At 57.5% G+C, this 106525-nt stretch carries 103 protein-coding genes, 1 tRNA gene, 6 pseudogenes and 1 riboswitch (1 of these 111 only partly in view); of the genes and pseudogenes, 36 read left to right on the top strand and 74 right to left on the bottom strand.

All coding sequences use genetic code 11. The features are described from left to right. Positions 1-71: 71 nt before the first annotated feature. The 10 genes and pseudogenes from ACEN2J_RS07050 to ACEN2J_RS07005 form a co-directional block, all read right to left on the bottom strand. Positions 72-314: a c-type cytochrome gene (locus ACEN2J_RS07050; protein WP_442104432.1), complete on the bottom strand. Its 243-nt coding sequence runs from the start codon at positions 312-314 to the stop codon at positions 72-74. An 87-nt stretch (positions 315-401) separates the two neighbouring features. Further along, on the bottom strand, positions 402-1616 hold the full coding sequence (gene nirJ / locus ACEN2J_RS07045; protein WP_442104430.1) for a heme d1 biosynthesis radical SAM protein NirJ: 1215 nt from the start codon (positions 1614-1616) through the stop codon (positions 402-404). 1 nt (position 1617) lies between these two features. Continuing rightward, the gene (gene ahbB, locus ACEN2J_RS07040) at positions 1618-2100 is read right to left on the bottom strand and encodes a siroheme decarboxylase subunit beta (protein ID WP_442104428.1); all 483 of its coding nucleotides are present in this window, start codon (positions 2098-2100) and stop codon (positions 1618-1620) included. Continuing rightward, a complete protein-coding gene (locus tag ACEN2J_RS07035; protein ID WP_442104426.1) occupies positions 2097-2570 on the bottom strand; it encodes an Lrp/AsnC family transcriptional regulator in 474 nt (157 codons plus the stop codon). Before ACEN2J_RS07035 ends, ahbB begins: the two co-directional genes overlap by 4 nt. Further along, positions 2570-2755: pseudogene (locus ACEN2J_RS07030) on the bottom strand (Lrp/AsnC family transcriptional regulator); the annotation flags it as partial. The pseudogene ACEN2J_RS07030 and the gene ACEN2J_RS07035, both read right to left, overlap by 1 nt. Positions 2756-2767: 12 nt before the next feature. After that, positions 2768-3556, bottom strand: coding sequence for an Lrp/AsnC family transcriptional regulator (locus ACEN2J_RS07025; protein ID WP_442104424.1), 789 nt, complete (start codon positions 3554-3556; stop codon positions 2768-2770). Next, positions 3556-4695: pseudogene (locus ACEN2J_RS07020) on the bottom strand (cytochrome D1 domain-containing protein). Before ACEN2J_RS07020 ends, ACEN2J_RS07025 begins: the two are co-directional and overlap by 1 nt. A 2-nt stretch (positions 4696-4697) precedes the next feature. Next, positions 4698-5003 carry a c-type cytochrome gene (locus ACEN2J_RS07015; RefSeq protein WP_442104422.1) on the bottom strand — a complete coding sequence of 102 codons (306 nt, stop codon included), beginning with the start codon at positions 5001-5003 and terminating at the stop codon, positions 4698-4700. Continuing rightward, positions 4996-5778: a uroporphyrinogen-III C-methyltransferase gene (gene cobA / locus ACEN2J_RS07010; RefSeq protein ID WP_442104420.1), complete on the bottom strand. Its 783-nt coding sequence runs from the start codon at positions 5776-5778 to the stop codon at positions 4996-4998. Before cobA ends, ACEN2J_RS07015 begins: the two co-directional genes overlap by 8 nt. A gap of 104 nt (positions 5779-5882) precedes the next feature. After that, positions 5883-6341 (bottom strand): annotated as a pseudogene (locus tag ACEN2J_RS07005) (cytochrome D1 domain-containing protein); the annotation flags it as partial. Positions 6342-6343: 2 nt separating this feature from the next. On the opposite strand from ACEN2J_RS07005, the gene ACEN2J_RS07000 reads away from it, so the two are divergent. The 9 genes and pseudogenes from ACEN2J_RS07000 (at position 6344) to ACEN2J_RS06960 (ending at position 13402) form a co-directional block, all read left to right on the top strand. After that, positions 6344-7042 (top strand): 4Fe-4S binding protein, encoded by a 699-nt coding sequence (locus tag ACEN2J_RS07000; protein WP_442104418.1) that lies wholly within the window; start codon positions 6344-6346, stop codon positions 7040-7042. Between the two features lie 42 nt (positions 7043-7084). Beyond that, the gene (locus tag ACEN2J_RS06995; protein ID WP_442104416.1) at positions 7085-7882 is read left to right on the top strand and encodes an FAD:protein FMN transferase; all 798 of its coding nucleotides are present in this window, start codon (positions 7085-7087) and stop codon (positions 7880-7882) included. 129 nt (positions 7883-8011) lie between these two features. Next, positions 8012-8464, top strand: a pseudogene (locus tag ACEN2J_RS06990) (c-type cytochrome). A gap of 11 nt (positions 8465-8475) precedes the next feature. Further along, on the top strand, positions 8476-9840 hold the full coding sequence (locus tag ACEN2J_RS06985; protein ID WP_442104414.1) for a cbb3-type cytochrome c oxidase subunit I: 1365 nt from the start codon (positions 8476-8478) through the stop codon (positions 9838-9840). Positions 9841-9845: 5 nt separating this feature from the next. Next, positions 9846-10652 carry a CbbQ/NirQ/NorQ/GpvN family protein gene (locus tag ACEN2J_RS06980; protein WP_442104412.1) on the top strand — a complete coding sequence of 269 codons (807 nt, stop codon included), beginning with the start codon at positions 9846-9848 and terminating at the stop codon, positions 10650-10652. Positions 10653-10659: 7 nt separating this feature from the next. After that, positions 10660-11298, top strand: coding sequence for a hypothetical protein (locus ACEN2J_RS06975; protein WP_442104410.1), 639 nt, complete (start codon positions 10660-10662; stop codon positions 11296-11298). Continuing rightward, on the top strand, positions 11219-12559 hold the full coding sequence (locus ACEN2J_RS06970; protein WP_442104408.1) for a nitric oxide reductase activation protein NorD: 1341 nt from the start codon (positions 11219-11221) through the stop codon (positions 12557-12559). Before ACEN2J_RS06975 ends, ACEN2J_RS06970 begins: the two co-directional genes overlap by 80 nt. A gap of 11 nt (positions 12560-12570) precedes the next feature. Beyond that, complete coding sequence (locus tag ACEN2J_RS06965) at positions 12571-13215, top strand: cytochrome c oxidase subunit 3 family protein (protein WP_442104406.1); 645 nt, start codon at positions 12571-12573, stop codon at positions 13213-13215. A gap of 22 nt (positions 13216-13237) precedes the next feature. Then, on the top strand, positions 13238-13402 hold the full coding sequence (locus tag ACEN2J_RS06960) for a hypothetical protein (RefSeq protein ID WP_442104404.1): 165 nt from the start codon (positions 13238-13240) through the stop codon (positions 13400-13402). Here ACEN2J_RS06960 and ACEN2J_RS06955 read toward each other — a convergent pair. Together ACEN2J_RS06955 and ACEN2J_RS06950 are read right to left on the bottom strand one after the other, a co-directional pair. Beyond that, complete coding sequence (locus ACEN2J_RS06955; RefSeq protein ID WP_442104402.1) at positions 13392-13952, bottom strand: DUF4202 domain-containing protein; 561 nt, start codon at positions 13950-13952, stop codon at positions 13392-13394. The two genes, ACEN2J_RS06960 and ACEN2J_RS06955, sit on opposite strands and share 11 nt — an antisense overlap. Then, positions 13952-14653 carry a Crp/Fnr family transcriptional regulator gene (locus ACEN2J_RS06950; RefSeq protein ID WP_442104400.1) on the bottom strand — a complete coding sequence of 234 codons (702 nt, stop codon included), beginning with the start codon at positions 14651-14653 and terminating at the stop codon, positions 13952-13954. The genes ACEN2J_RS06955 and ACEN2J_RS06950 overlap by 1 nt, the downstream gene beginning before the upstream one ends. A gap of 190 nt (positions 14654-14843) precedes the next feature. Here ACEN2J_RS06950 and ACEN2J_RS06945 point away from each other — a divergent pair, with 190 nt between their 5' ends. Genes ACEN2J_RS06945 through ACEN2J_RS06925 form a run of 5 tightly spaced genes read left to right on the top strand, consistent with a single transcriptional unit; the run spans position 14844 to position 19795 of the window. After that, positions 14844-15548 carry a transglycosylase SLT domain-containing protein gene (locus ACEN2J_RS06945; protein WP_442104398.1) on the top strand — a complete coding sequence of 235 codons (705 nt, stop codon included), beginning with the start codon at positions 14844-14846 and terminating at the stop codon, positions 15546-15548. Further along, positions 15545-17617, top strand: coding sequence for a flagellar biosynthesis protein FlhA (flhA, locus tag ACEN2J_RS06940; protein ID WP_442104396.1), 2073 nt, complete (start codon positions 15545-15547; stop codon positions 17615-17617). Before ACEN2J_RS06945 ends, flhA begins: the two co-directional genes overlap by 4 nt. Beyond that, positions 17614-18393, top strand: coding sequence for a flagellar biosynthetic protein FliR (locus tag ACEN2J_RS06935; RefSeq protein WP_442104394.1), 780 nt, complete (start codon positions 17614-17616; stop codon positions 18391-18393). Before flhA ends, ACEN2J_RS06935 begins: the two co-directional genes overlap by 4 nt. Continuing rightward, positions 18390-19484, top strand: coding sequence for an EscU/YscU/HrcU family type III secretion system export apparatus switch protein (locus ACEN2J_RS06930; RefSeq protein ID WP_442104392.1), 1095 nt, complete (start codon positions 18390-18392; stop codon positions 19482-19484). Before ACEN2J_RS06935 ends, ACEN2J_RS06930 begins: the two co-directional genes overlap by 4 nt. Further along, positions 19481-19795 carry a hypothetical protein gene (locus ACEN2J_RS06925; RefSeq protein ID WP_442104390.1) on the top strand — a complete coding sequence of 105 codons (315 nt, stop codon included), beginning with the start codon at positions 19481-19483 and terminating at the stop codon, positions 19793-19795. The genes ACEN2J_RS06930 and ACEN2J_RS06925 overlap by 4 nt, the downstream gene beginning before the upstream one ends. A gap of 45 nt (positions 19796-19840) precedes the next feature. On the opposite strand, the gene ACEN2J_RS06920 is transcribed toward ACEN2J_RS06925, so the two are convergent. From ACEN2J_RS06920 to ACEN2J_RS06880, 9 genes are all read right to left on the bottom strand, one after another. After that, on the bottom strand, positions 19841-22633 hold the full coding sequence (locus ACEN2J_RS06920; protein ID WP_442104388.1) for a DUF2339 domain-containing protein: 2793 nt from the start codon (positions 22631-22633) through the stop codon (positions 19841-19843). A 39-nt stretch (positions 22634-22672) separates the two neighbouring features. Then, positions 22673-23323 carry a DUF1523 family protein gene (locus ACEN2J_RS06915; protein WP_442104386.1) on the bottom strand — a complete coding sequence of 217 codons (651 nt, stop codon included), beginning with the start codon at positions 23321-23323 and terminating at the stop codon, positions 22673-22675. A gap of 10 nt (positions 23324-23333) precedes the next feature. Next, positions 23334-23600, bottom strand: a complete 267-nt coding sequence (locus tag ACEN2J_RS06910) for a hypothetical protein (RefSeq protein ID WP_442104384.1) — start codon at positions 23598-23600, stop codon at positions 23334-23336. Further along, positions 23597-24958, bottom strand: a complete 1362-nt coding sequence (locus ACEN2J_RS06905; RefSeq protein WP_442104382.1) for a DUF6638 family protein — start codon at positions 24956-24958, stop codon at positions 23597-23599. Before ACEN2J_RS06905 ends, ACEN2J_RS06910 begins: the two co-directional genes overlap by 4 nt. Further along, the gene (locus ACEN2J_RS06900; RefSeq protein WP_442104380.1) at positions 24955-25266 is read right to left on the bottom strand and encodes a hypothetical protein; all 312 of its coding nucleotides are present in this window, start codon (positions 25264-25266) and stop codon (positions 24955-24957) included. Before ACEN2J_RS06900 ends, ACEN2J_RS06905 begins: the two co-directional genes overlap by 4 nt. Positions 25267-25351: 85 nt before the next feature. Continuing rightward, positions 25352-27286, bottom strand: a complete 1935-nt coding sequence (locus ACEN2J_RS06895; protein WP_442104378.1) for an ATP-binding protein — start codon at positions 27284-27286, stop codon at positions 25352-25354. An 18-nt stretch (positions 27287-27304) separates the two neighbouring features. Continuing rightward, positions 27305-28429 carry a hypothetical protein gene (locus ACEN2J_RS06890; RefSeq protein ID WP_442104376.1) on the bottom strand — a complete coding sequence of 375 codons (1125 nt, stop codon included), beginning with the start codon at positions 28427-28429 and terminating at the stop codon, positions 27305-27307. After that, positions 28426-28695 carry a hypothetical protein gene (locus ACEN2J_RS06885; RefSeq protein WP_442104375.1) on the bottom strand — a complete coding sequence of 90 codons (270 nt, stop codon included), beginning with the start codon at positions 28693-28695 and terminating at the stop codon, positions 28426-28428. Before ACEN2J_RS06885 ends, ACEN2J_RS06890 begins: the two co-directional genes overlap by 4 nt. Then, positions 28670-29743, bottom strand: coding sequence for a hypothetical protein (locus ACEN2J_RS06880; protein WP_442104374.1), 1074 nt, complete (start codon positions 29741-29743; stop codon positions 28670-28672). Before ACEN2J_RS06880 ends, ACEN2J_RS06885 begins: the two co-directional genes overlap by 26 nt. 222 nt (positions 29744-29965) lie before the next feature. Here ACEN2J_RS06880 and ACEN2J_RS06875 point away from each other — a divergent pair, with 222 nt between their 5' ends. Next, a complete protein-coding gene (locus ACEN2J_RS06875) occupies positions 29966-30316 on the top strand; it encodes a cupin domain-containing protein (protein ID WP_442104372.1) in 351 nt (116 codons plus the stop codon). 63 nt (positions 30317-30379) lie between these two features. On the opposite strand, the gene ACEN2J_RS06870 is transcribed toward ACEN2J_RS06875, so the two are convergent. The 8 genes from ACEN2J_RS06870 to ACEN2J_RS06835 form a co-directional block, all read right to left on the bottom strand. Beyond that, positions 30380-31192, bottom strand: a complete 813-nt coding sequence (locus ACEN2J_RS06870; protein ID WP_442104370.1) for a L,D-transpeptidase — start codon at positions 31190-31192, stop codon at positions 30380-30382. 194 nt (positions 31193-31386) lie between these two features. Beyond that, positions 31387-32610 carry an aminopeptidase P family protein gene (locus ACEN2J_RS06865; RefSeq protein ID WP_442104368.1) on the bottom strand — a complete coding sequence of 408 codons (1224 nt, stop codon included), beginning with the start codon at positions 32608-32610 and terminating at the stop codon, positions 31387-31389. A gap of 197 nt (positions 32611-32807) precedes the next feature. Then, entirely contained in the window at positions 32808-33500 is a 693-nt protein-coding gene (locus ACEN2J_RS06860; protein WP_442104367.1) for an ATP-binding cassette domain-containing protein, read from the bottom strand. Then, positions 33500-34675 (bottom strand): FtsX-like permease family protein, encoded by a 1176-nt coding sequence (locus tag ACEN2J_RS06855; RefSeq protein WP_442104365.1) that lies wholly within the window; start codon positions 34673-34675, stop codon positions 33500-33502. The genes ACEN2J_RS06860 and ACEN2J_RS06855 overlap by 1 nt, the downstream gene beginning before the upstream one ends. After that, positions 34672-35883 carry an efflux RND transporter periplasmic adaptor subunit gene (locus ACEN2J_RS06850; RefSeq protein WP_442104363.1) on the bottom strand — a complete coding sequence of 404 codons (1212 nt, stop codon included), beginning with the start codon at positions 35881-35883 and terminating at the stop codon, positions 34672-34674. The genes ACEN2J_RS06855 and ACEN2J_RS06850 overlap by 4 nt, the downstream gene beginning before the upstream one ends. A gap of 115 nt (positions 35884-35998) precedes the next feature. Further along, positions 35999-36850 (bottom strand): C40 family peptidase, encoded by an 852-nt coding sequence (locus ACEN2J_RS06845; protein WP_442104361.1) that lies wholly within the window; start codon positions 36848-36850, stop codon positions 35999-36001. Continuing rightward, positions 36847-38238, bottom strand: a complete 1392-nt coding sequence (locus tag ACEN2J_RS06840) for a leucyl aminopeptidase family protein (protein WP_442104438.1) — start codon at positions 38236-38238, stop codon at positions 36847-36849. Before ACEN2J_RS06840 ends, ACEN2J_RS06845 begins: the two co-directional genes overlap by 4 nt. A 120-nt stretch (positions 38239-38358) precedes the next feature. After that, complete coding sequence (locus ACEN2J_RS06835) at positions 38359-38742, bottom strand: hypothetical protein (protein ID WP_442104360.1); 384 nt, start codon at positions 38740-38742, stop codon at positions 38359-38361. 138 nt (positions 38743-38880) lie between these two features. Between ACEN2J_RS06835 and ACEN2J_RS06830 the strand changes: the two genes are divergently transcribed. After that, positions 38881-39528, top strand: a complete 648-nt coding sequence (locus ACEN2J_RS06830) for a carbonic anhydrase (protein ID WP_442104359.1) — start codon at positions 38881-38883, stop codon at positions 39526-39528. Positions 39529-39589: 61 nt separating this feature from the next. On the opposite strand, the gene ACEN2J_RS06825 is transcribed toward ACEN2J_RS06830, so the two are convergent. The 15 genes from ACEN2J_RS06825 to ACEN2J_RS06755 form a co-directional block, all read right to left on the bottom strand. Then, positions 39590-41200, bottom strand: a complete 1611-nt coding sequence (locus ACEN2J_RS06825) for a DUF4139 domain-containing protein (RefSeq protein WP_442104357.1) — start codon at positions 41198-41200, stop codon at positions 39590-39592. Positions 41201-41314: 114 nt separating this feature from the next. Continuing rightward, on the bottom strand, positions 41315-42337 hold the full coding sequence (locus ACEN2J_RS06820; RefSeq protein ID WP_442104355.1) for an aspartate-semialdehyde dehydrogenase: 1023 nt from the start codon (positions 42335-42337) through the stop codon (positions 41315-41317). Positions 42338-42455: 118 nt separating this feature from the next. Then, on the bottom strand, positions 42456-43622 hold the full coding sequence (locus ACEN2J_RS06815; protein ID WP_442104353.1) for an MFS transporter: 1167 nt from the start codon (positions 43620-43622) through the stop codon (positions 42456-42458). A gap of 134 nt (positions 43623-43756) precedes the next feature. Further along, a complete protein-coding gene (locus ACEN2J_RS06810) occupies positions 43757-45001 on the bottom strand; it encodes an MFS transporter (protein ID WP_442104351.1) in 1245 nt (414 codons plus the stop codon). 106 nt (positions 45002-45107) lie between these two features. Further along, a complete protein-coding gene (locus ACEN2J_RS06805; RefSeq protein WP_442104349.1) occupies positions 45108-45800 on the bottom strand; it encodes a thiamine ABC transporter ATP-binding protein in 693 nt (230 codons plus the stop codon). Beyond that, entirely contained in the window at positions 45787-47325 is a 1539-nt protein-coding gene (locus ACEN2J_RS06800) for a thiamine/thiamine pyrophosphate ABC transporter permease ThiP (protein ID WP_442104347.1), read from the bottom strand. The genes ACEN2J_RS06805 and ACEN2J_RS06800 overlap by 14 nt, the downstream gene beginning before the upstream one ends. Continuing rightward, positions 47301-48290 (bottom strand): thiamine ABC transporter substrate binding subunit, encoded by a 990-nt coding sequence (thiB, locus tag ACEN2J_RS06795; protein ID WP_442104346.1) that lies wholly within the window; start codon positions 48288-48290, stop codon positions 47301-47303. The genes ACEN2J_RS06800 and thiB overlap by 25 nt, the downstream gene beginning before the upstream one ends. Before the next feature lie 19 nt (positions 48291-48309). Then, positions 48310-49287: a thiamine ABC transporter substrate-binding protein gene (locus tag ACEN2J_RS06790; protein WP_442104344.1), complete on the bottom strand. Its 978-nt coding sequence runs from the start codon at positions 49285-49287 to the stop codon at positions 48310-48312. Positions 49288-49323: 36 nt separating this feature from the next. Next, positions 49324-49431: riboswitch (TPP riboswitch) on the bottom strand. 33 nt (positions 49432-49464) lie between these two features. Beyond that, positions 49465-50007, bottom strand: a complete 543-nt coding sequence (locus ACEN2J_RS06785; RefSeq protein WP_442104342.1) for a dihydrofolate reductase family protein — start codon at positions 50005-50007, stop codon at positions 49465-49467. A 74-nt stretch (positions 50008-50081) separates the two neighbouring features. After that, positions 50082-50936, bottom strand: coding sequence for a cytochrome c1 (locus tag ACEN2J_RS06780; RefSeq protein ID WP_442104341.1), 855 nt, complete (start codon positions 50934-50936; stop codon positions 50082-50084). Between the two features lie 20 nt (positions 50937-50956). Next, the gene (gene petB / locus ACEN2J_RS06775; RefSeq protein WP_442104340.1) at positions 50957-52270 is read right to left on the bottom strand and encodes a cytochrome b; all 1314 of its coding nucleotides are present in this window, start codon (positions 52268-52270) and stop codon (positions 50957-50959) included. A 9-nt stretch (positions 52271-52279) separates the two neighbouring features. After that, entirely contained in the window at positions 52280-52840 is a 561-nt protein-coding gene (petA, locus tag ACEN2J_RS06770; protein ID WP_442104338.1) for a ubiquinol-cytochrome c reductase iron-sulfur subunit, read from the bottom strand. 201 nt (positions 52841-53041) lie between these two features. Continuing rightward, positions 53042-53683, bottom strand: coding sequence for a LysE family translocator (locus tag ACEN2J_RS06765; protein WP_442104336.1), 642 nt, complete (start codon positions 53681-53683; stop codon positions 53042-53044). Positions 53684-53686: 3 nt separating this feature from the next. Then, positions 53687-54295, bottom strand: a complete 609-nt coding sequence (locus ACEN2J_RS06760) for a glutathione S-transferase (RefSeq protein WP_442104335.1) — start codon at positions 54293-54295, stop codon at positions 53687-53689. Positions 54296-54379: 84 nt separating this feature from the next. After that, positions 54380-54997 (bottom strand): FMN-binding negative transcriptional regulator, encoded by a 618-nt coding sequence (locus ACEN2J_RS06755; protein WP_442104334.1) that lies wholly within the window; start codon positions 54995-54997, stop codon positions 54380-54382. 497 nt (positions 54998-55494) lie between these two features. Here ACEN2J_RS06755 and ACEN2J_RS06750 point away from each other — a divergent pair, with 497 nt between their 5' ends. The 3 genes from ACEN2J_RS06750 to ACEN2J_RS06740 are packed head-to-tail and all read left to right on the top strand — an operon-like array spanning position 55495 to position 57734. Continuing rightward, complete coding sequence (locus ACEN2J_RS06750) at positions 55495-56976, top strand: hypothetical protein (protein WP_442104333.1); 1482 nt, start codon at positions 55495-55497, stop codon at positions 56974-56976. Positions 56977-56988: 12 nt separating this feature from the next. After that, on the top strand, positions 56989-57462 hold the full coding sequence (locus ACEN2J_RS06745) for a putative toxin-antitoxin system toxin component, PIN family (RefSeq protein WP_442104332.1): 474 nt from the start codon (positions 56989-56991) through the stop codon (positions 57460-57462). After that, positions 57459-57734, top strand: a complete 276-nt coding sequence (locus ACEN2J_RS06740) for a hypothetical protein (protein ID WP_442104330.1) — start codon at positions 57459-57461, stop codon at positions 57732-57734. Before ACEN2J_RS06745 ends, ACEN2J_RS06740 begins: the two co-directional genes overlap by 4 nt. Before the next feature lie 113 nt (positions 57735-57847). Here ACEN2J_RS06740 and ACEN2J_RS06735 read toward each other — a convergent pair whose 3' ends face one another. The 3 genes from ACEN2J_RS06735 to ACEN2J_RS06725 all read right to left on the bottom strand — a co-directional run bounded on the left by ACEN2J_RS06735 (position 57848) and on the right by ACEN2J_RS06725 (position 59461). Next, complete coding sequence (locus tag ACEN2J_RS06735) at positions 57848-58903, bottom strand: fatty acid desaturase (RefSeq protein WP_442104329.1); 1056 nt, start codon at positions 58901-58903, stop codon at positions 57848-57850. A gap of 261 nt (positions 58904-59164) precedes the next feature. After that, complete coding sequence (ykgO, locus tag ACEN2J_RS06730; protein WP_050521456.1) at positions 59165-59290, bottom strand: type B 50S ribosomal protein L36; 126 nt, start codon at positions 59288-59290, stop codon at positions 59165-59167. A 96-nt stretch (positions 59291-59386) separates the two neighbouring features. Beyond that, positions 59387-59461, bottom strand: a tRNA-Val gene (locus ACEN2J_RS06725). Between the two features lie 236 nt (positions 59462-59697). Between ACEN2J_RS06725 and ACEN2J_RS06720 the strand changes: the two genes are divergently transcribed. Beyond that, positions 59698-60549: an N-formylglutamate amidohydrolase gene (locus tag ACEN2J_RS06720; RefSeq protein ID WP_442104327.1), complete on the top strand. Its 852-nt coding sequence runs from the start codon at positions 59698-59700 to the stop codon at positions 60547-60549. 1 nt (position 60550) lies between these two features. Here ACEN2J_RS06720 and ACEN2J_RS06715 read toward each other — a convergent pair whose 3' ends face one another. Both ACEN2J_RS06715 and clpB read right to left on the bottom strand, forming a co-directional pair. Beyond that, positions 60551-61078: a GNAT family N-acetyltransferase gene (locus ACEN2J_RS06715; protein WP_442104325.1), complete on the bottom strand. Its 528-nt coding sequence runs from the start codon at positions 61076-61078 to the stop codon at positions 60551-60553. 90 nt (positions 61079-61168) lie between these two features. Beyond that, positions 61169-63781, bottom strand: coding sequence for an ATP-dependent chaperone ClpB (clpB, locus tag ACEN2J_RS06710; protein WP_442104323.1), 2613 nt, complete (start codon positions 63779-63781; stop codon positions 61169-61171). Positions 63782-63994: 213 nt separating this feature from the next. On the opposite strand from clpB, the gene ACEN2J_RS06705 reads away from it, so the two are divergent. Further along, positions 63995-64195, top strand: coding sequence for a hypothetical protein (locus ACEN2J_RS06705; protein WP_442104321.1), 201 nt, complete (start codon positions 63995-63997; stop codon positions 64193-64195). On the opposite strand, the gene ACEN2J_RS06700 is transcribed toward ACEN2J_RS06705, so the two are convergent. Beyond that, positions 64196-64969, bottom strand: coding sequence for a hypothetical protein (locus tag ACEN2J_RS06700; RefSeq protein ID WP_442104320.1), 774 nt, complete (start codon positions 64967-64969; stop codon positions 64196-64198). A gap of 129 nt (positions 64970-65098) precedes the next feature. Between ACEN2J_RS06700 and pyrF the strand changes: the two genes are divergently transcribed. From pyrF to radC, 5 genes are all read left to right on the top strand, one after another. Next, positions 65099-65797, top strand: coding sequence for an orotidine-5'-phosphate decarboxylase (pyrF, locus tag ACEN2J_RS06695; RefSeq protein ID WP_442104318.1), 699 nt, complete (start codon positions 65099-65101; stop codon positions 65795-65797). 12 nt (positions 65798-65809) lie between these two features. Beyond that, positions 65810-66430 carry a TIGR02466 family protein gene (locus ACEN2J_RS06690; protein ID WP_442104316.1) on the top strand — a complete coding sequence of 207 codons (621 nt, stop codon included), beginning with the start codon at positions 65810-65812 and terminating at the stop codon, positions 66428-66430. Positions 66431-66660: 230 nt separating this feature from the next. Beyond that, positions 66661-68565, top strand: coding sequence for a molecular chaperone DnaK (dnaK, locus tag ACEN2J_RS06685; RefSeq protein ID WP_442104314.1), 1905 nt, complete (start codon positions 66661-66663; stop codon positions 68563-68565). 75 nt (positions 68566-68640) lie between these two features. Continuing rightward, positions 68641-69786 (top strand): molecular chaperone DnaJ, encoded by a 1146-nt coding sequence (gene dnaJ, locus ACEN2J_RS06680; protein ID WP_442104312.1) that lies wholly within the window; start codon positions 68641-68643, stop codon positions 69784-69786. A 169-nt stretch (positions 69787-69955) separates the two neighbouring features. Further along, the gene (gene radC, locus ACEN2J_RS06675; RefSeq protein ID WP_442104310.1) at positions 69956-70720 is read left to right on the top strand and encodes a RadC family protein; all 765 of its coding nucleotides are present in this window, start codon (positions 69956-69958) and stop codon (positions 70718-70720) included. A gap of 1 nt (position 70721) precedes the next feature. On the opposite strand, the gene ACEN2J_RS06670 is transcribed toward radC, so the two are convergent. The 3 genes from ACEN2J_RS06670 to secA form a co-directional block, all read right to left on the bottom strand. Next, positions 70722-72209, bottom strand: coding sequence for an OmpA family protein (locus tag ACEN2J_RS06670; protein WP_442104308.1), 1488 nt, complete (start codon positions 72207-72209; stop codon positions 70722-70724). 18 nt (positions 72210-72227) lie between these two features. After that, entirely contained in the window at positions 72228-73238 is a 1011-nt protein-coding gene (locus ACEN2J_RS06665; RefSeq protein WP_442104306.1) for a hypothetical protein, read from the bottom strand. A gap of 189 nt (positions 73239-73427) precedes the next feature. After that, the gene (gene secA / locus ACEN2J_RS06660) at positions 73428-76142 is read right to left on the bottom strand and encodes a preprotein translocase subunit SecA (protein WP_442104304.1); all 2715 of its coding nucleotides are present in this window, start codon (positions 76140-76142) and stop codon (positions 73428-73430) included. Between the two features lie 200 nt (positions 76143-76342). Here secA and ACEN2J_RS06655 point away from each other — a divergent pair, with 200 nt between their 5' ends. From ACEN2J_RS06655 to ACEN2J_RS06645, 3 genes are all read left to right on the top strand, one after another. Next, a complete protein-coding gene (locus tag ACEN2J_RS06655) occupies positions 76343-77230 on the top strand; it encodes a peptidylprolyl isomerase (RefSeq protein ID WP_442104302.1) in 888 nt (295 codons plus the stop codon). Between the two features lie 24 nt (positions 77231-77254). Next, positions 77255-78649, top strand: coding sequence for a bifunctional glutamate N-acetyltransferase/amino-acid acetyltransferase ArgJ (argJ, locus tag ACEN2J_RS06650; RefSeq protein ID WP_442104301.1), 1395 nt, complete (start codon positions 77255-77257; stop codon positions 78647-78649). A 156-nt stretch (positions 78650-78805) separates the two neighbouring features. After that, positions 78806-79204: a (deoxy)nucleoside triphosphate pyrophosphohydrolase gene (locus tag ACEN2J_RS06645; RefSeq protein WP_442104300.1), complete on the top strand. Its 399-nt coding sequence runs from the start codon at positions 78806-78808 to the stop codon at positions 79202-79204. 603 nt (positions 79205-79807) lie between these two features. Here ACEN2J_RS06645 and infB read toward each other — a convergent pair. The 7 genes and pseudogenes from infB to ACEN2J_RS06610 form a co-directional block, all read right to left on the bottom strand. Continuing rightward, positions 79808-82339, bottom strand: a complete 2532-nt coding sequence (gene infB, locus ACEN2J_RS06640) for a translation initiation factor IF-2 (RefSeq protein ID WP_442104298.1) — start codon at positions 82337-82339, stop codon at positions 79808-79810. Next, positions 82336-82971, bottom strand: coding sequence for an RNA-binding protein (locus ACEN2J_RS06635; RefSeq protein WP_442104297.1), 636 nt, complete (start codon positions 82969-82971; stop codon positions 82336-82338). Before ACEN2J_RS06635 ends, infB begins: the two co-directional genes overlap by 4 nt. Positions 82972-82985: 14 nt before the next feature. Beyond that, positions 82986-84599, bottom strand: coding sequence for a transcription termination factor NusA (nusA, locus tag ACEN2J_RS06630; RefSeq protein ID WP_442104295.1), 1614 nt, complete (start codon positions 84597-84599; stop codon positions 82986-82988). A 31-nt stretch (positions 84600-84630) separates the two neighbouring features. After that, positions 84631-85254 carry a ribosome maturation factor RimP gene (gene rimP, locus ACEN2J_RS06625; protein WP_442104294.1) on the bottom strand — a complete coding sequence of 208 codons (624 nt, stop codon included), beginning with the start codon at positions 85252-85254 and terminating at the stop codon, positions 84631-84633. A 264-nt stretch (positions 85255-85518) separates the two neighbouring features. After that, positions 85519-86103, bottom strand: a pseudogene (locus ACEN2J_RS06620) (ATP-binding cassette domain-containing protein); the annotation flags it as partial. A gap of 99 nt (positions 86104-86202) precedes the next feature. Then, positions 86203-86976, bottom strand: a pseudogene (locus ACEN2J_RS06615) (ABC transporter transmembrane domain-containing protein); the annotation flags it as partial. Between the two features lie 50 nt (positions 86977-87026). Beyond that, the gene (locus ACEN2J_RS06610) at positions 87027-88688 is read right to left on the bottom strand and encodes an ABC transporter ATP-binding protein/permease (protein WP_442104292.1); all 1662 of its coding nucleotides are present in this window, start codon (positions 88686-88688) and stop codon (positions 87027-87029) included. A 128-nt stretch (positions 88689-88816) separates the two neighbouring features. On the opposite strand from ACEN2J_RS06610, the gene ACEN2J_RS06605 reads away from it, so the two are divergent. Next, on the top strand, positions 88817-89290 hold the full coding sequence (locus ACEN2J_RS06605; protein WP_442104291.1) for an RrF2 family transcriptional regulator: 474 nt from the start codon (positions 88817-88819) through the stop codon (positions 89288-89290). A gap of 18 nt (positions 89291-89308) precedes the next feature. Here ACEN2J_RS06605 and pip read toward each other — a convergent pair whose 3' ends face one another. Further along, positions 89309-90280, bottom strand: a complete 972-nt coding sequence (gene pip, locus ACEN2J_RS06600; RefSeq protein ID WP_442104289.1) for a prolyl aminopeptidase — start codon at positions 90278-90280, stop codon at positions 89309-89311. A 61-nt stretch (positions 90281-90341) separates the two neighbouring features. On the opposite strand from pip, the gene ubiG reads away from it, so the two are divergent. Continuing rightward, positions 90342-91082, top strand: a complete 741-nt coding sequence (ubiG, locus tag ACEN2J_RS06595) for a bifunctional 2-polyprenyl-6-hydroxyphenol methylase/3-demethylubiquinol 3-O-methyltransferase UbiG (RefSeq protein WP_442104287.1) — start codon at positions 90342-90344, stop codon at positions 91080-91082. A 79-nt stretch (positions 91083-91161) separates the two neighbouring features. On the opposite strand, the gene ACEN2J_RS06590 is transcribed toward ubiG, so the two are convergent. The 7 genes from ACEN2J_RS06590 to ACEN2J_RS06560 all read right to left on the bottom strand — a co-directional run bounded on the left by ACEN2J_RS06590 (position 91162) and on the right by ACEN2J_RS06560 (position 96992). Next, the gene (locus tag ACEN2J_RS06590) at positions 91162-91407 is read right to left on the bottom strand and encodes a DUF2934 domain-containing protein (RefSeq protein WP_442104285.1); all 246 of its coding nucleotides are present in this window, start codon (positions 91405-91407) and stop codon (positions 91162-91164) included. Between the two features lie 177 nt (positions 91408-91584). Continuing rightward, positions 91585-92031 carry a DUF1178 family protein gene (locus tag ACEN2J_RS06585; RefSeq protein WP_442104283.1) on the bottom strand — a complete coding sequence of 149 codons (447 nt, stop codon included), beginning with the start codon at positions 92029-92031 and terminating at the stop codon, positions 91585-91587. Positions 92032-92118: 87 nt separating this feature from the next. Further along, entirely contained in the window at positions 92119-92649 is a 531-nt protein-coding gene (locus ACEN2J_RS06580) for an NUDIX hydrolase (protein WP_442104282.1), read from the bottom strand. Between the two features lie 146 nt (positions 92650-92795). Continuing rightward, positions 92796-94922 (bottom strand): molybdopterin-binding protein, encoded by a 2127-nt coding sequence (locus tag ACEN2J_RS06575; protein WP_442104280.1) that lies wholly within the window; start codon positions 94920-94922, stop codon positions 92796-92798. After that, positions 94919-95410, bottom strand: a complete 492-nt coding sequence (gene mobB, locus ACEN2J_RS06570; protein WP_442104279.1) for a molybdopterin-guanine dinucleotide biosynthesis protein B — start codon at positions 95408-95410, stop codon at positions 94919-94921. Before mobB ends, ACEN2J_RS06575 begins: the two co-directional genes overlap by 4 nt. Beyond that, the gene (mobA, locus tag ACEN2J_RS06565) at positions 95407-96033 is read right to left on the bottom strand and encodes a molybdenum cofactor guanylyltransferase MobA (RefSeq protein ID WP_442104277.1); all 627 of its coding nucleotides are present in this window, start codon (positions 96031-96033) and stop codon (positions 95407-95409) included. The genes mobB and mobA overlap by 4 nt, the downstream gene beginning before the upstream one ends. An 89-nt stretch (positions 96034-96122) precedes the next feature. Further along, positions 96123-96992 (bottom strand): formate dehydrogenase accessory sulfurtransferase FdhD, encoded by an 870-nt coding sequence (locus ACEN2J_RS06560; protein ID WP_442104275.1) that lies wholly within the window; start codon positions 96990-96992, stop codon positions 96123-96125. A 63-nt stretch (positions 96993-97055) separates the two neighbouring features. Here ACEN2J_RS06560 and ACEN2J_RS06555 point away from each other — a divergent pair, with 63 nt between their 5' ends. Then, positions 97056-97577, top strand: a complete 522-nt coding sequence (locus ACEN2J_RS06555; protein WP_442104274.1) for a DUF2478 domain-containing protein — start codon at positions 97056-97058, stop codon at positions 97575-97577. After that, positions 97574-98497, top strand: coding sequence for a sugar kinase (locus tag ACEN2J_RS06550; protein ID WP_442104272.1), 924 nt, complete (start codon positions 97574-97576; stop codon positions 98495-98497). The genes ACEN2J_RS06555 and ACEN2J_RS06550 overlap by 4 nt, the downstream gene beginning before the upstream one ends. A gap of 87 nt (positions 98498-98584) precedes the next feature. Here the strand turns inward: ACEN2J_RS06550 and ACEN2J_RS06545 are convergent, their stop codons facing one another. Next, the gene (locus ACEN2J_RS06545; protein ID WP_442104271.1) at positions 98585-99325 is read right to left on the bottom strand and encodes an SDR family oxidoreductase; all 741 of its coding nucleotides are present in this window, start codon (positions 99323-99325) and stop codon (positions 98585-98587) included. 120 nt (positions 99326-99445) lie between these two features. Between ACEN2J_RS06545 and ACEN2J_RS06540 the strand changes: the two genes are divergently transcribed. Further along, positions 99446-100186: an AzlC family ABC transporter permease gene (locus tag ACEN2J_RS06540; protein ID WP_442104269.1), complete on the top strand. Its 741-nt coding sequence runs from the start codon at positions 99446-99448 to the stop codon at positions 100184-100186. Next, positions 100183-100509 carry an AzlD domain-containing protein gene (locus ACEN2J_RS06535; protein WP_442104268.1) on the top strand — a complete coding sequence of 109 codons (327 nt, stop codon included), beginning with the start codon at positions 100183-100185 and terminating at the stop codon, positions 100507-100509. The genes ACEN2J_RS06540 and ACEN2J_RS06535 overlap by 4 nt, the downstream gene beginning before the upstream one ends. Before the next feature lie 119 nt (positions 100510-100628). Here ACEN2J_RS06535 and ACEN2J_RS06530 read toward each other — a convergent pair whose 3' ends face one another. From ACEN2J_RS06530 to ACEN2J_RS06510, 5 genes are all read right to left on the bottom strand, one after another. Beyond that, positions 100629-101384 (bottom strand): ABC transporter ATP-binding protein, encoded by a 756-nt coding sequence (locus ACEN2J_RS06530; protein WP_442104266.1) that lies wholly within the window; start codon positions 101382-101384, stop codon positions 100629-100631. A 32-nt stretch (positions 101385-101416) separates the two neighbouring features. After that, the gene (locus ACEN2J_RS06525; protein WP_442104264.1) at positions 101417-102172 is read right to left on the bottom strand and encodes an ABC transporter ATP-binding protein; all 756 of its coding nucleotides are present in this window, start codon (positions 102170-102172) and stop codon (positions 101417-101419) included. An 11-nt stretch (positions 102173-102183) separates the two neighbouring features. Next, the gene (locus tag ACEN2J_RS06520) at positions 102184-103368 is read right to left on the bottom strand and encodes a branched-chain amino acid ABC transporter permease (protein ID WP_442104262.1); all 1185 of its coding nucleotides are present in this window, start codon (positions 103366-103368) and stop codon (positions 102184-102186) included. Between the two features lie 3 nt (positions 103369-103371). Beyond that, positions 103372-104403 carry a branched-chain amino acid ABC transporter permease gene (locus ACEN2J_RS06515; protein ID WP_442104261.1) on the bottom strand — a complete coding sequence of 344 codons (1032 nt, stop codon included), beginning with the start codon at positions 104401-104403 and terminating at the stop codon, positions 103372-103374. 130 nt (positions 104404-104533) lie between these two features. Next, positions 104534-105895, bottom strand: a complete 1362-nt coding sequence (locus tag ACEN2J_RS06510) for a substrate-binding protein (protein WP_442104259.1) — start codon at positions 105893-105895, stop codon at positions 104534-104536. Between the two features lie 220 nt (positions 105896-106115). Here ACEN2J_RS06510 and ACEN2J_RS06505 point away from each other — a divergent pair, with 220 nt between their 5' ends. Continuing rightward, positions 106116-106525 carry the 5' end (the start) of a helix-turn-helix domain-containing protein gene (locus tag ACEN2J_RS06505; protein WP_442104257.1) on the top strand. Its footprint extends 904 nt past the window's final position, so 410 of the gene's 1314 nt are visible here — the first part of the coding sequence; its start codon is at positions 106116-106118; its stop codon lies off the right edge, out of view.

The raw sequence follows: 106525 nt of genomic DNA, 5'->3' as shown, positions 1-106525 counted from the left end.
ACAATAGGGTTTTCTGGAGCAAGACCAAATCTTGTGGGTGAATCAATTTGCCACACGACTTGTGGGTAACTTCAAGCGTCCAAGCTGCGAGTTGACTCAATATCGGCCACGGTCCAAGTGGGGGGCGTTTCCAGCAGAGTAGTGATAAAGCTTGCAACGGCGGCGATATCTTGGGCAATCAGCGTGTCTTTGAACGCAGGCATTTGCGTCGCAACGCGGCCGCCTGCGATGATCGCCTCAAGGCTTTCCCCCTTTAGGCGACCAAGGCTTTCAGGGATCAGCGCAGGGCCAGTGCCGCCCAGCCGCGACTCCATATGGCACAAGCGCATTGATCGGCATAGATCATCGCACCATCAGGGCTGGCAAAAATGGGGCTGGCAATCGCGGTGGTCGCAAGCAGACTAAAGAAAACGATGGGCCGGATCATGGCTTTTACCTCGGAAAGGGGTAACGGTTAGGCGGTCGGCATCGTCCACGCCAATCTCGGCGTTGGACAGATAGCAGGCGGGGTCTTCGGCCCACGGGTCGCCCGTGACTTGCAGCGCACGAATGCGGGTATTGCCGCCGCACACTTGTTTAAACGCGCAATCCCCACAGCGGCCCTTTAGCGGGCGGGGGCGTTGGCGCAGGTTGGCCAGCATGGCATCGGGGCCCGTCCAAAGCGATGGAAAACCATCTTTTTTCACCGATCCGATGGTGTAATCCGACCAATAGGTATCGGGGTGAACCTTGCCTTGCGGGTCAATATTCGCCACCCCAAGCCCCGACGAATTGCCGCCCCAAGCCTCCAGATGCGCGCGGACATGGGCGGTTTGCTCAGGGCTGAAATTGGCATCAACCCATTGCAGGAAATAGACGGCATCGGCGTCGTAGTTGCCGGTCACAACCTCAAGCTCTTTGCCATCTTGAATGGCAGCCCAAGCGCGGGTGATCAGCACATCCATGGCACGACGGGTATGGGAATGCTCGGTATCCTCGCCGCGATGTTTGTCGCCGCGCCCCGCATAGACCAGATGTGACAGGTAGAATTTATCGACGCCCTCGGCCTCACACAGATCTAGCATTTCGCCCAGATGGTGGCCGTTTTGTTCGGTGATGGTATAACGCAAACCCACCTTAACGCCGCGCGATTTACAGGCGCGCACACCAGCTATCGCCTGGTCAAACGCCCCATCGACACCGCGAAACCAATCGTTCGTGGCCCCGATACCGTCGATAGAAATGCCGACATAATCAAAGCCAAGCGCGTCAATTCGATCGATGTTTTCGGCAATACGCGTGCCATTGGTGGACAGCGACAAATGGCGGAAATTCAGCGCCTTGGCGCGCTCGGCCAGTGTGAAGAAATCAAACCGGCTTAGGGGTTCGCCGCCCGACAAAATCAGCGCAGGGATGCCAAATCCTTTCAGGTCATCCAGCACGCCCAACGCCTGCTCGGTCGTCAATTCCCCCGGAAACGGCGCATCGGCCGAGGTGGTATAGCAGTGGCGGCATTTCAGGTTGCAGGTCCGCGTCAGGTTCCAGATCACCACCGGCTTTACCCCGCCTGCGCTGGCCCGTTTGCGCACGGGCGTTGGCGTCACCAGCTCGCGCATATATTGGGTTAGTCGAAACATATCAGTTTCCTCCGCTGATCCGCATGCCGGTCTTTTTCAAAATGCGGGTGGAATAGAGAATGTCATTGGCGCGGGCTGCATCGCCCAAAATCGTCTCAATCACTTGGCGTTTTTCTTCGACCTCATCGCGCGTGCTGCCATGGATCATGGCAAACAGGCTATAAGGCCACCCCTCGGCACGCGGGCGCAAATAGCTGTGCGAGACAAAGGGCAAAGCACCGATTTTCTCACCCAAACTTTCGGCGTGGGCATCGTCGACGTCCCACACGCTCATGCCTTTGGCGACCATGCCAAGTGCGTAATGGTTGGGGCCAAGGGCGATGCGGCGGATGATGCCACGCGCCTGCATATCCGCCATGCGGGCAATCACCTCATCCTCGGTCAGCTTTAGCTGCACGGCAACAACGGCATAAGGTTGCGGCGTGAGGGGCAGCCCGCTTTGCGTGGCCGCGATAATGCGGCGATCAAGGGCATCCAGCGTCATGCCTGCACCCGAAAGCCGATAAAAAACTCTCGCAACTTGGGAAAGCGCAGCACGGTATGGCAGGTCTCAGACTCAATCTCTTGTGCCACGCGCTCAATTCCTTCTTCAGTTTCGCAGGCCAGCACGAACCACATGTTCAGCCGATGCGTCCGTTCACAATTATGCGCGACCTCGGCGTTCGCATTGACCAAAGTCACGGCCTCTTCAAATTCCTGCGCTGGCACCTCCATCGCGCAGAGACAAAACGAGCCCCCCATCGCGGCAGCATCATAAAACGGGCCAAATCGTGTGATTGCCCCGATTTTGCGCAGATTGGTGACGCGGCTGATTAGGTCATCCTCAGTAACCCCCAGCGCGGCACCGGCGATTGCAAAAGGGTGCTTGGCGATAGAAAAGCCATCTTGCAAAGCGTTCAAAATCGCGTGATCCGTCGCGTCAAGAGCATCTGGCGGAAGGCTGCTGCGGCGCATCAGGCTGCCCTTTCTTGGGTTAAAAGCGCGCCGGATTGTTTGAAACAGCGCGTTGAGAATAGAACTTGCGGCGAGGTTCCTGCCAATTCCGGCAGCATTTTGGCCTGCGCAAGCACGGCCAACGCCTCATCCCGACTGCGGGCATGGATCATGGAATAGAGCGCATAGGGCCAGACGTCTGGAAACGTAACCCGCTGTTAACACAAGATAATGCCGGATAACGCAGCCAGTGACAGGCATGCCGCCTCAATCTGCGGGGGTGGGACATCCCAAACCACCATCGCGTTTGACGTCCACCCTACCGCGCGGTGGCGTACGATCACGCCAACCCGCGTCAAAATCTCGGCCGCCCTAAGCGTGCGAATGCGGTGGATTATATCGGCCTCGGTCCGGCCTAACTTTTGCGCCAGTCGCAAATAGGGTTGCGGCACCAGTGGCAGGCCAGAGGAAAGCGCCTGCAAAATCGGCCGATCTTCGGGCCGCAGCGCCATCATATCGGGCGCGGGGCGTGGGGCCATTTGGGCGCGCGGCCCTTGCAAAGCAAAGCCCAGATCAATGTTGAACGCCCGCATCAACCGCAGGTCAAGGATATCCAAGCCCGTCACAGCCCGCAGCCGCGCCAATTGCGCCGCCAGCGCGTCAGCATCGGCGGCCGTTGCCACAAACCACAGGTTCCACGCGTTTTCGCGCAGGTAGGAATGGTTCACCCCCGCCTCGGCATTGACCAGTTCTGCGCCCTCTTCGATCCGGCCTTCTGGCACCGCCATCGCCGCCAATGTCGACGCGCCCGCCGTATTGGGCCGCACTGTGGCCCCCACGCGCGAGATTTGGCCACGTGCCTGCAAAGCGGTTAAACGGGCAATCACCTCGGCCTCAGTCAGCCCCAAATCTTGGCCAAGCTGCGCAAACGGGCGCGGCACCAATGGAAAATCGCGCTGGTAATTGTCCAGCAAATGGCCGTCGATCTGGTCTAGGCGACCTGTCATCACAACCCCGTCCGATGGGCGCGCGCGGTAAAGAAAATGCCCGATGGGCTTTGCGCCGGAATTTCACCGATTTTCGTGCGGGTGTGGGTGTCATAAATCACGATTTTGTCGTCATCCCGCGAGGAAATCCAAACCTCGGCCCCGCGCGGCGCAAATTCCATGTGCAACACCGCCTTGCCGGGGTTCAGGCTGGCCACAACCTTGTGATCACGGCTGTCCACCACTTGCACCGTGTCATTCAAAGGCGTCGCGAAATTGACCCAGACAAAGGGCGAGGCCGGCTGCGCGATGATGAAAACCAGCTGGCCGTGGGTTGGGGTGCGGTCCACCTCGGCAAGCGTTTCTCGGTTAACCCAATGCAATTCGTGCTGGCCCACGGCGGGCAAGACAAACTGGCCCTCGGTAAAGGCCCAGCCTTGCAGGTGGGGCATTTTATAGACGGGCAGGTCATCCTCGGTTTTGCCCTAATCTTTTAGAAACCGCACGGGTACGGGGGTTTCATCCCAAAAATCAATCGCCGTTACGCCTTTTTCACCAAACAAACCAATCAGATAGGTGTGGGCATCATCGGTTAGCACAGCGTCGAACGGGTTTTTGCCAACATTGCCCAGCTTGGTGACTTTCATCTCTGGCCCTGAGAAATCGGCCATAAACGCCTCGCCGCTATCCCATGTCGACCACGCAAAACGGCGGCCGGGCACATCGACCAGCTCGATGGTTTTGGAATTGCCTGGGATATCCCCGACCAAGGACAAGGTATCCGCGTCGAACACTTTTACCCCGCCGGGTTCATAGTTGGACACGGCAATCAGCTTGCTATCATCGGAAATCGCGCCGCCGATTGAATTGCCCGCCTGCATCACCCGCGCGGCGATGGTCCGCGTTAACATATCCACTTTGGTCAGCCCGCCATCGCGGCCAAAGACATAGGCGAAACGCTCATCCGGGCTGAAGGTAACCGAGGCGTGGGACAGATCACCCAGCCCTTCGAGCCCCCCGATGGCCGCATGTTCGGACCGGTCAACCACCAACAGCGACCCCGTAGCGCGTTCGACCACCACACCCAAATCACCGGTCGCACAGCACGGCGTTTGCGCAATGGCAGGCGCGGCCAGCAGGGCAAAGCATAAGGCAAACATTTTCATTTTCGGTCCTTCAATAGGTAATGGGCGATCCACTCGGCCTCTTCCTCGGTCAAAAGCGGGCGCCATGGGGGCATGGCAGTGCCGGGAACACCGTCAAGAATGATTAAGGCCAGCGCCTCGGGATCAGCGCCAGACAACGCCTCGGCGGTCAGAGGTTTGCCCAATCCGCCCTTCATCGTTAGCCCGTGGCACGAGCCGCAATCTTGGAGAACCATATGCTCAAGGGCCACGGCCCTAGGGGCGGTAACTCCGGCTGTAGCCGCCGTCGGCAGCAGCACACACAAGCCGATTATCCTAAGCATATGCATGCATCCCCGCGCCTTCGCAGGCAAGGGCGGCGTGCAGCAGGGCGGGCGCATAAAGCGACACGACATGCCCGATGATGAACAGCACAGGGAGACCATAGGGCAGAGTGGTCGCCTTGGCCGCAATGTCATCCAACTGCCCCGTCACGCGCAATTCGCGGGGTGTGGTGGCGCAAGCGATGGCCATAACCGGCAGGTCGCTTGGCATGCCGTGGTTGATAAGCTGCAAGGAAATCTCGGGCATATTCGCCACGCCCATGTAAACGACGAGCGTGGTTTGCGGATTGGCAAGGCTGGCCCAGTCCAGATCAAGCGCCGCATCACGCGCGCGGTGGCCGGTGACATAGCGCACGCCGGTCGCCACACCCGTACTGGCAGCGGCCCCTTGGGCGGCGGTGATACCGGGTACATATTCAATAGCAAAGCCAGCCGCTTGCACATCTGCCGCTTCCTCGGACCCGCGCCCAAAGATCAGCGGGTCGCCACCTTTCAACCGCGCCACTTGCAGGCCTTGTCGGGCCAGATCGACCAGCAAAGCGTTAATCTCGTCTTGCGAAAGCTTATGACATTTGGGCAACTTGCCCATGTCAATTTTGCGCGTGCCTGCCGGAATAAGCGCCATAATCTCGGGGCTGACAAGGCGGTCACACACCACAACATCGCAGGTTTGCAAAAGCCGCAGCGCCTTGACCGTTAGCAAATCAGGGTCACCCGGCCCGGCGCCAATCAAGAAAACCTTGCCCGGAAGGATGGTACGCGCGCTGTCTTTCATGGCGTCTCTCATTCAATTGTGGAAATTGGCAATTGCGGAAATTGGGAACTGCGAAAAATAGCAAGGGTTGGGGCGGCAGGTCTCCCGCCGCCCCAATGGTTGCGTCAATAAACGTCTTCACGCGTGTTAAAGACGTTTAACTTGCCGGTTGGCGTAATCAGCGCCGGGTCTTTGATGACCTTTTTCAATTCCAGCGTTTTGTCATCGACAACGACAATCGCGCTTTCCTTATCTTTGGCATTCTAGACCGAAAACCACACCTCGGTACCCTCTTTGTTGAATTCAGGCTGCACAACGCGCGGCTGCCCGTCTGCAATCCCTGCCCATTCACAAATTGGCAGCGTCACAAATTCCGACGATTCGCCCGCTTTCATGCCGCTGATCGTGAACACAGCAACCGAAGCCGAGGTTTCCGCATCCGGGTTCAGCGGCGCATCAACATAGAGGTGGTCCGAGCTGGGGTGGGTCTTGATGAACAGCCAACCGCCACCAAGGGCGCTAAAGCTGTCTACAATTTTCCAAGCCTGATCTGCGTGGCCTTCGGGGTCTGTCCCGATAAGCGCCGATGGCCTTGGTGATCATTTCATCCGGGCTTTATTCGCATCGCGGCACCGATTGGCGCAAATCGGGGGTGTTTGACCGCCTGACAGTTTCGCAAAAGGCCACAACCTATCAGCCGGGCGCAGACAGCTATCAGATAATCAAGCGCCTGCAAACCGGCGTTGTCGTTGGGATGCTCGCCGTGCTGACACTGATTTTATTTGCGCACGAATGGATCACCCGCCGCCCGCGTTTGTGGCGCGTCGGGCGGATTGGCTTTTTGACAACAACGCTGTTCGTGCTGGGCTGGGGCCTGAACGGGCAACTTTCGGTGGTGCAAGTCGTGGCCTTTATCCATTCGCTGATGAACGGCTTTCGTTGGGAAACTTTCTTGATCGAGCCGGTGGTCTTTCTGCTGTGGGGCTTCACCGCACTCGGCCTTTTGTTCTGGGGTCGCGGGGTCTATTGCCGCTACCTCTGCCCTTTGGGCGCGGCGATGGCGATACCGGCCAAGCTAAAGATCTTTGATTGGCTGAAACGCCGCCCGCAATGCGGCCGCGACTGCAGGCTTTGCGAAACCAAATGCACCGTTGGCGCGATTGACCCTTTAGGCCGCATCAACCCCGATGAATGCGTTTTGTGTCTGCGCTGCCAGATCATCATGAATGACGCCCACACCTGCACCGTACTCAAGCGCCGCGCCCGCACAGGAGAGACCGCATGAACCGCCGCCGCGCTCTGCGCCACGCCCGCCGCTGCCAATCCTGTGGTCTGGAAAGGCCGCGCCTTGGGGGCCGATGCGCAAATCGCACTGATTGGCCTGCCCGAGAATCGCGCCGCCCTGCTTTGGCCAAAGATCGAGGCACTCATTGACCAGATCGAAGCTGATTTCTCACTGTTCCGCGACTCGACCCTGACGCGGTTGAACCAGACCGGTTATATCGCCAACACCACCCGCGCCTTTCAAACCGTTGTCGCCGCCAGCGACCGCGCCAATAAGGCCACGGGCGGCGTGTTTGACCCGTCGATCCAGCCGCTCTGGCTGGCTACGGCGCAAGGCACAGATCAAGCCGCCGCCCGTGACTTGATGGGCTGGGACAAGGTGGAATGGTCGGAAACAGATATCCGGCTGAAACCGAACATGGCGTTGACGTTTAACGGCATCGCCCAAGGTTTTGCCGCCGATAGCATCGCAGAATACCTGTATGGCAAGGGCTTTCACAATATTTTGGTCGATATGGGTGAGGTGATGGCGCTAGGCGATAGCGGCACAGACCCGTGGCGCGTTGGCATTGCTGGCCCACAAGGCACACGCTTGGGCGAGGCTTTGCTGCAAAACCGTGCGCTGGCTACGTCTTCGCCACGCGGCACGACTATTGGCGCGAATGCACCGCATGTTTTAAATCCGCATGGAGACGCCCCTCTGTGGAATACGATTTCCGTTTCCGCTCCTTCGGCCGCTTTGGCCGATGCGCTTTCGACAGCGTTCTGCCTGATGGACCGCCCCGCGATTGATGCCGCCCTTGCCCAAACTCATAATACTCGGCTGGAACATATTTCCTGACAAAACCGCTTTGCATTTGACTTTCGTTAAGGCGCACGTGCCGCCACCCGTTCACAGATAGTTTACCATCAACGGCCCCGAGCGTGCACCGCGCATTCCTCGGGCAAGCTTTGGGAAAGGGAATGCGCAATGCGCGAAGTCATGACCAAGAGCATGGCCCGCAATATCTTTTATGGCGGGTCATTGTTCTTTATTCTAATCTTTATCGGGCTGACGTAGAACAGCCACCTATATACCGTCACCACATCCACCAATGCAGAAACCCTGACGCCATCGGTGGTGACAGGCAAGCATCTGTGGGAAATTCACGGCTGCATCAACTGCCACACCATTCTGGGCGAAGGCGCCTATTTCGCGCCAGAGCTGGGCAATGTGATGACCCGCTGGGGCGGGAATGACGACCCGGAGGCCGCAATGGACACCTTGAAAGGCTGGATGGACGCCATGCCAACGGGCATCGAGGGGCGTCGGCAAATGCCGCAGTTCAACCTGACCGATGCGGAATACCGCGAATTGGCCGATTTCCTGCTCTGGACCAACACGATCAATACCCAGAACTGGCCACCGAATGATGCGGGTTAAGGAGATCTTCCATGAAATATCAAACTCAAAAAATCGCTCTGGCCTACTTTATCGTAGCCATGGCGTTGTTCACCGTGCAGGTCAGCCTTGGCCTGCTCATGGGGTATGTTTACGTTGACGGCAATTTCCTGTCGGAAATCATGCCGTTTAACATCTTGCGGATGCTGCACACCAACAGCCTGATCGTCTGGCTGCTGCTGGACTTTTTCGGGGCCGCCTATTACCTGATACCCGAAGAATCCGAGCGTGAGATGTATTCGACCAAACTCGCCTATATCCAGCTTGCGATTTTGGTACTGGGCACCGCAGGCGTAGTTGTGACCTACACCTTCAACCTGTTTGAGAGCAGCTTCCTGTTTGGCAAAGAAGGCCGCGAGTTTCTGGAACAGCCCCGTTGGGTGAAAGCCGGGATCGTGGTTGCCGCGCTGATCTTTTTGTTCAACGTCACCATGACCGTGCTTGCAGGCAAGAAAACTGCGATCACCAACATCCTTTTATTGGGCCTTTGGGGGCTGTCGCTGCTGTTCCTGTTTGCCTTCGTCAACCCGGCCAACCTTGCATTGGATAAAATGTATTGGTGGTTCGTTGTCCACCTTTGGGTCGAAGGCGAGTGGGAATTGGTTATGGCCTCTATGCTTGCGTTCCTGATGCTGAAACTGACCGGCGTAGACCGTGAAGTCGTAGAAAAATGGCTTTATGTTATCGTCGCCACAGCCCTGTTTTCCGGCATCCTTGGAGCGGGGCACCACTTCCTCTGGATCGGCACACCCGGCTATTGGGCTTGGATTGGCGATGTATTCTCTAGCTTGGAAATCGTGCCGTTCTTTGCGATGATGTCGTTTGCCTTCGTCATGGTCTGGAAAGGCCGCCGTGACCACCCGAACAAAGCCGCCTTCCTGTGGTCTTTGGGCTGCGCGGTTCTGGCATTCTTTGGGGCGGGCATCTGGGGCTTTATTCACACGCTGCATGGGGTTAACTACTACACCCACGGCACGCAGATCACCGCAGCGCATGGTCACCTTGCGTTTTATGGTGCCTATGTCTGCGTAAACATGGCTATCATCACCTATGCGATGCCCGTGCTTTTGGGCCGTGATCCCTATAACCAAGTGCTGAACATGGCCTCGTTTTGGCTGATGTCGGGCGGGATGGTGTTTATGACCTTTACCCTGACCTTTGCAGGCACTGTCCAAACCCACCTGCAACGCGTGATGGGCATGGGCTTCATGGAAGTCCAAGACCAACTTTGGATCTTCTACGCCATGCGCTTTGGCTCGGGTATTGCCGTGGTTCTGGGCGCGCTGCTGTTCATCTATTCGGTAATGGTACCACGCCGTGAAATCATCGAACCCGGCAAAGCCGTGGCTGCGGAGTGATGGTCATGGATGGAAACCTAAACCTGAAGGGGGCGGCAGATGCCCCCTTCTACCTGCCCCAAGCCGACGAAGTTTCAGTGTTTCAAGCGGCTTATGACAACCAACTGCCGGTCCTACTAAAAGGCCCTACCGGCTGCGGCAAAACTCGTTTTGTGGCGCATATGGCCGCAAAACTCGGCCGTCCGCTCTATACCGTGGCCTGCCATGATGACCTGTCTGCCGCCGATCTGATTGGCCGCTACCTGCTAAAGGGGGGCGAGACGATTTGGGTCGATGGCCCGCTGACCCGCGCCGTGCGCGAAGGGGCGATTTGCTATCTGGATGAGGTGGTCGAGGCGCGCAAAGACGTGACCGTGGTTCTGCATCCCCTGACCGATGATCGCCGCATCCTGCCGATTGATCGTACGGGTGAGGAGCTTGAGGCGGCGAATGGCTTTATGCTCGTGGCCTCGTATAACCCAGGCTATCAGAACATCCTGAAAACCCTAAAGCCGTCTACCCGTCAGCGCTTTGTGTCGCTGGAATTCAGCTTCCCCAAACCGGAACATGAAATCCCTGTGGTCATGCGCGAAAGCGGGCTGGATGAGGCGCGGGTGAAACCGCTCGTGCGCCTTGCCAACAAGCTGCGTGATCTAAAGGGGCAGGATCTAGAGGAAGGCGTTTCCACCCGTCTTGTCGTCTATGCCGCAACGCTGATCCGTCAGGGGATGCCGGTTGAGCGTGCCATTCTGGCCGCGATGATCGAACCTTTGACCGACGACCGCGATACCAAACGCGGGCTCCTCGATCTTGTAACCGCTGTTTTCGGGTGAGGCCAGCATGACCAAGATCGAAATCGAGCCATGGGAACCCGAAGAGACGATGGGAAAACTGTGGCACGAACTCGCCAGCCGTCTGGATGCGCCAAGCAACCACGACGGAGCCCGTGTCAACCTCGCGCAGGTTGGCGGACGGTTGGCAGTGCTTTTCCGTGGCCTCGGCGGCAATCCGGCGACCGAGATCAAAGCGGTGGGAGCGGAGAAACCCCACCACCGCCTGTCATTCCTGCGCCGCATTGGCACCGATACCGAACGCACGGCCCGCGCGTCATTCGATGGCGAAAGCCTGCGCCTGCCCGAAAGCCTGTCCGAGTTTCCCGCGCGAGAGGCGAATGCCGCGCTGTACCTGTGGCTAACCGCCAGCGCCGCCCACGCGGATGCAGCACCCATTGCAACCGATGGCCCGCTGGCCGCCGACATTGCCGCCCTTGAGGCCGCCGATGCGATGGTGCGCAATACGCTTGAAAATGCGCCGGGCTTTGCCGCACTCTACTACGATCTGTGCGCCGCCACTTTGGCTCTGCGCCCCCGCCCCGCCCTGCCCCGCGCCGAGGCGGCAATTGAGGCCCGCATCCGCCACGCTTTGGGCGAAGATTGCGCCCTACCCGACCTGCCCCCCCCAAACGCCACGCGGCTATAAACCCTTTCGCCCTGTGGCGCTGTGGCCCGATCTGCGACACGTCAGCTTTTCCGCCGAAACACAGGTTGAGGCCCGCGCAATCGATGGCATTGCCGAGGAAGCCGAAGGCGCAACAACCCACCGCGCCAAGCGCAAACGCGCCGATCAGGCCGAGCGCAACGACAGCTTTATCCTGCATAAGTTTGAGGCGATCTTGTCTTGGGCCGAGTTCATCAACCTTAACCGCAGGGTTGAAGATGACGATGATGACAGCGCCAAAAAGGCCGCTGATGACGCCGATGAAATTGGCCTTGGACAAATTTCCAAAGCCCCCGCCACCCGCCTGAAACTGCACCTTGATCTGTCGCCCGAAGATGTCGACCGTGAGGCACTTTCCGGCATTTCCACCTATCCTGAATGGGATTGTCGCACCGGCGCCTACCTGCCCGCGCATACCCGCGTTTTGACCTCAAAAGCCGAAGCGATTGCTCAATCCCCTTTTCAGGACGATCCCCGCGCGCAGGCCCGTATCCGCGCCGTCAAACGCCAGTTCGAGGCTCTGCGTCCCAGCCGAATTTCGACCTCTGGCCACCTTGACGGCGATGAACTTGATACGGACCGGGCCGTGTGCGCGCGGGTCGATTTTTATGCAACCGGCCAAGGCGACGACCGCATTTGGCGCCAAACCCGCCCGCAAGCCCGCGATTTGGCGGTGTCGATCCGGCTCGACGTATCGCGCTCAACCGAAAGCGCCGTTCCGGGCCACGGCCAAGACGGCCGAACCGTGATCGGCGTGGAGCGCGAGGCATTGGCAGCCCTCGCTTGGGGCCTGAACGCCTGCGGCGATGATTTTGCGATCCATGCGTTTTCGTCGTTGAAACGGCACCGCGTGTTCATGCAGGAATGCAAAGGTTTTGCCGAGCCGATGGATGACAGTATTATCCGCCGCATCGCGTCGCTTGTCCCCGGTCACTACACCCGCCTTGGGGCTGCCATTCGCCACGTGTCCAAAGAGTTGTCTGAACAGGCCCGCAAGCGCCGCCTTTTGTTGGTTATCACCGATGGCAAACCCAATGACCTTGACCATTATGAGGGCCGCCATGGCATTGAAGACAGCCGCATGGCCGTGCGCGAGGCGCGGCACGCTGGCCACGCCGTTTACGGCATCACCGTCGACCGTGATGGCAAGGCATGGTTTCCCCGCATGTTCGGCCCCGGCGGGTTTACGGTGATCTCGGACCCCGACAAGCTGACCCAAGCCTTACCCGAAATTTACCGCTAATTGGTCGACGCATGACCGATACGTCCGACCAAAGCAGCCTTGACCAACTGCCCGGCGATCTGATGATGTGGGTTCTCATTATCTCGGAATTGCTGGTGCTTGGCGCCGGTCTGCTGGCCTTTATGGCCGTGCGCATCACCGACCCCGCCGGTTTTGCAGCGGCCCAAGATCACCTGCACCGCACGGCAGCTGGCGTAAATACCGTAGTTTTGGTGACCTCGGGTTATATTGCGGCGCGGGCCTTGGCCTATGCCAAGGCTGGCCGTGTCGCGGCAACCCGTTGGGCGTTGTTGGCGGCGGCAGCTTTGGGCGTGCTGTTTCTAGCGATCAAATTCACCGAATTTGCCGAGAAAGCCAGCCAAGGCATCACGCCCGTTTTTCACCTTTTACTTTCTGCTGACAGGGCTTCACGCGGCCCATGTCATTGCGGCGCTGGTCATATTTGCCTTGCTCGCCCTACGCCCAACTCCCCGCAACCTAGAGGTTGGCGCTGCGTTTTGGCATATGGTCGATCTGGTTTGGGTGCTGTTATTTCCCGTCATTTACCTGCTGCGCTAGGGGGCGGTATGCAAACCATAACCCGCGCATGGCTTATGCTTTTGGCGCTATCGGCGGCATCGACTGCCGTTTCTTTTTGGCGTCACCCAACGCCCTGAAACCCTGCCGTTTTGGGGTGGTGTGGTCATTTTGCTGCTGGCATGGGCCAAAGCGCGCATCATCGCCGCCCGCTATCTTGGCCTTGCGCAAGCGCCCACATATCTGCGGGGCTTTAGCCTTGTTTTGGCACTATTTATGGCAGGCCTGCTTGGGATTTATGTGGCGACGCCTCCTGTTACGGGGTGAAAGCAGCCGCCAAATCCAGTGGTAAATCAAACTCGGCCAGCACCCGCGCGCGCGCCTCTGCCGACATCTTGCGCGCAGTTTTCTCAACTATGCCTTGCAAATCCTCCGCGCTCCGCTTGGCCGCGAAATCGGCAAAATACCAACGAATGAACACGAAACAAATGATGTCTTCCAGCGCCTGCACCTCGGGATCGCGCTTTATGCCCTCTTTGCGCAGCAACACACCCACGCGCGCTTGGTCCTCGGCACTATAGCCTGCATCTGCCATAATACCGGCCACGCGCGCGCCATGTCTGCGCCCCTGCTCACGCCGCCACGCATGATAGCCTTCCTTACCCTCGGGAAATTCGGCGCGTTTCAGCAACCAGCGTTCGACATGCTGGCCACGCGCCGCAATGCGAAGGACATCCGATGCATCGGGAAATAACCGCGCCGCCTCAACCGACATACGCTCGCCATATAGCAATGCGGCGGGCTTGCCGTCTTCAAGCGTTGGGTCGGCCGCGTTGGCAGCATCAATCATTTGCAAAGCGGTTTCGATATTGGACATCAAGTCTTACTCCGTGACATGGCCGAATCTTCAAAAGCAAAATCGCGCAATGCCGCAATATCGGCAATCGACGCATGGTTCTGGCGAATGGCAACACCGTGATCGCGCAACTTGACAAAAGCGCGGCTCAGGCTCTCGGGTTTCATGCCCAGACGCCCGGCGATCAGCACCTTATCATACGGCAAGACCACCTCGCATTCATCCGAAACGCAAACAGATAGCTCTAGCAAAAACTCGGCCAAGCGTTGCGCACCAGTTTGGGCCTTCAGCGCCTCAACTTGGGCGACAAGCGATTGTAAATGCACGAAAGTTGCGGAAAGGACTGCAACGGCAAACTCGGGGTTTTCGCGGATTTGCCGCAGATATGTATCGGCTTCAATGCGGATCACCCGACAATCCGTCACGGCCTCGGCGGCAACAGGGTAGAGATCATGTTGAAAGGCAACCGCCTCACCAAAACTCCGACCTTTAGTGAAAACACCGACCACAGCTTCGGCACCGTTTGGGGCGATACGGTAAAGCTTTACCCACCCGTCCAGCACGATATAAATCGCACTGGCCTTTTCACCCTGCAAAAACAGCGTGGCACCACGGTCAAAGCCCCTCACCCGAGAGGATTTCAGCAACAGATCGGCAGCCTCGGGCGATGCCCCTGACAGCAAGATGGACCCCGAAGCGATCCTCCTCTCTTCTGGTGTCATGTCCGGCCCTAACCTTTGTGTTCAAATCCATACCTCGCATATTTGTGGAGCTATGCCAATTGTTCGTTTGGTAAGGTGAGCCCCCCGAAACCTTCGTCCTATAAAACTTGAGACAGTTACGAATTGGTAAGGAAGACGCCCTAATATCAGCGATGGGGGCTAGAACGGGCCCCGATAATACGGTGGTTAAATGCATAAATGGCGTCTTTACTGCGCAATGGTTCCGGCTTTGTATCTGGGGTTATTTTCTGCACTGGCGCAGGCCTCAATATGTGAGGATGCTGCCCGACATGCATCAGAAAGTACCGGCGTACCGCTTTCGGTACTGCGCGCTGTGGCGCTAGCCGAAACCGGACAAACCAAGTTTACTAAAAATGAATACGCCGCTTGGCCATGGACCGTCCAATCTGGCCAAAAGGGGCATTGGTTTTCCGACAAAGCTGCGGCGATGCAATTTGTTCAAACTTTGATGGCTACGCAAACCACAAACATCGATATCGGTTGTTTTCAAATCAATATGCGCTGGCATGGGCAAGCCTTTCAAAGCTTGGACGACATGTTTTCTCCCCGCAGCAACGCGCTCTATGCCGCCCAGTTTCTGCAAAAGCTGTACAGTCAGACTGGCGAATGGCGGGCCGCTGTTGGCCGCTATCATTCGAATAATGATGCCCGTGCCGAGGCATATGTTCAACGCCTTGAACGGCTTTTTGAAACGCACCTCGCGGGGGGGGGCATCCGTGATCCGTCCGTGACTGTAAAGGAACGCAAACCAACCCCTAAGCAAGCCCAGCAACAGTTCAGCCTGTCCGGTGCGCGGGGGCCGATACTTCTGATATCATCAGCCGCGCAGCCGCTCATTTCAGCGCCGCACCCCGTAATTGGAGGGCGGCCATGAAAAATCTAACCCTTAAAACGATCTTTCAACCGACCATTTTGCTTGCGCTTGCGCTGATGGCCGTCATCGTGATGATGGTTTTGCCCGTCCCGGCATGGATGCTTGATATCGGCCTCGCCGTTTCCTTTGCCCTAGCGATTTTGATGTTTACCGTCACGCTTTTCATCCAGCGACCCTTAGAGTTTTCGGCTTTCCCGACCATCCTTTTAGCATCCTTGATGCTACGGCTTGCGTTAAACGTATCGTCAACAAAGTTGATCATTGGCCAAGGCCATACCGGGACGGGCGCGGCGGGCAAGGTTATCGAAGGGTTCGCAAATTTCATCATGGGCGGCTCGGTTTTGCTGGGCGTCGTGGTCTTTTGTGTTTTGCTGATTGTGAATTTCGTGGTGATTACAAAGGGCGCGGGCCGTATGGCCGAAGTTGGCGCCCGTTTTGCACTTGATGGGATGCCAGGCAAACAGCTGGCAATCGACAGCGATATGTCGGCTGGCGCGATTGATCACGCCGAGGCTAAAAGGCGGCGTGAGGTTGAACTGGCGGAAACCAACTTTTTTGGCTCGCTTGACGGCGCCTCTAAGTTTGTAAAAGGCGATGCTATTGCGGGCCTGCTGATTACGCTGCTGAATATCGTCATGGGGTTGATCATTGGCACCGTAATTCACGGCATGCCGATTGGGCAGGCCTTTGAAACTTATGCGATATTAACCGTCGGTGATGGGCTCGTTAGCCAAATTCCTGCCGTCATTATTTCCATTGCAGTGGCGCTTCTTTTGGCACGCGGTGGGCAAACTGGCGCGGCAGATGTCTCATTCTTTGAACAACTTGGCAGATATCCCGGGGCTTTGGCCACGGTGTCGTTCTTAATGGCGCTTTTTGCATTGGTGCCGGGTCTGCCGTTTTTGCCTTTCATTCTAGGCTCATTGGTCTTAGGGGCAGCTGCCTATTGGGGCGCGGAAGGGGCAAACAAGCCCAAACCCGAACCGGAGGAAACCGTTGCGAAACCGGTCGAACGCCGTTTGGGTGACATCCTAGATTTCGACGACATTCACATCGAATTTGCACCCGACCTTGTTACAATGGTTTTGGATCCCGCAACGGGGCTTGATACCCGTATCGCGAATATGCGCAACCATATCGCCAGCGCCTTTGGCCTAATCCTGCCTGAAATCAGACTAACGGATGAACCATCCCTGCCGTCAGGAACCTACCGTATTCGCTTGCAAGGCGTCGAGCAGGTAAGTGACAAACTGTACTACAACCGCGTATTGGCCCTGCTGTCAGATGGCTTGCCGGTTCCCGAAGGGATGGATGTACGCGAACCGGTATACGGCGCGCCCGCAAGATGGATTCCACCAGACGCGCAGGAAGAGGCCTCTATTCAAGGCCTTACAGTCGTATCGCCAACAGAAGTTCTAGCGACCCATTTGCTTGAGGTGTTAAAAAACAATCTCTCGCGCCTGCTGTCTTTGCGCGGGTTGCGCCGTTTGCTGGATGAGTTTGTCAACTTATCCGACTCCGCTCGATCCGAGTCAAACAAGCGTCTGTTGAATGAGTTGGTGCCTGACAAGGTTCCGGTCGATCTCTTGCTGGCCGTGCTACGCCTGCTACTTGAGGAACGGGTCTCTATTCGAAACTTGCCGCTCATTCTGGAAAGCATCGCAGAATCGCGCACAGCGGGATCCCCCGAGGCAATTTGTGAACATGTGCGGCAACGGCTTGGGTTTCAACTTGTGGCTGCCCTGCGCCGAGATGACGGTACGATCCCGCTTATTCAGCTGGCACCGGAATGGGAGAAGGCCTTTGCGACATATCAGATTGAAGGCGAAAAAGGCCAAAGAGACGTAGCATTGCCACCAGATCAATTTAGCCGATTGGCCAATAATCTTGCAGAAAAGCTGAACAAAGCGGCCGAAAGCGGCCTTCACCCTGCCTTTGTGACCTCTACCCTGCGCAGGCGTTTCTTGCGGACAGTCCTTGGCGCCAAAGGTTTAAACGCGCCCGTGCTCTCATATGAAGAGATCGGCCTTGAGGCCCGCCCTGCCATGGTGGGACAAGTACCGATATGACGCAATTGTTAGACCTTCTGACACAATCAACCGAGTTTACCGAAGACTGGCTTTGGGCCGCCTTTCTTGTATTTCTGCGTGTCGGGGCAGCAATGGCATTGTTGCCTGCGTTTGGCGAACAATCCGTCCCGCAAAGAATACGGCTGGCCATCGGAATTTGCTATACGATGGTTGTCTTGCCCATCGTCGCGGATCAAATCGGGCCTTATGGCGGCGCGTTCGCGGCCCCGATTGCCGTTGAGGTGTTGGCAGGTCTTGTCATTGGTATCGGCCTGCGGCTCTTTGTTCATGCCCTTCAAATCGCAGGCACGCTGGCAGCCCAAGCAACCTCGCTCTCGCAGCTTTTTGGCGGCCAAAGCGGTGAACCACAGCCGACGATGTCACATTTATTCGTTGTGACAGGCTTGGCTTTGGCCGTTGCTTTCGGGCTACATATCCGTATCGCCGAAATTTTTGTCTATTCCTACGATGTCCTGCCCCTCGGCGTTTTGCCCAGTGGCGCGGATATTGCCCGCTGGGGCCTGTCGCAGGTTAGCACCGCCTTCTCATTGGCATTTGAAATGGCGTCACCGTTTATTGCAGCCTCGCTTATCTATAATATTGCGCTTGGGGTGATAAATCGCGCGATGCCGCAGCTGATGGTTGTTTTTGTTGGCGCGCCAGCCCTCACGCTTGGCGGCTTAGTTCTACTTGCCATGGCTTCCCCCCTTTTGCTGCAATTTTGGCATACAGCGTTGATCGCTTACATGAACAACCCCTTCGCAGGTGTTCCATGAGCGACGAGCAAAGCGCATCTGATAAAGAACATGAAGCCTCTGATAAAAAGCTCTCAGATGCGCGCGAGAAAGGTGAAATTCCGCGATCGAATGATCTTATTACTGCGGGAACATACTTAGGGTTTCTCTTGGTCAGCGTCGCCCTTGGCCGCAATATGTTACTTAAATCAGGCGAGGCTGCAGCGGCAATACTTGAACAATCTGACAGCCTCTCATCTGTGTGGACAAAGGGGGCAGGACCAAGTGTTTTAACCGTTTTAGTTTCAATGGTTGGCCCGCTTGCCCCGTTCTTTTTGATACCATTTATCACCGCGACGCTCATGATTGTTGCGCAGCGGGCCATGATCTTTACGCCGTCTAAACTTGCGCCAAAGCTGAACCGAATTTCCCCAATATCTGGACTGAAAAACAAGCTAGGCCGCAAAGGCCTGTTCGAATTTCTCAAGAGCTTTGTAAAGCTTTTGGTCATCTCAATTCTGCTGTTTTGGTTTTTAAGCCGCCAAGCCGATGATCTTTTGCGCATGATTTATCTGACCCCGCCCGTTGCTACGACTTTGCTGTTTGAAACGGTTGTTCGCTTCCTTGCTATCATTACGATACTGGTCCTTGCTATCGGCGGGATAGACTATTTTTGGCAGCGAGCAGAACATCTTAGGTCAAACAGGATGTCGCGCAAAGAGATGACGGATGAGCATAAGAATGCCGAAGGTGACCCGCATACCAAAGCAAAGCGGCGACAAAAAGGGCAGGAAATTGCGACAAACCGCATGCTGCAAGATGTGCGAACAGCCGACGTGGTGATCGTGAACCCAACTCATTTCGCGGTTGCGCTGAAATGGGATAGGCTTTCAGGCCGTGCGCCAATTTGTGTCGCAAAGGGCGTAGATGAAATTGCGCAACGCATCCGAGAACGCGCTGCCGAGGCCGCCGTTCCGCTGCACCCAGATCCGCCGACGGCCCGTTTGCTTTATGCGTCACTCGATGTTGGACAAGAGGTGCACCCTGATCATTACCGCGTTGTTGCGGCGGCCATTCGTTTTTCGGAATCTATTCGCCAGCGAAAAACCGCGGCACAGCGAGGGATCAATTGAAGAATGTGAAAAAACTCGATCGTCTTAGAGCTCTGTCTGACCTCATTCTTAACCAGCATCTGGCTGGGTTGCGTGCGTGTGCAGAGGCACGCAACCAAAGCTTGCAACGCCTAAACGATTTGGTGGCAAAACCGGGTGATCAGCTAAGCCCGGTTGCGTCAGCCGCCGCTTCGCTTCAGTATGAAAGATGGGCAGAGCTGCGCCGATCAGAACTGAATATTATTCTTGCACGGCAGACTGTTGCATGGATGGAGGCGCGCAAAGCCGCGGAAACGTCGTTTGGCCGTTCCGAAGTGTTAAAGAAATTATAGTCATACCAAATTGCAGACACCGAGCTGCCGCCATTGTATGCCTTATCAATTTCGGGGCGCGGTTCTTTCCCATTGCGCCGTCATCTTGCGATTCAGCCATGCAAGACCCACCAGCGATAGCCCAAGGCCCATAAAAGAAAACACGCGGATCAAGCCGGACAGGCCAGACATATCCACCAAGAATACTTTGGCCACAGTCAGCGCTACGCCGGCCATTGCAACCTTGCGCAAGATATCGGACCGCTGGCCAAAGGCCAGCACAAGCAAAACGACCGAGGCGATCAGCATGGCGAGGGTGTAACTGTAAAGCTCCGGGTCGGAAAATCCCGGCACCGACAGATCGGTTCCGCGCCAAAACCGCCGAATTTCCAGTCCGACATAGCAAGCGGCAAACGCGCTGGCAGCAAGGGTGAAACCGATGCGCAGGGTGCGTCCGAAATGTGTGATCTTCCAAGCCGCAATGGCGAAGGTGGCCGCCAGCGGCAGGAACGCAAGTGCAAGGCTGTCAAAAACCGGCGGGCCTTGGACAGGCGCATTCTTGCTGAAAATCGGGTTCGAAACAAAGGCCAACATGTACAGCGTACCGGCTGCCGCCAGTCCATATGCCCCAGCAACAACGGCGCGCAGGACCGTCATAACCTTGCCGCCCATCTGCATCCGGTACAGCTGGTTCAGCGCCAACGCGACCCAAATTGTTGACATCAAGCCCATCACCCAATGGCTATCGCCTGCGTCTCTTGGTGCGACGCGCAACAGTGACACCGCCAGAAACACGCCCAGGATGGTCCAGCACGCGCTCTCCAACACTACCGCGGTTTTAAGCCGTTGCCCGCGCGAAACCCACCACGCGGCTGACAGCAGCCCAAGCGTGGCCAAGAACGCAAAAGCCACCTCAAAATACGCAATTTCATAAAGGTTGGCGGCATAGTCCCAGCCCAGCGCCCAGTCAAAGCCCGGCCAAACCACAAGCCGAAACGTGATGATGGCCACCGCGATTTGGATAAAATAGGTCAGTGGCGGCATCGCATGACGACGATCCAGCAGCGCCGTGCCCAGCACCATAACCGCCAGCGCCACCGTCAATGCCGATTGGGTCAGCACAAGGAACACCGCCAACGTGATCAGCGTCAGCGCGCCCACGGCGAACAACCCCATCCGCAGCGGTGCGCCGGCATCGGCGGCATTGCTGCGCAGGGTCAGCACCACCATAAACGCCGCCATAGCGATTGCGGCAAGCGCCCATTCATATTGGCCAACAATTGGGCCGGGGGCCCAAAGAAACTCCAGCATAAGCACCGTTGCAGGGGCGAAAACCGCCGCGCAAAATGCCAAAAAGCTGGATGCGCTGCTCTCGTCTTGGGCATGAACCGCCCGTTGCATCCGTATGAACATCAATAGCGAGCCGAGAGCCCCTAGCCCCGACAGCACCCACACAGTTATTGGAATGGAGGCGGCGATTGGTGTCGCCTCTCCGACCATGGCGGGAATGGCGGCTTGCTGGAACGCGTGAAACAGTGGTCCATCCGTAACGCTTTCCAGCGCGATCAGCGCAAGGAACGCAAGGCCGGGGATCAGCGCGTGGTCATACAGCGCGGGGGCATTTTGCGTCCAAAGGGTCGTGGCCGAGATAATCAAGCCAAGCGTAAAAATCGCAAGCCAGACAGTATCGGGCGAAGACGGATAGTCGTTCCTCATTACCACTGCAAGAGCCGCCAAAGTCACCGCCAGCGTGGTGCCAAATGTTATACGGGTAGGAAAATTCGGGCGCAATTTGCCGCGCGTACGCAGGGCGTCAATGAACGAGGCCCCCGTTTGGCGCGGAAACAGCCCACGCTCGGGGATAGCAAAGGCGGCGATTAGGGTTAGCAAGCCACCGCCAAGGAAATGCAAATTTGCCCCCCTCTCGGCCCAAAGTAAACAAGCCCCTGCCAGTGTGGCCACCAGCCCCAACACCGAAACCCAAGCCCAGCGTTTGACGGTATCAATCCCCAAGGCCACAGCCGCAACCATTGCCAGATAGTAATGCACCATCCAAGAATTATCCGAGCTGCTGCCGGTGACGAACGGCGCAAGCGCCGCGCCCAAAATGCCCACCGCAGCCAGAACCGGCCCGTAAAACCACCCCAAAACCAGCGCAATCGCCGACACCGCACCAAGCGCCGCAAAGCTGGTCAACGGATCGATAAGGCCATAAAGTGCGCGGGCAGCAAACACAGCGGCATAGAGCACAACAATCCCCGCGCCCGAAAGGGTTGAGGGCAGGAATTGCGTCTCCCCAACGGCGTCACCATCTTCAAACGCATTCCCTGCATTGCGGCGAACATACTCGCCCCCTGCAATCAGTGCCGCACCAAAGGCCAGTGCACCCATCACACGCCAAAACGGTGTTAGCAGCCCGTTTTCAATGCCATATTGCACCATAAACACACCCGCCAGCGCCAAAGATGCCGCCGCAATCGCCAGCACCCAGTTGTCACGCAGCCAAGCAGTCAGCTTGGCAACCAGATCAGGCTTGAACACATAGGCGGTTGGGGGGGCGGGCTCTTCCTCCAGCGTGCCTTGGAGCCAGAACTCTGGGGAAGGCGCGTGCTTAGCGTCCTCTTCTGGCTGCATTTGGGTCGGCTCCAACGCAGCGGGCACGGCCTTAACGGCCTTTTCTGGGGTCAAAGCTGTTTGGTCGGGCACCTTAAGCGCCGCTTGCAACTGCCCGACCAAAAGCTCTAGCCGGCCAACCTTGGCCTTCAGGCCCCAATGCGAAAACAGCAAATAGGGGATAAGCACCACAACCAACAGCACAGCAATCGCAGCAAAGGTGACCAACATTTCAAGCTCGTCCATGTGCCACCCCGCCTATTTCATTTCAGCCCCAAAAACCTCTTACTTGCGCGGCTTACCCGTCCATGTCGCCAACCATGCCTTGAACCGCGCCCAAAGACCATCGGCAGTCTCATCAATCTCGTCAAACGTGTCGCTTATGCTTTCCAGCGTCGGGTCAATCGTGCGCTCACGGAACTGCGCCCACATCCGCCACAGCAAAAACAGCACGCCCACCAACACGACAAAGAACAGAATGTTAAACCAAGGAATAATCCGTACATCGGGGCCTTCGACCGCCCGGATACTGATTGCATTGGGGAAAATCGTCAAAAATTCATTGCGCCACCCATAGTGGGTAATCTCGGCCCATTGCGGGGTAGCCGCGTTTGACACCATGCTTTGCGCCTGCGCCTGCAGGTTAGAGCTGTCCAGCTTGAAATACGGCGGCCAGCCCCAGCCCGTATCTTCATTGCGATACACTACCGGTTTATTATCGGCGCGTAGCGTTTGAATGAAAAACACATCGCGGTTCCTATCAACAGACGTGCCGACATCCGGGCTCGCCCAAAAGAACGAGTTTTCACCAAAATCGATGCGGCGGTTTTCGGTACCAACGATGCGCACAACATCATGCTGCGGCAACGTGTAGTGAAAGAACGAAAACAGCAAAACTGCTATGATCGAGAAAAAAGTCCATTTTACATAGCGCATCGGCGTTCCCTCAGGAAAAGTTCAACAAATAGATGGCAGCTATCACGCAAAGCGTCGGGATAACATAGACCAGCCAAATCAGTTTCTTGCGCAGCCCTTTTTCATATGCGGCCATGCCCGAGGCGATGAATTCGTCCCGATCGCCGGGGCTTTGCGTGGCATCCCATTCCTTTTCCAACTCTTCACGCTGCAGCGACCGCGAATAGACGTTCAGCAGAAAAAACAAGATTGTCATGCCGACAAAGCCGAACAGCATCAGGCGAAACATCGCTATCATTTACGGGCCTTTCGTACGGCGCCCCACGGGCCGACAAGGTCGGTCATTCTGGGGGCTGGTTTCGGTTCAGGGCGCTCGGCCTCATCCATGCCCGGCTCACCGCCAAACAGAGCCGCCCGCGCGCCCGCCTTATCCACTTGATACTCTCGTTCCAGAAAATCAGCAACATAACCACGTTTTCGGTCGGACCACGTGGCATAGCTGGCGTAAAACAGCTCTTTATGCGTGATAAACATCTGACGCACATCCAAAGGCGAAAGCTGGCTTAGCAGCATATTCACCAAATCATGGTCTTTATGCGAGCGCGAGCGCAGGGTGTAGAAATAGGCCGGATGCTCAGACGTGATACGCGGCCAGTCACCGCCGCCTTCAACCCATCCCAGCAGGCGCGCAAGGCCAAGAAACTCTTCCGGCAGATCGGCACCCAGACGCTGCGCAATTTTGCGCAGGTCGTTGCGGGTGGCATTGCCCAGATCAAGGTTCAGCGTATCTGCCGCCTCGACCAAAATAAAATCCATCTTTTGGCGCAGCACCGCCGCACTATCCATGCCTCGCGCCTTGACGATCGGCTCCACCAGCGCGTTTTTATCCAGCCAATCGGCAATCACGTTGCGCTGGCTCAGGTCCATCATCTGGTCAACCGGCAGCTTGCCAAGGCTGTCACGCGGCAGCACCGAAATCACCGCCGGATACGTGGCATCGCGAAACACATACAGCCCGCCGAAATGCGAGGTCCAGAAATTTGCCTGCTCAAACGTCATCTTGGGCAAGGCAATCGGCACCCGCGTCACATCACCGGTCTTTTTCGCCAGCCCAATCATATCGGCGATCAGCACATCATCGCGCCACCCCGTCGGTTCGCGCCTAAACCGGTCGATCATCTGGCCCAGCTTGGCCGCATCGGCCACATGCCCGCCAATCGTGTCGCCCTCAATCGTGATGCGACGAATATCCAACAATCGCGCAGGGTTAGACACCTCGTACACGCTATTGAACAACTCGCCCGCCACGGCATCGCGGGCGGTCAGGGCAAACAACTGCGCCTCATTCGCGTCGATAAACTGCTTTAACACCCCGCGAGAGGTGGAAAACGTCACGTTCAACAAAGGCGCGGTTTTCTGCGCCGTGGTCAGCAAAACAAACTGCCGGTTGCAGCCGTTCGGGTTCAGATAGCGATCATCGCCCAGCTCATCCCCGATTTCGGGCGAATAGCCGGAAATATCGATGTGAAAATCGGTGAGGGTGGTGCGCTTGCCCGCCAGATGCTCTAACGCGCGGTTATAGCGTTCGATCAGCGCGGGCGAGGACACCTCAACCAAGTTGCCAAACATCAGCCCCTTTTGGATCAGACGTTTCATAACTTTTCCTTTACCAAATTGGCGCGGCGGGTGAAGGCGAACAGATACCACGGCAGCCAAAATATAGCCGAGAACCCCGCCAACCCCGCGGCCTCCCAAAACCGGGGTTTCAGGTCGGTCATGTGGTCAGGGTTCAGGGCAAACAGCACCGCAACCGCAACCACTGCACAAATCAATATTCCCATCATCCGCGCATGGGCGGGGCCTTTGTCAAACAGCATCGCAGGGCGCGTGACGAAGGGGACAACTGCAAAGGTGATGAACGAGAAGGCGGCAAAACTAAGCGCGATGAAGGTCAAGTAGGTCATTTCTCGCTCCCGCTTTCTGTTCGGCCCAAATATCCTCGGGGGGTCCGGGGGGCAGACGGCCCCCCGGCGTCAGTCAAAAAGAGCATCATTTCCCCTCCAAATACCGCCGCTTGGCCTCTTCCTGCCGCCCGAAATCGCGGACCATGTTGGAAATCGCGACCTCATCCGACTTATCGGCATAGCGGAACTCTGAATCCGCATAGCGGTTGATTTCTTGGATCACCATGTCGACCGTAATCGGCCGCTGCATAGCCTTAATCATCGACAGTTTTTCGTCATAGCCTTTGAACAGGAACAACTCCGGCTGTTCCATCCACTGATCCGGCAGTTCAAAATCCATCGCCCGCACCTTAACCGCATCAGTGATGTTTTTGATCGCGCGGCCGGTAAAGCGGGGGTCGGCCTCTTGGATCGCCTTCAGGTAAGTGCCGAGCTTGGCGATGGTGTCCAAGCGGCCATTGTCGCGGCCCACTTGGTCCCACACGCGCAGCAAACCGTCTTCCTGCGGGCGGGCGTGGCCTTCAAAACTGGCGGCAACGGCGCGTTTCATTTCTTGGGCGGCAAACAGATCATGCGCGCCCACGGGGATATCGTGGTTTTTGCCCATCAGCAGGGCGAGGATATCGATATAATCGTCACGCGTTTGGGGCCCGTCGACCAAAAACCGCGCCCCCGCCCGTTGGCGCAGGGCATCATCCACATTCTCGGGGTAGTTCGAAAACATCCCGAACGTGCAGTTGCCGCGTACGACCGTATTCGCGCCGGCAAAGGCCTCCATAAACACGGCCGTCACCTCTTGCTGCCCCGCGCTTGACTGTTTGTCGCCGCGCTTGCCTGCGATTTGGTCGATGTCGTCAATGGTGCCAAAACCGATCACTGCGGGGTCCAGCACATTGGTAATAAACGCCTTGGCGTTTTGCCCCGACTTGCCCTGATAGCTGTCGATCTGGTCGATGGAAAAGTTCTGATAGCGGAACGGATAGCCAGCTACCTTACAGTAATCATTCAACAATCCAGCCATCATCTGGATCAGCGTGGTTTTCCCTGTCCCCGGTGCGCCGTCGCCCATAAAGGTGAAAATAAACCCGCCCAGTGCGGCAAAAGGGTTCAGCTTACGGTCAAAATCATAGGCCATTAGCATCTTGGCCAACCGCAAGGATTGATATTTGGCAATATGGTTGCCAACCACCTCATTCGGTTTTTTGAACGTCATGGTCAGCGCCGTGCCACGTGCCGCTAGGGCCGGTTTAAACCCTGCAATCGTCAGATTGTCGGCCTCAACCCGCCAGCTTGCAGCGGTAAAGCCCGCAATCCGTGGCGCATCTTGCCCCCGCAGCGCGACTGCCGCCATAAGCTGTTCGGCATAGGCCAAAACGCTGGCCACCAAGGACGCATCATCGCTTGCATGGGCGGCGATGGTTTGGTCCAGCTCCCACAATGCGCCATGCAGGGCCAGCGGCGCATTGTCGGTCAGCACCTCTTGCACAGGCCCGATTTCGGCGCTGCGTTCATTGCCTTGGCTTGCCAGCAAAAACGCGGTCGCGTTGCCAAAGGTATAAAGAACCGCCAGTGCCTCGGCGGCCAACAGCTCGGTAAATTCGGGCTTGCGCTCGGCTGGCAGACGCCCCTCCAGATTGGCTTTTTTCAGCTCGACCAGCGGCGTTTGGCGGGCAAATTCCTGTCCCACGGCCAGCGCGACGGCCAAAGCGCGGCGCAACGCCTGCCCCACCGTGGCCTGAATGGCCGAGGTCAGCGGGTCGTCTTCGTCTTTTTCGGCAATCCTGTCCAACAGCAGCACCCCTTCGGCCCGTGCGGTGCTGCGCGTGACCAAACCGGGGGTGGTAGAGCGAAACCTGCGCCCCGTCGGCGCTACGCCCGGCGACTTTTCCGGTGCCACAGCCGAAAATCGCGCGGTCCCGATGCGGGGCGTATGATCGACGCCCATCAGCATGTCGGTCGCGGCCGAGTAATGCGATTTGATATCGTCTTCGCGCAGTTCCATCGTGTCACGGGTGATCATCTTAGCAATTCCTTAAACTTACCGCTGCGGCAAAACACGGTCGCCCGCGCCCACAACAAACTTGCGGATATCGTTAAAACCGGGGGGACGTTTTTCGGCCAAGGCCTGAAACGGGCGTTCAGGCATAACCAGCATCCGTTCCATGCTGGTCGCGCCAATATCGGCCAAGGTTTTGCCAATAAACGGCCCCGAGGCGAAAATCTGGCGTTCCGCCGATGAAAACCAGCCGGTTTTCACGGTTTCCTCACGCTCGGCGAGCAAATCCTCAACCGTCCAGACAAAGGCCCAATCTTGACCGGGTTCAGGGCGAGCTGCGGCCAGCACGTCCGAAATCGGGCCAGATTGCAGCGTGAAACTGCTGGAATACATCGGGCCAAGGTGAATGCGGCGCAGGCGTTTGGGGTGGAGATCGTCGAAATCGGTATCAAAGCCTTTGGCAATCGTCACCAATTTCAGCCCGTCCAAGGATTGCGCCATCAGATGCGCCTGCACCTGCGGCCAGCGCCGATCATCGCGCGGCAGTGGGGTTTTGCCACTATCCTCAAGGTTCAACAGATAAATCACCGGCAGGTTGGTTTGCGTGTCATACACTGCCCAATGCACCAGCCAGGACCTGCGCTCGCTGGTTTCGCCCAGCCATTGCACATCGGCATCATTGCGCGCCCAAAACTGCATTCCGCTGCGCAGGCTTTCATAATAAAGCCGCTGTGACATGGTAAATTGCAGGCGTGTCGGAATGGCCAACTCGCCCACAATCTGCCGGATCATTGCGTCTTTCAGCTCGGTATCGGTGGGCAATTGCGCAAGGTGCTTTTCAGCTTGCTGCGCGTCATTGGCCATAACCATCAGCTCTTGCGCGACCGGAAAGCCGGATTCGTGCCGGTCAAACGTCAACTTGCCGGGCAATGGCCCATCAACACGCCCCGTCATCAGGTATTTATAGCCAAGCGACTGAAACGTCAGGTTCAAACGCTGCACATAGGCACCGATCACCCGCGACTCGACCTTGGTCAGGTTGCCCTCGGCCTCTAACTCAGCCGCAACGTGGCCCAAATGGCCGGTAATCCGGTCAAACTTGTCAAAATAGCGCCGGACAATGGCGGTATCGTAAAGCTCTGCATGATCATCCGTTAAGGTGTTCACAGCTCATCTTTCCTTTTACGGCGAAAGTAGACCCCAACCGCGCTAATCGCCACAAACACGGCCAAAAACGCAATCTGGCCCGCGCTGGGGGCCACGGCAAAACCGTCCGTTGCTGCCCCCAAAAACAAAGCCCCCATGCAGGCCATGACCACGGCCCAAACAGACCAGCGGTCGCCTTCGCCAAAGAACATGACGTAAAACACGTTCAACGCGCGAAGGGTTGCCCGCCACAGCCGCACCTCAGCCGCCGTATTGGTTTTTGTCATGCTTTTCGACAATCGCCGCAAAGCGACGGGCGAAACGCTCATCCGCCTTGGCCTTGGCTTCCAGCACCTTACGGGCATAGACCATATGGTCCTCATGGGCTTCCATCATATCAGCCATTCGGTTGTTGGTGGCGGTGCCAATCGCGGCCATAGCGGCCTGTGCCTCTTGGTCGGTTTTCACGCCGATTTCATTGATCCGGTGCGCCACGTCTTGCTGCTGCGCGGTTTTCAAAGACGAGGTCAGCGCGTCATACAACACCACCCGCTGCTTGGTATCCGTTTGCAACTTGTTGATCAAAACCATCTGGGTGGCAGCTTGGTTTTGCAAGCTGTCCATCCAAGTTTTGCCCTTTTCGATATAACGTTCAAGGGTTTGCGACTTTGCCAGATCAACCTGTTCTTGCTGCACCAGAGCGTTATAGCGTGTGTTCAGCGCGGCCAATTCGCTTTCCAGCTTGGTGCGTTTTGCGGCGTCTTGCTCAACGCTGATCTTGTTTTCCAGCTCGATAATCGCGGGGTCCATCGCAGTAATCTCGGCGCGCACGGCCTCTAGGCTGCCCACCGTCGCCTCACGCTCATCCAGCGTGCCGGTCAGGTTGTTTTCCACACTGGTTTTCTGCGCGTTCAGCATGTCCAACTGGCCTTGCAGCAGCTTGACGATGATATCCGACTTGCCAATCAAATCTTGCAACTTGTCGTCGATCGACGCGCTGCGCATACGCTCTTGCCGCAACGACTCGGACTTGGCGTTCGAGAAAATGCCGATAAAGCTTTCCATGCCCGTCTTATTGCGCATCTCATCAAAGTCACGGCTAAAGCCGGCGGTGACATCATCCAAACCCATAATCAGATCGGCGATATTCGCGTTCATCAGGTCGGTATGTTTGTGCACATCATCCAGCGTGGCGTTCTCAACATCAATCGCCGCCTCGCCCGCTTCAAGTTTGGCGCGCGCGGTTTCAATCCGGCTCGTGATCTCGGAAATCTTGGTTTGCGCCTTTGCCACTTGGTCTTGGCTTTCGCGGATCTTGCTGTCGAAATCTGCCATGCTGGCCTCCGATGTAAATACACTTAACATATGGGTGGGGATTGCGAATTATTCCAGACCTTCCCGCGAAAAAATGTCGCAGCAAGGCATTACCCCCGATTTCAGGTAAATTGCGACAAGCTGTTGCAGAATGCAAGGATCGACACGTAGCCCTTTAACCTTGACCGCCCGCACCAACAGGGGTTGAGTTGGGCAACCTTGGAACGATTAACGGAATACACCATGCCAACCCCCAAATCACTTGCCCCCGTATCAACTGACGGCATCCCGCCCGAAACCGAACGCCCCGCACCGGATAAGCTGCTTGCGGGCGATCCCGTACATACCACATGGAATATCGAAGATCGCGACGGGCTGTATTGCGGGATTTGGCAATCAACACCCGGCAAATGGAAGGTGTCCTATGACGAGTGGGAATATGTCCGCATTCTAGAGGGCGTCTCTATCCTGACCGATGCGGACGGCCACGCCACCACCCTACGCGCAGGCGATAGCTGGATCATTCGTCCGGGATTCGCTGGCACTTGGGAAGTGCTGGAAACCACGGTCAAAGACTATGTTATCCGCCTGTGACAGGCCGCACATAGCAAAACGGCCCCGCAAATGGGGGCCGTTTCCCAAACAATTGCGCCGATATTACAGCGGCACGTTGCCTTCATCTAGCGATGCGTCGTCAAAAATTGGCAGCGGGTCATTGGCAATCGCCTCTTCGCTGTAAATCGCCTCTGGGTCGGTGCGATGCGCTTCCATCTCAATCCCGCGGTTAAAGTTCTCTGGGTCTACCCGCTGCGACTCTTCCTCGGACCGAACATGCACATGGGTTGCAAGCGGCACCATTTCAAACAACGCAATGATGTCTTGGTTAAACAGACGGATACACCCGGCGGAGCCGGAGTTGCCGATAGAATCCTGTGCGTTGGTGCCGTGAATGCGGTAATAGGTATCGCGGCCGCCCTTGTACAAATACAGCGCCCGCGCACCCAAGGGGCTGCGCAACCCGCCACGAATACCTTTGGCAAAGGGGCCGTAAATTTCAGGCTCGGTGCGCAACATATTGGCGGTTGGCGTCCAACCCGGCCATTTCTTTTTCACCTGAATGGTGCCATCGCCTGCAAAGCTGCGGCCTGCGCGGCCTGCGCCAATAGGGAACCGAACCGAATTCGACCCTTCACGCACGAAATACAGAAACTTGGCATAGGGGTCGACGTCAATCGTCCCCACGGGCTGCTCACCCAAATAGGTGCCGGTGATGCGGCGGTTCACGCCTTGGGTATATTCGGGCGGAATGCCAGGCAAAGTATAGCCACTGTCAAACATCGGGCCATAGCCTTCGACAAAACCCGCATTCGGGTTCGGGCCAGTCGTATCTTGGGGCGCGGCGCAGGCCCCCAACAAGGCAGAGCCGGATAACGACAGGAATGTACGACGATCCAATAGGGTTTTGATCACGATGCGCTCACTTAGCTGGGGAATTCAGTTCTCCCTTTACGGCCACTTCTAGCCGCCAAGGTCAAGCCCTTGGGCCCTTTGCCACAAAGAATGGCCCCCAAGCGTTGCACTTAAGGGCCAGTCGCCTGTCATTTACCGAACGCCGCCCGCAAATGTGGGTAACCCACCGCGATCACAGCATAAATTTCGAAACCTTACCCCACCACGTTAAACGCGGGCCCATAAGGATAGGCGGTAATGTTATCATTCCCGTCTTCGGTGATCACCAAAATGTCATGCTCACGATAGCCACCAGCCCCCGGTTGCCCATCCGCAAGCGTCAACATCGGCTCCATCGAAATCACCATGCCGGGTTCCAGCTCGGTATCGATATCCTCGCGCAGCTCTAGCCCCGCCTCGCGCCCGTAAAAGTGCGACAAAATCCCAAAGCTGTGGCCATAGCCAAAGGTCCGGTATTGCAGCAAATCACGCTCGGCCAGAAAATCATTGATCTGCGCGGTGACACCCGAACAGGTCGCACCCGGTTTCAGCAGGCTCATCCCATATTCATGCGCTGCGACGTTGGCCTCCCAAATCTTCAGACTCGCGTCATCGACCGAGCCCAAAAACATCGTGCGCTCCAAGGCTGTGTAATAGCCTGAAATCATCGGAAAACAGTTCAACGACAGAATGTCGCCTTGTTGCAAGACCCGCCCCGTTACCGGATTATGCGCACCATCGGTATTCACCCCCGATTGAAACCAAACCCAAGTGTCGCGGTACTCGGCATCGGGAAAACGCTTCGCGATCTCCAACTCCATCGCATCGCGCCCCGCCATCGCCACGTCAATCTCACGCAGCTTTTTGCCTTTACCCGCGATCAAACATTCGCGAATGGCATAGCCGCCGACATCCGCCACCTGCGCGCCATGCCGGATCAACGCAATCTCGGCATCCGATTTCATCATCCGCTGCGCCATCGTGGCGGGCGCAATATCCATCCCGCGCTTGGGCTTTACAAAATGGTTCAGCTTTTCAGACTGCACAAGCGTCAGATGGTCGCCCTCAACCCCGACCGCCTTACCATTGCCCACGACCCCCGCAACCACACGCCAAAAGTTATCGCGCTGCCAGTCGGTATAGGTGATGTTGTCGCCAATGGAACGCCGCCAAGGCTGGCCCGCATCAATCCCCGCGCTAACCGTCACACATTGTCCGGCAGTCACAACACACGCATAGGGCCGCCCGAATGAGCAGTACAAGAACCCCGAATAATACGCGACATTATGCATCGAGGTCAGGACGATAGCGTCCAACCCGTGCATCTCCATAATATCGCGCAAACCCTCCAGCCGCGCTTCATATTCCTCGGGGGCAAAGGGCATCGCGTCTTTGCTGCCATTGTGAAAGCGGTAATTCTCTGGGCGCACAAGCGTCATCGTCAGACCTCATATAATAAGGGGCGGCATCACACCTGCCCCGAAAGGCCCCGGCGTACAGGACGAGAGTATGGGCCATATGCCCTGCAACGACGCCATCGCTGCTGCCTTATGTCTTGCCGTGTTTGCGGGTTTCGCGCAAGCCGCCTGATTTCATCTTGGCAAAAATACCTAAAAATATGCGCCCCAAGCAAACCCTATGGCGCCGTATCTTGCACCACGCGGCCCTCTTCCAGAGTAAGAATCCGGTCGGCCAGGTCCATGATGCGGTTGTCATGCGTCACCATCACAGTCGTCGTGCCCCGCGCTTGGCCAAGGGTTTTCAACATCTCAACCACAACCCGCCCCGAATCTTTGTCCAGCGCGGCTGTCGGCTCATCGGCGAAAATCACCTCGGGGTTGGAAACCAGCGCCCGTGCCACCGCCACGCGCTGCTTTTGCCCGCCCGAAAGGTTTTGCGGCAAATAATTCACACGATCCGCCAACCCGACCAGCCCCAGCATGTGCTGTGCTGCTACCAACTGCTTGGCCGCATTCCCCGCCCCATGCACCTGCAACCCCATCAACACATTTTGCGTGGCCGTAAGGCTTTCATGCAAGTTATGCGCCTGAAAAATAAAGCCTAAACGCCTGCGCAACTGCACCAACTGCGCCTCGGATGCACCATGCAGCTCATGCCCCAACAGCCCCACGCGCCCGTCTTGCACGTTGCGCAGACAGCCCATCAAGGTCAGCACCGTGGTTTTACCAGACCCAGACGGCCCCATCAAAATCGTCAAAGTGCCGCGCTTGATCGTCAGGTTCAAATCCCAGATCGCCTGCTTGCGCGTCTCGCCGGCGCCGAAATAATGGTTCAGCCCGTGAACCTCGATGGCTGCATCCCCCGTCATCAAAACAAATCCGCCGGATCTGCCGCCGCCAAGCGCCGCGTTGCAATCGCCCCTGAAATGGAACAAGCCAACAACGTGCCGACAAATACCAGCACCGCACGGCTGGCCACCATCGCCACCGGCAACCCCGTCACCGCATTCAGCCCCGCATATAGCCCCATCGACACCGCGAACCCCGGCACAAACCCAAACACCGCCAGAATAAGCGCCTCTTCAAACACAATCCCAAGGAAGAACGGCTGGTCATACCCCATCGCTTTAAACGTCGCATATTCGCGCAAATGGTCGGCCACATCGGTCGACAGCACTTGGTACACAATCACCAACCCCACCAGCACGCCCATGAACACGCCAAAGCCAAAAATAATCCCCGTCGGCCGCTCGGTCGCCATAAAGGCCAGATCGGCCGCGCGCGCGCCCGCCACTGTCTGCACCTTCACGCTGTCTGTCGGCAAAACCGTGCGCAGCCTCTCGGCCACCACATCGGGCGCAAGCCCATCAGCCACGCGCAGCAAAATATGGTCCGGCGCACCCGAACTGCGCGATGAGAAAAACCGCAAAAAAGTTTGGTCCGACGTTACCATCATCCCATCTGCCAAAAACCCACCGCCCACGGCCATCGACCCAACTGCGCTGAGCGTCTTGCCATTCGCCTCAAACGTGAACTGCCCACCAATGGCAAGGCTCGCCAGCGCCTCGGTAGGCATGCCGCGCGTGTCTTTGTCCAAAAAAGCTGTGTTCTCCAGCGCCAAGCGCCCCATCATGGGCGCAATGGTTGGGGCAACGAAATCCGCCTGCGTCACATCAACCCCGAATGACAGCAGCGAAATCGAGCTGCCATCTGCCAGCGTCAGTGGCAGGTTGCCAATAAACAACGGTGTCGCAGCCGCCACGCCGGGCACGCCCAGCGCCTGAAACATATAGGTCCGCGCGATATTTCCGCTATCGCTCAGGGTGTTACCCTCTTGCGATGACAGGATAATATCGGCGTTCAACAGCGCATAAGGCGCCACGGTTGAATTGTTCAACGCCCCCATGATGCCCAGCTGCATGAACACCAACAGATTGGCAAACCCCACGCCCGCCACAGCCGCAATCAACCGCGTGCGGCTGTGCGACAGTTGCAACCAGCCAATCGGCAAGCGCCCGAACAGCCATGTCAGCAAGGCACTCATTCAACGCGGCCTGCATCAATCCGCACGATAGTTTCCAGATGGGTAAACCCTTTCGCCAAGGCCGAAGAGCCTTCGTCCAGCGTCACAATCACATCCACGACCCGCGCATCCGTATTCGCCGCGGGGTCGTCCGAGGTAATCGACTGCCGCCCGATCTCTAGCCCGATCGCCGTCACGCTGCCGGTCAAATCTTGCAACAAAGCCTCGGCCGAAACGGTCACAGGGTCGCCAATCGCCACCCGACCGATCAGGGTTTGGTATACCTCGGCCTCTACCGTCATCTGGCTGGTATCGCCCAGATCAATAATCCCGCCGCTGGGCCGCTCGCCCGCGCGGGCGTTGATATCCAGCACCGTGCCTGCACTTGGCGCACGCACATAGGCACTATCCAACATCTGCTCGGCGCGGGTCAAATCGACACGTGCCGCGGCCAAATTCGCCTCGGCCACGGCGATGTCGGCCTGCGTCGCCTCGGCATTTTGATAGCGCGACAGCGTTGCAATCGCGCGCTCTACATCACGCCCCGCCTCGGCTGCCGTTGCCACCGCTTGGTCCAGATCGGCCCGCGTGGCCACGCCGCGTTCGAACAAAGAGGCAACGCGGTCCATATCCGATTGCGCATTTTTCGCCGTTGCCTCGGCCCGATCAAGGGCAGCTTGCGCCTCATCCCGGCTGGCGCGAATTGTCGCTGTGGTCTGCGCCAAGGTCGCCTCACGCACGACAATCGTAGCGCGTGCTGTCGCCACGCCGTTTTCCAACGTCGACAGGTTGTCCAGCACGGCCAGCACATCGCCCTTGGCCACAGTTTGCCCGACCTTTACGCGCAGCTCGGCCAGACGGGCATCGCCTGCCCCCGATGGCGTGGCCACGCTGACAACATCGCCCTTGGGAATAACACGGCCAAGAGCCACCACATCGCCCTCGCTGATCACGGCCACAACCTCTTGTGACTTAACCTTTTGAATAGCGACAGCAATCGGCGTGTCACTGCCCGCCCCCGGCTGCAACCCTGTCACCCCGAAAAACGCCCGCAGCGCAGGGGGTTGAAAATACATCCCCACCACAGCCCCCGTAAACAACAGCGCCATAACCACGGGAATATACAGCAATTTAGAGCGTGGCTTGGGCTGCGAAACAGATCCGGCATGCGCCATTCCGCTATCTTCTAGCGGCAATTCTGGCGTAACGGTTTTTGGGTCTTGGGTCATCGGCAGTCCTTTAGGCTCGGCACTCGCGGACATACCGCAGCAATACTCTGTACCCCAAACACATCACCAGCAGGCAAAAAACGAGCCCTCTCATGGGTGGCATGGTGTCGCGCCACTAGCCCAAACGGCGCCGCGCAATCACATCGCCGCCGGTTTTCTCACGGATGCGGGCAATCGCCTCCTCGGCCGGCTCGATCACCGTGGCCATGAACGCGCCGGTCGCATGGATCATCAGCACGCCGTCCAGCATCATGGCCACATGCCCCTTCCAAAACAGCAAATCATTGCGCTGCAACGCGCCCCCCGCAGGGACTTCCTGCCCCAAGGCCTGCTGCATATCGCTGTCGGCAGGGCAATCCATCCCGCAAGCCAGCAGCGCCATCTGCACAAGGCCCGAGCAATCAATGCCGGAATGGCTGTTGCCGCCCCAAAGATACGGCACGCCCAGAAACAGCCCCGCCACCTCGGCCGGGTCGCTGTACCACCGGCCAATCGGCTGCAAATGGCCCGCAGGCACAAAGCCGTGCGGCGTTTCGGCAAAATTACCCTCTTGCCCCACAACCCAGAGCTGGCTGCCAAAGCTGATGCCAAGCGACTGCGGCGCCTCGGCCCGTGGCTCTGAATACAAATGGCTGGCAGGGGCGGCCAGCCAATGGGTCACGCGCGTGGGTTCACACAGCGCGTTTTCGGGCAAATAACCACAATAGCCGTCTTTCACGCTACGGCCAAAAGCAAAACCGTCGACCTGTTCGATCACCTCAAACTTGTCGCCCAACAACAATTGACGTTCACGCATCCCGTCCGGTTCGCCCAACAGATCAACCAACGGCACGGCAATTTCAAATGGTATCGCATCGGCATAATCCGGCGCGTCAACCTGCCCTTGCAGGGAAATGTGCGCAACGCGCGGGTTGGCAAAAGTCAGACGGCGGTCGCTGTGATGCGTGTTTTGCGGAATATCATTCAAAGCTTGGCCCCCAGCATTTGCGGCAAAGCTGTCAAAATGGCCCGCGCGCCCTGACCAACACCACCCTTGGGCCGCGCAGGCGCAGCAACCGGTTGATGGCCGTAAATATCAAAATGCACATAGGCAGGGTTCGCCACAAACCGGCGCAAAAATAGCGCGGCGGTGGTTGACCCCGCAAAGCCACCGCTCGGCGCATTGTCCAAATCCGCAATCCCCGGCTCGATCATCGCCTCATACCCCGGCCAAAGCGGCAAACGCCACACCGGATCACTGGCCTGCGCTCCCGCTTGCGAAAGCGCGGTGGCAAAGCCCTCATCATCCGTGAAAAACGGCGCGAGATCCGGCCCCACCGCCACCCGTGCCGCGCCCGTCAACGTCGCCATAGAAATCACCAAGTCGGCAGGGCTTTCATCGGCCAGCGCCAAGGCATCAGCCAGCACCAACCGCCCTTCGGCATCGGTATTGTTTACCTCAACCGTCAACCCCTTGCGCGAGGTTAGAATATCACGCGGCCGCATCGCCGACCCCGAAATCGCGTTTTCCACCGCAGGCACAAGCACCCGCAAACGCAGCTTCAGCCCCAGCGCCATAATCATATGCGCAAGGCCCAGCACCGTTGCCGCGCCGCCCATATCCTTTTTCATCAGCAACATACCCGCGGCGGGCTTGATATCCAAACCGCCGGTATCAAAGCATACGCCCTTGCCCACCAGCACCAACTGCGGCCCCGCACCGCCCCAACGCATATCCAACAAGCGCGGCGCACGGCTAGATGCCCGACCAACCGCATGGATCATCGGAAAATTCTGCACCAAAAGATCATCGCCCCGCGTCACCGCAACACTGGCGCCATGACGATCGGCCAAGGTCCGAAAGGCCATCTCCAACTCATCCGGCCCCATATCCGACGCCGGCGTGTTAATCAGATCGCGGGTCAAGCATTCGCCTTCGGCCATTGCCAAAAGTCGCGCAGCATCAACCCCTTGGGGTGCCTTCAGGCGTGCCCGTGCCAAACGCACCTTGCTTGGGCGATAGGTATCAAAGCGGTATTGCCCCAAAAGCCATGCCAAAACAGCCTCGTCCAGTGCGCTGCCGGTCAAATCCGTCTCATAATGCCAATCGCCCGCAGGCACAGCCGTCGCCAAAGGCGCCACACCAAACCGACAGCGCGCCCGCGCCACCGCATTTCCATAGCCGACAGCCGCCGCAACGACCTGCCCCGTGGCATCCGGCAGCAGCAACACCGCCCCCAGCGCGCCCTTAAACCCGTTCGCCTCAACCCAGCCACGCACAAGGCCCGACTGCGCGCCCAGCCAATCCGCCAAGCCCGCCTCAGACACAATATGAACTGGCCGCGACAAAGCCGCCGCAGGCGCAAAATCAGGCATCATCAAAACTCCACTCAATCGCGATTGCCGTTCAACCACGCTTAAATGAATCCTAGGGGTTTTTATCCCAGATCATAAACCCCAAAATGCACGACACGGCCCGAAATATTGCCAAACTGCCTAAACCTGCAAATCTAACGCGCCCTTTTCGGTGGCCAAAGACACCTCGGCCACCCGGATCAGCCGCGCCCAAACTGCGGCAAATGCCATCATATCACCGCAGTCCAAACATTCCCGCGCATCAACAGCCACAGCGCCAAAGCTAACCAGCCCCAACTGAACCGCCATGCGTTCTAAACGCAGCAGCTGCCGCGCAATACCGGTCATCTCGCCGCCGCGCACCAACTGCGCCAAACCCGACACTGTCAACGCCAACTCACCCAGTGCGCGGTTCACCACCTCTTCGGCAGCATGCGTCCCCATTGATCGGTAAATCAGCGCAATCGGCTCTGCATCCTGCTGCACCCTGTCTTTCGGTCTAAATTCCATTACAATCGCGCTCATATCCCCAATCCTTCCATTCACACCCACGGGCAGAATGCGCCAAGGTGTTGAACAAAAGGTTGCTGCCAAACACCGAAACTCCTCGAATTTTCCTAAACCGCAGCTTATTAAAAATGGAGCCACCCAAAGGAGCCGATGATGAACCGTGCCAAACTGCTGCCCTCCTACCTAGCCCAGCGCTATTACGGCTGGAAGGCAACCGCTTATGCCGACAATAAGGCATGGTATCGCCGCTTGGCAGAATCGGGCCAGCACCCCCGCGCCATGATCATTTCGTGCTGCGACAGCCGCGTGCATGTCACCTCGATTTTCGGCGCGGATGAGGGCGAATTTTTCATCCACCGCAACATTGCCAACCTTGTGCCGCCCTTTACGCCCGATGGCAAAAACCATGGCACCTCGGCGGCAGTTGAATATGCTGTCACCGCGCTGAAGGTCGCGCATATTGTCGTGCTGGGCCATTCCAACTGCGGTGGCGTCAAAGGCTGTCATGATATGTGTTCAGGCAATGCGCCCGAACTTTTGGAAAGCTCCAGCTTTGTCGGCCGCTGGATGGATATCTTGCGCCCCGGATACGAGCGTGTCGCGCATATCGAGGAAAGCCAACGCGCCCGCGCCTTGGAAAAAGAGGCTGTTCTGGTCAGCCTAGAGAACCTGATGAGCTTTCCATTCGTCAAAGCCGCCGTTGATGACGACCGCCTCACCCTTCACGGCCTCTGGACCGATGTCGGTGAGGGCGGGTTAGAGCAGTACGACACCAGCAAAGGCGTCTTTACCGCCGTCTAACACCCCATAAAACCAACCTAGGGTGCGCAGTCATTGCGCACCCAGTCGCAGTTGGTCGCAGTCAGCGCAACTCTTTCCCCTCGGGCCAGCTCTCACGCGTTACAACCGTAACCTCGCGCACGGCACCGGCTGGCACCGCGACATCCCACGCAAGCACGCCACGTTTGTCGTCGACGTCTTGCTCGGTTGCGGGCGGGTTGGCCGTATAGCTGATCACCAACTCCTCCTGCTCGGAATGGGGGATCACATCCATCACCCGCACGGCCCAATCCTCGGCTGTCAGGTTTTCAACCGACAAAACCGCTGTCTGCTCAATCTGGTTCGACTTGGTGAAAACGCCTCGATCGCCCTCGGCCCGCGCAGGCACCACCCGCTTTAACCGCAGCCCTTCAATCGCGCCAAACCCAAGGCTGGCCTTGGCCCCGGGCGCGATCGTGTCTATTGAAACCTCGCCCACAAACGCCCCGTCACGCATCAGCATCGCAGGGCCCGGCAACAAAATCTGGTCGCTGGTATTGGTAAACGTTGCCATCATATAGGCCGTGGCATCATAGCGCGGAACCGCCTGCGCCTGTGCCATTACAGGCAGAACGACCTCATCCAAGGCCAAGCGCAAATTATCGGCCCCATCGGCAATGCTTACGCTGTCCGGATAGGCATAGCTGACAATATCGCCCTGAAACTGCACCGCGGCCTTGCGGTACGCCTCAACCACCACCGGCGCCTCCATCACCGGCTCGGCCATGCCCATCATTCTGTCGGCAGTATCATAGGCTTGTGCCACAGGCTCTTCGACACGGTGCAAATCCGGCCACAACTGCGACGGGTCCGCCCTGTTACTCGGTTGCGCGGTCGAAACAGTCAGCGCCACACCGGCCCAATCCTCACCCGTATTTTGAGACACCAAAAGCGAGCGGTCGATCACCACCTGCCCCGTTCCTCGGTCCAAGGCGATATCATAAATCGGCATCCATGACGCATTGCCCACATATTGCGTCACCTCAACCTGCATCGGCCCAGCCTGCGTTACCGAAACCGCCAGATTAACCTCTGCATGGTCTTTGGGCCCTGTGCCAAGCGCATCCAACGCTGCCTGCGCACGCGCCTGCACCTCAAACGCGTCTTTCAGTCCCTTTTGTACGGCTGGCAAATCGGCCCTTGCCGCCAAGGCCGCATTCGACGCCGCCAAAACCTCGGCCCCGATCATCTGTGCCGTTGCTTGCAAATTCGCCACCTCGGCCTTGGCATCACCTGCCCCGATCCGGTTTAAATAAGCAATCTGCGCATTGGCCGCATCCACCCGCGCCGTCACGGCATCCAGCGCCAATTGCGCACGACCGCTGGCCAAAACCGCCACCTCCAACGCGGCCTCGGCTGCGATCTGCGCATCGGATTTCACCGCCTCGCGTGGCGCCACACGATCATTGCGCAAGGCATAGGCCCCGATTTGCAGCCCCTCAGACGGCATCAACCGCAAGCTCGCCGCCACTGTGTCCAACGGGAAATCCGTAATCACCACATCATGCTGACCCGCCGTGGCCGAAAATTCCACCAACCGCGTTAGCTTGGCCCCCTGCGGGTAGACCACCACGTCGGTAATCTTGTTAGCAACAAAAATCGTTTCCGCCTGCACCGGCAAAGCAAAGATCAAAAACCCAAAAACCAAACGCATAAAAACCCCCTGAAACATCACGGCAAGCCTACCGCCGACCTGCAAAAACACAAGGGTACAAAGCAAAAGGCCCCCGCCATTCGGCGGGTGCCCTCCTATCCGATCAGCCGAATATCAGCCCTTTTTCAGGCAACGCTGGCCCAGAACTTCGGCAATCTGCACCGCGTTCAATGCCGCACCCTTGCGCAGGTTATCCGACACGCACCACAGGTTGATGCCGTTATCGATTGTGCTGTCTTGACGAATGCGGCTGATAAAAGTCGCATAATCGCCCACGCATTCCACTGGCGTCACATAGCCGCCGTTTTCACGCTTATCGATCACCATGATACCAGGGCTTTCGCGCAAGATGTCACGCGCTTCATGCTCGTCCAAGAATTCCTCAAACTCGATGTTAATCGATTCCGAGTGGCCAACGAACACCGGCACACGCACGCAAGTCGCTGTAACCTTGATGTTTTTGTCCAAAATCTTCTTAGTCTCGGCAACCATTTTCCACTCTTCTTTGGTGGAGCCGTCATCCAAGAACACATCAATATGCGGGATCACGTTAAACGCGATCTGCTTGGTGAATTTCTTTGGCGGCTGGTTATCGGTCGGGTTGTAGATGCTCTTGGTTTGGTCCCACAGCTCATCAATGCCTTCTTTGCCGGCACCCGACACGGATTGATAGGTGCTGACAACAACACGTTTAATCTTGGCGCGGTCATGCAACGGCTTCAACGCCACAACCATCTGCGCGGTTGAACAGTTCGGGTTGGCGATGATGTTTTTCTTGGTGTAACCGTAAATCGCATCGGCATTCACCTCTGGCACGATCAACGGCACATCGGCGTCATAGCGATACAGGCTAGAGTTATCGATAACCACACAGCCCGCCGCAGCAGCCTTTGGCGCATAAATCTTGGTCGCGTCCGAGCCAACAGCAAACAGCGCGATATCCCAGCCCGTAAAGTCATGGGTATCAAGGTCTTTGCATTTCAGGGTCTTGTCACCAAAGCTGATCTCGGTACCCATGGATTTGCGCGACGCAAGCGCCACAATTTCATCCACCGGAAACTCGCGCTCAGCGAGGATATTCAGCATTTCGCGGCCCACGTTACCCGTGGCCCCAACGACAGCGACTCTATAGCCCATCTTGGCCTCCATTTATGCGGTCACCGCGCCATAGCGCAAAGGCGCGGCGGGGGAAAGGCCCACCATACCATGCCTATAAAATAACCCGTCGGGTGGGCTTGGGCGCACCACCCGCAGCTTAATCCGTGCGATCCTCGGCAAACACATACACGGCCAGCCCCAAAATCACCGCCACCGCAAAGAACCCGAAAATTGCCACATACCCCGCCTCGGCACTTACCGCCGTTGCCTTCAAGTGCCCGGTATAAACCTGCGCCAACCCGGTCGCCCCGATCCCGAACAGGTTAAGCAACGTCACCCCCCGCCCCACCAAATGCGGCGGAAAAAACGCGCGGCCATGCGCCATGACCATCGGAAATGACGCCCCAAAAATCCCGACCATCACCAGCATCGCCACCGCAAAAAACACCCCCTGCGCAGGCATCGCCCACAGTGCCACAAGCGCCGCCGCCACAATCGCATTTCCACCGAAAACCAACCATTTCCGCGTGCCCAAAATCCGGTCTAGGGGGCCATAAGCAAAGCTGCCCAATACCATTCCCAGCCCCATCGCCAGCGTCACGCGGCCAATGCCTGCGGTCTCCATCCCGTAAATATCAGCCATATACGGCCCAATCCACAGCCCCCGCAGCGCCCCCGTTGGCAGGTAATTCACCGCCATAACCGGCAAAATCAACCATAGCGCGCGGATCCGCAGAATATCCAGAATACTGCCCCGTACCGCCGTATCCGCCCGCTCGGGGTCGCGCACCGAAACCGCAATCGCCACAGCCACGGCAAGGCTCACCCCCGCCAAAACCCACAGCGACCCACGCCAGCCAAACGCGTCCAAGGCCAAAGCCAAAGGCAACGAGCTGGCAATATTTCCCAACGACCCTACCCCAATCACCAGCCCCGCCAAAGTTCCAAAAACCCGCGCCGAAAACTGCCGTGCAAAGATGTAATAGTTCGCCATCAAAACCGGCGCGCATCCCACCCCGATCAGCCCCATCGCCAGCTTTACCTCAAACCCCGACCCCGCGACCGCAAACAAAGCCGCCCCACCAGCCGCCCCTGTTCCGAACAAAACTGCCGCCGTCCAGCGCGGCCCAAACCGATCCAACGCCACACCAACCGGAATTTGCATCGCCGCAAAGGCCAAAAACCAAAACCCCGAAGCATCGGCCAAATCTGCAGGGCTCAGCCCCAGATCGACCGTCAAAACCGGGCTCATCACCGCCAGAAACGCGCGGTAAAACTGGCTCAGCACATAGGCCAAAACCAAACTGGCAATCCCTACCTTCATCCCCACCCCATTCATCTTGGCAAAAATACCTCCGCCGGAGGCCCCGCCATCAATCCCACGCACCCCATCAAAGAATGCGCCGCGTCAGCGCCGTTTGTGGGGGGCTCAATGCCCCGCACAAACGGCCCCCCCCTTCACGCCAAGGCCAATCCAGCCCGCTGCTCTTTAATCGGCAAATGCACCAGCGCCGAGAACGCGCCGACCCCGATGCCAAGCCACCACACCAACGTATAATTCCCAGTCAAATCATACATTTTTCCACCCAGCCACACGCCAAGGAAGCTCCCCAACTGGTGGCTGAAAAACACAAACCCATACAGCGTGCCCATATAGCGCAGCCCGTACAGATGCGCGACCAAACCGCTCGTCAGGGGCACTGTCGCCAACCACAAAGACCCCATGACCAGCGAAAACACCATCACGCTCGTAGGCGTCATCGGCAGCAAAATGAATGTCGCCGCCGCCACCGTGCGCCCAGCGTAAATGCCTGCCAGTAGGTATTTCTTGGAATACCGCTTGCCCAGCCATCCCGCATAGATCGCGCCGGCAATATTGGCCATGCCGATCACCGAAATCGCAATCGCCCCCAGCGCTGAGGTGCTCGAGATTCCGATCGCGGCCAAATACCCTGCTTGGTTAATCGGCCCACACATCTCGGTAATGAACGCCGGAAAATGCGCCGTAATAAACCCTAACTGATAGCCGCAGGAAAAGAACCCCAGAAAAATCATGATATAGCTCGGGTCTTTGAACGCCCGCACCAACACATGCCCAAGGCTTTCTTGCAGCTCGGCCTTGCCCGCCGTGATCGGCGCGCGCAAAAACGGCAGCGCGAATAGCACGGTCAAAATCAACACCGCAAAGATCAAAAACACCGTTTGCCAGCTATAGGTCTGCAATAAAAACTCAGCCGTCGGCGCGCCGAACACCTGCCCCGCCGACCCCGCCGCCGTGGCGATCCCCAGTGCAAGGCTGCGATTTTCATCCGAACTCGCCCGCCCAACAATCGCCAAAATGACGCCAAAGCCCGTGCCTGCGATACCAAAGCCGACCAAAATTTCCAGCAGCCAATGCTGCCCGGGCGTCACCGCCATCGACGACAGCACTAGCCCCAGTGCGTACAAAATCGCCCCTGCAATAATCGCCCGCCGGTCGCCAAACCGCTCGGCCAGCGCCCCAAAGATCGGCTGTCCCACGCCCCAAGCCAAATTCTGAATGGCAATCGCCATCGAAAAATCGGCCCGCATCCAGCCAAACTCGGCCGCGATTGGGATTTGAAACACGCCAAAACTGGCCCGGATGGCAAAATTCACCATCAAAATGGCACAGCCTGCAATCAAAACAGGCGTAAACAGGTTCAATTTGGGTGCGGTGGTCATGGCAATCTTCCTTAGGCTAAGCCAGAGACCTTTGCGTGGCCCCGCCCTTTTGGTCAATCGCTGAATTGTGTGGGGTGCAATGACGGATTGTGATCCGACACAGAGGTCACCCCAAATAGGCAGCCAATTCCGGCGGCGGGTTGTGCAACAAGGCCTCGGTCGGTTGCGGCGCATGGGCGATACCGCCCGCAACCAAACTTGTTAACGGCGCAAAGGCCAGCGCATCCTTTGGGTCATGCGTCACCATCAACACAATCGCTCCGGTCTCATCCGCCAAAGCGGAAACCAGCCCCAACATTTCCACCTTTAGCGCCGGCCCAAGGGCTGCAAAGGGTTCATCCAGCAACAGGATCGGCTTGTCGCGCAACAACGCCCGCGCCAGCGCCGCGCGGCTTTGCTGCCCCCCCGAAAGCTGTGCAGGTTTGCGCGGGCCGTAACCTGCAAGGCCGGTACGCTCTAGGGCCCCCTCAACCCGCGCATGGTCGGCCTTTGTCAGCCGTAGGTTTGGCGAAATGCCAAGGCCAAGGTTTTGGGCAATCGTCAGGTGCGGAAACAGGTTTTGGTCTTGGAACAGCGTGGTAATGGGCCGCCCACCCGGCTCCAACCGCGTCAGATCGCGCCCTTGCCACAGCACCCGCCCTGCATCGGGCGCCATGAAACCACCGATCAGCGACAGCAAAGTTGATTTCCCCGCCCCCGAAGGCCCGATAATCGCAATCCGCGCGCCTTTTGGCACCTGCCACGCGGCGCTAAGTGCGAAATCATCCATGCGGATCGACAGGTTTTCAAGTGTCAGCATAGCGCCGCCCCCAGTGATCAAATATCCAAAACAGCGCGAAGGACAGCAGCACCAACAGCAGCGCCGCACTCGCCGCCGCCTCCATCCGGTAAGCACCCATCAGCCGTTGCACCAGCAGCGGCAAGGTCGCCTCGCCCTCGCCCGCGAACAGCGCGATAACCCCCAAGTCGCCCATCGACAGTGCGGCCACAAGGCCCGCCGAAAACCCCAAAACCCGCGCGAGCCGTGGCAAAACCACCCAGCGCAGCCACGCCCAGCCGCCCATGCCCAGCGATGCACCCAGCCGGTGGTAATCGGCGTAAAGCGTGCGGGCCTCGGGTGCCAGAATGCGAAACGCAAAGGGCAAAGACAGCGCCGCGTTGATGGTCATTGTAACCGGCAGCGCAAGGCTGGCAGGGCGAAAATAAGGCTGCAATATCAAGAACAAACCGGTGCCCAATACAAGGCTGGATGCCGCCAGTGGCAAGGTTGCGGCCAATGCGGGCCAGCCTTTGCCGCGCGCCGCAGCGAGCGCCAAAACCAGCGCCGCCGCAAGGCTGATCGCGGTTGAGGCCAGCGCAATCGTTAAAGACCGCCCCGCCGCCGCCCAAACCGAAACCGGCAGCCCCGCCATCCCCGGCAGGCCGTTTAACGCAACCGCCAGCAACGGCAACGCGAGGAACATCGCGGCCAGCGCTATCGCCAAAATATCCACCATTTTGTGCCAACCTTTGGGCGCAGAAGGACCGCCCGCGCGCCCTTGGCCCGCGCCAAACCCCGACGGCAGGCTAACCTTTGCGGCCACGACAAACGCCGCCGCACAGAGCGCGAATTGCAGCAAGGCCAGACGCGCCGCCGTTGGCAGATCAAAGTCAAACCGCAATGCCTGATAAATCGCCAGCTCGACCGTCGTCGCCCTTGGCCCACCGCCCAGCGTCAGCGCCACGGCAAAACTTGTCAGGCAAATCACGAAAATCACCAATGCGGCACCGGGCAACACCTCGCGCAGCATCGGCGCCTCGATATGGCGCAGGTTGGCGCAGGGCGCAAACCCAAGGCTGGCAGCAAGGCGAAAACGCTCAGCAGGGATCGCTTGCCAGCCATGCAAGATCATCCGCACTGCCAAGGGCATATTGAAAAATACATGCGCCAAAACCACGCCTTGCAGCCCGTAAATCGAAAACGGCGACAGGCCGACATGCCCAAGCGCGTCATTCACCCAGCCCGCACGGCCAAACACCGCGAGCAAGCCCAGAACGGCCACGATCACCGGCAGAATAAACGGCGCACCCAAGGTGGCAATCAGGGCCGAGCGCCCAAAGAACCGCCGCCGCGCCAAAGCCCGCGCCACCGGCACCGCCAAAACAACCGAAAGCCCTGCCGAAAGCGTGGCTTGCAACAGGGTAAAGCGCAGCGCGGCCAGCTCGGGCGCGCTGAGGGCAACGCCTTGGAAGGTTAGCCCAAGCGCGCCCAACGGGGCCAGCAGTAGCAGCAAAACTGCCCCTGCCAGCCCTGCGGCGGCTAGCGTGAGAGCGCGGTCAGCCATTCATCCAACGCCGGTTTGCGGGCTGTTTGTGCCTCATCCGCCGACATCAACAGCGATTGGGCGGGGGTGATCATTTGGTCGAACCCTTTGGGCAGCCCTTCCGCAAGCGTATGCGCGGGGTACATCCAGTTTGTCGTAGGTATTATGGATTGGAACGCATCCGTTCCCATAAAGGCCAAAAACTGATCGGCCAGTTCGGGCTGCGGTGCGTTGGCCAGTTTACCCGCCACCTCAACCTGCATGTAATGCCCTTCCGAGAACGCCGCCGACGCTTTGCTATCGTCTTCCTCGGCGATCAAGTGGTACGCGGGTGAGGTGGTGTAGGACAGCACCATGTCCGCCTCGCCCGCCGTGAACATGCCATAGGCCTCGGACCAGCCGGGGGTCACGGTGATGATATTATCGGCCAGCGCAGCCCAAATCGCAGGGGCGCGGTCGCCGTAAGCCGCCTTAACCCACAGCAAAAGCCCAAGGCCCGGCGTCGATGAACGTGGGTCTTGGATGACGATCTTCAGGTTGGATGCGGCCAGTTCCTCAAACGAGGTAGGCGGCGTGGCCAGCTTGGTTTTGTCATAGACAAATGCGAAATAGCCCCAGTCATAGGGCAGGAAATTGGGGTCGGCATAGGGCACCGGCAGGTCATTGCCCGCCGTTTGCGCGTGCGGCGCGAACAGGCCGGTGGCCGTTGCTTGCGCGGTCAGATTGGTATCCAACCCCAACACGACCGAGGCATCCGATTTCGCCCCTTCCAGCTGCAGACGCGCCAGCAATTCGGCACCGTCACCTACGGCCGAAAACACCAGATCACAGCCACAAAACGCCTCAAACGCCTTTTCCACCGCTGGGCCGGGGCCCCATTCGGAGGTAAAGCTGTCATAGGTCAGCACGTTCAGCACAGGTAAATCGGCTTGGGCCGCCGAGGCCATAAACGCAAACGCAAGCGCCGCGGGGATAGTTTTTGTCATAAAAATCTCCATATTTCGGTTATTGGCTCAGTGCACGTTGCCATTCGGCCACGGCAGCATCGCGCAGAGCCGCACCTTCGGCCTCGGAATAAAACAGCGATTTCGGCGGCAGGTTCAGCTTGGCAAATTCAGGCGGCATCAAGCTTGGGTTCAGCTTAACCGGAAAACCGAAATTCACGCGGGGGATCATTTCCTGAAACGTCTCGGACAGCACAAAATTCATGAACGCTTGCGCCAGCTCAGGCTGATCGGTGCCTGCGATTTGGCCCACAACTTCGGCGGTGAAATAGTGTCCTTCATCAAAGATCGCAGCGACCTTGGTATAGTCGTTTTCCACGATCATGTGATAGGCGGGCGAGGTAATGTAGGACATCACCAGATCGGCCTCGCCCGATGTGAACAAACCATACGCCTCGGACCAGCCTTTGGTTACGGTCAGGATATGCGGGGCAAGGCGGTGCCAGTAATCTTCGGCCTTGTCGCCATAAACCGATTTGACCCACAGCACCAAGGCCAGCCCTGCCCCCGAAGAGCGCGGGTCTTGGATAACGATCTTCACATTCTCGGGCATCGCGGCCAAGTCTTCAAAACTATGCGGCGGGTTCGTTAATTTAGTGTTGTCATAGATGAACGCCGTGTCGCCATAGTTAAAAGGCAAGAAGACCTCGTCCGTCCATTCCACCGGCAAATTCAGGCTGGCAAGGTCTTGATTATGCGGGCCAAACAGCCCCGTTTCGCGCGCGCGCAGGGTTTCGTCGGTCGAAATACCGATCACCACATCGGCGTCGGTATTCGCACCTTCCAGCATCAGACTGGGGATCAGATCGGTGGTGCGGTACTGCAAATCACAGCCGCAAACCGCCTCAAACGCCTGTTCGATCGCAGGGCCAGGGCCCCATTCTGATGCGAAAGAGGTTGAGGCATAGACCGTCAACACGGGCGTATCCGCCAGCGCAGGGGTCGCCAATAGGGGTAATAGAAAAAGTCGTTTCAGCATGGGTCTCTCCAAAAACGACGGCAAAAAGTCGGGATGGATCATTCCATGCACCTTCCCTCCGCCGGTCTTAACCGGTTCAGGTTCAACGGGTCTTTGGCTTTGGCCAAATCTCAGCCCTGTAAAAGGGCACCCCGAGGTGTTGGTTAACTTAGCGGCCCCAGCGACAGGGGCAAGGGGCTATTGCGCCGAAATCTGGTATTTTGTGCTAACAAGGCCAGACGGAAAGCTGACGGTATGCTGATGGGTAAGGTGAACATCCGACGCCAACGCGCCAAACAGCGGCCGCCCGCTGCCCAGCAACAGCGGCACACGTGTCACAGTGATATCGTCCAAAAGGCCAGCACGCAGAAAAGATTGCAAAAGTTGCCCACCGTCAACATAGACCTTTTGCCAGCCTTCTTCGGCCAGTGCGACCAACAGCTCGGCAGGGTCCATATCACAAATGGCGACCAAATCGGCCAACGCTTCGGGAATATCATCAACCGTCAGGCTTTGGCTCATGATGATAACGGGCAGCGTATAAGGCCAGTGGCCAAAGCCCAGCACCGTCTCAAAGGTGCCACGGCCCATCACGATACCATCCTTATCGGCGATAAACGCGTCATAGCCGTGGTCTTCATCGGCCGCATTAAACGGTTCTAGCCAATCAATACTGCCGTCTGGGCGGGCGATAAAACCGTCAAGACTGGCGGCGACAAAGGCGTGGCAAGTTAGGGGCATGGGGATTGGCCTTGGGTCGATAGGAAAAAGGCCCCACCGTTTCGGGCGGGGCCTTTGTAATGCGTTAGATTAGATCAAACGTGTTTTTTCTTGGGGCCTTTCACAGCCGACCAGATACGTTTGTTTGTCAGGTACAACAGCACCGACAAGATCGTCAAAAAGATCACGGCGGTAAAGCCCGCTTGCTTGCGCGCCATCATCTTTGGTTCGGCTGCCCACATCAGGAAGGCAGAAACGTCTTCGGCCATGTGATGGAGGCTGGCCTCGTGGCCGTCTTGGTATTCAACCAAACCATCCGAAAGCGGAGGCGGCATCGCGATCCAAGTGCCGGGCACGGTGGACACACCATGCTCGTCTTTACAGCTGTCAGGCACACCACCGGCAGAAAACGCCGTGTTGTAGTAGAACCCGTCAACGCCGTCAGGGGCGCAATCAGGGTTTTCCTCATAGTGGGCAAGGACAGAGTAAATATACTCAGGTCCGCCAATACCTTTGAACAACTGGTTAATGCCCAAACCGTATGGACCATGGAAACCGGCCCGCGCCTTGGCCATCAGGCTAAGGTCTGGGGCGTTTGGCAGGCCCGAATGAGGGAAGTGGTCGGTCGGTTTACCCGGACGGTCTTCGCCAGTTTCGGCATCGGTTACAGTGAATTCAGCCGCGTAGGCGCGAACTTGGTCTTCTGGCAAATGTGGCCCGCCCACATCCCCAAGGGTGCGGATTGGGACAAACTTCATGCCGTGGCATGCCGAACACACCTCGGTATAAACCTGAAGCCCGCGTTGCAGCTGGTGCTCATCATAGGTGCCAAATGGCCCTTCAAAGCTGAACGGCACGTCGGTCACATGACCACCGCCGCCCGCTGCATAGGCCGAACCGGCCCCCATCACGAGGGCAGAAACGGCGCTGATTGCGATTTTACGAAACATAATCATCAGTTCCTTTTCCCTCACTCGGCCGGATCGGCGTAGTGCGATTTGAAGTCTTCCTCAATCGTCGCTGGCGCGGCCAACGGCTTTTCGATCACGCCCAACAGTGGCAAAATCACGAGGAAATAGGCGAACCAGTAGGCAGACGCGATCAGCGAGATCCAGTCATACGGGAACTCGGCAGGCTGCGCGCCAACCCACATCAGCACCACAAAGTCGATGCTCAGCAATACGAACCACATCTTGAACATCGGGCGGTAACGGCCCGAACGTACCGAAGACGTATCCAGCCAAGGTGCCAGCGCCATAACAGCAATCGCACCAAACATCGCCAACACACCAAAGAACTTGGCGTCAACGATACCGAAGGTCACAAAGCTGGTCAGCTGCACAACCCAAACATCGGCGGTAAACGCACGCAGAATGGCGTAGAACGGCAAGAAGTACCATTCTGGCACAATATGCGCAGGAGTCGAAAGCGCGTTCGCCTCGATATAGTTATCAGGGTGGCCAAGGAAGTTTGGCATGAAGCCAACAATCGCAAAGAAAATCACCATAATCACGGCCAGCGCGAACAGGTCTTTCATCACGAAGTAAGGCCAGAAGGGCAATGTGTCTTTCTCGGCTTCGGCTTTCGACGTGCGGCGCACTTCAACACCGGTCGGGTTGTTGTTGCCGGTCGAATGGAAAGCCCAGATGTGAATCGCAACCAAAGCGGCGATCACGAAAGGCAGAAGATAGTGCAAGCTGAAGAAACGGTTCAGCGTGGCGTTATCAACGGCTGGGCCGCCCAACAACCAAGTCTGGATCGATTCGCCAATGCCCGGAATAGCGCCGAACAGGCCGGTAATAACCGTCGCACCCCAAAAGGACATTTGGCCCCAAGGCAGAACGTAACCCATAAACGCCGTGCCCATCATGCACAGGTAGATGATCATGCCGATGATCCACGTAATCTCACGCGGGGCTTTGTACGAACCGTAGTACAAGCCGCGGAAGATGTGCAGATAGACAGCAACAAAGAACAGCGACGCGCCGTTTGCGTGCAGATAGCGCAGCATATAGCCGCCGTTTACGTCACGCATGATGTGCTCAACGCTTGCAAAGGCAAGGCTGACATGCGGCGTATAGTGCATCGCCAAAACGATGCCCGTCGCGATTTGCAACACCAGACAGAATGTCAAGACGATGCCCCAGATCCACATCCAGTTCAGGTTCTTGGGTGTGGGGATCATCAATGTGTCGTAGAGCAGCCCGACAATTGGCAGGCGCTTGTGAAGCCATTTTTCTGGGCCCGTTTTGGGCTCGTAATGGTCGTGCGGAATTCCGGCCATGATATTTCCTTACCCAAGCTTGATTGTGGTTTCATCGGTGAAAGTAGCCACCGGGATGTGCAGGTTTTGCGGGGCGGGGCCTTTGCGGATACGGCCAGCCGTATCATAATGCGACCCGTGGCATGGGCAGAACCAACCGTCAAAATCGCCCGAATTGTTACCGATTGGCACGCAACCAAGGTGCGTACAAACGCCAATCATCACCAACCATTCACCGGCCTCATCCATCGTGCGGTTCACGTCGGACGCGTCGGTAGACGGCTTATTCGGGTTCTCCGAGGTTTGGTCGAGCAAGGTTGCCACGTCAACGGCGCGGCCTTCCTCAATCTCTTTGGCGGTGCGGCGGCGAATGAAAACCGGCTTGCCGAGGTATTTCACCGTCAACTGCGAACCAACCTCAACAGAAGACACATCAACAAAGATCGACGACATCGCCGCAACATCTGCTGATGGATTCATTTGGTTGGCAAGCGGCCAAACGGCAGCGCCTGCTGCCACTGCGCCAGCGCCTGCTGTGGCGTAATACAGGAAATCCCTGCGGGTGCCTGCGTGTTCGTCTGCGTGGGACACTAGAATTCTCCCTTCCGAAGGCCGCATGATGCGGCCCATGTCATGACCGGGCCACGGGAAATGCGCAGCCTTACAGTGTCGGTATTTAGCGGCGTAAATCGCCCACGTCCAGCGGACAAAGCGGCGCAGTTGGGGGTGACGCGATGGAAATGCAACAGGTCGGCCCTGATTTTTCTTCAAAAGCCACGGATTTCGGCAGAATCACTGCGAAAACAGTTTCAAAACCATGCTAGAGGCCAAAGCCGCGAAGAAAATTCCAGAGATGAAATAAATAACCCAGCCCGCGCGCAAATAGAATCGAACCGCAGGGCCAGTAGAAAAAACGGTGGCATAGGTGCTGTGGAAGAACAGGCCTATCGCAGCGGACCCAACAGCCAATACCGCAATATCCACGCCACTCGCCCGCGCTACCGGAAAAAATGTCGTCACGGACAACCATGTCGTCAAAACCTTTGGATTGGTCGCGCTAATCATGACTGCACGCAGCAGTGCCTGACCAAAGCTTAAGTGGTTCGGTGCAGGCGGCAAGCCTTTGCGCGCTCCCCGAAACCCTTGCCAAGCCATGCGCAATGCCCGCAGCGCTAACCAGCCCAAAAGCCCCGCGGCGACCAAGCTCATCACACGCGCGGCACTCGGGATCGCGGCGAATAGCGCCGCAAACCCAAGGCTGGACGCAAGACACCAAAGTGCGATTCCCACTGCCACGCCAGTCGCCGCACCAAGGCCTGCACGCCGGCCCGCCGACATTGCGGTGGCAATGGTATTCACCACATTCGGCCCCGGGGTGGTCGTGTTCAAGGCCACGACCACCCAAACCAAAACAAAATCAGACAGCGGCAGCACGGCTTATGCCTGCGGGGCCGAGGCCTTCATGCTGTCACGACTTGCAAAACTGGCCTCCCATGCCGCCAACAAGGGCCGCCCTTCGCGCCAATTCCGTGCGCCGTGGCGGAAATCAACATAGCCGAGCGCACAGCCAACCGCGATTTGGCCCATATCCAAAGGCCCGTGCAAATGGCTCATCCAGCGGGCCTCTAGCGCGTCCAAGGCGCGCTCAATCTTGCCCCACTGCCCCTCAACCCACGGGTCATAGCGCTTATCCTCGGGCCGCACGCGCGTTTCGTACACCATCAAAATCGCAGCATCCAAAATGCCGTCTGCTGTGGCCTCCAACGTCAATGTTTCCCACAGACGCGGGCCGGCTGGGTACAACCCGGCGTCAAACTGATCGTCCAAATAGCGTGTAATCACCCGGCTATCATACAGCGCCGCCCCGCCCTCACGCTCTAACGTGGGGATCTTTCCCAACGGGTTGTGCGCCAGCGGCGTGGTGCCCGTATCAATCGGCGTGCCGCTGGCCAGCACCAGCTCAACCGCGTCAGAATGGCCAGCCTCAGCCAACAAAACAACAACCTTGCGGGCATAGGGCGAGGTAGGGGAATAGAAAAGACGCATGCTGTCTCCTTGTAATTTCGTGCTGCCTTTCGGCTTCATCTTGGCAAAAATACCTAAACCCGGCACCGGCCCCCAAGTCCAGCCCTATAAGCTGCGCACAGGCGCCTGCATCAACGCCGCAATCTGCGCAGCATCCAGCCCGATCGGGTTAGCCGCAATACCTGCGGCGGCTCCTGCCCTTTGGGCATCCGTCTTGTTTTGGTTCAGCTTCATCGTGCTTTCCACGCTGGCAATCACCAGCCGAAACGGCACGATCATCCGAAACATCCGCGCGACGGCATCATCGCTCATCTTATCCAGCGTCCAAACCGGCTTGGGCGCCAAACGTGCCTCCATCTGCGCACTCACCCGCTCTAGATGCGGGGGCAACGCCTCCTGCGGCAGCGGCTCCAACACCCCGCGCAGATGAACGGCGGCGTAATTCCACGTTGGCACCTGATCCACCGCGCCGTACCAATCGGGCGACACATAGGCATCCGGGCCAGACACCGCCAGTAACGCTGGTGCTGGCAATGCCGTCCGCGCAATCGGGTTTGACCGCGCCAAATGCACGAACACCTCACCCTGCCCCAAATCAAAGGGAATATGCGCCGCCAATGGCCCCTCGGTGCCGTTCACCGACAAAATGCCAAAACTACGGTCGCGCGCAAAGGCCAGCGCGTCCGCCTCGGTTCCGGTTCGATAGACGGGGTTGGGGTGCATATTGCCCTCCTAATGCTTTGCACATGCTGGCAAATAGGCTTGGCGGCGGCAAGGCGGAACAGGGCAGTTTATTGTCACGGGTACAAGCTAAGGCCAGCCCTATCAAAGGCGGGCAACAAAAAAGGGGCAGGCCTAAACCCCCAGCCCCTACGATAAATGTTGACGAACTGAAGAGCCGCCAGTAAATTGGCGGCTCTTTCCTTATTATTTCGCATTATTCCGGAGACGAGCAAGGCACAAACCTCTCGAAGAAATCTTCGACGCAGAAGCGTCGTTTGCCCGTAGCCATTGGCGGATTTTCCGTCAACTTCTGTAGAAGCCCTTTATGCACCCGTTTCGGGGTTCACCCCTCCCCATTTGACGCCCGGGGCGGCGGTAGCGGTCCGGGTCATGGTAAGGTTACCGGATCCGGAGCGGAACGCACCTATGGCTGTCCCGCATGCGGGACTTATCATACCCTAAAATCCAATCGTGCCGTTGTGCAAGAATATTCCAGGATGGCGGATCTTCATCTTCGACGCCGCAATCAGGACGCCTGCCAGAAGGCGGGATGCATCAACAACAATCTATCTATCCAGCTGGCACCGTCGGCATACCGTTCCTTCGGCACTACCGCCAAGGGAGACTCCCGGAATCAATGCAAAGGATGCGGATCGACATTTTCCCTTGGATCCGCCACACGGCGTCACAAGAGAACGGATCAGAAAGGAAGCATCCTGCTTAACCTGGTGAACAAGGTGCCGCTGAGCCGGATCTGCGAGATCAACGGGGTAACCTTTCCGCAGATTTACTCAAAGGTCGATTTTATCTATCGGCAATGCCTTGCGATGTCGGCGGCGCGCGAGGGGGAACTGGCGCGGTGCCTTGCAGGCAAGGACCAGTTCTTCGCCACGGATGCACAGACGATTCTCCTAAACTGGCCTGTCAGGGGTCGGCGCGGGACCGTTCCCCTGTTGCACATGTCCACCGTGCATGCCTCCTCTCAATTCGTAGTCGCATCAACCGTCGACTATGATCCGGATGTGGCCGTTGAGGATGTGGACGAGGCCATGTTCAGGTGCGGTGACTTCCTCCTGCCCAGGGCGATGCGCAAGCATGCCAGGCTCTGGTCCGAGCGAGAGTATATGGATGCAATGCTGCGCAGCCTGCCCGGATTCTTCAACACGGAAGATCCTATGACGGGCGGAAAAATGAAGCTTCCGGGCAAGGGATCACGGGTCAGAAACGATGCCTTCATGTATGCGCATGTGATGCTCGTCCGGAAGCTGACCGGGCAAGGCCTCCGGCAGGCAAACTACTCGGTAGATGCCGACAGCGGTCTTGCGGCCGCCTTCTGTGCTGTCAACGTCGATATGGTAAAGGAAGGCCGCGTCAATGTCACAGAGGTCAGGTTTGACAAGGGCCTGACCAATGATGAGCGCAGCACACTTGCCCGCATGGGAACGGATGCGTTCTATGATCTGGCGCGCCTTCATGCCGGTGGCATAGAGGAATTTCAGGATATTGATCCGGACCTCACCAGAAGGCAGGCCCTTGTGGCGTATCAGATGAAGGAGAGGTTCGAGAATATCCCGATCGAAGAGCGCGGCAGAATCTTGGCATCAGAGGGATGGGACTGGCCGTTCCATACAAAATCGGAACCGCGCAAGTCTTTGCGGCTCAAGACGGATGTAGGACACCTGGACTACGCCGGATTGTCTCGTGTCATCTGCGGTAGCTCTGTCCATCCAGTCGATGCCTGGTTCAACTTCACACGAAGGCGCGTTTCCGGATTTGAAAGGGGCCTACCGACCGCCTCAAACCAGCATCGGATCTGGCATGCCTATGGCTTCTATGATCCGGACATGGTTCCGAAGTTGATCGGAATACTTCGCTTCTACCACAATTGGATGCTGAGGGGGCGGGATGGGAAGACACCCGCGATGCGGGTCGGTCTGGCGAAAGGTCTGATCTATCCGAGAGATCTATTCTTTTTCTGAACGAAATTCTAAGTGGACAATATTGCATGTGATGTTATATGTGATGTCATGATCGTTGTTGATACAAATGTTGTCGTAAGTGGATTGAGATCCCGTCAAGGGGCTTCAAACCTCATCCTCAACGATATGTTGAGTGGTAAAACTCGGTTTGCTTTATCACCAGCTTTGGTTCTGGAATATGAGGATGTTCTGAAAAGGCCCGGGATCCTCGGTCAGAAACCTTCACTCTCATATGAGCAGATCGACGTTATTTTAGATGCACTGTGTTCAATGGCTTTCGAGGTGTCTCCGTGGTTTCGTTTCAGGCCGTTCTTGAACGACCCGAAAGATGATCACGTCATTGAGTGCGCCATGGCAGCCAATGCACAGATCATCCTGTCTGGTGATAAGGTCTTCAATCATGTTGACGTTTCAGCATTTGGCCTGATCGCAATGAAGGCGGGCGACTTCGTATACAACACCAACCTGGAAAGGAGACTGAAATGAACGCTTTTGCACTTCGTATGCCTGATCATCTTATGGAACAGGCGAGAGAGGCTTCTGAGCAGGAGAATACATCCATCAATCAGCTTCTTGTAGCTTTGGTGGCTGAAGGGCTCGGGCACCGAAGGGCTGTCCTCGAAATGAGACGGAGGGCCGCCAAAGGAGATCCGGAAGCCGCGCTTCACATACTCAACAATGTTGTTCCTGACGTTGCTCCAGATGAAGGGGATGAACTGAAGGATGACAGTGATCGCAGCCCTGACTTCTCAGTGTGAAGTTAAAGGCCAAAAGAGAATAAGGCCGCAAATTGCGGCCTTATATCTTCCTCAACATTTATCGTAGGGGCTGGGCCTAAACCCACCCCTTTTAAAATCAAATCACCAAAGGCTTAGGCTGTCAAATAAAGCGCATGGGCGCGGCGGAACGACAGCAGTTTTTTCTGGCTTTCATCCCACAGATGCAGACGGGCGCAAGCTATGCTTTCGCCTATCGTCATGCGCTGGCTTTCCGCCAGGATGGGATGATCTTTTATCACCTCGGTCAAACGGTAAAACGGAATGCGGCTGTACAGGTGGTGCACATGGTGAATGCCGATATTGGCAGACATCCACTGCAATGGCTTTGGCAAGACATAATGCGAAGAGCCTTCCAAAGCGGCCTCATGCAACTGCCATTCATCGGCCTTGCGCCAATGTGTGTCTTCAAACTGGTGCTGCACGTAAAACAGCCAAACGCCGGTCGAGGCCGCAACGATCCAAGTTGGCAGAACCACCAGCAACAACGGCGCCCAGCCCCCAAAGTAAACCAAAGCCGCTACGCCTGCGAACAGCGCCAAATTGGTGCCCATAGCCGAGACCCAGAACGACGCGCCCGATTTCATCAAACCGTAGGGAATACGGTTTTGAACCAAGAAAATATAGGCAGGCCCGATCAAAAACAGCGTGAGCGGGCTGCGGTAAATCCGGTACATAAGGCGGCCAAAAGCCGACCGCGCAAGGTATTCATCAACTGTCAGCGTGGTCACATCGCCGATTCCGCGCAAATCGAGATTGCCCGCAGCGGAATGGTGAATCGCATGTTGGCGGCGCCAAACATGATACGGCGTCAAGGTCAGCACACCAAGGCAGCGCCCAACCCAATCGCTCAGCTTGCGGTTGGAAAAGAATGAGGCGTGACCGCAATCATGCTGAATGCAGAACAGGCGCACCAAAAACAGCCCGTTGAACGCCCCCAAAGCAAACGCCGCCATGTAGCTATATTGCAACAGCCAAATCGCCACAGCCCAAATCGCCAAGATAGGAAGCACCGTCACCGCCAGTTCAAACACACTGCGGGCCGCAATCGGATCACGATATTTGGCAAGAATAGGAAGCCATTCGCGCGCTGACCGATTCTGGTCTGCAGCGGCAGAGAGAGCGGCATCGCTCATATTCTGAATGTTCATTCGGCTGATCTCTTCCCTGTAGTAGTGGCCAACGGCTTTGTGGTCGCTTGGCATTTTATAGTGTCCCGCAATACAGTTAGGTTAATCCACGTCCTGTTGCAATCTTACGCAGCCTTAGGTGGGCTTTGTGTCGCAGTATATATAAACCTAGCCACCACGTAGCAAAAGCCAAACCTTTATTTTGCTTAGCAAAAAACCGCCGGAGTTTCCTCTCGGCGGTTTTTTTAACTTTGGCAAAACATCGTGCGTCAGCCAAGAATATTAGCCTTGGCGCGCTTTATAACGCTTTTGTGTCTTGTTGATAACATAGACACGACCTTTGCGGCGCACGACCTGGCAGTCGCGGTGACGCAACTTCAGCGAGCGGAGCGAGTTTTTGACCTTCATGGGCCTTCTCCTTATCGCGGCGCGCGTGCGCCGATTAAACTTGTGGCCCCCACATAGCGCGGGACCGATGAACCTGCAACCAATTAGGTGGCAAGATGGTGGGCGGTACTGGGATCGAACCAGTGGCCACTACGATGTCAACGTAGTGCTCTACCGCTGAGCTAACCGCCCACGACCCGCAACGATTCCGCCATGTCTTGACCTTGGACCCAAGTTACCAAAGAAAAGGACGCGGGCGGAACCGCGTCGGTTGGCAGGGCTATAAAAGGAGTCGCGCGCATATTCAAGAGCTTTTGTTTAGCATCTTCACGCATCAGGTCACGGCCAAGGGAAGTTCGCGAAGATTCTGTAAAGATTTGGCAAAACAGATTTCTGCGCTATACCTCGGTTAAGGAGACAGCCCCTTGATGCAACCCTTCGATCTGTTCATGCCCGACCGGCACAGCGTGCCCTTTGTTTTTTCCTCGCCACACAGCGGGCGCGATTACGCATCAACCTTTGGTGGCCAAAGCCGTCTTGACGCATTGACCCTGCGATCCTCAGAGGACGCGTTTATCGACCAGCTTTTCGCGTCAGCCCCCGCGCGTGGCGCACCATTGCTGGCAGCCCGTGCCCCCCGCGCCTTTCTTGATTTGAACCGCGCGCGTGATGAATTAGACCCCGCCGTCGTCGAAGGCGCCCCGCCGCATCCGCATAACCCGCGCATCAAGTCTGGCCTTGGCGTGGTGCCGCGCGTGGTTGCGGGTGGCAAAACGATCTATTCCGGCCGCATCACACGGGCCGAGGCTGAAGTGCGGCTGACCAGATTTTGGCATCCCTATCACCAGCAGTTGCGTGATTTGATGCAACAGACGACCGCTGCTTTCGGCAAAGCCATTCTGATTGATTGCCACTCCATGCCGCATGAGGCGATTGTAACGCACAGCCGCCCCGGCACGATTTGCCCCGATATTGTGCTGGGCGACAGGTTCGGTGCTGCGGCCAGCTATGATGTGGTTGCAAAAATCGAAGCCGCTTTTACCAATGCAGGCCTGCGGGTCGCGCGCAACGTGCCTTTTGCCGGCGCCTATATCACCCAAGCCTACGGCCGCCCCACACGCGGCCAGCATGTCGTTCAGATAGAAATCGACCGCGCATTGTATCTGGATGAGGCCCGCGTCGAACCCCGCCCCGATTTCCCTGAATTCCAAGCGCTGATATCAGGGGTGATCACCCAAATCACAGACGCAGGTCAATCAATACCTTTGGCCGCCGAATAACTCAGCTCTGCCACGCCTCACGCGTCAACACATAGCATTTCCATGCTCCCACCGCGCCAGAAATGCCGATGGTGGCGTCATGGTCAAACAACGCACCTGTTTTCGTTGTCGCCTTTTGCGACCGGATGTTTGTGGGATTGATGTGGAACCAGACCCGATCAAAGCTTTGGAACGCATGGTCCAGCATAAGCTGCTTTAGCTCTGCATTGGTCGCCCCACCCCACCAGTCCCGCGCCAAAAAGGTAAACCCGATAGAGATATCCCCCGGCGCATCCTCAACACGGTAATATTGTGAACAGCCGATCACGCGGCCTGAGGCAGTGTCGATCACCGCAAGCGTGCCGCCACTGGCCAACAGCTTTTGGAAATAGAGGCCGAACACATCTGGTCGCCACCGATCTTTGGCCGGATGGCCCGCCCACAACTCTGGGTCGGCAGCAGCCGCCGCCAGCGCCGCCTGATCTTCGGCCGCCAAAGGGCGCAAGGTCAGGCGGCGGCCAATCAAGGTTGGTTGCGCATCAAAGTCCATCCACGCCTCCAGCTATCGCTACCAAGATCATGCGCATCAAACCATCAGCGCAGGTAAAAAAGCCCCGACATCGCTGCCGGGGCTTTTCAATTAATGTACGGCGGCTTCTGCCGGTTTCGGCCGTTGTGACGCACTCACGCGATCCCCGATCACCAACCCGTCAGCACTGGACGAAACAGCGATTGTGGCCCCGTCCATCACCTCACCGGCCAAGATCATCTCGGCCAGCGGGTCTTGCAGGCTGCGCTGGATCACACGTTTCAAAGGCCGCGCCCCGAACACCGGATCATAGCCTTCATCGGCCAACCATTGCAGAGCGTCCGCATCCAGATTCAACGTGATCTTGCGGCTTGCAAGACGGCGCTCCAGCCGCTTCATCTGAATGGTCACAATGCCCGCCATATCGGTCCGCGCCAGACGGTCAAAGATGATCGTTTCATCCAGACGGTTCAAGAATTCAGGCCGGAAATGGCTGCGAACCGCATCCATCACCTGCGCCCGTGCGGGTGCCGGATCGGCCCCATCGGGTAGCTGGCTCAGCGCCACCGCCCCAAGGTTCGACGTCAGGATAATCAGCGTTTGCTTAAAGTCCACAGTGCGGCCCTGACCATCGGTCAAAACGCCATCATCCAACACTTGCAGCAGAACGTTGAACACATCCGGATGCGCCTTTTCGACCTCATCGAACAGCACCACCTGATACGGGCGGCGACGCACGGCTTCGGTCAAAACCCCGCCTTCGTCATAGCCAACATAGCCCGGAGGCGCACCGATTAGGCGGCTAACGGCATGTTTCTCCATGAATTCAGACATGTCGATTCGCACCATCGCCTGATCGTCGTCGAACAGATATTCGGCAACGGCCTTGGTCAGCTCGGTTTTACCCACGCCGGTTGGCCCGAGGAACAGGAACGAGCCCAAAGGCCGGTTCTCATCATTCAGCCCAGCGCGCGCGCGCCGCACCGCATTGGAAACCGCCTTCAGCGCCTGACGTTGGCCGATGACCCGTTTGCCCAGCTCATCCTCCATCTTCAGCAGCTTATCGCGTTCGCCTTCCAGCATCTTGGTCGTCGGAATACCGGTCCAGCGTTCCACAACTTCGGCAATCTGCTCGGGGCGCACGGCCTCGGATACCAGCGCATCCGATTCCTGCCCTTCGCTTTCCGCCAGCTTCTTCTCAAGCTGCGGGATGATGCCATAGGAAAGCTCACCCGCTTTGGCGAGATTGCCTTCGCGTTTGGCGCTGTCCAGATCGGCCCGCGCGCGGTCCAGTTTTTCCTTCAGCTCACGGCCAGCTTCCAGACCATCGCGTTCGGTCTGCCATTTTGCCGTCATGCTATCGGACCGCTCCATCAGATCCGCCAGTTCCTTTTCCAGCTTTTCCAAACGGTCCTTGGACGCGGTGTCGTCTTCTTTCTTCAACGCCTCAGCTTCGATCTGCAATTGCAGAATCTGGCGGTCCAGCTGGTCCAATTCCTCGGGCTTGCTGTCCACTTCCATCCGCAAACGCGACGCGGCCTCATCCATCAGGTCGATCGCCTTATCCGGCAAGAACCGGTCGGTGATATAGCGGTGACTAAGCGTCGCCGCCGCGACCAAGGCCGAGTCGGTGATCCGCACGCCATGGTGCATCTCATACTTGTCCTTAATCCCGCGAAGAATGGAAATCGTATCCTCGACCGTAGGCTCTTCGACCATCACAGGCTGAAACCGCCGCGCAAGGGCTGCGTCTTTTTCGACATATTTGCGGTATTCGTTCAAGGTCGTCGCACCGATACAGTGCAACTCACCCCGCGCCAGCGCCGGCTTGATAAGGTTTGCCGCATCCATCGCACCATCGGCCTTACCAGCGCCGACCAATGTGTGCATCTCATCAATAAACAAGATGATCTCGCCCGAGGCTGCCTCAATTTCCTTAAGAATTGCTTTAAGGCGCTCTTCAAACTCGCCGCGATATTTAGCACCGGCAATCAGCGCCCCCATATCCAGCGCCATCAGCTTTTTGTTGCGCAAGCTTTCAGGCACGTCGCCATCAACAATCCGCAAGGCCAAACCTTCGGCAATCGCGGTTTTACCCACGCCCGGTTCGCCAATCAGCACAGGGTTGTTTTTCGTCCGGCGCGAAAGCACCTGCATGGCGCGGCGAATCTCTTCGTCACGGCCAATGATAGGGTCAATTTTGCCATCACGCGCGGCTTCGGTCAGGTCGCGTGCATATTTCGACAGCGCCTCATAGGAATCTTCGGCGGTCGCAGTATCGGCAGTACGGCCTTTGCGGATGTCATTGATTGCGGAGTTCAGGCTTTGCGCATTCACTTTGCCCGCGACCAAAGCATCTTTGGCATTGGTGTTGGTCATCGCAAGCGCGACCAAAATCCGTTCAACCGGCACAAAGCTATCGCCCGCCTTTTTGGCCAGTTTTTCGGCCTCATCCAGCACGCGCGCCGTTGCAGGGTCCATATAAGGCTGGGCATCGCCAGAAACTTTGGACATCTTGCCCATCGCCAAATCCAGTGCCTGAACAACTGGCGCAGGGTCACCGCCCGCGCGACGAATTAGGTTGGCAGACATGCCTTGATCATCATCCATCAAGGCCTTTAGCAAATGTTCGGGCGCAAGCCGCTGATGGCTTTCGCGCATCGCAATCGTTTGGGCAGCCTGCATAAAACCGCGTGACCGCTCTGTGAACTTTTCCATATTCATAAATATTCTCCTGTAAAAGCTCCCGCCTTTTGGAATGCCCTATTGCGGCACATTCCGGATACGGGCCTCAGTAACAAATTGGGGGCGCTGCGGCGTTGATTCAAGTCAACGTGAAGGGATGTGTCTTTAAATTTGGAAACTAAATCTTCATTCATTCGTTGTTAGTTGCAGTCAGACCGACCTAACGGCAGCTTATGCAAAAGGATGCACCCCATGGCCGCGACCGCCACCAGAATTGCCGATGTCGCCTATGATGCCGCACGTAGGCATTTTGACGCGGCTGTCGAGTTTTTTACCCCCGGCCTGCCGGTACCTTTACGGATTGGCGTTACCCTAGCCGCCGCACAAAGCATCGAACATCACGCCTTGGTTAAAGGACTGGTAAGCGCCGCCGAACGACAGATTATGCGCTAGTTAGTCACGATGTTTAGGCGTCAACAGCTTGGCAGGCCGCACCGATTCTGCGGCTTTGAACAGGCTAAAGGTTTGATTGACGTAATTCACCGCGCCAGAAATTTTGTCCATATAGGTCTCTAGCGCTTCGGTCCGTTCAGCCTCGACCAGTTGGATGGGGCGGTCTGGGCCATTTGCCTCAAACTGGCAATAAAACAGTGGCTCGCCCCGACGCAAAATCAGATCTTTGGACGTGTCATGCCACTCAAACGCCCACATCAACGGGCGCGGCCACAGGTTTACGGGAAACCGCCCGCCAAAAATGGTGCCTGGCAACGGGTCGGCGCGGTAATGCGCGAACGTCCCCAACTGCGTCAGATAGACGGTTTCATCGGAAATAAAGCAATAGGGCAGCATCAGCTGGATCGTCGGCCGATCGGGAAAGCGCCATTCGGCCTCATTCACCATCACCATAACTTCGGAAATTTTGCTGGACCGAATGGCCGAGGCCACACCTGCCCGATTGATCAAATGCGCCTTGCCCTTATCATCGCGGCCAAAGCCGATGTGCAGATCAAACGGGCATTTCACCACGAAATACCGGCTTTCCATCTGGATCACCGCAGGGCAGCGGCTGGCCGATTTGGCATGGGTTTTGCTAGTTTGGCGTATCGACAGCCGCTCTGGCGGGTCATACAGAATCGCACCTTTGTCTTTGGTCAGAAACCAACCAACGGTCACCGGCCCCGAGGTCGGCCCCTCTTCTGGGCGCTCGAATTCTAAATTAACCTGCATACTCGCCTCAACCTCTTGCTTTTGCGGCGATTCAACTGCGCAGCACCGCCCAAGTCAATGCGTTACGCTTGACAGCCCGCACAATAGCGCCCATCACGCAGCGGTTTTACAAAAAATATGGGGAATAACATGGCCGATGACCGTTTGATCGTGGCGCTGGATGTGCCGAATATTGTGCACGGGCAGGCACTAACCCGCAAAATCGGCGATGCCGTTTCCTTTTACAAAATCGGCTTGGGCATGCTTACAGGCGGCGGGCTAGCCTTGGCGAATGAGCTGAAACAAGAGCATGGCAAGCGCATTTTCTTGGATATGAAGTTCTTTGACATAGGCGCCACGGTAGAGGCTGCGGTGCGCGGCATTGCCCAGTTTGATTTCGATTTCCTAACCGTCCACGGCGACCCGCAAGTCGTGCGCGCGGCCAAAGAAGGCGCTGCGGGAAGCAACCTTAAAATCCTCGGCGTTACCATTCTGACCTCGCTTGACCGTGCCGATCTTGATGCCAACCTGATCAAACCCGGTGATATTGGTGAAATCACGCTGGAACGCGCGCATAACGCGCTAGAGGCCGGCGCTGATGGCGTGATCGCAAGCCCACATGAGGCGGCACTGATCCGCGCGCTCTCCATTGCCGAAGGCCGGTTGATTGTTACCCCCGGCGTGCGGCCCACAGGCTCGTCGGCCGATGACCAAAAGCGCATCGCCACGCCTGCCAGCGCGATTGCGGCGGGGGCCGATCATATCGTTGTGGGCCGCCCGATCTGGCAACACGCAAACCCACGGCTGGCCGCGCAAACCTTGGTGTCTGAACTGCCAAAGCGCGCATAAAAGGACCAAAACATGCCCCAAATCGACAGCCTTTTCGTTACCCGCTTTTACCGCGCCGCCCTGACCGAGCTGGGCAACGCCCCCAGCCCTGAAACATTGGAAGATACTTGCCTTGGCATTGCCGAGGATGACACAGCTGGTCAGGATTGGTGCGAGGAAAACCAGTTTCCCGGCTATACCTCCTATGCGTCGCTTGCCGATCTGGCATGGCGTGACCCGACGTTCAAAGACCTTGTTAAAATCATCGACAAACATGTCGCAGCCTTTGCACGCGATCTTGCCTTTGACCTCGACGGGAAAAAGCTAAAGCTCGATTCAATTTGGATCAATATCCTGCCCCAAGGCGGCACGCACAGCTCGCATATCCACCCGCATAGCGTGATCAGCGGCACCACATATGTTGCCGTGCCCCCCGGTGCTGGCGCACTAAAGCTGGAAGATCCACGCCTGCCGATGATGATGGCCGCCCCTGCCCGCACCAAGGACGCGCCCGAAGGCTTGCGCAGTTTTATCTATAAATCCCCAGCGCCGGGCGATATTTTGCTTTGGGAAAGCTGGCTGCGCCATGAGGTGCCGATGAATATGGGCGAGGACGATCGCATCAGCATCAGCTTTAACTACGGTTGGGAATAACGGGAAAACGCCGCAAAACGGGGCCAACCTTAAAAAGTCCTGCAAAATTTCCTGCAATTGAGATGAAAAACCACCGCGGGGGGTGCTTGCAGGGCCAAGACGCGGCCCCTATATAAACCCCGTAGCCGGAAAAGGCGGCCGTGCCTAGCCGTCTACAACTGGGATCGGGGATCAGGGGCCATAACGGGCCTGACCCCCATAACATCGCCGAATATGAAGAGGTATTTATCATGGCCAAAGTCATCGGGATCGACCTCGGGACAACCAACTCTTGCGTAGCTATCATGGATGGTTCGCAACCCCGAGTTCTTGAAAACGCCGAAGGTGCGCGTACAACGCCTTCTATCGTTGGTTTTACAGAAACAGAACGTCTTGTCGGCCAGCCCGCCAAGCGCCAAGCTGTAACCAACCCTACCAACACCGTCTTTGCGGTTAAGCGTCTGATCGGTCGTCCGATCAACGACAGCCACATCGCCAAAGACAAGAAAAACCTACCATTTGAGCTGGTAGACGGCGGCAACGGCGATGCGTGGGTGAAAGTCCGCGGTGAAAAGTATTCGCCAAGCCAAATCTCTGCCTTTATTCTGGGCAAGATGAAAGAAACCGCCGAGAGCTATCTTGGCGAAGAAGTGACCCAAGCCGTTATCACGGTTCCGGCTTACTTTAACGACGCACAGCGTCAGGCCACCAAAGACGCCGGCAAAATCGCTGGCCTTGAAGTGCTGCGGATCATCAACGAGCCAACAGCGGCGGCCTTGGCCTATGGTCTGGACAAAAAAGAAGCCCGCACGATTGCGGTCTATGACCTTGGTGGCGGCACGTTCGACGTGACCATTCTGGAAATCGACGACGGCCTGTTCGAAGTAAAATCGACCAACGGCGACACCTTCCTTGGTGGCGAAGATTTCGACATGCGCATCGTGAACTACCTCGCGGAAGAGTTCAAAAAAGAGCATTCGGTTGACCTGACCAAAGACAAGATGGCGCTTCAGCGTTTGAAAGAAGCTGCTGAAAAGGCGAAAATCGAACTGTCGTCCAGCCAGCAGACTGAAATCAACCAGCCGTTCATCTCGATGGGCGCTAACGGCCAGCCATTGCACATGGTTATGAAACTGACCCGTGCGAAACTGGAAAGCTTGGTCAGCGATCTGATCAAAGCGTCGATCAAACCTTGCCAAGCCGCGTTGAAGGATGCTGGCCTAACCACATCCGACATCGACGAAGTTGTGTTGGTTGGCGGTATGACCCGCATGCCGCGCGTTATCGAAGAAGTGACTAAATTCTTTGGCAAAGAGCCGCACAAAGGCGTGAACCCTGATGAAGTTGTGGCGCTTGGCGCGGCAATTCAGGCCGGTGTTTTGCAAGGCGACGTAAAAGACGTTGTTCTGCTGGACGTCACTCCATTGTCGATGGGTATTGAAACCCAAGGCGGCGTGTTCACCCGTCTGATCGACCGCAACACGACCATTCCGACCAAGAAATCCCAAGTCTTTTCAACTGCCGAAGACAACCAGAACGCTGTGACGATCCGGGTGTTCCAAGGCGAGCGTGAAATGGCGGCGGATAACAAGATCCTTGGTCAGTTCAACCTTGAAGACATTCCACCCGCACCACGTGGGATGCCGCAAATCGAAGTGACCTTTGACATTGACGCAAACGGTATTGTGTCCGTAGGTGCCAAAGACAAAGGCACCGGCAAGGCACAGAACATCACCATCCAAGCGTCTGGCGGCTTGTCCGACGAAGATATCCAAAAGATGGTGCGCGACGCCGAAGAAAATGCCGAGGCGGATAAAGAGCGCCGCGAATTGGTTGAAACCCGCAACCAGGCCGAAAGCCTGATGCACTCGACCAAGAAATCGCTCGAAGAGCATGGCGACAAGGTAGATCCATCTACTGTCGAAGCCATCGAATTTGCAATGCAGCCGTTGGAAGAAGCGTTGAAAACCGACGACACGAGCAAAATCAAAGGCGCAATGCAGAACCTTACGGAATCTGCAATGAAGCTGGGCGAAGCGATCTACAAAGCCAGCCAAGAGGCCGACGGCGGAGAAGAGCCCGACGAGGCGCGCTCGGTTGACGATGATATCGTTGATGCCGACTTTGAAGATCTTGGCGAGAAAAAGCGCAAGTAACACCGCAAGAACGACAAATGGGGCGGCCTTGAACAACAGGCCGCCCCTCTGCCGTTCAAAGAGCAGAGGTTTGCTATGGCAAAACGAGATTTTTACGAAGTGCTCGGGGCCGCGCGCGGTGCATCCGCTGATGAGCTGAAGAAAGCCTATCGCAGCAAGGCGAAAGAGCTGCACCCTGACCGCAATTCCGACAACCCCAAGGCCGAAGAACAGTTCAAAGAAGTGAACGCGGCCTATGAGGTGCTAAAAGACGCCGAGAAAAAGGCCGCTTACGACCGTTACGGCCATGCCGCCTTTGAGGGCGGAATGGGCGGGCCACGTGGTGGGCAACCCGGCGCCAATGGCGATTTCGCCAGCGCGTTTTCGGACGTGTTCGAAGATTTGTTCGGCGATTTCATGGGTGGCCAGCGTGGCGGTGGCGGGCGTTCGCGCGCGCAACGCGGGTCCGACCTGCGCTATAACCTGCGTGTGACGCTGGAAGAGGCCTTTGCGGGCATCCAGAAAACCATCAACGTACCGGCCTCGGTCGCGTGCGAATCCTGTCGCGGGTCTGGTGCCGAGGGTGGCGCTGAGCCAGTCACCTGCCCCACCTGTTCAGGCATGGGTAAGGTACGGGCGCAACAGGGCTTTTTCACGGTTGAACGCACCTGCCCCACCTGTAATGGCATGGGCCAAACCATCAAAAACCCGTGCAAGAAATGCGCAGGCGCAGGCCGTGTGGAACAAGACCGCGCTTTGTCGGTCAACATTCCGGCAGGCGTTGAAACCGGCACGCGTATCCGGCTGGCCGGTGAAGGCGAAGCAGGACTGCGCGGCGGGCCGTCGGGTGATTTGTACATCTTTATCGAGGTGCGCGAACACGCGATTTTCCAACGCGACGGCACGCATTTGTTCTGCCGTGTGCCAGTGACCATGGCCACTGCCGCGCTGGGTGGCGAGGTAGAGGTGCCAACGATCGACGGCGGTAAAAGCCGGGTAAAAGTGCCCGGTGGCAGCCAGACGGGCAAGCAGATGCGTCTGCGTTCCAAGGGCATGCCCGCACTGCGCGGTGGTGGCGTTGGCGATATGCTGATTGAGTTGGCCGTGGAAACACCTGTGAACCTGACCTCGAAGCAGAAAGAGCTGCTGCGCGAGTTTGAGAAGCTGTCAGAAGACAACAATCCCGAAGGCCAGACGTTCTTTTCCAAGGTGAGAACCTTTTGGGATGGGATGAAAGGCTAAGGAGCTGCCAAAGCCGAGGGCATCGAGCCCTCGGCTTTGGCCCTGACGAGGATAATCACCCCGCGTTTCGGCTTTGGGTTGGCGTTCGATTAGGTATTTTTGCCAAGATGAAACCAACGGGCCGTTTTAGTTAACCCATTTTTTACCATATGCATGGCAGCATATTGGGATGAGCAAGAGCAACGCCTTTCACGAAGCAAACATGCCGCTATTTGCGGAGATGGATGAGGCTGTGCCGGTGGCCCCTTTGTCGGGCAAGCTGCCGTCCTATATCGCGGATCATCGCAAGCGATTACGCACGCGGTTTATGGAGGGCGGCGCGACTGCAATGCCGGATTATGAGCTGCTAGAGCTGGTGTTGTTCCGCGCCATTCCGCGGCAAGATGTAAAACCTTTGGCGCGGCGTCTACTTGACACGTTTGGCGATTTTAACCGTGTTGTTACGGCCTCGACGGCGCGGCTGGTAACAGTGCAAGGCGTTGGTGATACAGTGGTGCAGGAGTTGAAGATCGTCGAGGCGGCGGCCCAGCGGATGATGCGGGCGCGGGTGATGAACAAGCCGGTGCTATCATCTTGGGATGCGCTTGTGGATTATTGTCATACCGCAATGGCCCACCGCGAGACCGAGCAATTCCGTATTCTGTTTCTGGATCGCAAGAATGTGCTGATCGCCGATGAAGAACAAGCGCACGGCACGGTTGACCATGTGCCGGTTTACCCAAGAGAGGTTGTAAAACGCGCGCTAGAGCTGAATGCAAGTGCGTTGATTTTAGTACATAATCACCCGTCTGGCGACCCCACCCCTTCTGAGGCAGACATTACCATGACCGGTCAAATCCAAGATGCGGCGCAGGTTCTGGGCATCACCTTGCACGACCATCTGATCATCGGCAAAGAGCAAGAGCTGAGCTTTCGCGCCTCGGGGTATTTATAGGTTAGGGTTCGGCATCCGGCGCGGGATGCGACCATAACTCTACACGCCGGTTGATCCGACGCCCCGTGGCAGTCGTATCACAAGCCATCGGCAACGCCTCGCCAAAAGCTTGGATTTTGGGCAGTTGCGCGTCGGTCAGATCGGGCGCCTCGGAATGTAAGGCGGCACGAACAGCCTCGGCTCGATCTTTGGACAGGGCCAGGTTTACATTGGCCGCGCCTGTACCATCTGAAAAACCGGCGAACAGCAGATCTTCGCCCTTAAACCGACCGGCGGCAATGTGGCGGGCAAGATCGGCCAAGTTTTCACGCGAATGGGCGTCAAGCTGCGCCGAGCCATCCTGGAAACGGAAGGTCATCGACAAGCGCTGCCCCCCTGCCATCGCTGCGGCAAGGCGTTGCAACGCTGCGAGGGGCACCTCATTTCCGGCATTACGAATCGCCCCTAACAGGCGCTGCCCGTCATCCGTTAGCGGTGCGGCGCCAAGACGCTTATCGATATAACCCGCAGCAGCCACGGCGGATTGCGCGGTATTGGTCGCCAGATATTCTAGGAATTCCCGAATCAGCAACGGCTGCCGGTGACGCGCAACCCCCAAAAATAGCGGGGCGGCCAAAGGGTAATCTTCGGCTTTGATCGTCAAAGGCGTGGCAAGCATCGGAAAGCCGCAGGAATCGGTTAACGTCAAGGCCCGCGCCGCCCCTTGCTCGGATTGCCCGGTCAGCGCCAGCGCCCATGGATCGCGGGCCACGGCGGCGGCAAGCTCGGGTGCTGTGGCGTGGCGCAGACCTTTGGCCAAATCCCCTGCCCGCGCGCGAATAGCTGGCGCAAGCGCTGCATCCCCCGCCAAAGCATGCACCACAATCGGCATATCAGGGCCGCCAAATGCCCGCCAATTGGTCGCTTTCCCCGAGAGGGCTGCGGCCAAATCACTGCTGCTGATGGCTGGAAATCGGTTATCCGCTGCGACGATCGGCACCAAGGCTTCCAAGCCCACAACGGTATTGCGCAGCTTCGGCAGCGCCTCAAATCCGATAAACATTGATGCTTCGCGGTTCAACACAGCCGCCAGTGCCGCATCCGAAGCCATAGGCAAAAACCGTATCAAAGCAAGCGGTTGCCCCAAATCAGGGTCACGAATTTCGGCCACCTCGCCGGCCACATAGTCCAACCCGCGCGCGGCGGCAAAGCCTGCGAAAAGGCCGGGCAACAGACGTTCAGCTGGGCCCGAAGGCCCGACCACGGTGATGCGCACCAAAGGCGCCGTCAAATCCGGGCAGGCGGGCCCCGCACAAATGACCGCCTCGGCATCGACCGTCAGCCCGCCATAGGCGGTTTCTACGCGGTAAAACGCGCCGTCAAAGCTGATGAGCTGGCCATTCAGCGCCAAACCGCCGTCACGGGCAGTCAGCGTGACATCTTGTGCCAACGCCATTTGCGCAAGAAGAAGCGCCGCGAAAACCGCAGCGCCCCTAAAAATTAGCCGCATAAAACCCCGCGTAAAACCTTAGTTCGCTACGGCCAGTTTCAGGTCAGGAAGCGGATTGTTCAACACCAGAACGTCACCAATCGCATCACAAGTTGGCGTTGCCATGGTCAAATCGGTTTTTGTCACCTTGCCCGCCTCGCTAAACAGCACTTCGCCCAGCAATTCACGGTCACAGGTGGCTTCTGTCACGCTGGCCTCAATCGTCAGGTCGACGGGCGCTGCGGCATCCATCGGATAGGTATAAACTTCGGCAAGCATCGGCACGGGGGCCGTGCGATCGCCCAGAACGGTAAGATAGCCGCCTTGGGTCGGGATGTTTGGCAAAGGGCGTTGCGTATTGCCATCGTAAACATGGCCTGCTTCGCCAAAACCCGCGCCGTTTTCAAAAGCGTTCAACTGGAACGCGTCTTCGGCCAGCCATTGCACCGCAAACCGGCGGTACTGTGCCATATCGGGCAGCGGTTCGGTCGTCGACACCTCTAGCCCGTCACCAAACAGCGCCGAAACCTCGCCCAAAGACTCCATCCCCGGGATCGCCGTGAAAAGCGACCCCGTTTGCGAGGTCATCGCGGTAATCGTTAGGCCCCCATGGCGCAGAACCACACGTTCGGACGCTCGGCACGGCGCAATCAATGTCAGGTCAAGCGTTGCGTGGTCGCTTGCTATGGCATCCAGACTGACGGGGCAATTGTCTACAACTGCCAAATCGGTTGTCGGTGCCGCTGGCTCGGCAGCGGCTGGCGCCATAATCGGCGCAGGGGCCGGTGAAAAGGCTATGTCAGGCAATGCCGGCGCAGGGGCTGGATCAAAGCTTGGTACAGGCGTGCTGCCAAGCCCCGCGGCCAGCGGCACAATCTTGGTTGGCGGCGCAGTAACCTGTTCGGCCAAAGGCGTCTTGTCCACGGCAGGCACCTCCGCGGTCTCAACCGGTCCAAACTGCACATTAAGGCCGTTTTGCATAAGATGTCCGGCACCTAGCGCCACGGCTAAGGTTGCCGCGACCATAGCCACTTTGCGTTTCAGTTCCATTCCAAGCCTCCAACGGTCGACGTATTTGTAGCAAGAAATAGCCATCAAGCATGGCAGGGGCATGGCTGAATTGAGGAATGTTTCCAGCAATTGCGGCAAGGCCTGCCCTAACCTGCCGCGAAAACAAGTATGCCGAAAAGGAAAACGGGGGCAATTTCATGCCCCCGCCCTATCATAAGTACTGCAATGTCAGGTCAGCCGACCGTGGCAATGCTTGAACTTGTTGCCCGAACCGCATGGGCAAGGGTCGTTGCGCGCCGGATCACCCCAAGAGACAGGATCGTTCTCGTCAAACCCGTTCTCGGCAACCTCTACATCTGCCTCCGCAATTGGCTCGGCCTCGGGGTGTGTCGCCACACTGCCCACCGATGCTGCACGTTGCTGCGCCTGATACTGCTCCATCATCGCTTTTTGTTCGGCCTCGGTCAGAGGGCGTACCTGCGACAGACGTTGCGTCACGTCTTGGCGCAACGAGTTTAGAAGCGATTCGAACAGCGCAAAGCCTTCGGTTTTATACTCGGACAGCGGGTCGCGCTGCGCATAACCGCGGAAACCAACGACCGAGCGCAGATGCTCCAGCGTCACCAAATGTTCGCGCCATTTGGTATCAATGGTCTGCAACAACACCTGCTTTTCGATGTTGCGCATGGTTTCGGGGCCAAAGGCGACCTGCTTTTCGGCCATCGCTTTGTCCGAGGCGTCTTCGATGCGTTGCTGCATCAACTCGTGGTCAACGCCCTCTTCCTTGGCCCAATCGGCCACCGGCAAATCCAGCGCCAGCTTGTCAATCACGGCCGCATGCAGCCCATCTACATCCCACTGATCGGCATAGGATTTCGCGGGTAGGTAATGGTTAACCAAGTCCTCAACCACTTGATGGCGCATATCCTCGGCAATCTCGGCCAAGTCTTCGGATTGCATGATTTCCAGGCGCTGGCCAAAGATCGCCTTGCGCTGGTCGTTCATCACGTCATCGAATTTCAGCAATTGCTTGCGGATGTCAAAGTTGCGGCCTTCGACCTTGGCCTGCGCTTTCTCCAACGACTTGTTTACCCATGGGTGAACAATCGCTTCGCCTTCTTTCATGCCCAGTTTGGACAGAACGGAATCCAAGCGTTCAGACCCGAAAATACGCATCAGGTCATCTTCCAATGACAGGAAGAACGACGACCGCCCCGGATCACCCTGACGGCCCGACCGACCGCGCAGCTGGTTATCAATCCGGCGACTTTCGTGACGCTCTGTCGCCAGAACGTACAAACCGCCCGCTTCTTTCACGCGCGCTTTCTCATCGGCATGTTCGGCTTCAATCCGCGCGCGAATCTCATCTGGGTTTGCCTCGGGGTCGGCGGCCAGTGCCTCTAGCACCTTCATCTCGACGTTGCCGCCAAGCTGAATATCGGTACCACGACCGGCCATGTTGGTCGCGATCGTCACAGCGCCAAACTTGCCGGCATCGGCGACAATCTGCGCCTCTTGCTCATGCTGGCGGGCGTTCAGCACGTTATGCGGCACGCCTTCGGCTTTCAGCATTTCCGACAAAAACTCGGATTTCTCAATCGAGGTGGTCCCCACCAAAATCGGCTGGCCCTTGGCATTCGCCTCTTTGATGGACTTTACCACGCCTTCATGTTTTTCCCGCGCGGTGCGGTACACTTGGTCGTGGTCATCGACACGGGCGATCGGGCGGTTGGTTGGCACTTCGACCACACCAAGCCCGTAAATTTCCATGAATTCTTCGGCTTCGGTACTGGCTGTGCCGGTCATCCCACCCAGCTTGTCATACAAACGGAAATAGTTTTGGAACGTCACCGATGCCAAAGTTACGTTTTCGGGCTGAATGGCCACGCCTTCTTTGGCCTCAATCGCCTGATGCAACCCGTCCGACAAGCGGCGGCCACGCATCATCCGGCCGGTGAATTCGTCAATCAACATGACCTCGCCGTCACGTACGATATACTGCTGATCGCGCAAGAACAGTTTATGCGCACGCAAGGCTTGGGTAACGTGATGCACCAAAGTCGTGCTTTCGGGGTCATAAAGGTTCTGCCCTTCAGGCAGCAAGCCCGCCGTCAGCAGGCGTTCTTCCAGAAACTCGTTACCCTCATCCGTGTAGGTCACATTGCGGGTTTTTTCGTCCAGCTTGAAATGCTCGGGCAACACTTCGGGGATCAGTTTATCCACTGCGGTGTACAGCTCGCTACGGTCCTGAGATGGGCCAGAAATAATCAAGGGCGTGCGCGCCTCATCGATCAGAATAGAGTCCACCTCATCGACGATCGCATAAAAATGCCCGCGCTGCGACATTTCCTCAATGCTGGCCTTCATGTTGTCGCGCAGGTAATCAAAGCCCAGCTCGTTATTCGTCGCATAGGTAATATCGGCGCGGTACGCCTCGCGCTTTTCGCCATCTTCTTGGTAGGGATAGACAACGCCCGTGGTCAGGCCCAACGCGCCGTAAACCTTGCTCATCCATTCGGCATCACGCTTGGCCAAGTAGTCGTTCACGGTAACAATATGCACACCCTTACGCGCCAGCGCATTCAGATAGGCAGGGAACGTCGCCATCAGTGTCTTGCCCTCACCCGTCTTCATTTCGGCAATGTTGCCCTGATGCAGGAAAATGCCGCCCTTTAGCTGCACGTCAAAGGCACGCAGGCCCAACGCACGGCGCGCAGCCTCGCGGCAGTTGGCAAAGGCTTCGGGCAGCAACGCGTCAAGGCTCTCGCCATTCTGCGCGCGGGTCGAAAGGGCCTCGGTCTTGGCCTTGATCTCGTCATCCGTCAGCGCCTTAAACTCTGGCTCTAGCGCGTTGATCTGTGCGACCAGCGGGCGAACCGATTTAACCTTGCGGTCATTTGGCGTTCCAAAGACCTTTTTGGCAAGTGTTCCAATACCCAGCATAATTTCTCCGTGGCCCATTCCAGCAAAATCAGGGTTCCCTGACATGATCGTTCAAGCGTCTGGCCTTGCCCGCACCCATAAGGTTCCTTAAATAGGGGGCAAGCTTTGAAGACTGCTTACTCGACCTTCGCGATGTAAGCGGCGATGCAGAGCAAGTCAATGTTGCGCACCAGCGCAGCTTCAGCCTAAGGACAATAATAATGGGTAAATCAGTGACTTTTTCGGCAGCCATTGCCTTGGCAATGGCCCTCTGCGCCGCCCCCCTTGCTGCACAAGAGGCCCCCGTTGCCGAAAAACCGGCACCTGTTGTGCCTGAAGGTGGCGCAAACGCGGTCGTCGCAACCGTTAACGGCACCCCTATCACTTTGGGTCACTTGATCGTGCTGCGCGCCAATCTGCCCGAACAATACCAAAACCTGCCCGATGATGTGCTGTACAAAGGCATCCTGAACCAACTGATCCAGCAAGCCGCCCTTGCGCAAAGCGCCGAGTCCAAGGTCACGTTGCGCGATACGCTTGCGATTGAAAACGATCAGCGCGGCTATATGGCTGGCGTGGCGCTGCAAGGCGTGGCCGAGGCCGCAATCACCGATGAGGCGCTGCAAAAGGCCTATGACGCTAAATTCGCCGATGCGGCTGAGGCCAAGGAATACCACGCCGCCCATATCCTCGTCGCAACCGAAGAAGAGGCCAAAGACCTGAAAGCGCAAATCGACGCGGGCGCCAGCTTTGCCGATCTGGCCAAGGCGCATTCCAGCGATGGCGCGGCTGCAAATGGCGGTGATCTGGGCTGGTTCAGCCAAGGCATGATGGTCAAACCATTTGAGGATGCCGTTTTGGCGATGGAAGTCGGCAAAGTTTCGGACCCGGTACAAACCCAATTTGGCTGGCATTTGATCAACCTGACCGAAACCCGCATCAAAGCCGCACCAACGCTGGACGACATGCGCGATGAGCTAGCCTCCGAGATTGAGCAAGCCGCTGTTGACGCGCATATCAAAACCATCACCGATGCGGCCAAAATTGAACGTCCGGGCGAAAGCTTTGACCCGGCGTTGATGCGCGAACAATCACTGCTTGATAAATAATCACCGATTACAGGGGGCATGGAAATGACCAAGACCGACTGGAAGACCACCGCTAAAAAATTGAAAAAGCGGCTAAAAGTTCTGAAATCCGAGCTGGAGCTGCGCATCCATGACGCTGCAGCCGTTGTCGTGGCCACCACTGCCCCCTCCGCTCCCCCATCCTCTGCGGCACCTGTGAAAGCTGGTAAAAAAGTATCGCCTCTCGCCCCCAAAGGCGGCTTTCCCAACCTTCCCACCATCGCAGGCGCCGAGTTTTCGGCGGTCGAAGCAGGCGTAAAATACCAAAACCGCAAAGACGTTATGCTGGTGCGCCTCGCGCCCGGAACGGCCATCGCGGGCGTTTTCACCAAGTCCACCACCCGGGCTGCTTGCGTACTGGATTGTCAGGCCAAACTGGCGATGAAGGCTGATGCCGATGTCGGCGCGGCAATCATCGTCAACTCGGGGAATTCCAACGCGTTCACTGGTGCGCTTGGCCAACAATCGGTTGATGCCGTCACCTCTGGCGTGGCCGAGGCCCTCGGCATTCCCGCCAGCCGTGTCTTCTCGTCCTCAACCGGCGTCATCGGCGAACCGCTGCCCCATGGTCGCATCACGGCTGTCATTCCTGATCTGGTTGCTGGCCTTAAAACCGATGCGGTTGATATGGCCGCCGCCGCGATTATGACCACTGACACCTTTGCCAAAGGTGCCGCTGCCACGATCCAAGGCGATGGCGGAGAGATCCATATTTCCGGCATCGCCAAAGGCTCGGGCATGATCGCGCCAGATATGGCCACCATGCTGGTCTACATCTTTACTGATGCCAAAATCACACAAAACATGCTGCAAAAGATGCTGTCGCGCAACACTGACAGCACTTTCAACGCCATTACGGTGGATAGCGACACGTCCACCTCCGACGCCCTGCTGCTGTGCGCCACCGGCCAAAGCCCCGCAGCGCCCCTAAAAGGTGCCAAGGCCAAAGCATTTGAAGCAGCCCTTCACGGCGTCATGCTCGACCTCGCCAAGCAAGTCACCCGTGACGGCGAAGGCGCAACCAAACTGGTTGAAGTTCAAATCACCGGTGCCGCCACCGACAAAGACGCCCACCTTGCCGCCATGGCCATCGCCAACTCCCCTCTCGTCAAAACCGCTGTGGCGGGTGAGGATGCAAACTGGGGCCGCGTTGTCATGGCCATCGGCAAATCCGGCGCGCAGGCCGAACGTGACAAGCTTTCGATCCGCTTCGGCGATCTCGTTGTCGCCAAAGACGGCTGGCGCAGCCCCGATTACTCCGAAGACGCAACCTCGGCCTATATGAAAAACGATGAACTTGTCATCGGGGTAGATATGGGTATGGGCACAGCCAAGAAGACGGTTTGGACCTGCGACCTCACCCATGGCTACATCGACATCAACGCCGATTACCGCTCCTAAAACGGGCTGCACCGGCTTGGCCATGTTGCGTTCTGCGTGTGAGGTACTGACTCAGACCATACGCAGAGCGCGTTAACGCCGCTTTCTGTTCGGCACAAATATCCTCGGGGGTCCCGGGGGCAGACAGCCCCCCGGCGCCAGCCCAAAAGGTGCTTTATGAAAATTATCCTCGTCTCCGCAGTTGCGCTCATCGACCCCGATGGCCGTGTTCTCCTCGCCCAACGCCCCGAAGGAAAGTCACTCGCGGGCCTTTGGGAATTCCCGGGCGGCAAGGTCGAACCGAACGAGTCTCCCGAAGCCGCCCTCATCCGCGAGCTGCAAGAAGAGCTCGGCATTGACACTTGGGCCTCCTGCCTCGCCCCGCTCACCTTCGCCAGCCACAGCTACCCAGACTTTCACCTGCTTATGCCGCTGTTCGCCTGCCGCAAATGGAAGGGAATCGCTTCTGGGCTGGAAGGCCAACGCCTTGCATGGGTCCGCCCCGAAAACCTGCGCGACTACCCTATGCCCCCCGCCGACCTTCCTTTGATCCCGATTCTAAGGGATTGGCTCTAAATTCAGCCACATTTTTCATACCTCCGACGAAATATTGACTAGAAGTTAACTTTTTTATGACTATATTCTAATTAACGCTAGTTTGGAGGTTAGCAATGTTACGTACAATTTCGATCGGAAGCTGTATTTCTGTCCAGGGGTTGCTTGTTGAGCAACTTCCAAATGGTAAAATGGTTGTTCGCGTAGATGAGAAGAATTACGTCGGAAAACCTGTACTGAACCAGCCATCAAACTAAGGCAGTTCACAGGCGATCTACTTAAGATTGGCTGCAGATTTGGAGATAAACAGAATGCTATGCTGTCTTTTGCATGGGCTTCTTTGCTTTATACGAGTCGCAAAGCTTAATCTGGTAGGCATATAATATTCTGGGTTAATCGCCGATCTCGGTGCTCCAGCGTTATCGCTAAACCATAGTGCCTGATGAATGTGATTATATCTAAAACGCTATAAATATTTCGGCCGGGCGCATTTCAATATGCGCCCGGCCATTTTCATTAGCCTGCGGCCATTTAAAGGGCAAATTCGATTCCAAAATCAAGCTTACTAAAGCAAATGGCCGGACAATTTGCCCGGCCATTCCAATTCTTTGCGGTAAGGTCAGATCACTCCAACCGACGCTCTACCTCTTCACGCTCAAAGATCTCGATCACGTCGCCTTGGCGAATGTCTTCATATCGTTCAAACGCCATGCCACATTCCTGACCCGAGATGACCTCTTTCACCTCATCTTTATAGCGCTTCAGCGTCTTCAGCGTGCCTTCATGGATAACCACATCATCCCGCAGCAAACGTACCCCAGCCGAGCGGCGTGCAACGCCTTCGGTAACAATACAGCCCGCAACATGCCCGATGCCCGTAACCTTAAAGACCTCTTTGATCTGCGCATAACCGATAAAGGTTTCGCGCACTTCGGCCTTCAACAGACCCGAGGCAGCAGCTTTGATATCATCTACCAGATCATAAATGATCGAGTAATAACGAATCTCAACGCCTTTTTGGTTCGCCGACTGCCGCGCACTCGCATTTGCCCGCACGTTAAAGCCGATGATCGGTACGTTCGACGCCTCAGCAAGACCAACATCCGAATCAGTGATCGCGCCAACGCCGTAATGCAGCACGCGCACGCGCACCTCATCATTGCCGATTTTTTCCATCGCCTGAACGATGGCCTCGGCCGAGCCCTGAACATCTGCTTTCACGATAATCGGCAGCTCGGACACGTCCTTATCAGCTTTGGCTTTTGCCATCAGCTGTTCCAGTGTCGTCGCAGCACCAATCGCAGCGCGCTTGTCTTTGGCGGCTTTCTCACGGTAATCCGCGATTTCACGCGCCTGCGCTTCGGTTTCTACCACGTTCAGCACATCGCCAGCCGCAGGGGTACCCGAAAGGCCTAGCACTTCAACCGGTGTAGATGGACCAGCCTCTTCGACACGGTCGCCTTTGCTGTCGATCAGCGCACGAACCTTGCCCCACTGCTCACCCACAACAAAGATGTCGCCACGGCGCAACGTACCGTTGCTGACCAATACGGTCGCAACAGGGCCACGGCCCACGTCCAGCTTCGCCTCAATCACCGCCGCTGCCGCCGCCCGTTTCGGGTTGGCCTTCAGCTCAAGGATTTCTGCTTGCAAAGCAATGGCTTCCAACAGCTTGTCGATGCCTTCACCGGTTTTGGCCGACAGCTCGACGTCCTGCACATCGCCCGACATTGCCTCAACCACAACTTCATGCTGCAACAGATCGGTGCGCACTTTGGTTGGGTTGGCACCGTGCTTGTCCATCTTGTTGATGGCAACAATCATCGGCACGCCAGCTGCTTTGGCGTGTTTAATCGCCTCAACCGTTTGCGGCATCACGGCATCATCTGCCGCAACCACAAGCACAACAATATCGGTCACTTGCGCACCACGAGCCCGCATCGACGTAAACGCCGCGTGGCCGGGGGTATCAAGGAAGGTCAGCAGCGCGCCGCCATCGGTTGTCACCTGATAGGCGCCGATATGCTGCGTAATCCCACCGGCTTCGCCCGAAACCACTTTGGCACTGCGAATCGCATCCAAAAGGCTGGTCTTGCCGTGGTCAACGTGGCCCATGATCGTCACGATTGGCGGACGAGGCTGCAAATCTTCAGCAGCATCCACAACCGTTTCAATCACTTGCTCGACGTCGGAATCAGAGACCCGAACCATCTTGTGGCCGAATTCTTCAATCACCAGCTCTGCGGTATCCGCGTCGATTGGTTCGTTCATCGTGACCATCAAGCCCATTTTCATCAGGCTTTTCACAACATCAGCGGCGCGTTCGGCCATCCGGTTTGCCAGTTCTGAAACCACGATGGTTTCCGGAACCTTCACATCACGAACCTGCTTTTCAGGACGCGCTTGCTGGCCAAGAGCCTTTTGACGGGCCTTTTCCTGCTTGCGCTTCATAGCGGCCATCGAACGAGTACGCCCGCCTTCACCGGCCAAAGCATCGTTCAACGACAAGCGGCCTGTGCGGCGGTTATCGTCGCCCTTGGCTTTGCCACGACCACCATCATCGGCGCGGCTGTCGCGGTCGCGGTCATTCTTGCTACGCGCTGGTGCGAGGCCGGGCTTGGCACCCATCGGGCCACGCTCATCCGCGGCAGGCGCAGGGGCACTTGCCGAAGGCTTGGGCCGTGGGGCCGCTTTGGCAGCCTCAATGCGCTTGGCATCGGCTTCCGCCTCGGCTTTCACGCGGGCTTCTTCATCGGCACGGGCCTGCAACGCTTCTACGCGTTCGCGGTCTTCGCGCTCTTTGGTTTCAATCTCTTCACGCTTGCGCGCACGCTCTTGCTCGCGCTCCAGCTCTTCGGCGGCGCGGCGCTCGTTGTCTTCGACTTCACGCGCTTTTGCAGCACGCAAGGCCGCCAGACGACGTTCCATTTCCGTATCGGAAATGCCCGCAGGCCGCTTGGACGGATCGCCCAAATGCGATTTATTGCCCTGTGCAGGGGCTGCGCCGGGTGCAACCGTTTTGGGCACGACAACGCGTTTGCGCTTCGTTTCCACAACTACGCTTTTCGTGCGGCCGTGGCTAAAGCTTTGCTTCACTTGCCCCGAACGAGGGGTGCCACCAAGGCCGAGGGGTTTTTTACCGTCTGTATCGCTCATGCGTCTTGTCTATCCTCATCGGCGGATGTTCCGCCTGCTTGCTCACGGAAACCCGCAAGCCTTGCCGCCTCGTCTACAACACGTTGGCCTAATCCACCAGCGGCAAGCGCCGCGTGTATTGCATGTTCGCGGCCGAATGCCAAACCCATTTCCGTCGAGGTCAGGCAGCCAATAAATCCGTTCTTACGTTCCGGGGGGCGAAGTTTTGTTTTTCCGCGCTCTGATCCGTCACTGGCTTGGATCAGCGCAATCGCTTGCCCCTTCACCAACCACTCTTTTACCTTCTCAAAGCCCGTCACCGCATCGCCAGCCTTGCGGGCAAGGCTTAGCAAATCTGTAACGCGCCGTACCAACAACATCTCAACCAATTCGGCCAACCCTTCGGGGGCCTTTACTGGCTGCCGCGCTGCACGGGCAAACAACCCCTTCGTCGCGGCTTTGGCGATTGCCGCAGGGTCGGATGCCACATACATGCCCCGGCCCGGCAAACGGCCCATCACATCTGGAACCACCACCGAATCAGGGCCAACCACAAAGCGAATCAACCCCGCCTTCGGCTGGCTTTCCCCTGTGACGATGCACCGGCGCTCCGGCCCATCCTCACGGTCTTTATCCCGACCACCGCGCGCCATAGCGACAGAAGCCCTTAGGCTTCTTCGTCCTCGTCGTCGACGTCGTCTTCAACATCGTTGTTTTCCAGCTCGGTCGGGTCTACCCAACCCAGCAAAACGCGGGCGGTCATAACCAGATTTTGCGCCTCTTCTAGGCTAACGTCAAACTTTTCCAAAACGCCTTCGTCTTTGACCCGCACGCCCTTAACTGTGGTCCAGCCGCCGGCCAGTTCCCAGTCGGCGCAGGTCGCGAAATCTTCCAGCGTTTTGATGTCGTCATTCGCCAAAGCTTCCAGCATTTGTGGGGTTAAACCCTCAAAATTCATCAAGCTTTCGTCAAGGCCCAGTGCTTTGGCAGCCTCAAGCGCTTTAGTGTTCGCAGCCTCAAGGTAGTCACGGGCACGGGCCTGCAACTCGCCTGCGGTGCCTTCGTCGAAGCCGTCGATCGAGGTCAACTCATCAAGGTCAACATAAGCCACTTCTTCCAGCGTCACAAAGCCTTCGGAAACCAGCAACTGCGCCATCATCTCATCGACATCCAGCGTTTCCATGAACAAGCCGGTGCGCAGCGCAAATTCTGCTTGGCGGCGGGCTGATTCGTCGGTCTCGGTCACAATATCAATATCAAGGCCGGTCAACTGGCTGGCCAAGCGCACGTTCTGACCACGACGGCCAATCGCCAAGGACAACTGCTCATCCGGCACAACAACTTCGATCTTGCCCGCTTCTTCGTCGATCACAACCTTGCTGACTTCGGCAGGCTGCAACGCGTTCACAAGGAAGGTCGCCTGATCTTCATTCCACGGAATGATGTCGATTTTCTCGCCCTGCAATTCATTCACAACGGCCTGTACACGGGAACCGCGCATACCAACGCAGGCACCAACCGGATCGATCGAGTTGTCATAGGAAATCACAGCGATTTTGGCGCGCGAGCCAGGGTCACGGGCAACGGCTTTGATCTCAATGATGTTGTCGTAAATTTCTGGCACTTCCATCTTGAACAGCTCGGCCATGAACTGCGGATCGGTGCGCGACAGGAACACCTGCGGGCCACGGGCCTCACGGCGCACATCCTTGATGTAGCAACGGATACGGTCATTCGGGCGATAGGATTCGCGGCCGATTTTCTCATTCCGGCGCAGAATCGCTTCGCCACGGCCAATATCAACGATGATATTGCCATACTCTTCGCGCTTGACCTGACCATTGATGATCGTGCCTTTGCGGTCTTTGAACTCTTCATACTGGCGGTCACGCTCGGCTTCACGCACTTTTTGCAAGATCACCTGCTTGGCGCTTTGCGCGGCGATTCGGCCCAGATCAACGGGCGGGACCTCATCGATGATTTCATCACCGATTTTCGGATCCGACAGGTGCTGCTTGGCATCCTTGACGTTCATCTGCGAATGGTAGTTTTCCACCTCATCATCGCCCACAACCGTACGCACACGGGTAAAGGTTGCCCGGCCTGTACGGCGGTCAATCGCGACTCGGATGTCCAACTCAGCGCCGTAACGGCTTTTTGCCGCCCGCGCGAGGGACTCTTCCATCGCCTGAATCACCAGATCCGGGTCAATCATCTTTTCCCGTGCGACGGCCTCGGCCGTTTGCAACAGTTCAAGCTGGTTTGCAGAGGTAATTGCCATTGGTTCTCTCCCAGGGGGTCGGCTGTTGCCGTTAGTGTTTCGTGACGGGGGTCGGTTCGTTAGAATCGGAGGACTCGGCCTCATCCCCTTCGGTTTCGTCAATCTCGTCAAAGGCGCTGGCGTCAAAGGCAGGATCGGCCTTTTTCTGGCGCAGCATTTCTGCAATCAGATCATCCGTCAAAATCAGCTTGGCATCCGACAACCAGTCGAACTGCAAACCGATGGTTACGGTTTCCTTGCCGTCTTCCATCTCAATCAACACTTCTTCGCCTTCGATCCCGCGCAAAAAGCCCTTGAACCGGCGGCGGCCGTCGATCAATTCTGTCGTTTCAATCCGCGCCTCGTAATCGGCCCACATGTCGAAATCTTTCAACCGTGTTAGGGGCCGGTCAATGCCGGGGCTGGAAACTTCAAGCGTGTAGTTATCTTCAATCGGATCTTCCACGTCCAAAATCGCCGACACTGCGGTCGAAATTTTCGCGCAATCATCAACAATAATCCCGCCTTCGGGGCGGTCGGCCATGATCTGCAAAATCTTTTCTTTGCCGCTCATCAAGCGGATGCGCACCAGCTCGAACCCCAAGTCCTCAATGGCGGGGGTTACGATCTCGGCAAGGCGACGATCAATAGCAGTTTTGGCGATCAGGTCAGACATTGGCTGCCTCCATTGGCAAAAGGTATCCCAAAACAAAAAACGGGCCAACAGGCCCGCATCAGGTTCCGGTAGCTTCAGGTATGGACCCTGAAACAGCTGTTGACGGTGATATAGGCTACGCCCCCGCCAATTGCAAGCAGACTCTCAGGTCAGCGCCACAACGCGTCCAGAACAGGCCACCTCAACCTGCCGGTGCGCGGCAATCAAAATCGCCGCATCCGGCAAGACCCGCCGCACGCCTTGCAATACCAAAGCGGCGGTGGCGTCATCCAACCCCTCGGTCGGCTCATCCAACAGCAAAACCTGCGGGCGGCGCAGCAAAGCCCGCGCGAGCGCCAAACGCCGCGCCTCACCACCTGAAAGCAGCCCGCCCCGCGCACCAATCTGTGCGCTTAGCCCGCCCCTTTCCCGTACCAGCGCCGCAAGCTCGACCGCCTCCAACACCTCCCACATCTGCGCCTCACTCGCATCGGCAGCAATCCGCAGCGCATCGGCGACCGACCCCGCCATCAAGCCCGTGCGCTGCGGCAACAAGGTCACAGCGCGGCGCAACGCGGCCTCGCCCCAGTCGCCCACATCGACACCCCCCAAGGTAATTCGCCCCGCGGCCACCGCATGCAGCCCCGCCACAGCCAGCAGCAGGGATGATTTCCCCGCCCCGCTCGGCCCCGTAATCGCAACCGTCTCGCCCGCTGCCAGACCCAGCGAAAACCCCGTCACAATTGGCACATCCACCCCGATCCGCCACAACCCCACATCGTGCAGCCGCAAAGCATGCCCCTTTGGCGCCGCGAAAACTCTGCCCGCATCTGGCACATCCACCCGCACACGCCGCGCCGCATCCACCATCCGCCCCAAATCGGCCACTGCACGGCGCAGCGGCATCACCGTCTCGGCCAGCGCCAGCGCGGCAAAAAAGCCCAGCGCGGCAAAAGCGGGCTCAATCTGCCCCGCTTGAACCAGCGCCATCCCGATGCCCAACGCGCCAGCCGCCACCACCGCGCCAAGCGCTGCTACGGCAGCCCCTGCCAAACGCTCAGCCCCGTCTAGCCGACGACGCAACCCAAACCGCCGCGCCTCGGCGGCCCGCACCGACTGCGCTTGCGCCTCCAACCGCCCATACACCGCCAAATCCCGCCGCGCACGGATCAGGTCAATCAACCGCGCACGAAAGGCTTGTGCGGCCACCTCGGCCCGCCGTGACAGCGGCAACGTCACCCGCGCCATGCCGCCAAAGATCAGCGCGCCCCCCAAAACAAAGCCCGCAACCACCCAAAGCGCGACCACAGGCGCCACCAGAACCCACAATGCAATCAACGCCAGAACCTGTGCCGCCACACCCGCAATCACCGGCAGAACCAGCCGCAGCGGCACCCCGTCCAGCGCATCAATATCCGCCGTCAACCTGCTTAACGCCTGCGCCCCGCGCAACCGTATCATCGCTGGATAATCCGCCGCCATCTGCGCCCGCAGCACCCGCAACCGCAGCGTTTCCAGCGCGCGCAGCGTGGCGTCATGCGTCAGCATCCGCTCGCCATACCGCGCAGCCGCCCGCCCCAGTGCCAAAAACCGCACCATAGCTGAGGGGCGAAACACATCAAACACCGCCCCCGTGCCCGCAATCCCCGCCGCCGCTGCCGCCGTGATAAACCACCCCGACAGGCCCAGCAGGGCCACCCCTATCACCAACACAACCACAGCCAACGCCGCCCCCCGCAGCATCGCCTTGCGTTGGTCGCGCAAAATTACCGCGGAAATTGCCCACAGCGCGTTCATTGGATCGCCCCCAAATCGATAATCCGGTCCATCTGCGCGGCCAGCCCTGCGTCATGCGTGGCGATCACCAAGGTCGCCCCTTTGGCGGCCTGCGCCAGCAACCCTTCGGTCACCAGCCGCGCGGTGTCGGCGTCCAAATCGGCTGTCGGCTCATCGGCCAAAATCACGTCCGGCGCGCCGAAAACCGCCCGCGCCAAGGTGACACGCCGCGCCTCGCCCCCCGACAACCCGCCGCCGGTTTCGCCCAACCGCGTTGCCAATCTCTGCGGCAATGCTTGCACCGCGGCCCCAACAGCCGCCGTTTTCAGCGCGCCCTCAAGGTCGCCAACCCGCCCCAAACTCAGGTTTTCGCGCAAGCTGCTGTTCATAAAATGCGGCGCTTGCGGCATCCAGCCCACCCGCGCGCGCCACGCATCGGCAAGGTTTGCGGCCAAGGCCTGGCCCGCCACCACAACAGCGCCCTGTTGCGGCAGCTCCAACCCCGCCATCAGCCTCAAAACACTGGTTTTGCCCGCACCACTGGGCCCGATCAGCGCCACCTTTTCGCCCGCAGCAATGGTGATATCTGGCAACCGCACACCCGCCGGCGTAAAGCACCCCCGCAGCGCCACAGTTGCAGGCCCCGCCAACCGCGCCGCTAGGGCACCACGACCGGGCAATGCGACCACAGGATCTTGGGCATAGGCTGCCAACTCGTCCATCACGGCATCGGCGGCGGCCTTATCATGCCAAGCGGCGGATAAATCACGCAACGGCTGGTAAAATTCGGGCGCGAGCAGCAACAAAAACACCCCCGCTTGTGGCGTAATCGCCCTGCCCCACGCGCCAAAATGCAACTCGCCCAGCAGGGAAAACCCGACATAAACCGCCACCATCGCCACGCCAATCGCGGCAAACAGCTCCAGCACTGTCGAAGACAAAAACGCTACCGCCAACACCGCCATCGTCCGCTGACGCAGATCGCCCGCCTGCGTGGCAAAGCTTTGCACCACCTTAGGCCCTGCGCCCAGCAGCCGGATATCGACCAGCGCCGACAGCCGCTCAACCAGAAAATCGTTCAGGGTGCCAATCTCGGCCATCTGCCGGGCGCTCGCCTCTTTTGCGGCCATCCCGACCAGCGCCATGAACACCGGAATCAGCGGGCCGGAAATCAGTAGCACAATACCCACCGCCCACGACTGCCAAAACGCCAGCACCAGAATCAGCAAAGGCAACACCATCACCCGTGCCCGCGCGGGGGCATAGCGGGTAACGAACGGGCCCAAAACGTCCAGCTTTTCGCCTGCCAAAGCCGCTATGCTGCCTGCGCCGCCAACGCCGCTTTCTGTGGCGCGGCGCGACTCGGTGGTAACAAGGGCATCGCGGGCCTTTGCTATCACCGCCTCGGCTGCCGCTTGCGCTTGGGCCTCGGCCATATAACCAAGCGCCGCCCGCAACACGCCCAACCCGCCAAAACCCAGCACTGCCGTCAACCCTGATGGTGTTGTCCCCGCCAACAGCCCACCAAGCGCCCAAGCCACCACCGCTGCCTGTATCGGCCACAGCGCACCCGCCAGAACCGACAGCCCAGCCGCACGCCTTTGCAGCCGCACTCCGGGCGATAACAGCACGGCGCGATTGGCTAAGGCATTGGGAATGGGTTTACCGGCGTGGTCCAAAACAGCTCTCAAACATATATTTCAGATACGACTTAGATCAAAATCCATCCCCCCGATGTGATCTGGATCAAATACATCCGCCGCCTCAGCCGATAAGCAATAATAGTCGCAGCCAGAAAGCCAGTTTTATGCGCCTGACCACGAAAACCAACCTTGCCGTCCGCGTTCTTATGGCCTGTGCCGTGAATGACGCGATCACCCTGCGCAGCGCCGAGATTGCAACGGCCTGCAATGCGTCGCTTAATCACCTGCTGCAAGTGGTGAACGCGCTGCAAGGTTTCGGCTTTGTTGATACTATCCGTGGCCGCAGCGGTGGCCTGCGCCTGACCCGCCCTGCCGCGCAAATCTCGATCGGCGATGTGTTTCGCGTGTTCGAATCTGGTGTCCCCTTTGCCGAATGCTTTTCGGCCGAAACCAACACCTGCCCGCTGTCCGAGACCTGCCGCCTACGGGGCTACCTGTCACGCGCGGTAGAGGCGTTTTACCATGAGCTGGACATGGTCACACTTGAAGACCTGACCAAAGGCAATTGCGGCCTGACCGCGCTGCTAGAGGTGCCCGACAGCTTGCGCCGCACCTGCACCGAGAGCGCCCTTACCTAATGCAGCCAACCGCGTGATTTATCGTAGCGGCAACCTATCCATGACCGCGACCAACGCCTCTGAAATCGCGGGCTCAGACAGCGCGTGCCCTGCCAAGGGGATCATATTCAAACGGGCGTTTTCCCACCCATCTGCCAGCTGGTAGGCCGAGATTGGAGGGCAAACCATATCATAGCGACCCTGCACAATATCAGCGCTAATCCTCTCAATCCGGTGCCTGTTTTTCAAGATCCAGCCGTCTTCGGCCAAAAACCCCTTGTTGACGAAATAGTGGTTCTCTAGCCGCGAAAATGCCCGCGCATACTCGGAAGGCCCCTCGCCCGCGACCATATTCGAGTTGATCGATGCAAGGGCATTTTCCCAGTTCGCCCAAAGTCGGGCAAACCGCATTTCTTCGGCCACATTGCCCGAGAAAAGCCGCCGATGATACGCGTTGATCAGGTCATCCCGCTCGACCTCTGGGATAGCCTGCACAAACCGGCCCCAAATATCGGGAAAAAACCGCCCCGCCCCGCCGCCGTAAAACCAGTCAAGCTCGGTTTGGGTCATCGTAAACACGCCTCGCAGCACCAGATGTGCCACATTTTCAGGGTGGGTGATTGCGTAAATCAGGGCCAAAGTTGCGCCCCAGCTACCGCCAAAAAGGATCATCTGACCCAGCCCGAGCGACGCCCGAATAGCCTCAATATCGGCGACCAAATGCCAGGTCGTATTGTCATCAATCGAGGCGTGCGGGCGCGACCGGCCGCAGCCGCGTTGATCAAACAAAATTATCCGGTACACCGATGGGTCAAAATACCGCCGCATCGCAGGGCTACACCCGCCCCCCGGCCCGCCATGAACCACCAAAACGGGGATGCCATCGGGGCGCCCGCATTGCTCGACATAAATCTGATGCCCGTCGCCCACATCCATCACCTTCTGATCGAATGGGTCCAACGGGGGATATAAATACTGAAATGCGCTCTTTTGGCCTGATCTATGGTCCATGGTCGTCCTATATGATACGCCAAGCCTGCCTTTCCCGGCCCGAAACTGCAAGGAGTGTGAGATGGATTTAAACACGATTGACCCCGCCGAAGTTGCAAAATTTGAAGCGATGGCGGCGGAATGGTGGGATCCGGCGGGGAAATTCAAACCGCTGCACATGCTGAACCCATGTCGGCTGGATTATATCACCGCGCAGATCGCTGCGGAATTTAACCGCGATTTAACCACGCCGCTGCCCTTCAAGGGGTTGCGCCTGCTGGATATCGGCTGTGGCGGGGGGCTACTGTCTGAACCCATGGCGCGGCTGGGGGCCGAGGTTGTGGGGGCGGATGCGGCGGGCCGAAATATTCCTGTGGCAAAGCTGCATGCCGAGCAGATGGGCCTGACGATTGATTACCGTCATTGCGCGGCCGAAGACTTGGCCAAAGCGGACGAGATTTTTGACGTGGTTTTGAACATGGAAGTGGTCGAACATGTCGCCGACCCGCAAGCCTTTTTAACGGCCTGTCAGGGGCTTTTGAAACCGGGGGGGCTGATGATTTGTTCGACTCTGAACCGCAACTCAAAAAGCTTTATGATGGGGATTATCGGGGCGGAATGGGTGATGCGCTGGTTGCCCAAAGGCACGCATGATTGGGCAAAATTCATCACGCCGGAAGAGCTGTATGACATGCTTAAAAAGGCGGGCTTGAAACCAGTTGACCGCAAGGGAATGGTTTTCAATCCGATCCGCTGGAACTGGTCGCTGTCGGATCGGGATTTATCGGTGAACTATGTGACGGCGAGCGTGAAACCCGCCTGAAAAGCAAAAACCAACCAGCCAGCCCGATCGCAAGGGAAAAAGTCGGGGAAGCCCCGACCTACAGTTTTCCTTTGCCGCGTTAAGAGGCTTTGGGCTTGCGCGGTTTTGCGGCAGATTTCGCTGGGGCCTTTGGCTTTGCAGCAGCCTTTGGCGCGGTCTTACGCGGCGCTTTTGCCTTAGGTTCGGCCTTAACTTCGGGGGTTGCCAGCGCCTCTACGGCCTTGTGCCAATGCTCTTGGTCGCGGCCTTCGGGCTGACCATCGGCCAACCAAAGCTGATAGGCAGCGTCACGCAGTTTTGCTTCGTCCAATTCTTTCTTCGGCATGGGATTTCCTAAACATCATGGTTCAAACAAATTATGATAGCGCTAACATACCCTAAAATCGGGGCATTTACAACGTCCCTGTCGCGAATTGTAAACCTGGTCTGAACGCGGCGCTAGCCTATTTTGAGCAATCACAAAACTTGACGGCCCAAGATTTTGGTCGATTGGAATACCGCGCTAGTTAAGCTTGCGAGGGGGCAAGAACGGAAGCGGCATAACGGGCACGCCGTCTTCGACCAGCTTTTTTGCCTCATCCAACCGTGCTTCGCCGTGGATGGCGCGCGGTGGCGTGACGCCTTCGTGCATTTTGCGCGCCTCGGCGGCAAAGCTTTTGCCAACGTAATCGGAATTCGCCTCGACCTCGGCCTTCAGCGCGGCAAGGGCCTGTTCTTGGGGGTTGGCAGGCGTGGAAAGCGGTTTTTCCAAACTGGGCACAGCGCTGTTGTGGGCGCTTTTGCGGGCTGGGGTGACCGCCGGTGCCATCAGGGTTTTACTGATGTCGGCACTGCCACAGTTGGGGCATGTGACATGGCCCGCTGCCGCCAAGGCATCAAATGCGGTGGCCGACTGGAACCAGCTGTCAAAGCTGTGTTCGGCGGCGCATTTAAGCGAATATCGGATCATATTTGGCCTTGAAATGCAGCATGGGCGCGGATTGACCCGTTTTCTTCCTAAGCTATTTGACGCAGGAATCAAGCCTTAGCGGTAGCACTAGGGTTTGCGTTTGCGGCGCTTTATGCTGGCGTTTTTATTGGCCTTTTCAGGCGGCGCTTGGGCGGCACCCTTATCTGACGGCAAGGCGGGGCTAAACCTGGCCAATAGCACCTTGAGTTCGGATTCTGCCACCCTGCGGGCAGCTTTATCTGGCGCGAACCATTTGCGGCGGCGCTGGCGTTGTTCTGGAAAATCCGTGGCGAGTTTTTCAACCTGAAGCGGGAAAACCTCAACCATACAGGGCTGAATGCTTTCGTTCTTGGTGTCGCGCTTCAGCGTTTTATCATAGCTGAAATGGCCCAGCTTCGCCGCATCTATCCGGCCTTTTACCCCGGCTTCTTCCCATGCCTCAATCGCTGCGGCCTCGGGGCCGGTTCTGCCATCCATCGGCCACCCTTTGGGAATGACCCAACGGCCGGTTTCACGGCTAGAGATCAGCAAAACCTCGGCCCCCGATTTGCCTGCACGCCAGCAAAGGGCCCCAAATTGGGCGCGCGGTTCATCGGCATTAAGGGTCGTTTTGGGCATGGGTACCTATGGGGTTGCCTGTTGTGCTGCTTGTTATTCTGGGCTGCCGGTTCGGCAGGCATTTTGCAGCTTGAATGTTAATATATACTGAAAAACAGTCTGTTTTTCAAGGCATGGCCACATTTTTACAGCAAGCGACAGGTGGGTTAGTTCAGGCCAAACCCGCTGTAGGGCAGGTATTGGACGGCCGTTCCGGGGCTAATTTCGGCGGCCCCATCTGGCAGTTCCACCAAACCGGTGGCCCAAGACAGACCCGAAATGCGGCCCGACCCTTCGGACGCAAAAACCTCTGCATGGCCATCGGCGTTAAGGCGCGCCCGCAGGTATTCGCGGCGGCCAGCCTTTTTGGATTTGGAAAAGGCAGCAGGCAGGGGGAACCGTTGCGGCGTTTGCCAGCCCGCACCAGCAAGTGCAAACAGCGTTGGGCGGGCAAAGATAAGCGCGCAGGTAAGGGCTGCAACAGGATTGCCAGGCAAGCCCAGAACGGGGGTGCCTTGCCAAACTGCCAACGCCAAAGGGCGACCTGGCTTCATCGCGATTCGCCAGCTGGAGAGGTGGCCCTCGGCGGCAAGCAGACGTGAGACGTGGTCCTCATCACCCGCCGAGGCACCGCCAGAGGTGAGGATGACATCGGCAGTTTTTGCGCCGTGATTCAGGTGGTTACGGATGGCTGCGGGGGCATCGCAGGCATGGCCAAGGTCGATCGCATCAAACCCCCAACCCGCGGCAAGCGCGAGGAGCATGGGGCGGTTGGCGTCGTATATTTCATGGGGCTGAGCGTTACGGCTGACAATTTCGTCGCCTGTAGACAGGACGCCTACGCGCAGGCGCCTGTAGGTTTGAACTGTCGTCGTTCCGGTCGCGGCCAGCAAGGCCAGATCGGGGGCGCGGAGTTTGTGGCCTTTTGCAAGGGCGGGGGCACCTTGGGGCAGGTCTTCGCCTTTGCTGCGGGTGTTGGCGCGGGGCTTTAAAGGGCCATCAAAGGCGATAGCAGTGGGGCTAATGGCGCAGTCTTCCTCTAGCACCACGGTATCGACGCCTTGGGGCAGGATTGCGCCGGTCAGAACGCGAACGGCTTGGCCGTGAGGCACTGCGCCTGCAAAAGGTTGCCCTGCGGCGGCGCGACCTTGCGCAAGCGGAAGCTGGCAAACCCCCGCGCCTGTTGCCGCATGGGCAAAACCATAGCCATCAACGGCAGAATTGGCGTGGGGCGGGTTGGCGCGTTGCGCAGTGACATCGGCAGCAAGGACACGCCCAAGGGCTGCGGCAAGCGGGGTCGCCTCAATCTGCGTGACGGGGTGAAGGGTGGCGCGGAGGCGATCCAACGCGTCATCCACTTGGGTCCACGCGACACCTTGGGGCATGGCGAAACAGTCGTTGCGCAGGCGCGGTGGGGTAAGGGTATGCAGGCCTGCCCGCACGGTGGCCGCCTGCCCTGCGCCCAAATACCAGCCCTCAGCCAGCAGCGTTTCGGCAGGATGATCGGGGGCCATGAGCACTGCGAGGTTACCGTTTTTAGCAAGGGTTAGAAAGGCTTGGGCATGAAGCCGCGTTTGGGCTTCGTCTTGGATCATGCCTTGGGCGGTGGCCGCACGGACCTCATCACCCAAAAGCGAAAGATAGGCCTCGGCGATGACCACCGCGGCGGCCTCGGTCGGTTCCAGCGGCCAGATGGCGGTTTTATCCGCATGGCGGGCGCGCAGGCGGTGCAGCATCGGGATGCCCGTAAGGGATTGCGCGCCAACCGCCCCTGCCCCCGCGAGTTGCCACAGCGTCTTGGGCCTAAGGCCGCCCTCGTGCCCCACTTGCTCGGCGGTGCGGTGTTCGGCCAACCCTAGTGGGTGCGCGGGTTTGGTCCGTGGCAGACCGGGGGTCTCATATTTCTGGCCATTACCCCAGAACGGGCCATGGCCCGCAAACTGCGCGTTCATTTCCGCTGCGATAGTACGGTAATTGGTGGCGTTTTTGTCGGTGTCGGTGATGCGGGTCGCAAGCCAATCCCAAAGCGCGAGGGCATTGGGTTGGCCGGTAAGGGTTTGGGTAAAACCCTTGGGCGCGCCAAAAGCGAAATCGGCAGCAAGCAAAAGGCGGTGATTTACGGAAAGTGCTGCGTCGATCAGGGTGGCAAGGCGGGTTTCGGCCCGCCTGCGGGTGGCGATGTTTTCGGCAGTAACACCTGCGGCGGTTGCGTGGCCAATCCAGATGGAATCTTTGCCCAGTTTGGGGGTGCCTGCGGCGGACCAATCGAGAACGATGACTTGGTCGAAGGTCATAACCCGACCCCGGACACGATAAAGTCGGCAATGGCGGCAGTGTCGTCGAGATGGAAAATCGGGCAGGTCACATCCGGCGTGGCGTTTGAGGCCACAGCGCGGATGGTCGGGTTTTGGGGGGCCAGCAAAGGGCGACCAGTTTCAAACCGGTGAGCCTCTACTTTCGGGTGGGGTGCCAATTTGTAGCCTTCGATCAGAACGAGATCGACGGGGTTAAGGCGCATAAGCAGGTCATCCAAAGATGGCTCTGGCGCATCGCGCAACTCGGTCATCAAAGCCCAGCGGACGGGCGACGATACGAGAACCTGCCCCGCGCCCGCCTGACGGTGGCGATAGCTGTCGCGCCCCTCGTGATCGATATCGGTGGCGTGATGGGCGTGTTTGATGGTGGAAACGGTAAAGCCGCGTGCCGTGATTTCGGTAACCAAGCGCACCATCAGCCCGGTTTTGCCTGCGTTTTTATAGCCCGTAACGCCGTAGAGTTTCATGCCCGCCCCATCAAGATTTCCGCCGCGACAATATCCTCGGGGGTGTTGATGTTGAAGAAGGGATCAAACGGCTGGCTGGCAAATTCGGCGCTGCCTGCGTTGTGGCTATCGGTCCACAACACGATTTTGCGCAAGCCGCCTTGCAACGCCGCGCGCAGATCATGGCGCAAAGCGGTGGGCCAAAGGCCAAAGGTAGGCTGGCGCTGCATCTTGTCCGAAGGATCGGCGCTGGCGGCAAGGCAGAGGCCGGTGGGGCCAGCATTGGCGACAAGCTGCGCGGCCAGATTTTCTGGGAAAAATGGCGTATCAGCGGCGGCAGTGATGATAGCCGACGCGCCAAAGCCGGCCGCCCAATCAAGGCCTGCAAGCACGCCTGCCAAAGGGCCGGGATGATCTGGCAGACTGTCAGCCAAGATCGGCAGGCCAAATTCCATCAGCCGCGCGGGGTCGCCGTTGGCGTTAATGGCAAGGGGGCTGCATTGGGCGGACAGGCGCGTAATCACATGGTCGATCAACCTCTTACCTGCGACCACGCGCAGCCCTTTATCGCCGCCGCCCATGCGAGTCGCGCGACCGCCTGCCAAGATGACGCCGGGCAAGATGACGCCGGGAAGGTTAGGCATAAGCGAATTTCCATCCTTGGGCTTGGCCACAGTTCGCCTGCAAATTTTTCAGCGCGGAGGCTGCGTGTGGGAAAGGGGCGGTGAAATTGTCAGTCATCCTGACTGCCTTTGCGGCGGTGTTTTCGGTCTTCGTCTGGCTGCGAAAGGTCGGCGTCACGGATCAAACGGTCTTCGCCCGACAGGCAGACAAAACGTTGACCGCGCATTCTGCCGATCAGGGTCAGGCCGACTTGCCGCGCGATCTCTACTCCCCAAGCAGTAAAGCCGGAACGCGAGGCGAGCACGGGAATACCCATCAGCGCGGTTTTAATCACCATTTCCGAGGTCAGACGGCCTGTGGTATAGAGGATTTTATCCTGCGCCTCGATGCCATGCTGGAACATAAAACCGCTGATCTTATCAACCGCGTTATGGCGGCCCACGTCCTCCATATACACAAGTGGCTTATCACCCATGCACAACGTGGTGCCGTGAATCGCGCCAGCCTCAAGGTACAAGGACGGCACAGTATTAATCTGATGCGCTAACGCATAAAGCCATGAGGTGCGGACCGGGGTTTGCGGCAGGGTCAGGCCCTCTAGCCCCTCCATCATATCGCCGAAAACGGTGCCGACTGCACAGCCCGAGGTGCGGGTTTTCTTTTTGACCTTTTCCTCATAGCTGGTTTGGCGCTGGGTACGGACAACGACGACCTCAAGCTCGTCATCATACTCAATGCCCGTCACGACATCATCGCTGCGCAGCATGCCTTGATTGCGCAAGAAACCAAGGGCAAGATATTCTGGATAGTCGCCGATGGTCATCGCCGTGACGATTTCTTGGGAATTGAGGTAGATGGTCAGCGGGCGTTCCTCGACCACCGAAAGGGTCACTTCGGCGCCGGTTTGGTCGGTGCCGGTAATCGCGCGGGTCAGGCGCGGGTCGGTTGGATTGGGAAGGATTGGGAAATCGGGTGTCATAGGATGCTTTCATCGGCTGGCATCATCTTGTATGCCAGTGCCAGCAGTTGCAAGAGGGGCGCGATGCTGGGGTATGTGACAGGTGGAGAGCGCGGCCAAGCCGATCTGGTTTTGGCCGAGGTCGCAGCAGAGCTGCGCCGCGCGGGCCTGTCCGTGGCGGGCGTTGTGCAGGTGAATGAGGAATTTGACCCCGCGCGGCGCTGCCACATGGATTTGCATGTGTTGACAGGGGCCGAAGTGATCCGGATTAGCCAGAGTCTTGGCAGTTTAGCGACAGGATGCCGGTTAGACCCTGCAGGATTGGCGCAAGCGGTGGGAATGGTTGAGCGTGCGCTAGAAATCGGGCAGAGTGCGCTGCCCGATCTGTTAATCGTCAACAAATTTGGCCGCCAAGAGGCTGAGGGGCGCGGGTTTCGCCCTGTGATCGGACAAGCGCTGGCGGCTGGAATTCCGGTTCTGACAGCGGTAAATGCAGGCTATCAAGCCGCGTTTGATGAATTTGCGGAAGGGTTTGGCGTTGCGCTGACCTGTTCGCGTGATGTAATTTTGCAATTTTGCATGAGCCAAGCAAAGGGCCTTAAATGACAGTTGTTGTTCCCCAAAACCGCCAGATCACCTGTATTGGCGAGGCAATGGTAGAGTTTGCACCGGCAGCGGCTGCGGGCGATTACCGGATGGGCTTTGCCGGTGATACGCTAAACACGGCGTGGTATTTGCGCCGCGCGCTGCCAAAGGCTTGGGCGGTCGAGTATTTGACGGCCGTTGGCCAAGACGCCGTATCTGAGCGGATGGTGCAGTTTTTCGCGGATGCCGGTGTTGGCACGCGCCACATTGCGCGGGTGCCGGGGCGGACGGTTGGCCTGTATTTGATCGAGTTGAAGGACGGCGAGCGCAGCTTTGCCTATTGGCGCGGGCAGTCGGCAGCGCGGTTGCTGGCCGAGGATACGGCAGGGCTGACGGCGGGTTTGGCCGATGCAGGCGTTGTGTATCTGTCGGGGATCACGCTGGCGATTTTGGAAGGTGCGGGGCGCGAGAACCTTTATGCCGCGATGGCGGCAGCACGGGCGGCGGGGGCGCGGGTGGTGTTTGACCCGAACCTGCGGCCGCGGCTGTGGACGGATGAGGCGACGATGTGCCGTGTGGTGATGGAAGCTGCCGCGCTGTCGGATATCGTTTTGCCCTCGCATGAAGATGAAGCCACCTTCTTTGGCGATGCCGATGTAAAGGCCACCGCCGACCGTTATGCCGAGGTTGGTGCAGGGCTGGTGATTGTGAAAAACGGCGGCGATGAAATGTTGACGCGCGAGGGCGATGTTTACGACACCCATGCGCCCGAAGTTGTGGGCCAGATTGTGGATACGACCGCTGCGGGTGACAGCTTTAATGCCGGTTTCCTAAGCGCGTGGTTGGCGGGGGGCGATGTTGCAGCCTCGGTTCGGGCGGGCGCGAAGATGGCGGCGCAGGTGATTGGGCGGCGTGGCGCACTGTGCGAGATTGTTGTTTAAGGGGCAGGGTTAGGGGGCATTCTGCCCCCTCTTTTCCTAACGGAAAATTCACCCCCTGAGGATATTTATACCGAACAGAAAGCGGAATTAGCCGCGTCCGATAAAGGGCATGGCGGTGGCCATCACTGTCATGAACTGGACGTTTGCGTCTAGCGGCAGGTTTGCCATGTGCAGGACGGATGTGGCGATGTGCTTGACGTCCATCACAGGCTCTGCGGCGGTTGCACCGTTGGCTTGAGGGACGCCTTTGGTCATCGGGGTGGCCATTTCGGTGAGGGCGTTGCCGATATCGATTTGACCGCAGGCGATGTTGAACGGACGGCCATCAAGCGACAACGTGCGCGTGAGGCCGGTGACGGCATGTTTGGACATCGTATAGGGCGCCGAGCCAGGGCGCGGGACTGAGGCCGAAATTGAGCCGTTGTTGATGATCCGCCCACCCATCGGGGTTTGCGCACGCATATGGCGAAAGGCAGCGCGGGCGCAGAGGAACATGCCTGTGATGTTGACATTTGAGAGGTGGAGCCAGTCTTTGACACTGATTTCGTCGATCAGGGTCGCGGGAAGTGCGGTGCCTGCGTTGTTGAAAAGCGCACCGATCTGGCCCCAAGTTTTGGCTGCGGTTGCAAAAGCGGCATCTACCTGTTCGGGGTTGGTGACATCGCACGGCAGGATGAGGGCGCCTTCGTGACCATTTGCCGTTTGTGTCAGCGGGTCTGGGCGGCGACCGATAAGGCCCACGCGCCAGCCTGCGGCAAGAAAGGCCTGTGCGGTGGCGCGGCCGATGCCCGAGCCTGCGCCCGTGATAAGGATGGTTTGGCGGGTCATGTCTGGGCCTTTCGTAGCGGTTGGCGGATTTTGGGTTGCAGGCTGGGGGCATGTTGAGGTCTGGTAGCCTTTGGTGCAAGCCCGAACGCCTGTGTAAGGCTGATACATTAGGACCACATTTTGAAAATTGACTGGAACCGCCGTGCGTTTTGGCAGGGCTTGCGCGATTGTAGCCCGTTTATTGTGATCGTGGTGCCGTTTTCGGCGCTATTTGGCATGGTTGCCACCGATGCGGGCTTGGATCTTTTGCAGGTGGTTGCGATGTCGGCCATTGTGATTGCCGGATCGGCGCAATTTACTGCCCTAAGCCTGCTGCAAGAGGGCGCGCCGGTGTTTGTGGTGCTGCTGGCATCCTTGGCGGTGAACATGCGGATGGCGATGTATTCGGCAGCTTTGGTGCCGCATTTGGGCAAGGCGTCCCTGCGACTGCGGGCGTTGATGGCCTATGTGATGGTGGATCAGGTTTATGCGGTTTCGGTGCAAACGTTTGAGGCGAAACCCGAAATGCCGCTGAGTGAAAAGGTGAGCTATTATTTCGGCTGCATCACGATCGTGTGCATTCCTTGGTATATTTGCACGTTTTTGGGGGCGCTGTTGGGCAAGGCCATACCGGCATCTTTGTCGCCTGATTTTGCCGTGCCGATTTGCTTTATCGCGCTGTTTGCGCCGATGCTGCGCAGCCTGCCTTATATCGTGGCTGCTGGTGTCTCAATATTTGCCGCGATCGGATTTGCGTGGTTGCCTTGGAATTTCGGGCTGATTGTGGCGGCAATTTTGGCGATGCTGGCCGGCGCGCAGGTGGAGTTTTGGCAAAAGCGCCAGCTACGAGAAAAGCAGTTGCAGGCAAAGGTGTCGGGATGATTGATAACGGCACCTTTTGGCTGGTGACGCTGGTGTTGGGCGTGGGCACCTATTTGATCCGGTTTTCGTTTTTGGGGCTGTTGGGCGGGCGCCAACTGCCCGAATGGTTACTGGTGCATTTGCGCTATGTTGGGGTGGCGGTGCTGCCCGCATTGGTGACCCCGATGATTTTATGGCCAGCGGCGGCGGGGGGACAGTTGGACCCGTTGCGCATGATGGCCGCCTTGGCCGCACTGTTGGCGGGCTGGCGGCTGGGTGTGATTTGGGCGATTAGCGTCGGCATGGGAAGTTTGTGGCTGCTGCAATGGATGTGGGCTGCCTAAGCCCATACATCGATTTTTATCGTCTAAGCCGCCGTGCAGGCACAATAAAACGCCTGCGCATTATCCAAAACGCGCAGGCTTCTTTTCAAGTCAGGCGAAACAACCGCCATTGGCGTGCCTTAAATCGCAAGATACTCTTCGCGCAGCGCCTTGTTTTCCAGAACTTCCGAGGCGCTGCCGTCAAAGACAACGGTTCCAGTATCAAGAATGATCGCACGGTCAGCCAGCGCAAGCGCCCTGACGGCGTTTTGTTCGACCAAAATGGTGGTGATGCCCTGAGCTTTGATCAGTCGCAGTGTCTTTTCAATCTCATCCACGATCACAGGGGCAAGGCCCTCATAAGGTTCATCAAGCAACAAGAGTTTGATGTCGCGGGCCAATGCGCGCGCGATGGCCAGCATTTGCTGCTCGCCGCCTGAAAGGGTCACGCCGTCTTGGGTGCGCCGTTCACCCAAACGGGGGAACAACTCATATAAACGCTCAATGCTCCAGCCAACGGGTTTGGTGATCTGGGCCAGTTTAAGGTTTTCTTCAACCGTCAGGCCCGGAATGATGCGACGATCTTCGGGCACCAAACCCACGCCAGCAATCGCAGCCTCATAGCTTTTCATCTTATGCAGGGGCTTATGATCTAGCCAGATTTCGCCATGCGTCAGCTGCGGGTTATCCAACCGCGCAATTGTGCGCAGGGTAGAGGTTTTGCCTGCGCCGTTTCGGCCCAACAGCGCCAAAATCTCACCTTCGTGCACATTAAAGCTGACGCCTTGCACAATATAGCTCTCGCCATAATAGGCCTGGATATCCCAAACCGACAGATAGGCGGGCGCGGTTTCGGCGTGGTTACGGTTTGCCGAAAAATCCGGACGTTCAATCATAGCTGATGCTCCCTATGCTGCTTTGCCAAGCCCTACGCTGCTTCGCCAAGGTAGGCTTCTTTGACCTTGGGGTGGCCTTTGATGTTTTCCGGAATGTCTTCGACCAAAGGCGTACCTTGGGCCAAAACGGTAATCCGGTCAGACAGCGAAAACACCACATGCATGTCATGTTCGATGATCACCATAGTGATGTCACGTTCGGCCTTGATCTGTTTTAGCAGATCAATGGTGTTGTTGGTATCAGCGCGAGCCATGCCGGCGGTGGGCTCATCCAACAGCAAAAGCCGTGGCTGTTGCACCAAACACATAGCCATTTCCAACCGCCGTTTGTCGCCGCGCGACATCGAGGCCGCGTGCATGTTGCGCTTGTCGATCATGTGCAGATCGATCAGCATTTGCTCGGCCTTTTCAACCATATCGCGCTGCGCCATCATGTTCACCAAGGCATTCACCTTGAACGACCCATCGCGCCGCGCAAAGCACGGGATCATCACGTTTTCCAGCACCGACAAATCACTAAAGATTTCCGGCGTCTGAAACACGCGACTGATGCCCATCTGGTTAATCTCAAAAGGTTTTTTACCCAAGACCGATTTGCCCTGAAAGGTGACCGTGCCAGTATCAGGGATCAGCTTGCCGACCAAACAATTCAGCAAGGTTGATTTGCCGGCACCGTTTGGCCCGATCACGGCGTGGACTGTGTTTTCCTGTACATCGAGGTTTACATCGCTCAGCGCTTTAAGCCCGCCGAACCGCTTATTCACATTTTGTACGTTCAGAATACCCATGTGCTGCTCCTTTATTCGGCTGGCGTGTCAGGTTTGGCTTTCTTGCCAAAACCCAGTTTCTTCGCGATTTTCTGGCCGCCTTGCACCAAGCCACCCGGCAGAAAGATCACCACCAGCATGAAGAGGATGCCAAGCGTCAGGCTCCACCCTTTACCGACGAAGGGGTAAAAGATGTTGACCAGCAGGTTTTCCATCCAATCCGGCAGGAAAGAGAACCATTGATGCAGGATGGTATCGTTTATTTTCGAGAAGATATTCTCAAAATACTTGATGAATCCTGCGCCAAGAACTGGCCCGATCAGGGTGCCTGCGCCGCCTAGAATGGTCATCAGAACCACCTCACCCGAGGCTGTCCATTGCATCCGGTCGGCACCGGCCAGCGGGTCCATGCAGGCCAGCAAACCACCGGCCAAACCGGCATACATGCCCGAAATCACAAAAGCGGCCAGCGTATAGGGGCGGCTGTTCAGGCCGGTATAGTTTACCCGCTGCTGGTTGGTTTTGATCGCCCGCAGCATCATGCCAAAGGGCGAGCGGAACAGGCGCACCGAAATGTAGAACGCCACCAACAAGAAAAGCGCGCAGAGGTAGTAGCCAACACTAAAGGTAAAGCTCCACCCCGCCAGATCGAGCGTAAAGGCCGAACGCATTTCCAAACCGAACAGGCTGGTGACGGGCACCGACCCTGCCGTGTTGGCCGCATCCAGAATACGCGGGTCATCCAGCGCCAATTGCAGGCCGGTTTCTCCATTGGTGATTGGCGTCAACACCGAATAGGCAAGGTTGAACGACATCTGCGCAAAGGCCAGCGTGAGGATCGAAAAGTAAATCCCCGAGCGCCGCAGTGACACAAAGCCGATCAGCAGCGCAAACAACCCCGCAATCACAACCGACAAGAACAAAGCCGGCAGCACGTTCATACTCAGCAATTTGAACATCCAGACCGCCGAATAACTGCCCACACCTAGGAAAGCAGCATGGCCAAAGGACAGATAGCCGGTCAGGCCAAACAGAATGTTAAACCCGATGGCAAAGATGCCAAAGATCACAAAGCGTTGCATCAAATCGGGATAGCCCGCGTTGAACTGCGACAGGCCACTGGCGGTGGGAAACGGGTTCAGGATAAACGGGGCGAGCAAGGCAAGCGCTGCCACCAGCAGCAACAAACCAAAATCTTTGCGGTTAAGTCCTAGCATTGATTATTCCTCCATCACGCCCTTGCGTCCCATCAGGCCACGCGGCCGGGTCAGCAAGATGATGATTGCAACAACATAGATGATGATTTGGTCGATGCCGGGAATGATATCTTTAACCTCGTTCAACGAGGCGAAGCTTTCCAAAATACCCAGCATGAACCCTGCCAGAACCGCGCCGGGCAGCGAACCCATGCCGCCGACAACAACCACAACAAAGCTTAGCACCAGAAAATCCATGCCCATATGATAGTTGGGCGAATTGATCGGCGTATACATAACCCCCGCAAGGCCTGCGACCGCCGCCGCAATGCCGAACATGATGGTAAAACGTTTGTCGATGTTAATGCCCAGCAGACCTACGGTTTCACGGTCGGCCATACCTGCGCGCACAACCATGCCAAAGGTGGTGAACTGCAAAAAGGCAAACACGCCGCCGACCAGAGTCAGAGAAAACGCAAAATAGACCATACGCCAGTAGGGATAGATGATCACATTCGGGTCAAAGCCCATCATTACGCCAAAATCGAACGAACCGCGAAACGCCTCGGGCGACGGGGTCGGAATGGGGTTGGCACCGTAGAAATACTTGACCACCTCTTGCAACACGATCGCAAGACCAAAGGTCACAAGGATCTGGTCAGCATGTGGACGCTTGTAAAAATGCTTGATCAGACCGCGTTCCATGATGAACCCGATGGCGATCATAATCGGGATCGCAAAGATGATAGACAGCGGCACCGACCAATCAATCAGCCACGCCCCCATGTCATTGCCGAACCATTCTTTGACGTAAAGCACGTCTTCGAACTTGGGCTGGCCCATGAAATCAACGCCGGTTGCTTCGGCCGCTTTGTGCGACAGTTGGAACAGTTTTGACACGGTCACCGCGCAAAACGCTCCCAGCATAAACAGCGCGCCATGCGCAAAGTTGACGACACCAAGCGTGCCAAAAATCAGCGTAAGGCCCAAAGCGATCAGCGCGTAGGCCGACCCTTTATCCAGACCGTTAAGGGTTTGCAGAATAATTGCGTCCATCGTCTCCACCCTGAGATATTATTTTTATGGAGGGTGCCCAAAGCAATTGCGCCAGCGTGACGCTGGAACAGTTGGGCCAAAGCCGGCTGCGTGACATGCACGCAACCGGCCCATTGTGGCATCTCGTCGCTTATGCGCCCGGGTTGCAAGCGCCCAGATCGCCACCGGCGAACATGGCGTTATCCGGTGCGTAAGTGACCTTTTCTGCTGGTGTGACTTCGACAATTTCCACCAGATCAAACTCGTTCTCTGGATTCTCTTTGCCGCGCACAACAACAACGTCTTTAAAGCACTGGTGATCGTCTTTGCGATACAGCGTTGGGCCGTTGCCCAGACCGTCAAACTCAAAGCCTTCCAGCGCCTCGACAACCGAGCATGGGTTGAACGATTTGCCACGGTTAACCGCATCAGCGTAAAGCAGCGTCTGCGCATAGCAGGTCTGAGCGGCCTGCGATGGTGGGAAGCCGTACTTGGCACCGAAGGATTGAACGAACGCGTTGGTGCCGATGTAACGGGCGCCTTTTTCGTTCTCTAGCTTCCAGTCCCAGTTCTGCGAGCCAACGATACCAGCAATATTCTTGCCAGCCCCTTTGGCCATCAACTCCGAGTAAAGCGGCACAACGATTTCAAAGTTTTTGCCGTTTACTTGCTTGTCACGCAGGCCGAACTGTACAGCGTTGGTCAACGAGTTAACCATGTTTCCGCCGTAATGGTTCAGCACCAAAACATCTGCACCAGAGTTCAAGACAGGCGCGATATACGAGCTGAAGTCGGTCGCGGCCAGCGGGGTGCGCACGTCATTGATCGTGGTCCAACCCATCGCCTCGGTCGCAGCCTTGATCGACTCTTGCTGTGTCCAGCCCCAAGTATAGTCAGCGGTAAGGCTGTAAACCTTGCGGTCATTGCCATAAAGCTGCGCAAGAACGGGCGCCAAAGCAGCAGCCGACATATAGGCGTTAAAGAAATGGCGGAAGCCATTGGCCTTTTTGTCTTTGCCGGTGGTGTCGTTCGAGTGGGTCAGACCCGCCATGAAGATAACGCCAGCCTCTTGGCACAGCGCCTGAACAGCCACAGCCACGCCCGAAGACGAGCCGCCCGAGATCATCACAGCGCCATCTTTTTGGATCATCGACTGTGCAGATGCCCGTGCCGCATCCGATTTGGTCTGTGTATCGCCGGTTACAAACTGAACCTTTTTGCCCAAAATCCCCGTGCCATCCAGCGTCTTGGACGAGAAAGTAGACAGCATGCCGCCATCGCCTTCGCCGTTCAGGTGCTCAACAGCAAGTTGGAATGCGCGCAGCTCATCCGCACCTTCATCGGCGTATGGGCCAGACTGTGGAACGTTGAAACCTAGTGTGACAGTGCTGCCAGTTGGCTCGTTGGTGAAAGCGTTGGCTTGCGACGTGAAAAACATCGGCATAGCCAAACCGGCGGTGCCCACTGCACTTGTCTTCAGAAGCCCGCGACGCGTGAATCTGCTATTTGACATAGTATCCTCCCTTTTCGTTTTTTGTGGAAACATCCCTCCCGATGCGACTTCCACACGCACTTCTGCGTAGCACCAGTATCCACCGATAAAAGAAAATTTCGCAACAACTACCTTGCACGCAACAAAAATCTAGCGAAGATTTTTGCGCTGCACTTGCAAAGTTTGCGAATAAATTTACAACATGTTAAATAGAGCTTTGATCTTGCGGGGGAATTAAGGTTTGCAAAAGCAGCTTTCAGGCACGTCGATACGCGAACACCGCCTAAGGCTGGGCATAAAGCAGGCTGAACTTGCGAAACAGGTTGGAATCTCGGCTTCTTATTTTAATCAAATCGAACACAACCGCCGCAGAATCGGCGGAAAACTGTTCGCCGATATCGCAGCGGCGCTTGGGGTTGATCAATCTGCACTGGCCGAAGGCACCGATGCGCGCCTGACCGACACCCTGCGCGACGCACAGATAAGCGAGCCTGGACTGAAAGGTATTTATGACGCATCCGAGGTATTTTCGGGCCGGTTTCCGGCATGGGCGCGCCTGTTGGCGGCACGCCATACGCGGGTGCAAAAGCTAGAGCAACTGACCGAAACGCTAAATGACAGGTTGGCCAATGACAGTCAGCTTGCCGATGC

This window comes from Pseudorhodobacter sp. W20_MBD10_FR17 (assembly GCF_052119765.1).
Classification (GTDB): Bacteria; Pseudomonadota; Alphaproteobacteria; order Rhodobacterales; family Rhodobacteraceae; genus Pseudorhodobacter.
The sequence above is the reverse complement of the archived record's forward strand: the minus strand, read 5'-3'. Positions and strand labels throughout refer to the sequence as shown.

Bases quoted from the DNA above. Each gene is read 5' to 3' on its own strand.
- ACEN2J_RS07050 (WP_442104432.1), bottom strand. From the start codon at position 314: ATGGAGTCGCGGCTGGGCGGCACTGGCCCTGCGCTGATCCCTGAAAGC.
- nirJ (WP_442104430.1), bottom strand. From the start codon at position 1,616: ATGTTTCGACTAACCCAATATATGCGCGAGCTGGTGACGCCAACGCCC.
- ahbB (WP_442104428.1), bottom strand. From the start codon at position 2,100: ATGACGCTGGATGCCCTTGATCGCCGCATTATCGCGGCCACGCAAAGC.
- ACEN2J_RS07035 (WP_442104426.1), bottom strand. From the start codon at position 2,570: ATGCGCCGCAGCAGCCTTCCGCCAGATGCTCTTGACGCGACGGATCAC.
- ACEN2J_RS07025 (WP_442104424.1), bottom strand. From the start codon at position 3,556: ATGACAGGTCGCCTAGACCAGATCGACGGCCATTTGCTGGACAATTAC.
- ACEN2J_RS07015 (WP_442104422.1), bottom strand. From the start codon at position 5,003: ATGCTTAGGATAATCGGCTTGTGTGTGCTGCTGCCGACGGCGGCTACA.
- cobA (WP_442104420.1), bottom strand. From the start codon at position 5,778: ATGAAAGACAGCGCGCGTACCATCCTTCCGGGCAAGGTTTTCTTGATT.
- ACEN2J_RS07000 (WP_442104418.1), top strand. From the start codon at position 6,344: ATGGCCTTGGTGATCATTTCATCCGGGCTTTATTCGCATCGCGGCACC.
- ACEN2J_RS06985 (WP_442104414.1), top strand. From the start codon at position 8,476: ATGAAATATCAAACTCAAAAAATCGCTCTGGCCTACTTTATCGTAGCC.
- ACEN2J_RS06980 (WP_442104412.1), top strand. From the start codon at position 9,846: ATGGATGGAAACCTAAACCTGAAGGGGGCGGCAGATGCCCCCTTCTAC.
- ACEN2J_RS06975 (WP_442104410.1), top strand. From the start codon at position 10,660: ATGACCAAGATCGAAATCGAGCCATGGGAACCCGAAGAGACGATGGGA.
- ACEN2J_RS06965 (WP_442104406.1), top strand. From the start codon at position 12,571: ATGACCGATACGTCCGACCAAAGCAGCCTTGACCAACTGCCCGGCGAT.
- ACEN2J_RS06955 (WP_442104402.1), bottom strand. From the start codon at position 13,952: ATGTCCAATATCGAAACCGCTTTGCAAATGATTGATGCTGCCAACGCG.
- ACEN2J_RS06950 (WP_442104400.1), bottom strand. From the start codon at position 14,653: ATGACACCAGAAGAGAGGAGGATCGCTTCGGGGTCCATCTTGCTGTCA.
- ACEN2J_RS06945 (WP_442104398.1), top strand. From the start codon at position 14,844: ATGCATAAATGGCGTCTTTACTGCGCAATGGTTCCGGCTTTGTATCTG.
- flhA (WP_442104396.1), top strand. From the start codon at position 15,545: ATGAAAAATCTAACCCTTAAAACGATCTTTCAACCGACCATTTTGCTT.
- ACEN2J_RS06935 (WP_442104394.1), top strand. From the start codon at position 17,614: ATGACGCAATTGTTAGACCTTCTGACACAATCAACCGAGTTTACCGAA.
- ACEN2J_RS06930 (WP_442104392.1), top strand. From the start codon at position 18,390: ATGAGCGACGAGCAAAGCGCATCTGATAAAGAACATGAAGCCTCTGAT.
- ACEN2J_RS06920 (WP_442104388.1), bottom strand. From the start codon at position 22,633: ATGGACGAGCTTGAAATGTTGGTCACCTTTGCTGCGATTGCTGTGCTG.
- ACEN2J_RS06915 (WP_442104386.1), bottom strand. From the start codon at position 23,323: ATGCGCTATGTAAAATGGACTTTTTTCTCGATCATAGCAGTTTTGCTG.
- ACEN2J_RS06910 (WP_442104384.1), bottom strand. From the start codon at position 23,600: ATGATAGCGATGTTTCGCCTGATGCTGTTCGGCTTTGTCGGCATGACA.
- ACEN2J_RS06905 (WP_442104382.1), bottom strand. From the start codon at position 24,958: ATGAAACGTCTGATCCAAAAGGGGCTGATGTTTGGCAACTTGGTTGAG.
- ACEN2J_RS06900 (WP_442104380.1), bottom strand. From the start codon at position 25,266: ATGACCTACTTGACCTTCATCGCGCTTAGTTTTGCCGCCTTCTCGTTC.
- ACEN2J_RS06895 (WP_442104378.1), bottom strand. From the start codon at position 27,286: ATGATCACCCGTGACACGATGGAACTGCGCGAAGACGATATCAAATCG.
- ACEN2J_RS06885 (WP_442104375.1), bottom strand. From the start codon at position 28,695: ATGACAAAAACCAATACGGCGGCTGAGGTGCGGCTGTGGCGGGCAACC.
- ACEN2J_RS06880 (WP_442104374.1), bottom strand. From the start codon at position 29,743: ATGGCAGATTTCGACAGCAAGATCCGCGAAAGCCAAGACCAAGTGGCA.
- ACEN2J_RS06875 (WP_442104372.1), top strand. From the start codon at position 29,966: ATGCCAACCCCCAAATCACTTGCCCCCGTATCAACTGACGGCATCCCG.
- ACEN2J_RS06865 (WP_442104368.1), bottom strand. From the start codon at position 32,610: ATGACGCTTGTGCGCCCAGAGAATTACCGCTTTCACAATGGCAGCAAA.
- ACEN2J_RS06860 (WP_442104367.1), bottom strand. From the start codon at position 33,500: ATGACGGGGGATGCAGCCATCGAGGTTCACGGGCTGAACCATTATTTC.
- ACEN2J_RS06855 (WP_442104365.1), bottom strand. From the start codon at position 34,675: ATGAGTGCCTTGCTGACATGGCTGTTCGGGCGCTTGCCGATTGGCTGG.
- ACEN2J_RS06850 (WP_442104363.1), bottom strand. From the start codon at position 35,883: ATGACCCAAGACCCAAAAACCGTTACGCCAGAATTGCCGCTAGAAGAT.
- ACEN2J_RS06840 (WP_442104438.1), bottom strand. From the start codon at position 38,238: ATGCCTGATTTTGCGCCTGCGGCGGCTTTGTCGCGGCCAGTTCATATT.
- ACEN2J_RS06835 (WP_442104360.1), bottom strand. From the start codon at position 38,742: ATGAGCGCGATTGTAATGGAATTTAGACCGAAAGACAGGGTGCAGCAG.
- ACEN2J_RS06830 (WP_442104359.1), top strand. From the start codon at position 38,881: ATGAACCGTGCCAAACTGCTGCCCTCCTACCTAGCCCAGCGCTATTAC.
- ACEN2J_RS06825 (WP_442104357.1), bottom strand. From the start codon at position 41,200: ATGCGTTTGGTTTTTGGGTTTTTGATCTTTGCTTTGCCGGTGCAGGCG.
- ACEN2J_RS06820 (WP_442104355.1), bottom strand. From the start codon at position 42,337: ATGGGCTATAGAGTCGCTGTCGTTGGGGCCACGGGTAACGTGGGCCGC.
- ACEN2J_RS06815 (WP_442104353.1), bottom strand. From the start codon at position 43,622: ATGAAGGTAGGGATTGCCAGTTTGGTTTTGGCCTATGTGCTGAGCCAG.
- ACEN2J_RS06810 (WP_442104351.1), bottom strand. From the start codon at position 45,001: ATGACCACCGCACCCAAATTGAACCTGTTTACGCCTGTTTTGATTGCA.
- ACEN2J_RS06805 (WP_442104349.1), bottom strand. From the start codon at position 45,800: ATGCTGACACTTGAAAACCTGTCGATCCGCATGGATGATTTCGCACTT.
- ACEN2J_RS06800 (WP_442104347.1), bottom strand. From the start codon at position 47,325: ATGGCTGACCGCGCTCTCACGCTAGCCGCCGCAGGGCTGGCAGGGGCA.
- thiB (WP_442104346.1), bottom strand. From the start codon at position 48,290: ATGACAAAAACTATCCCCGCGGCGCTTGCGTTTGCGTTTATGGCCTCG.
- ACEN2J_RS06790 (WP_442104344.1), bottom strand. From the start codon at position 49,287: ATGCTGAAACGACTTTTTCTATTACCCCTATTGGCGACCCCTGCGCTG.
- ACEN2J_RS06785 (WP_442104342.1), bottom strand. From the start codon at position 50,007: ATGCCCCTAACTTGCCACGCCTTTGTCGCCGCCAGTCTTGACGGTTTT.
- ACEN2J_RS06780 (WP_442104341.1), bottom strand. From the start codon at position 50,936: ATGTTTCGTAAAATCGCAATCAGCGCCGTTTCTGCCCTCGTGATGGGG.
- petB (WP_442104340.1), bottom strand. From the start codon at position 52,270: ATGGCCGGAATTCCGCACGACCATTACGAGCCCAAAACGGGCCCAGAA.
- ACEN2J_RS06760 (WP_442104335.1), bottom strand. From the start codon at position 54,295: ATGCGTCTTTTCTATTCCCCTACCTCGCCCTATGCCCGCAAGGTTGTT.
- ACEN2J_RS06755 (WP_442104334.1), bottom strand. From the start codon at position 54,997: ATGCACCCCAACCCCGTCTATCGAACCGGAACCGAGGCGGACGCGCTG.
- ACEN2J_RS06750 (WP_442104333.1), top strand. From the start codon at position 55,495: ATGGCGGATCTTCATCTTCGACGCCGCAATCAGGACGCCTGCCAGAAG.
- ACEN2J_RS06740 (WP_442104330.1), top strand. From the start codon at position 57,459: ATGAACGCTTTTGCACTTCGTATGCCTGATCATCTTATGGAACAGGCG.
- ACEN2J_RS06735 (WP_442104329.1), bottom strand. From the start codon at position 58,903: ATGAACATTCAGAATATGAGCGATGCCGCTCTCTCTGCCGCTGCAGAC.
- ykgO (WP_050521456.1), bottom strand. From the start codon at position 59,290: ATGAAGGTCAAAAACTCGCTCCGCTCGCTGAAGTTGCGTCACCGCGAC.
- ACEN2J_RS06720 (WP_442104327.1), top strand. From the start codon at position 59,698: ATGCAACCCTTCGATCTGTTCATGCCCGACCGGCACAGCGTGCCCTTT.
- ACEN2J_RS06715 (WP_442104325.1), bottom strand. From the start codon at position 61,078: ATGGACTTTGATGCGCAACCAACCTTGATTGGCCGCCGCCTGACCTTG.
- clpB (WP_442104323.1), bottom strand. From the start codon at position 63,781: ATGAATATGGAAAAGTTCACAGAGCGGTCACGCGGTTTTATGCAGGCT.
- ACEN2J_RS06705 (WP_442104321.1), top strand. From the start codon at position 63,995: ATGGCCGCGACCGCCACCAGAATTGCCGATGTCGCCTATGATGCCGCA.
- ACEN2J_RS06700 (WP_442104320.1), bottom strand. From the start codon at position 64,969: ATGCAGGTTAATTTAGAATTCGAGCGCCCAGAAGAGGGGCCGACCTCG.
- pyrF (WP_442104318.1), top strand. From the start codon at position 65,099: ATGGCCGATGACCGTTTGATCGTGGCGCTGGATGTGCCGAATATTGTG.
- ACEN2J_RS06690 (WP_442104316.1), top strand. From the start codon at position 65,810: ATGCCCCAAATCGACAGCCTTTTCGTTACCCGCTTTTACCGCGCCGCC.
- dnaK (WP_442104314.1), top strand. From the start codon at position 66,661: ATGGCCAAAGTCATCGGGATCGACCTCGGGACAACCAACTCTTGCGTA.
- dnaJ (WP_442104312.1), top strand. From the start codon at position 68,641: ATGGCAAAACGAGATTTTTACGAAGTGCTCGGGGCCGCGCGCGGTGCA.
- radC (WP_442104310.1), top strand. From the start codon at position 69,956: ATGAGCAAGAGCAACGCCTTTCACGAAGCAAACATGCCGCTATTTGCG.
- ACEN2J_RS06670 (WP_442104308.1), bottom strand. From the start codon at position 72,209: ATGCGGCTAATTTTTAGGGGCGCTGCGGTTTTCGCGGCGCTTCTTCTT.
- ACEN2J_RS06665 (WP_442104306.1), bottom strand. From the start codon at position 73,238: ATGGAACTGAAACGCAAAGTGGCTATGGTCGCGGCAACCTTAGCCGTG.
- secA (WP_442104304.1), bottom strand. From the start codon at position 76,142: ATGCTGGGTATTGGAACACTTGCCAAAAAGGTCTTTGGAACGCCAAAT.
- ACEN2J_RS06655 (WP_442104302.1), top strand. From the start codon at position 76,343: ATGGGTAAATCAGTGACTTTTTCGGCAGCCATTGCCTTGGCAATGGCC.
- argJ (WP_442104301.1), top strand. From the start codon at position 77,255: ATGACCAAGACCGACTGGAAGACCACCGCTAAAAAATTGAAAAAGCGG.
- ACEN2J_RS06645 (WP_442104300.1), top strand. From the start codon at position 78,806: ATGAAAATTATCCTCGTCTCCGCAGTTGCGCTCATCGACCCCGATGGC.
- infB (WP_442104298.1), bottom strand. From the start codon at position 82,339: ATGAGCGATACAGACGGTAAAAAACCCCTCGGCCTTGGTGGCACCCCT.
- ACEN2J_RS06635 (WP_442104297.1), bottom strand. From the start codon at position 82,971: ATGGCGCGCGGTGGTCGGGATAAAGACCGTGAGGATGGGCCGGAGCGC.
- nusA (WP_442104295.1), bottom strand. From the start codon at position 84,599: ATGGCAATTACCTCTGCAAACCAGCTTGAACTGTTGCAAACGGCCGAG.
- rimP (WP_442104294.1), bottom strand. From the start codon at position 85,254: ATGTCTGACCTGATCGCCAAAACTGCTATTGATCGTCGCCTTGCCGAG.
- ACEN2J_RS06605 (WP_442104291.1), top strand. From the start codon at position 88,817: ATGCGCCTGACCACGAAAACCAACCTTGCCGTCCGCGTTCTTATGGCC.
- pip (WP_442104289.1), bottom strand. From the start codon at position 90,280: ATGGACCATAGATCAGGCCAAAAGAGCGCATTTCAGTATTTATATCCC.
- ubiG (WP_442104287.1), top strand. From the start codon at position 90,342: ATGGATTTAAACACGATTGACCCCGCCGAAGTTGCAAAATTTGAAGCG.
- ACEN2J_RS06590 (WP_442104285.1), bottom strand. From the start codon at position 91,407: ATGCCGAAGAAAGAATTGGACGAAGCAAAACTGCGTGACGCTGCCTAT.
- ACEN2J_RS06585 (WP_442104283.1), bottom strand. From the start codon at position 92,031: ATGATCCGATATTCGCTTAAATGCGCCGCCGAACACAGCTTTGACAGC.
- ACEN2J_RS06580 (WP_442104282.1), bottom strand. From the start codon at position 92,649: ATGCCCAAAACGACCCTTAATGCCGATGAACCGCGCGCCCAATTTGGG.
- ACEN2J_RS06575 (WP_442104280.1), bottom strand. From the start codon at position 94,922: ATGACCTTCGACCAAGTCATCGTTCTCGATTGGTCCGCCGCAGGCACC.
- mobB (WP_442104279.1), bottom strand. From the start codon at position 95,410: ATGAAACTCTACGGCGTTACGGGCTATAAAAACGCAGGCAAAACCGGG.
- mobA (WP_442104277.1), bottom strand. From the start codon at position 96,033: ATGCCTAACCTTCCCGGCGTCATCTTGCCCGGCGTCATCTTGGCAGGC.
- ACEN2J_RS06560 (WP_442104275.1), bottom strand. From the start codon at position 96,992: ATGACACCCGATTTCCCAATCCTTCCCAATCCAACCGACCCGCGCCTG.
- ACEN2J_RS06555 (WP_442104274.1), top strand. From the start codon at position 97,056: ATGCTGGGGTATGTGACAGGTGGAGAGCGCGGCCAAGCCGATCTGGTT.
- ACEN2J_RS06550 (WP_442104272.1), top strand. From the start codon at position 97,574: ATGACAGTTGTTGTTCCCCAAAACCGCCAGATCACCTGTATTGGCGAG.
- ACEN2J_RS06545 (WP_442104271.1), bottom strand. From the start codon at position 99,325: ATGACCCGCCAAACCATCCTTATCACGGGCGCAGGCTCGGGCATCGGC.
- ACEN2J_RS06535 (WP_442104268.1), top strand. From the start codon at position 100,183: ATGATTGATAACGGCACCTTTTGGCTGGTGACGCTGGTGTTGGGCGTG.
- ACEN2J_RS06530 (WP_442104266.1), bottom strand. From the start codon at position 101,384: ATGATTGAACGTCCGGATTTTTCGGCAAACCGTAACCACGCCGAAACC.
- ACEN2J_RS06525 (WP_442104264.1), bottom strand. From the start codon at position 102,172: ATGGGTATTCTGAACGTACAAAATGTGAATAAGCGGTTCGGCGGGCTT.
- ACEN2J_RS06520 (WP_442104262.1), bottom strand. From the start codon at position 103,368: ATGCTAGGACTTAACCGCAAAGATTTTGGTTTGTTGCTGCTGGTGGCA.
- ACEN2J_RS06515 (WP_442104261.1), bottom strand. From the start codon at position 104,403: ATGGACGCAATTATTCTGCAAACCCTTAACGGTCTGGATAAAGGGTCG.
- ACEN2J_RS06510 (WP_442104259.1), bottom strand. From the start codon at position 105,895: ATGTCAAATAGCAGATTCACGCGTCGCGGGCTTCTGAAGACAAGTGCA.